Below are 115,343 nucleotides of genomic sequence, written 5' to 3'. Positions count from 1 at the left end.
CTATTATGCGTTTGATTTTTAAAAATAGTGTACCAGAAATAGAATTATATAATATTCTTTTTTTAAATGGTCTTTTTGTCATTATTGGTCATAATTTTCCTTTCTTTATGTCTTTTAAAGGTGGAAAAGGAACAGCTTCATTATTAGGTATGTTACTTGCTATTGATTTTCGCTTAGGTTTATTAGGAATACTAGTTATGGTAGTTATTCCATTGGTAACGGATTATATCGTTCTTGGAACAATGGGGTTGATTATCCTTCTGATTGGTGGTACCTTGCTGATACACAATCATGTAGTTAGCCTACTGATCGTTACTTTCATTGCTGCTATGAGCGTTTATAAACATATACCTAATTTAAAACGTATTATAAACGGAAGTGAGAAGAGGGTACGGTCAAGTTTAAGTAAAAAAGATGATTAGCTTGAATTGACAAATATTATGAAAGGGAGTATAATGAGTGTATTATTACATGTAATACGGATTAAAATAAGTATCTGACCCAAGAAAATGTGACCTCATCACTTTTCTTGGGTTATGCATTAAGTGGCATGACAAGTGGTTAGAAGGGAGGAAAAGCATGATTAGTATTGACATTAAAAGCGGAATACCTATATATGAACAGATAGTTGATGGTATGAAAAACTTAATCATAAAAGGGGTATTAAAACCTGATGAAAAAATTCCTTCTGTTAGAGAATTAGGAAGAAAGCTAACGATCAATCCCAATACGATTCAGAAGGCTTACCGTGAACTAGAAAGACAAGGCTATATTTATACAATTATTGGAAGGGGTAATTTTGTCAGTAGTTTAGATGGTGTACATAATGAAAGCAAAATTACTCAGCTTAAAGAAGAGATAGAGAAGATGTTAGAGGAGTTAAAGTATCTTGGTTTGAGTGAAAATGAAATAATGGAGTTAATAAAACGGGTTTTTGCAGTAAAGGATGGTGATAGGAAATGATTCAAGTTAAGAAACTTACTAAGAAAATAGATGATCATGTTATTCTTAAAGATGTTAATATTCATGTGAAAGAAGGATCCATTTATGGTCTTGTTGGACCAAATGGAGCAGGAAAAACTACATTGATCAAGCATTTAGTTGGTATATACACGCAAAATAGTGGTGACATTGAAATTTTAGGTGAAAAGATTTATGAGAATATAGAGATTAAAGACCGTATAGCATACATATCAGATGATCTATATTATTTTCCCCAGTATACAGTGAAAAGTATGGCTAAATTTTATAGTAATATTTTTTCTAATTGGTGCTGGGAACGCTATGAGAAGTTAAAAGAAATCATTAACATTGATGAGAATATGAAGGTCAATAAAATGTCTAAAGGGATGAAAAAACAAGTGGCTTTCTGGTTGGCAATTAGTCATTTTCCAGAAGTGATCATTTTGGATGAACCTGTAGACGGGTTAGACCCTATTGCGCGTAAAAAAATTTGGTCCTTACTTATTCAAGATGTTGCGCAACGTAAAACAACTATCTTAGTCTCTTCCCATAACCTTCGTGAATTAGAAGATGTTTGTGATACTGTAGGGATTATGCATGATGGTAAAGTACTTATTGAAAAAGAACTAGATAATTTAAAATCTAATGTAGTGAAGGTGCAGGTAGCTTTCGAGGGGGATATGGATGCTTCTCTAGAATATGGCTTAACTATTCTTAATAAGGAACAGACTGGAAGTGTCTACACATTAATCGTTAAGGGTAACCGAGAAGAGCTTATAAAACAAATAAATAGTTATAAGCCTTTAGTATTAGATGTTTTACCACTAACACTTGAAGAAGTCTTTATATATGAAGTGAGGGGGGCTGGCTATGAAGTTAAAGATGTTATTCTCTAAAGAATTATGGAAAAATCAACTTAGTATCTTTGGTGTTGTATCCATTATATACTCCGTAATAGTTTTCTTTGCTTATCCTTTGGTACTTATATTAATGAAGAAAGAAACACTGGATATAATTTATTACAATCCATTATTAATCATGTTGACAGTTACTTTACCCATATTTTTAGGTTTGATTTATAATTTCCTTTTTTCAACGAAGTCGATTAATCATATACACAGTTTACCTTTTACACGTACCCAAATATATTTTAGTAATTTATTTGCTGGTATTACCATGCTGATTCTACCATACTTGGTTAACGGATTACTGGTATTGGTATTAAGAATGTTCAGTAAAGAACTTATAGAGATTCCTATGAATCATATTATACAGTCAACCTTACATTATATGTTCATTAATGTGATATTATTTAGTGTCAGCATTTTTGTAGCAACATTATCAAGTTCAGCTTTTATTCATATCGGGTTAACCTATTCTTTATTAGGGATACCTGCCCTTACAGTTCTGGTTTTAGGTGAAGGGTTACTTGGGCATCTTCTATATGGCTATCCTTCCTATTATTTTAATTGGAACGAGGTCATGATGAAGATTACGCCATTGTTTTTATTCAATGGATATGATGCCTATGAAGAAGTCTTCAATTCCACGTATTATATAGTTGGTTTTGTCTATTTAGTTCTAGCTATTGGATTGGGGCTGTTCTTTTATAAAAAACGTAAAATGGAAACAGTTAATGATTGGGTGGCATTTAAATGGGTTCACGTAGCCATTAAATACTTAGCAGCTATTATTGGCTCCATCTTTTTTGCAGCATTCTTTGTTGCGTTATTAAACAATAAATTTGATATGACATTACTCTGGTTATTGATTGGAGGGGTAGTAGGATATATTATTGCTACAATGTTCCTTCATAAGAAGATTAATATATTGCCTCAGTGGAAAGGCTTAGCAGGTTACAGTGTTGTCATCATTATACTATATTTCGGAATGATCTTTGATGTAGCAGGCTATATTTCAAGGATCCCAGATATACCGGACATTGAATACATGGAAATAGACTCCTATCTTATTAGTGATTTTGATGGTTTAGGAAGTTCAGTAGTTATCACAGATCCAGAAGCTATTCAAACCTTGGTGCTTATTCATGAAGAAGCTATTGAGAGTTACAAAGAAGATCGTTTAAGTGCTTATGAAACCTATGGACCAGATATTCAGTTTACTTATTATCTAGAGAATGGCAACGTACTTATGCGTGATTATGATTTTCCACAAGAGACGTATAAAACATTATCTAAACAGCTTTATGAATTAGATGAAGTAAAAGAATTAAAGTTAAAAGATCATCTAAGTTATATTGAGCAGATTGAAGTTAACTCATCAAAAGGTAGCTTCTCCATAACTGAACCTGATCAAATTATAGAGTTAGCAGCCATGATGGATATGGATTATTCAAACATGAGTTATGATGAACGATTAACTAATAAAAATTTAGCTAATTTATATGTTGAATATGATCGTGATTATGACCGTGAGCATGATTACAAAATCAACAGTTACTTGCATATTGGATCGAATTGTATCAATACTTTGCAATGGTTAAAGGATGAAGGGTTGTATGATCTTGTTATCTTTGAAGTCACTGATTTTACTTCTGTAGAGCTGTATGAGTGGTTGGAGGATAGTGAGTATTGGGAAGAAACCATAACTGATCCCGAGCATATTGCTTATTACTTTGAGAATAGTGTTGATTCACCTAGGTACTATTATGATGAGGAAGATTTTATTGAGTTAAATTTCTATACAGCCCATGGTAATAGCTTTAATGGTAGGATACCGAAAAGTATGTTGTTGAATTAATTAGAAGTCCATAAGAGTTAAAGGCTCTTATGGGCTTTTTATATATTCAAGAAATAATAATAGGGTCAAGCATGCAGGGGATCTATTACGCTGGCAGAAAAGACGTCCGTGTCTTAGACTGCCAGGCTCCCCGTCCATGGCTCGCTGCTCCATAGAACCCCTTACATGCTTTCGGTGTTGGATAGACTAGGTTGATAGTCAACTAAATTAGGGTCAAGCATGCATGGGGATCTATTACGCTGGCAGAAAAGACATCCATGTTTTAGAGGGGAGGTGGGGATGGTATAGGTCTTTTATATTTGATATAATGTATATATAGATGATTTCCATTCATTATAATGAGTTGATCTATAGAACTTCTTATTTACTATGGTATCTAGATACGTAGGTGATGGACACAAGAGAAGGGGGTATCCTTATGAGTTTACAATCGTATGGACTTTTAAAATGTAAGGCTATAGCGACGCAAGAAGAAAGAGATAACAATCGGCCCCATTTTCATATTCATGTGAGGGCTAATGGTGAAGATTATCGGGTCTCTGTTAACATTAAGTCAGATGGTCCTAAGTCTGAGGTTTTATTTTATACAGATAAGAGATTTAGGCATAGCATAACAGGACAGATCAGTAAGTTACCTTATGGTTTCTCTTACGCTAGAAGGTACTCTATTGATTATATTAGAAGTGATCTGGGCTTTCATAGAGAGAATATGAAAAAAATACCCCATGATAAAGCTGGTCCAGATAATGATCTAAATGAGAAACTAAATTTCTATTTGAATAGAGCTATAGAATCTGATAATGCTGATGTCTATGTCTATGGCACTAGATGGAAATCAAGTAACTCTTGTAAACCAGATAGGATCTTTGGCTTTTCCCCTTCCATGGGGATGCACGATATCCATATGAACCAAGGGAATATCAGGCAATGGCAAAAAGATAATGGTGTTTGGCAAGATGGAGGGATTTTCATTCACTTTACGACAACTGATCAATGGATATGTATTCTGCTAGCTTTCCAATCCCAATCTTGGGATACAGATGATTGTACTGGAAATGGGAAAAAACGCAAAAAGAAAAAGTATTAATCATGATACTATAAAGTAGAGACTACATCGATGTTAAAAGCCCATGTGATTATAGGTTTAATCTCATGGGCTTTCATATATTTATAATTTATCTATCTTAAACTGCGTTGTGTATAAGTCATAATAGAATCCTTTTGTCTCTAGTAACTCATCATGGTTTCCGTATTCTATGATTTGACCATCTTTGAGAACAAGTATTTTTGTAGCATTTTTAATGGTTTGTAAACGGTGAGCAATGACAAAACTTGTTCGGTCTTGCATTAAATAATCCATACTTTCTTGGATTTTAGCTTCTGTTCGTGTATCAATATTGGATGTAGCTTCATCAAGCACCAAGACATCGGGATTAGCAAGTATGGTACGAGCAATGGATAAGAGTTGGCGTTGTCCTTGGCTTAAGTTATTACCACCTTCAACGACCTCGGTATCATAGCCTTTACCAAGATGTTTGATAAAACTATGAGCATTAGCTAGTTTAGCCGCTTTTTCCACCTCTTCATCGGAAGCATTAAGCTTACCGTATTTAATATTATCTTTAACGGTCCCAGTGAATAAATAGGTATCTTGCAGAACTACACCCACTTTATCCCGTAAATTATCTTTTTCAATATTGTTGACATTGGTGTGATCTAACAGTACTTCGCCGCTATTAACATCATAAAAACGGTTGAGTAAATTGATGATAGTTGTTTTACCAGAGCCTGTAGGACCTACAATAGCGATGGTATCACCAGGATTAGCTTCAAATGAGATATTTTTAAGGATCATCTTATCCTCTTCATAGCCAAAGAAGACATCTTTCATTTCCACATGACCTGCTAAGTGTTCAACTGTTTTTTCATAGATATCTGTGTCGTATTCCGATGTTTCATCCATCATTTCAAAGATGCGTTCCGCTCCAGCGATGGCAGATTGAATCGTATTGAATAATTGAGCAATTTGGTTAAGAGGTCTAGAATATTGCTTAGCGTAGTTAGTGAAACTTGCAATCATACCTACAGAAGCCATATTCATAACAGCTAATACACCACCTACAGCGATAATTAAAGCATATGAAAAGTTATTCATAAAGTTCATAACAGGAAACATGATACCTGAGTAAATTTGGGCACGGGCACCGGCGTCTCTTAAATTGTTATTGGATTTTGTGAATTTATCGATAACATTTTCTTCTTGAGAATATAGTTTAATGGCTAATTGTCCATTAATAGACTCTTCAACTATGCTATTGACTTCTCCTAAATACTTCTGCTGATCGCCAAATGCTTTTAAAGTTCTTTTAGCAATAAATTTAGTAAAGAGAATAATAATAGGAACTATAACTAAAGCAACAAGAGCCAAAATCCAGTTAGTTTTAAACATGATGATGACTGCTCCAATGACGATGAAAAAACTGGAAATCAACTGAGTCAAACTCTGTGAAAGTGTGGTATTAATTAAGTCAATATCGTTGGTTAGTTTACTCATTAGTATACCACGAGGGTTTTGATCGAAGTACTTAATAGGTAAATTTTGAAGCTTGGTGAAGGCGTGTTGCCGTATATCTCTAACAGTTTTTTGTGCGATTTTAGACATGGTATAGGTTTGAGACCAATAGAATATAGCATTGAGTATAGCGATAGCTATAAAGGCACCCACAATTTTCATCAAGCCAGTCATATCACCTTCCAGAATATATTTATCGATAGCCACACCTATTAAATAAGGTACAACTAAGCTTAAAGCTGTGGTGATGATAACACTCATAAACACAACAGATAGTCCAGCTTTATACTCTTTTAAATAGCTCCAAATCCGATTAATAGTTCCTTTTACATCTTTCGCTTTTTTACTACCGCCCATTGGTCCGCGCATACCGCCTCGCATTCCTCCGCCCATGCCGCCACCCATTGGACCACCTGAACCTTTTCTATTTTGCATCATCTAACGCCTCCTCTCCATATTGAGAAAGGTAGATATCACGATAAACATCACTGGACTCTAATAGCTCTTTATGTGTACCGAAACCATCCATATTCCCCAAATCATCAAGGACTACTATTTTATCTGCATCTAGAAGACTTGAGATTTTTTGGGCAATAATGATGACGGTTGTATCTTCTCCCATTTGTTTCAGTCCTTTTTGAATTTTTTCTTCAGAATGAGCATCAACAGCACTTGTACTGTCATCAAGTATTAGAATAGCTGGCTCTCGAACAAAGGCACGAGTTAATGATAAACGCTGCTTCTGACCACCAGATAGATTAGTACCCATTTGTGTAAGTTCGTGTTCGTATTTTTTTTCAAACTGACTGATATATTCATAGGATTGAGCTTTCATAGCCGCGGCTTCCATATCTTCCATGGAGATATTAGCCTTTCCTTGTTTGATATTATCTGCCACTGTACCAGAGAATATAATTGCTTTCTGTGTGACAAAACCAATTTGTTGACGAAGTTCTTTAATATCCAATGATCCAATAGATCGACCATCAAATAAGATATCGCCATCATTGACATCATATAATCGTGGTAATAGTTTAACTAATGTGGATTTACCAGATCCGGTGGAGCCAATTATCCCAATTGTTTCTCCAGTATTTACCTTAAATGAAATATGATTAAGAGTATTTGAGACAGCTTGATCTTTATATGCAAAGGATACATTTTTGAATTCAATATTACCTTTAAGCTGAAAATTTTTAATGTTATCTGCTGATGGCTGAATATCAGGTTCTTCAGTAAATACTTCATTTATACGTCTAGCACTGGCTTCAGCACGAGATAAATTCATAAGGATCATAGCCACCATCATTAATGCCATCAAAATTTGCATTAAATAATTAATAAAAGCCATAATTGCAGATACTTCAATAATATTGTTGATGGCATATGTACCACCTAAACCAATAATCGCAGCTTGCCCGAAGTATATGGTGACCATAATAACAGGAAAAATTAATGAAATGATTCTGTTAGCTTTGATAGCGATATCCATATAATCATCATTGGTCCTTTTAAAACGCTTATTCTCGTGGTTAGAGGTTACAAAAGCTTTAATTACTCGGATGCCAGCCATGTTTTCAAGTAATACAGTGTTGACATTATCTAGTTTATCCTGCATTTTTCGAAAATAAGGATAAGCAAATTTGATAACAATGACTAACCCAAGAATAAGAACAGGAACAATAACAATAAGTGTTTTTGATAATTCAGGACTTGTAATATAGGCTAATGAGATAGCACCAACTAATAGGAAGGGTGCTCTTACAAAAGTTCTCAATAATTGAAAAACAATCATTTGAACTTGAGTTATGTCATTTGTTAATCGCGTAATCAGTTTTCCAGCTTTGAATTTATCAATGTTTTTAGCAGATAAGCTTTGAACTTTTTTAAACAAATCACTCCTTATATCTGCACCTAAGTTCATAGCTGCTTTACTGGAGAAAACTGTACTTATAATTCCGCTACCAGCACCTAAGAGTGCAACAAGAATCATTGCAGAACCTACTTTGATGACATAGCTCATATCACCAACAGCTATACCGTTATCTAATACTAAAGTCATTAAATAGGGTTGTAATAGATCCATACCAACACCGAATAGGATAAAAAGTGGACCAAGTATTGCTATAGCCTTATATGGTTTAAGGTAACGGAGCATACATATGATCGATTTCATAGACGACCTCCTTACTGAAAATTAATTAGTTAGCTAAATAAATATCTAGCTTTTATCTTTAAGTGCATCAATATTAGATTCAATATTTAAGGTTAATTTTTTGGTTAATTCTTTATAGATGAGTTTCTCGCCTTCAGAAAAATTTTTAAAGTAGTTTTCTTCCATACGCGTAAAAAGCTCTTCCAATTGATGGTAGACTTCTTTCCCTTTCTCTGTGATATAAATTCTTGTAGCACGTTGATCATTTGGATCAGCTTGTTTTTCTAGTAGGGCTGATTTTTCCATACGATGAACCATTTGCGTGACTGTTGAAGGCTGAATACCCATGATAGCCGAAAGCTCTTTCTGGGTTCTGCCATCCATGTGAAATAAGATTTGAATTAAAAAAGGTTGACCTTTATAAAGTCCAATAGAGCTAAGAGCATCACGGATAAGACGTCGATGCTGGTGAATGCAATTAAAAAAAATATGATGGAATTCATGTTCAAAATTTGGATGCACTTCCTTCATTATTTCAACCCAATGTTTTCGATCCATAATTATAGCTCCTTTGAATTTATTTAGTCGACTAACTAAATTATAGAGAACTCAGATTTATTTGTAAAGCTTTTTAAATCGAATTCATAAAATGTTTACATATCTACTTCTATTATGAACGAGGTGCTTTTGAATTATGTTCTTCTTGAAATGCTTTAAGGAATATGTTATCATTAACATAAATAGGAAATGAATATTGAGACCAATGGAGAAAAGGAGTCATATAAAAAGAAAGCTTATGTTAAAGCTTTGTTTTTGTATGGCTCTTTTTTTGTCTTTAGCACATTTTTGTATAGAGTTCATGGTCTTTGAAGTAATAGGAAATAATATTGAATAATCGATGAAATTTGGAGGGATAGGAATGTATGATGTAGCAATAATTGGTGCTGGTGTTATAGGGACGTTAACTGCTAGGTTACTTTCACTCTATGATTTGCAAGTTTGCATCATAGAAAAAGATGGTGATGTGGCAATGGGGACAACAAAGGCTAACAGTGCCATTATCCATGCTGGATACGATGCGAAGCCTGGTTCATTGAAAGCAAAATTAAATGTTAAAGGTAATGCCATGATGGAGCAGGTAGCAAAAGATTTAGCAGTACATTTTAAAAGAATTGGCTCTTTCGTAGTTGCTTTCAATGATGAAGAGATGGCAAGAGTAAAGGAATTGTATCAACGAGGTCTTGATAACGGTGTCCCTGAAATGAAAATTATCAATGGGAATGAAGTACGAGAAATGGAACCGAACTTATCAGAAGATATCATAGGTGCTTTATATGCGCCTACAGCAGGAATCATAGGACCTTATGAACTAACTGTAGCTGCTGCTGAAGTTGCAGTAAGAAATGGTGTGGAATTAAAATTAGAACATGAAGTCGAATCTATTAGTGAAGAGGAAGATGGATATAGAATTCAAACAAATCAAGATTCTATACAAACTAAAGTTGTGATCAATGCCGCGGGTATTTTTGCAGATGCTATTGCTGAGATGGTTGGTGATCATAGCTTTGAAGTACATGCAAGAAAAGGGGAATATATGCTTTTGGATAAAAGTCAGGGTAATACTGTCAGTAGAGTTATCTTTCAACCTCCATCTAAGGTAGGGAAAGGAATATTAGTTACACCGACAGTTGATGGTAACCTACTCGTAGGACCAACAGCTGATGAGAGTCAAAAAGAAGATTTAGCAACCACTCAGAAAGGTTTAGAAAAGGTCTTAAGAGGTGCTAAACGTTCAGTTCCTAGTTTCAATGAGCGTGAAGTTATCCGTTCCTTTGCAGGATTAAGAGCGGTTGGATCTACTGGAGATTTTGTTATTGAGGAAGCGGATGGGCTAAAAGGCTTTTATCATGCTGCAGGGATTGAATCTCCTGGATTATCTGCGGCGCCTGCTATAGCAGAAGAGTTACTAAGAAAAATAGGTGATGTAATAGAGTTAAATAAAGTAGAAAATTTGAACTTACTTCGCAAACCTTTTAAACGATTTAGTGAATTAACCAATGAAGAACGAAGAGAACTCATTAAAAAAGATCCACGCTATGGAAAAATCGTTTGTAGATGTGAGAAAGTAACGGAAGGAGAAATTATAGAGTGTATTCATCGGCCAGCTGGAGCAACTAACTTGGACGCTGTGAAAAGACGCACAAGAGCCGGTATGGGAAGGTGTCAAGGAGGATTTTGTTCACCTAGGGTAGTGGATTTATTGGCTAAAGAACTGGATCTACCTATGGAAGAAGTAACAAAGCAAGGAAGCGGCTCATATTTACTTGTGGGTAAGACTAAATAGGAGGGGAAGAGGATGGAACAAAGAGAACTTGTCATTATCGGTGGAGGTCCAGCAGGTTTAGCGGCAGCAGTTGAAGCCTATGACCAAGGTATAAGAGATATCTTAATTATTGAACGAGATAGTGAACTAGGCGGAATATTGCAACAATGCATTCATAATGGATTCGGGCTTCATATTTTTGGAGAGGAGTTAACAGGACCGGAATATGCTTGGAGATTCATTGAAGAAGTAAAAGAGCGTGGTATCGATTACAAGTTAAATACAATGGTACTGGATATAAGCGAGAAGAGAGAAGTATTAGCAGTCAATGAAGAAGATGGACTCTTAGAAATAGAAGCAAAAGCCTTAGTATTAGCCATGGGTTGTAGAGAAAGAACAAGAGGTGCTCTTAATATTCCAGGTATGCGTCCGGCTGGTATTTATACAGCTGGGGCAGCTCAAAGATTCGTCAATATGGAGGGGTATTTACCTGGCAAAAAAGTTGTTATTCTTGGTTCAGGTGATATTGGACTTATTATGGCAAGAAGAATGACATTGGAAGGGGCAAAAGTTGAAATGGTTTGTGAACTACTTCCTTATTCAGGAGGTCTAACAAGAAATATCGTACAATGTTTAGAGGACTTTGATATTCCGTTGAAACTGGAACATACCGTTACTCAGATTCATGGAAAGGATCGTCTGGAAGGCATTACTATAGCCCAGGTAGATGCTCATAGAAAACCTATAAAATCGACAGAATGTTTTGTTGAATGCGATACACTTCTCTTATCTGTAGGACTTATTCCGGAAAATGAATTATCTAGAGAGGCTGGTATTAACATGGATCATATTACTTCAGGTCCTGTTGTTAATGAATCCATGGAAACATCCATAGAAGGTGTCTTTGCTTGCGGCAATGTAGTTCATGTTCATGATTTAGTGGATTTTGTAACAGATGAAAGTCGAGTTGCTGGAAGGTGTGCAGCTTCTTATTTACGGGGTAAGCACTCTTCAGAGCAAGAGGATCCCATAGTCACCAAAGCAGGAGAAGGAATCAGGTATGTTATACCCCATCACATACGCCATCAATTATTGCAAAAGGAGAATAAACTTTTCTTTAGGGTTCTTGACATTTATAGTGATGTTAAATTAGTAGTGCGATGCGATGATCAGATTCTTTATAGTAAGAAGAAAAGGAAGTTAGCGCCTGGTGAGATGGAAAGTATCCCTATTACCGATCAGATGATTGTAAACATGGAGGGTTATTCAGAGGTTACTGTAGAAATTCAACAATCAGGGTTAGGAGTGAGAGAATGCAAGAAGTAAGAGAAATGGTTTGCATTGTTTGTCCGGTTGGTTGCCATATGAAGGTAACCTCAAATGAAGGGCAGGTAACAAAGGTTGAAGGGAACAGTTGCAAAAGAGGGATCGGTTATGCTGAAGCAGAGTGTACTCACCCTACAAGAACTCTAACAACAACCATGCGGATCAAAAATGGTGAGGTACCTATGATATCTGTAAAGACTGATGAACCTGTACCAAAGTCTTTGCTTATGGCATGTATGGAGGCTATTAATAAAGCGAAAATCCAAGCACCTATTCATGTAGGAGATAAGATAATAGAGAATATTTTGGACACAGGATCCAATATCGTAGCAACTCGAAACTGTGAAAGGAAGGCTTAGCCTTGTAAGAATATTACATTAAGGATAAGTATCAATATGGATGAAAGTGAGTATTGGAGGATTAAAAGGTTAATGGTCAGTTTGAAGCATAAAGAAAGCTATGTTTAATCTTTAAACATAGCTTTTTGGTTAACCTACTTTAACTATAATATCTTGAGGGTAATTACCAAAACCCTGACCAAATAGTGTAATACCTCCAGGGTGTTCTGTTTCCTGGGGTGCAGCTATACGTAGAGTTAAATCTTCTTTAAAGTAAGGAAGTAAATCTTCTATAGTTACATCAGAAAGTCGGTTACCATCAATATAGGTGGCTTCCTTTGTGACTCTTATTGTTTTTAATAATCCATACTGTGTTCCAAGAGACCACCAATCCGGTGTATAGATACCTCTTTTGTCTCCGAAGTCACCTGGACTCATCCATTTACCTAGGCAGTGACTATTGATGTAAAAGTAAATATCTGATGGGTAATCATTTTTGTAATGGGGGTATTCTGAACATAACTCTAGAGAAATTTCTAAGTATGTTGCAGAAGGTGTCAATAAATAGCTTGGAATTTTATATTCAATCCAGCCATTTTGAAACCATAAAATACTTCCAGTCATTCGCTCTGGGTTACTGAAATATCGTGGATCATCCACTATACCGATGAGTTTCTCTTTAGAAGCAATACCACAGGTAGGTTGAATGAGATAGTTGGAAAAATGACCTACAGGAATTTCGAGGCTTTCATACTGTGGTACTTCAGCAACTGGTAACTTGAAGTCCAGAGTTACTTCATCCAAGATGAGTTTACACTTTTTTTGTAAACCTCTTTTACCTGGTAAATTTTCTGCCTCAACGACACCAGCTTTTTGTAACATGTTTATATGCCTAGCAACGATAGTTGATGAAATATTGAGTATACCTGCAAGTTCACCAATATTCCTAGGTTCATCTCTAATTAGCTCTATCATCTTTAATCGAGTTTCTGATGAGAAACATTGAAAAAACTCAAGATTCTCAGTATCTACATTAATCTTCATTTGTCTACCCCTATTCCCATTTCGTAGTGTATCTATGTTGGATATGAAATTAATTCGTTCTATTGGATTGTACAGTATCTATTATATAGGGAAGGTAGACAAGCGTCAATTAAATGAACTAAAATGTTTATCAAATGTAATTACTGCTTATTGGTAGACCGATCTCTTTTGATTTCGATAATAGGCTTCCTAAAGATCAGGTTACTCATTGCTTGAGCATTCCATGGATAAAGTGGCCATGTATATCGAAAACCTCCAAAGGTTTTTGTAGTGAAGACCATGATGATGAAATAGGCCATACCGATTACAAAACCCCAAATTGCATATCCCCAGAAAGCAAAAACACCTGTCAACAGCAAGAGTACCACTCTGAAAACGATAATGGCTAAAGAGAATTCAATACTAGGTGAGGAGAAAGTACAAATACCCACAATGGCCATATATAATACTGCTTCGGGACTCACCCAACCAACCGTTACAGCGAATTCGGAAAGAAGTAAGCCACCGATGATACCCAGCGAGGTCGACAAGGCGCTTGGAGTATGGATTGAAGCAATTCTCAGTACATAAAGTCCGAATTCCAACAGTAGAAATTGTATAAACAAAGGAATGGTTTGTTCTTCCTTGGCGCCAATAAATTGTAACCACTCTGGTAGGTAATCCACATAGTATACAAGAAGTAACCAAACAGGCGTAACGACTAAAGCAGCCAAAAGAGCTAAAAATCTCATCCATCTTGTATAGGTACCGATAAATGGCGTTTGATAATAATCTTCTGCATGTTGAGTAAAGTGAAAAATAGTTGTTGGTAGGAGCAATAAGCTTGGTGAATTATCAACGATAACAGCGATATGCCCTTCTAGTAAATGAGCAGCAGCCACATCGGGACGTTCTGTGAAACGTGTCTGAGGTAATGGGTTATACCATTTCTTTTTATAGAGTAGTTCCTCTAAGGATTTTTCAGCCATGACCAAACTGTCAACTTCTATTTCATCGATTTTATTTCGTAACTCATCTAAGATTTTGTCGCTGGCAAGGCCATCAATATATGCAATAGCCACATCGCTTTTGGATCGCTTTCCAACTTGTTTCATTTCAAAAATAAGTCTTGTATCGCGAACTCTTCTACGAATTAAGGCTGTATTGAAGACAATGGTTTCCACTAAGCCATCACGAGAACCACGGGTTACTTTTTCTAAATCAGGTTCTGAAGGACCGCGAGCTGGGTAAGTCCGAGCATCTAAAAGTAAGCCCTCAGTTTGATTATCAAAGACTATAGCCACATTTCCTGATAAAACTGCTGTTTCCATTTTATCAAGGTCAGTAAAGTAATCTACTTCCAGATAGCCAATATGTCTTTCTACAAAGCCTCGTAGGTCGTTGATACTTGCGCTTTCATCTAACCATTGCAGATCTTCTAATATACGTAGCATGATGTCATCTTTTACAAACCCATCTACAAAGATCATAAAAGCTTTTGTACCAGCAAATTCAATATCTCTGCCAATCAAATCGAAAGATTTATCAAGAGGCATTCTAGATTTTATTAATAATTTATTGTCTTCCAAATTCAATGCAAGTTTCATAAAGCACCTCAATCCTATATATATAACCTCTTATTTCGTCTAAACCTATTTTAACCCAAAGCAAAGGGTCTCATGCGATACAGCAGTGTATCCTTTGTAATTAATAAAGGAATTGAATAAATTTTAAAAATCTTTTCAATTAATAATAGTTCTATATAATTATTGCGATGTGCCGATATATATATTGAGGTGACAAAGATGAGATTCTGCTTAAATAATTTAATTCTATCCTTATCTTATGCATTGGACTATATTGAAATAGAGCTATTAGGTGTGGCTAGTAATCACTCAAAGAGAGTAGCTTATATTTCTGCATCCATAGCCAGAGAATTGGGGTATAACGACCAAGAGATTTTTACAGTTATCTCCTTAGCTTTACTTCATGATATAGGGCGCTGTAAGAATTGGTTGCAAAAAGATAAGATAGAAACAGATCGAAAAAAATATGATATTCAGCATTGTGAAGAAGGTCAAAAAATCATTGACTCTTTGGGACTATATGCTGATGCTAAAGATGTTATCCTTTATCACCATGAAGCCTATGATGGTAGTGGAATGTTTGGGTTGTCGGGTAATCAGATTCCTCTTAATTCACAAATCATTTCGTTAGCAGACAAAATAGAAAAGTTGTTTAGAGTGATGCATTCAGATCGGGAAAGTCGCGAAAAAATAATTCAGTTTATTAAAGACAGCGAAGGTACTTTGTTTGCACCGGTTGTGGTAGAAAGCTTTGTAAAAGCCAGTGAAAAGATTATATTTTGGTTGGAGTTGATGGATGACAATATTAATAAGGGACTCCGTAGAATTATGCCATTTTATCATATTGATACGAATTGGTATGAATTAAGAAGCATTACTTCTATTTTTGGAGAGATTATAGATATTAAATCCAGTTTTACGAAAAATCATTCAGCTCTATTAGCAGAAAGTACTGGTATCATGGCAGAGTATTATAAGAAGGGTAAAGACGAGATGCAAAAATTACTGATAGCTGCAGATTTACATGATCTTGGTAAGCTGGTCGTTAGTAATGATATTTTACATAAAAATAGTCAATTAAATCTTCAGGAGTTCGCCAAAATTCAGGAGCATTCCTATTATACACGAAAGTGTCTTGAAGATATCGTCGGTTTTGAAGATATTACAGAATGGGCTGCCAATCATCATGAAAAACTGAGCGGAAGAGGTTACCCTTATGGTAAAAAAGCACATGAGCTTGATTTTAACTCGAGACTTTTAATGTGTCTGGACATCTATCAAGCTTTAGTTGAAGAACGACCCTATAGAGGATCTTTAAAACATGAAGTTGCAGTTGACATGCTAAAAGAATTAGCTTCAAAAGGAGAAATTGATGCTGACATTGTTAATGACATTGACATGGTTTTAAGACATTGAAATCACCCTTTAAAGAGGGAGTAAAACGCCTAAGGTAATTAACTTAGGCGTTTAATAACACATCCGTTTTCATCACAAACATAACCAATTTCATTAACCAATTCTTTTCCATCAGTTAATTGCTGTATACTGTCCATTGTTGTTGTAGCTATATTACCTAAGGCTTCTTTAGTAAAGTAAGCTTGATGGGATGTAATAAGAACATTAGGGAAAGTAATGAGTCTTGAAAGCACATCGTCTTTAACGCCTTTATCTGAAAAATCTTCATAGAAATATTTATCTTCTTCCTCGTAAACATCCAATGCCGCACCACTTATTTTCTTTGATTTAAGCGCATCAATGAGATCAACCGTGTTGATCAGCTTACCACGTCCAGTATTGACAATCATAACACTATCCTTCATTTTAGCAATACTATCTTTATTAATGATATATTCCGTATCTTTTGTTAAAGGACAATGAAGTGAAACAATATCACTTTGTCGAAAGAGTTCATCTAATGAAACATAATCATATCCCATTTCTTTGGCATAAGCTTTATCAGGATAGAGGTCATAGGCCAGAACTTTACAGCCAAACCCATTTAGGATCTGGATGAAGACTTTTGCGATTTTGCCTGTACCAATAAGTCCTACTGTTTTGCCATACATATCAAAACCTAGAAGACCGTTCAAAGAAAAATTGAGATCTCGCGTCCGGTTATAAGCTTTATGAATTTTTCTGTTAAGGGTTAGAATCATGGAAATCGTGAATTCAGCAATGGCATGTGGAGAATAAGCTGGTACGTGAACAACATGAATCTTATCCTTAGCAGCTTTAAAATCAACATTATTATAACCAGCACAGCGAAGTGCAATTAATTGAATACCATAGTTATAAAGTTGATCTATGACATAAGCTGAGGCTTGATCTTGAACAAATATAGATACAACATCAAAACCTTCTGCTAATTTAACAGTCTTATCATTTAATCTTTCTTCAAAAAATGTTATATCATAATGATAAATTTCATTAAGTTCATCAAATATTTCTCTATCATAGGGTTTTGTATCAAAGAATGCTATTTTCATTATACCACCTCGTTCATTGGAGAGATTTTAATTATATCAATTAATAATGATTATTAATTAACTCTAATTATAGAGGAAATTTCAGTTTTGTCAAGTAGGAGTGAGTCAATACTAGTGTTTCCATTGTATTTTAAAATAATTATTGACAAAACTAAGAAAAGAGCATATGATATAAAATATAAATACACCCCCTATGGGGAGGGGTAAGGAGGTATCCTATGAAGAAGGAAAAATATGATATTACTGGGATGACTTGTTCTGCATGCTCCAGCGCAATTGAAAGAAATGTTGATAAAGGAGCAGGTATATCAAAAGTTCAAGTTAACTTGTTAGCCAATAGTATGGAAGTAGAGTATGATGAAAAGAATGTATCCTCAGAGGATATTATATCCATAGTGAAAAAGACAGGATATGGGGCTAAAATCCATAATGCAGATGACCATATGTTGAGTTCTTTTGAAGAGGATCAAAAGGTTTTAAAGAGACGATTTATTATATCAGTGATTTTTGCTATTCCAGTCTTCTATTTAGCCATGGGACCTATGATGGGACTACCTGCACCAAGCTTTTTAATGGGTATGGAAAACAGCTTAACCATGGCATGGGTGCAATTATTACTTGTACTTCCTGTTGTTATAGCCAACTTTAAGTACTACCGTTCTGGAACCAAATCACTCATAAAAGGGTCACCTAATATGGACTCCCTTATTGCTGTTGGAACTGGGGCAGCACTGATCTACGGAGTATTTGTCATGACTAGGCTTAATGAAGGTTTTCAGACTGGAAATATGCAGTTAGTAGGGCAATATGCTATGGATTTTTATTTTGAGTCTGTTGCAGTCATTCTTACTTTAATTACATTAGGTAAATTTTTAGAAAGTAGGGCTAAAGGAAAAACTTCTGAAGCCATAAAAGCTTTGGTGGATTTAGCGCCTAAAAAAGCAATTATTATTGTAAATGGTGTTGAAAAGGAAATACCTATTGAGCAGGTCAAAAAAGGAGATCAGATACTAGTTAAGCCGGGAGCTAAAATCCCTGTTGATGGTATGATTGTTAAAGGTACGACCACAGTAGATGAATCCATGCTGACAGGTGAGAGTATACCTGTAGCAAAAAAAGAAGGTAGTGCTGTTATTGGAGCGGCTATCAATAAGTCAGGTGCTATCACTGTTGAAGCTACAAAAGTTGGAGAAGATACAACCCTTTCGCAAATTATTAAGCTTGTTGAAGAAGCGCAAAGTACAAAAGCACCAATTGCAAAGCTAGCCGATAAAATCAGTGGTGTATTTGTACCAACCGTTCTTCTTATAGCATTAGCTTCTGTTATTGTATGGTTGCTTGTTGGAGCTAGTTTCACTTTTGCATTATCTATTGGGATTGCAGTTCTCGTTATCTCTTGTCCATGTGCTCTAGGTCTTGCAACACCAACGGCGATTATGGTTGGTACAGGAAAAGGTGCAAGCAATGGTATACTTATTAAAGATGGAGAAGCTCTAGAGACTCTGCATAAAGTGAATACAGTGGTTCTCGATAAAACAGGTACGATAACAATAGGTCAACCTAAAGTAACAGATATCTATACGTTTAATGGAATGAATGAAGACAGTTTATTAATGATGACAGCTTCAGCTGAGAAAAAGTCAGATCATCCATTAGGGGAAGCTATTATTAATGAAGCTGATAGTAGAAAGTTAATGCTTAAAGAACTGGACAGTTATGAAGAAGTTGCTGGGCATGGGCTTAAAGCTTATTCAGAAGGTAAAGAACTTCTTATAGGTAATCAGAAATTCTTAATCGATCATCAAATAATGCTTGCTGAAGGAGAGTCTATAGCAGACAAGTTGGCTTATGAAGGAAAAACCCCTATATTTGTGGCTAGTGAAGGAAAGTTGCTTGGAATAATTGCTGTAGCTGATACTGTTAAAGAAACCAGTAGGGCTGCCATTGCTGCTATGCAAGACATGGGTTTAGAAGTAATTATGCTGACAGGGGATAATAAGAAGACTGCAGAAGCTATAAGACGTCAAGTCGGTATACGTAAAGTTGTTGCTGAAGTTTTACCACAAGATAAATCCAATGTAGTGAAAGAATTACAAGAACACGGCCAACTAGTGGCAATGGTAGGAGATGGGATTAATGATGCACCTGCTTTAGCAGGAGCAGATATTGGAATAGCCATCGGTTCAGGTACAGATGTAGCGATTGAATCAGCAGACGTTGTATTAATGAAAAGTGATTTATTTGATGTTGTTACTGCTATTGAGTTAAGTAAGGCAACTATTCGAAACATCAAACAAAATCTCTTTTGGGCTTTTGCCTATAATTCAGCAGGGATTCCTTTAGCAGCTGGAGTCTTTTTCAGTCTTTTAGGATGGAAGCTTAATCCTGAATTTGCAGCTGCAGCTATGGGGTTAAGTTCCATCACAGTAGTAAGTAATGCTTTAAGACTAAAGGCTTTCAAAGCTAAAAATCCTGAAGACATACAGCTAAAAACCGAATCAGTTGAAGGTGAAGTTGTATCATATGAGGGAAAAGTTCACGATAATAGAAATACAATGATGGAGGTAGGGGAAATGAAAATGAAAGTATCAATTGAAGGTATGAGTTGTGGTCATTGTTCTGCACGTGTTGAGAAACTTTTAAATGCCATGGAAGGTGTTACAGATGCAGTGGTTAATCTTGAGGAGAAGTATGCCACAGCTAATGTTTCTGATGCCGTAACAGATGAGGCTGTAAAGGAAGCTATTACTGATGCTGGATATGAAGTTGTAGCTATTGAGAAAGTGTAGAGATATGTAAATAAAAATATATAATAGGGTCTAGCCTATGAGGTTTTCTATTGCGCCAGCTGAAAAGACGTCCATGTCTTAGACAGCTGGACTCGCTATCCGTGGCTCTCTGCTCCATAGAACACCTCACAGGCTTTTGGTATCATCAGATTATGTGTTATAATTTTTATAGTTACATGGAGTTAAGAACGATGAAAAACATGTAATTGATGTGTAATAGTGAGGTGAGGAAGATGGAGAAAAAGGATAATAAGGCTATTATTAATCTTTTGAAGACTGCTAGGGGGCAAATTGATGGGATTATTAATATGTTGGAGGAAGAGCAGTATTGTATCGATGTTTCTAAGCAGGTATTAGCTGTTCAGGGGTTAATGAAGAAGGCTAATCTTAAGATCTTAGATCAGCATATGCGCAGTTGTGTTAGAACTGCTATGGAGAATAATCAGGGTGAAGAAAAGATCGAGGAGATCATTACAATTCTTGATAAGTATTATAAGTAGGACAAGTAAAAGTATTGAATAAGAGAGGATGCAATCATTAAATCCTCTCTATTTTTGTAATTTCGCAGCGCTCATCGTAATCGATAAAATTTATAATAGTCTCGATGACTTGCTCACATTGTGTGTTTGAATTACTAACACAAGCAAAACCAATGGTGGTTTTGTTCCAGAGCTCATGTTCAGCAATTTCAGCAATACTGACATTAAAACGTTTTCTAATACGCTCCATTAGACTTTTAATAACGCGTCTTTTATCCTTCAGAGAATAAGCATCGAAGATATATAGTTGAATTTCACAACCTCTTAAAATCATATTATCACCTTTATTTCAAAGAGAAGATATAGTAACACTTCATATTTCAAGTGGGTTTAACAATTTCACATGAGAAGATGAAGTAGAAGCTTTAGTTAGTTATTTGAATTTTTTACTTTCAACATGCATCAGTGAGGAAAAAAAGTTTTTCTTGATTTTTCATTAATTTTTCTGTAAAATAAATGTAACATGTTATTAATAATATTATATCCAAAATTATAACCCAAAAACAGTAAATGTTTTTGGGCATAAGGGAGGATATTGTATATCAAAAAATTGTTAAATGCATAACAAAGTATTATTTAGAAAAGAAGAATAGGTGGAGCTATTCTTCTTTTTGTTTTTTAAATCATATGACTTATGTACTATTGAAAATCCTCAATTTTTGGCTTAACAGAGTATTGTTTCTTCATAGTAGATAAAATCACGTTAGTTTGTGTCTTACGAATACCAGGTAAACTTTTTAAGGTATTCATAATACGTTGAAGACTTAGAGTATTTCGAGTTATGATTTTCAGTGAATAATCATAAGAGCCTGCTAAATAATGACACTCGAGAATTTCATCTTCATTCTCAACGAATTCTTGAAATTTTGCACTAAAATGTGAACGTTCTAAACTTACAAACATAATTACAGTTAAATCTTTTTGCATTTTTTCAGGATCTAAAATAGTTGTATATTGCTTTATATACCCTGAATTTTCTAATTTTCTCAATCGTTCACTTACTGCTGAAACAGATAAATTAACACATTGACTTATTTCAGAAATAGAAATTCTTGCGTTTTTTTGTAGTAAATTAATTATCTGAATATCAATATTGTCCATGAGCAATACCTCTTTTGTTATTTTAAAATCACTTATATTTTAGCATGTAAACTTAAAAACTTAAAGTGAATTTATGATATTTTAAAAAATTTTAGGTTTTTACCAATAATATTTAATTTTATTTGTTAAATAACACTAAAAACTTGACACCGAAAAAAATGACAAAGTGTTACTCATCCTATGTGAGCATACTTTGGTCTAATGCGATGCCTTAGACTGCTGCTTTTGCGATTGAAAGAAAGTATGGCTCTTTATTTCCTATACTATAAAAAAATCATCCCATAGGATGATTTTAGGTTAAATTATAAATTAGATTAATTATCTTTTTTGGAAGCTTCCACAATCAGTTTCTTCAACTGTAGTAGCAGTTGTATTATGCTTTACGACATCAATATGTTGTAAGGTACAATAGTTTTCATTACCATTGTGATAACGACATTCGTTTACGTTACATCCAATATTCATATTCTTATCCATAATATCCTCCTTAAAATAGTTATAAGATATCTCTATCTCATAAAATGAAAATTAACTTGATTATAGCGGAAATCAAATTAACACTTCTATTATTTGCTTTTGAAAATTTTATATACACAAAAGAGTTGTTTTTTTTTGTTGATAAAGGTTATACTTTAATTAATCCCCATATACAGTTTATAAAAAAACGACCTCATCTAGGTTTGATTGGAGGTATATTTATGCATAAAATAGCTTTACCAGATAAAGTTAAATATATTATTGAAACCCTTAATGTTAATGGTTTTGAAGGGTATGTTGTAGGTGGTTGTGTAAGAGATTCAATTATCAATAAAGAACCTCACGATTGGGATATTACGACATCGGCATTACCAGAAGAAATGAAGGCTCTCTTTGATAAAACAATCGATACAGGCATTCAACATGGTACTGTGACAATTATGTTAGATAATGAACCATTTGAAGTAACTACATACCGAATAGATGGAGAATATGAAGATTGTAGACGACCTAAAGAAGTGTTTTTTACGAAAGATATTGTTAAAGATCTAGAGAGGCGCGATTTTACCATTAATGCAATGGCCTATCATCCTGGCGAAGGACTGGTAGATCCCTTTGAAGGAGAAAAAGATTTAGAGTTAGGTATAATTCGATGCGTTGGAAAGGCTGAAGATCGTTTTAAGGAAGATGCTTTACGTATGTTAAGGGCTGTAAGATTTTCTGCCAAACTAGGGTTTGATATTGAAAAAAATACTTGGGAGGCAATTAAGAGAAAATCGGATTTAATAGACAAAGTGAGTGTCGAGAGAATTCGGGAAGAGTTAAATAAATTACTACTATCTAATTACCCTGAGAGATTATTTTATTTAAAGGAACTGGGATTAATGCGTTTTATTTTACCAGAATTTTTACCTGCATTCACTACAGAGCAGAATAATCCATACCATATCTATAATGTAGCTGAGCATACGATGAAAACAGTTCAAGCAGTGGATGCTACAGTGCTATTACGTTGGACAATGCTTCTGCATGATATTGGTAAACCATCTACCAGAACAACAGATGACTTTGGTATAGATCATTTTTATAACCATGACACTAAAAGTCTTGAGATTGCTGAGAGAATATTAAAACGCTTGAAGTTCGATAATAAGACGATTAAATCAGTTTTAAAGTTGATTGAACACCATGATTACCGTTTTAAGCCAGATCCAAATGAAGTACGAAAATGTATACACTTAATCGGGAAAGAATTGTTTGAAGATTTGATTGCAGTACAGGTAGCTGATGCTTTGGGACAAAACCCTGATTTTTCAAATGAGAGGACTTCAGATTTATTAGAGATTCTAGAGCTATATAATATGATATTGAGAAATAATGATCCTCTTGAAATTAAGGATTTAGCTATTGGTGGTAACGATCTATTAGAGCTAGGTTTAAAGGGCAAGGTGATAGGTGAGATTCTTGAAGCATTGATGAAGTATGTTTTAATGGATCCAGAACTTAACAAGAAAGAAATATTAAAGGGTCTAACACAAACCCTTCTAAAGAGAGAGATTTAAAAGTACCAATTTTATTTCATAAAAAATTAATCATGTCCTCATAATCCGTGACGGTACATCATATAAATTTATTGTAGTAGGAGAATTTCTTGATGAAAATCTCTTAATATGATAATAAGGACAGTAAATTTATTTTTACGTCCATATCAGGGATCAGGTATCATACAAATGTACTTGTATTAATACAATTTTCCTTAAATACAAAGGAATAGTATCCTTAATTTATATAGCGAGGGTGTGGGGATGTATGCGAGAGTTTAATCCACAGATATTACGGGCGTTTGGCCTTAAACCAAAGGCAGTCAAACGAGCCTTTGGTTCACATATTTGTGAGACAAATGAAGGACTAAAAATGGTTAAGACCGTGAATATTCCGGTGGAATGCTTGCTTTTCATCCATAGTGCCAAAGAGCATCTCAATCGACAAGGATTTAGCAACATTGATCGGTTCAATGAGACAGATTATGGTCAACCTTATTATGAATATAATAAAAACATTTATGTTGTTAAAAACTGGATTGATGGGGAAGAATGTGATTTTACTGATTTTGACAGTGTGAAGTGGGCAACACAGAGTTTAGCTAATATGCATGTGGCTTCTAAAGGAATGAGACCTTTAGAGAGTAGTCGTATAACCAATAAGTTAGGTTTACTTCCTGAGGCTTTTGAAAAACACTATAGGGAACTAACTTATATGTATAAAAAGGTTCGAAAATCCAGTAGATGGAATGATTTTGATATATTATTCATAAAAAACTATAACGACTATATTGAAGATGCATTTGAAGCAAAAGAAGTAATGAATGAATCCAGTTATTCCGCTCTTATTAAACAGGCAAGGGATGAAAAAGTATTTTGTCATGATAAGTTTACCAATCATAATTTACAAATTGCTAAAAATCAAATGATGATCATTAATTTTGAACATTGTTGTTATAAGCTACCTTTAAATGATCTATTGCGTTTCTATGAAAAGGTTATGCGTAAATGTGAATGGGATGAGAAGAAAGGTTTTGAAATACTAGATAATTATAGTAAGATAAAAGGATTGAATGATAAAGAACTAAGGGTTTTCTATGCCATGATGCTATTCCCTGATAAGTATTGGCGGCTAAGTAACCAACATTATAACACTAGGAGGCATTGGATGCCTAAAATCTATGATGTAAAGATGAATGAGTTAGTTCATCATAAAGAGGCTAAAAAAGAATTTTTAAAATCTTTGAAAAGAAACTTATAATCCTTGGCTCGTCCCCTTGAAGGGGGAGGAGCTTGACTTTTGCTCTGATTAACCTAAAATAGAAGTATAAAGAATACAGATAATGAGGTTAATCATGAAGAAATCCTTAATATTTTTGATGGTCTTGATAGGTTTGATTCCTTTTATGCGAGGGGGATATTTTTTACATAGTGTTTATTTAGTTGGAGGCTTAAGCTGCATTATTCTGACCCTTAAATGTATAGAAGAGGGAGTATTTAGAATACCCATTCAATTAGAGGCCTTATTTTTACTTTCTATAACTGCGCTCTATGGAATAAGTATCTTTATTGCCATTGACCCTGGAATGGCTTTTCTTGGTTTCTTAAAGTATATTGTAATATGTGTTGTTTACTTAACTATCCAGCAGTATGACATGGAAAAACGATACAAGCTGTTAGATAGTGTGATGTATGCAGGGATAGTCATGGCAGTGTTGAGCATACTGCTTATACCTTTTATGAATTCCTATCTCATTCAAAATAATCGTTTAGGTGGATTTGTTCAGTACGCCAATACATTCGCATTATTCATGGTGATAACGTTATTAATATTATTGGAGAGAGGTTCTTCAAAAAGTTATCTCTTAATACCATTTATAATAGCCTGCATCTATTTGACATATAGTCGTAGTATGTACGTTATAGCTTTTGGGGCAGTATGTATAGGTCTTTTTCTCTTTCAAAAAATGCTTAAAACATTACTACCAATGATTGCACTTGGTATTTTACTGGGAGTTGTTCTTTCGCAGTTCACTATTTTTCAGGAGAGTATTAATCGTGTTAAAGAAACATCTTTCCAAGTTAGTGAGTTTCAGAGTAGACTTATTTATTATGAAGATGGTATAGATATAATCAAAGATAATCCCGTTGGTTTAGGTTATTACGGCTACTTTTATCTACAACGTGCATATGCATCAGGAGTATATTTCATTAAATATATACACAACAGTTTTTTACAGATAGCATTAGATATCGGCATTTTAGGAACTTTGAGCTTTATAGGATTAATGGTTAGTTATCTATTTTTTAGCAAGAGTGAAAAGGTCTATAAACTAATAGTTCTAATCATCATAAGTCATAGTATGATTGATTTTGACTTCCAATTTTTAATGATATGGGTAATCATCCTTCTTATGTTTTCTTTGAAGGACAATTATTATAAAAAGATATCTGTTAAACCGATAGGGGTATTTAGTCTTATGTCTACAGCAACGCTATTGCTATATTTTCTCATCGTTACAGGTACTTATTATATTGATGAGTATACTTATGCAGCTAAGTTGTATCCATATTATACAGAAGCTCATGTAAAGCAACTGACAAGCGTTGAAGAAAGTCAAGAGGACGCTAAAAATATTGCAGATCAAGTTGATGATTATAATGAGAATCATCTTGAGGTAAATCGATTTTTAAGAGATTACTATATGAATAAGGGTGTATATGATTTGGCTGTTCCTTATGGAAATAAAGCAGTAAGTCTTAATCAATTGGACGTTATGGACCTAGAAATCTATGTTAGAAACCTTTTATTATTGCTGAAATCTGATATAATAAGAGATGAATTCAAAAGAAGAGAAGTTATTGAAGAAATCAAAGGTATAGATACATATATATTGAGCCTGCATGAAGGACTGAGTGAAAGAGCTTTTCGTGTCAAGCATCAACCCAAACTGATAATGACAGAAAATCTTAAAAAGATGCAGAAGGAAGCCCTGGCGTTAGAAGATAAGCTTTTGGATAAGGAGAGTGGAAACTAAATGAGCAGAAAAAGAGAACAAAAGAAGAGGCAGAATGGAAATGAGCTCATTAAAACCATGGTGGCTACAGGTGTAGCAGGGGTTATAATTATTATATTAATGGCAGTTATCATGTTTGGTATTCTTGATCCTGAGGATAAGAATGCTACAAACAGTAATGAATCTGCTCAAACTATTGATAAAAGTACAGATGATACGATAATCACCTTCAAAAAGGAAATGGTAAAAATTACAGGTGTTATTTTAGACATTAATTATAGTGATAAAGATGTAATCGTTAGTAATGTTGAAGTAGAAGAAGACATCAACATTAAGTTAGATAATGCGGAGATATTAGATGAATATGGAAAGCCAATGATCATACAGGAACTTCAGATAGGAGATATTATTTATTCTAAATATGATAAAAATAATGGAGTACCAGAAATATTCCGGTTATCCAGTGAAGCATGGGAATACACAACTAAAGAATTAATGGTCAATAAAGAAGAAAAAATGGTATACCGTGGTACTGAAGGTTATTATTATACAGATCAATTAATTGTCATTGATCATGGTGGTTCATTTTCAATGGATACTTTGACGGAAGTTGATAAGGTAACAATTAAGGGATATAAAGATCGGTTATGTTCCATTGAGATCATCGATGGACACGGTTATATTGAGTTGATCAACTATAGTTTCTTCGTCGATGCAGTTATTTCCGTGGACCGTGATCAAACATTTATCATAAAAGAAAATATGGAGCCCATTTTAGTGTCAGAAGGAAGCCATAAAGTAGTTCTTGAGAAGGAAGGGTATGAAGATTATATTGAAGAAGTGGTAGTATTACCAAATACAACTGCTACAGTCGACTTAGATGAATTTCAAATTAAAAAGGGACAAGTCGAGTTTAAAATTGATCGGAAGAATGTACTAATGTATCTAAATGATATTCTGATAGAGGATATCGTAGAACCTGTTCTACTCGATTATGGTGAATATAAACTAAGTATTGTAGATAATGGTAAAGTAATCTATGAAGAACAGCTAATTGTAGATAAGCTATATATGTTATATAATATTACCGTTGCAGAACCAGAGCTAGAACCTGACAGACAAGTACATATCAACTCAGGAACCATCGGTGCTCAGGTATTTGTCAATAATAAATTTGTAGGATATACTCCTATATCCATTAAGTTAGAACCAGGAGATCACAGTGTTTTACTAACTAAAGAAGGTTATAAGAATGCAACTTATAACATCAACATTGCTGATAGTTCCAGTGATTTAAATTTTACATTTCCAGCTATGACGCCATTGGGTAGTGAAACTGAGGAAGAGCCAAAGGAACCTTCTAATAATTATCCAGATAATTCAAATGGTAATAATAGTTCTAATGGGAATAGTAACAACAGTGGAAATGACAATTCAAATAGCAATAATAGTGATAACAGCCTAGAAACACCTATTAGCGATGTTTATAACAATTAAATGGTTAATAAAAGAAACAAAGTGTTCATAACAATCTAAAGAATGCCTGTATGATTACTTTAATCATGGAGGCATCTTTCAATAAAAATTGGAGGGAAAAGATGTTTAAAGAAAAATATAGCTTTTGGTTAGAAAGCCCATACTTTGATGAAGCAACAAAAGAAGAGCTAAGAAGCATTGAAAAGGATGAAAAAGAAATTGAAGACAGATTCTACAAAGATTTAGAATTCGGTACTGGTGGATTAAGAGGTATTATTGGCGCCGGTTCTAATCGTATGAACGTTTATACAGTAAGAAAAGCTACTCAAGGATTAGCCAATTATATTAATCAAGCAGATGAGGCTGGGAAGAACAAAGGTGTAGCTATCGCTTATGACTCAAGAAGAATGTCACCAGAATTTGCTAAAGAAGCAGCTCTTGTTCTTAATGGTAATGGTATCAAAACTTATGTTTTTGAATCCTTAAGACCTACTCCAGAACTTTCTTATGCAGTTAGACATTTAGGATGTATAGCAGGCATTGTTCTAACAGCTAGTCATAATCCGCCAGAATATAATGGTTATAAGGTTTATTGGGAAGATGGCTGCCAAGTACCACCTCCACGTGACAGTGAAATTATCGATGAAGTTAATAAGGTAGAAGACTTTGAAGCTATTAAAGTAGCCAAAGAAGAAGAGGCAAAAGCTGAAGGGTTATTTCACATTATCGGTAAAGAAATAGATAATTTATATATCCAACAAGTTAAAGAACAAAGTATCAATGCTCATATTATTAAAGAAGTAGCAGATGACTTTACTGTTGTTTTCACACCACTTCACGGGACAGGGAACCTGCCTGTTAGACGTGTATTAGCTGAAGTAGGTTTTAAAAATGTCTATGTTGTACCTGAACAAGAAAAGCCAGATAGTGACTTTTCAACAGTAGGCTATCCTAATCCAGAAGATCCGAAAGCATTTACACTAGCTTTGGAATTAGCTAAAGAGAAAAATGCAGACATTATCGTTGGAACAGACCCAGATGCTGATCGTGTAGGGGTAGTGGTGAAAAATAGTCAAGGCGACTATGTTGTTTTATCAGGTAATATGACCGGTGTATTATTAGCTGATTACATTATTACTCAGAAAAAAGAAAAGGGTACTTTACCAGCAAATGGTGCATTAATTAAAACAGTTGTAACAACTGAGATGGCAAGAGCTATTGCTAATAAAAATGATATTGATTTATTTGAAGTCCTTACAGGTTTTAAATTTATTGGAGAAAAGATTGGTGAATTCGAAGAGACAGGTGAGAATACTTATCTTTTCGGTTTTGAAGAAAGTTTCGGTTATTTAGCTGGAACATATGCAAGAGATAAAGATGCTGTAGTTGCTGCCATGTTAGCCTGTGAGTTGGCTGCATATTATAAGTCAAAAGGAATGAGCTTATATGAAGGATTAGTATCTTTATATGAGAAATATGGATTTTATAAAGAAACGTTACGCTCCATTACATTGAAAGGTGTTGAAGGCGTACAAAAAATCAAGAGTATATTAGAAAAATTGCGAAATGAACCCCCTGTAGAAGTAGCTGGCCAAAAGGTTATGGAAGCAAGGGATTATCAAGCTGGTGAGATTCTTAATATTGCTACTAAAGTAGTGAAACCTACCAATTTACCGACATCTAATGTGTTATATTACAAGCTTGAAAATGGTTGGTTCTGTGTAAGACCTTCAGGAACAGAACCTAAGGTTAAATTCTACTTCGGAGTACAGGCAGATTCAGATGCAGAGGCAAATGAAGCTTTGAAAGCTTTAGAAGACGACATTATGGGAAAAATAGAAAAGATGATATAAAAAGATAGGGATTTTCCCTATCTTTTTAACGTCCATAGATCTTTAAGCATAGTATATCATAGACAACCTTTTTTCTAGGGTGAGCTAGGTAAGGAGTGGTAAGATGCTTAAAGTTGGTGATATAGTAACTCGTAAATCCTATGGTGGCGATATATACTTTAAAGTCAAGAATATAGATTGGTTTGGGAATATAGATATAGTGGGTGTGGATTATCGTATCGAAGCAGATGCACCTATGAATGATTTGATACCTGTAGATGAATTCACGATCTATCGGAATCGTAAGACAGCCATGGAACAAATCGATGAAAAGATCAATGAAATCAATAAGAATAAAGAAACAGAACAGAAAAAAAGTTATGAACCATCTGAACACATGATTAAAAAGACAAAGGTACTCCACATCGATGGTGATAAAGATTATCTAAAGATTTGCTTGAAATATTATGAATTATTAGGTTTGGAAGCTATAGGAGAGCAGGTTAAGGAGCAAGAACAACCAAAAATGATCATTGAATTAATAAAAAAGTATACACCAGATATTGTGGTTATTACTGGTCATGATGCCCTTTCCAAAGGAGCAGAAGACTTGAATGAGATAGCCAGCTATAGAAGTTCCAAATACTTTGTAGAAACAGTAAAAAAAGCAAGAGAGTATGAACCGGATATGGATAAACTCATTATTTTTGCTGGAGCATGTCAGTCTCATTATGAAGCACTTATTGAAGCTGGTGCGAATTATGCTAGTGCTCCTGAAAGAGTTCTAATCCATGCAGTAGATCCTGTACTTATATCAGAGAGGATAGCAAATACACCTATTGATCGCATACTAAAAGTTGATGAAGCATTGATGTTTACTTTTACAGGTAAACAGGGATTAGGTGGGTTTGAAACTCGGGGCAAAGGTAGAAAAGGATCACCAAAGGGGAAGTATAAATCTTAAGAAAAGTGACTAACCATCACGCCTCAAATTTGTCAGGAAAGTTTATAAAATATTAAGTTGAAGAGATATAGTCATAAAATAATTAGGCTATTCGTATAAATATTACAAAGGAAAAAAAGTAGGTGACATACATGAAAAAGATAGTTGCTTTTATTTTAGTTGTATGTATCAGTTTAGGGTTAATTGGGTGTAATGGTGTTGATGAAACACCAAGGGATGCTGATTGTCAACCATTAGAATATGAGATCATGGATGAAAATGATGTATCCCAAAAAATTAAAGAAAAGATGTTTGAAAAGCAAAAAGATTCTTACTTCTTTACTTATAGTGATGGTAATGAAATGTATATAGCCATCGGATATGGAGAAAAACCAACTGGAGGTTATAGTATCAAAATTGAAAGTGTTGATCTATGTGGTGAAGTCATTATCGTTAAAACAGAATTGATAGAACCTTCTAAAGAAGATGTAGTGGCAACAGCTATTACATACCCAAGTATTATTTTAAAAGTAGCCGATATGGGTGATGAAATTGATGTTGAAGTCCATTCTACAAAATAATTGAATGTGTAAGATAAGATAAGAGGAGAGTAAATTTGCGTTTACTCTCTTTAATTTTGTATAGAAGAGTTTGCATGTTACTTAAAAAGGTTTTGTGATGTTTACCGAAATATGCAGTAAAATTATGTATATATTTTGCATCAATGTAAATAATATAAGAGAGTGAATTGCATACAACACTTTAATAGTGATAGAAAATAAGTCGATTGGCTGTATATTTTCTTGTACCTTAGCAATCATGTAATTACTCCAATAAGATATGGTTGAGGTGAATATAAGTTGGTTTTAGCTGAAGATTTAGTAAACATCAAAAGTCAAATTGATCCTTTTATTGGTAGTAAAGTAAGAGTAAGAGCTAATAAAGGGCGAAAAAGAATTGTAGTTAATGAAGGTATTCTAGAAAATACCTACCCAAGTATTTTTGTGGTGAAAGTTAGAAATGAACTTTCTAATGATTATCAACACTTGTCTTACAGTTATGCAGACGTTCTAACGCATACCGTTGAATTATCACTTTGTGAATAGCTTATCTGTACTTCACGTTTCACTTACAAGCTACATGTGCCACATTTCTTTTTCTCGTCTTATAGGAAAGTCAAATAATTTAATCAATTAACCCAAAAGGTTAATTGACGCTAAGGAGCTTTCCTAACGACATAAACTTCATTAAGAAGACGTAGCAGAGCTACTTTTGTCTTATAGCATACTCAAAAAATTCATTAGTCAATTTAAAAATCAGTCATAAAATACCTCCCAGTCCTAATATATTTATAATAGCAAGTTGTTGTATATACTCATTAAGACTGTAATCCCTAATGGAATCACATTGTCAGGAGTATAACGTATTTCTACAACGGCGAAAAAAGGGTTTGGGAGGTATTTTCTATGTCAATAGAAACGATGAAAGAGAGCATATTCTCAACAGCAACAATAGAAGCACAATCACTACAAATTCCTCTACAGGAGGATGTTATTGTACCAGATGTTAAACCTGATATAGAGCGTATATTACAATCTGATGCTAAAGTAATGTTTGATGATATGAATGTTGATGGCAGCCGAGTAAAATTCTCAGGTAGAGTTGATTGTAATGTTCTATACTTATCAGAAGGACCTAATAAAACTGTACATAATATGTCACTTACTTTTACAATTGATGAGTATATCAATGTAGATGATGTAAGGGGAGAAGCTTTATATCATTTAGATGGTTTTGTAGAGAATATACGGATTGAAAAGCTCAACTCAAGGAAACTGAATATTAATTGTATACTTGATGTGGGAGTCATTACAGAAGAAAAAATGGCTAAATCTATTATAACTGGTGCAGAGGGACTTGAAGATCTCCAAATTAGAAAAAATCCATTTGAAACCAGACAGTTGGTTATCAATAAAGAGGAAAAATTCATTGTTAAAGATGAAATGGCAGTACCAACTGGTAAAGCCAATATCAATGAAGTTTTATGGTGTGATATTACACTCAAGAATAAAGAAGTTAAGGTATTAGATGATAAAGTGGCTGTAAAAGGTGACTTACATGTATGTATTTTATACTCTGGAGAAAATGAAGAGCACCAGTTGGAATTCATTGAAAAAGAGGTACCTTTCAATGGCATTGTAGAGTCTTATGGTTCAACACAAGAAATGTATACCAATACGGATATCAAGATATCTAAGTACTACTTGCAAGTAATGCCTGATTTAGATGGTGAAGATCGCGTTATTGAAATTGAAGTTGTGGCTGAAATGAATGTAAAAGTTTATAGTATCGAATCAAAAGATATTATAACTGATTTATATTCACCAACAAAAGAATTAGTTTTATCCACAGAACCAGCGAAATTCCAAAACATGATCTTTAAGAATCAGATGAAAGCTAATGTATCAGAAAGTATTGGCTTGAGAGATGATTTACCAGATATTATGCAAGTGCTTTATGTGAATGCTGACAGTAAAGTTGAAGATTTAGAAATCATGGATAATCAAGTGGTAGCAGAGGGTGTTATTTTTACGAAAGTATTTTATGTTGGAGCAGACGATAATAACCCACTTTGTTCTTTCGATGAGATTATTCCTTTTAGGCAAGTCATTGAAGCTCGTGATGCTAGAGATTATCACAAAGTAGAAATAAAGGCCGAAGTAGAACATGCAAGTTGTAACATGCTTTCTGGTCGTGAAGTCGAATTGAGATGTGTTATGGGATTTGATACCAATGTACTTGACGAACATGAAATGAATCTTATTGTTGGAGTTGAAGAAACTGACAAAGACATGGACTATATTGAAAAATTACCAAGTGTCGTTATCTATGTCGTTCAACCTAATGATTCTTTATGGGATATCGCAAAGCGTTATAATACTTCTATAGGTGAACTAATGGCTATTAATGAATTAGATAGTGAAGCAGTTATTCCGGGAGAGAAAATCTTAGTTGTGAAAAAGTTAATGGAATACTAGAAAACCGGCGAAGAAGGGTGGATATGCCACCCTTTTTTGGTGCAGAAAGCACTGTACTTTCCTGCACAGAATTGAAAAGTACGTAGTCACTTTTCTTGTATTTAAATTATTTTCCATAAATATATTAGTGAATCTTATTCATATTGATTTATATTGTAAAACTGTATATAATATAAAGTATACATTATTCAATATGACATCGTGTAAATAGAGACAGATAACCTTTAGGAATATCTAATGTTATTCCGTCATTAGAAAAGGTGATTAAATGTATGAAGTGACCCTAAAGGCTAGGGCTAAAATTAATATTTCTTTAGATGTGTTAAGAAGAAGAGAAGATGGCTATCACGATGTAAAGATGATTATGCAAACAGTTGAGCTTTATGATAAGGTTTACATGCGTAAAACGAGAAAACAAGGAATCTTCATCAATGTCAACTTAAGATGGTTACCAACAGATGATAAGAATCTTTGTTATAAAGCTGCTAAACTATTAATGGATAGTTTTCAATTGGAGGACGGGGTTTATATCGATCTCTACAAGAAAATTCCTGTAGCAGCAGGATTGGCAGGAGGCAGTAGTGATGCAGCTGCTGTACTTGTTGGGATAAATAAGCTTTTTAGATTAGGACTATCGAAAGACCAATTAGCTGAATTTGGTAAACAAATAGGGGCAGATGTACCTTACTGTATTATGAGAGGAACTGCTTTAGCAGAAGGCATAGGGGAACAATTAACACCTCTAAAAGCATTTCCCGATTGTTACGTTGTTTTGGCAAAACCAGATATCAAGGTTTCAACGCCATGGGTATATAAGAATCTGCAGCTACAAAATGTTGACAAGCATCCAGAGACTGATCATCTTATCGAGGAAATAGAGAAAAATAATTTAAAGAGTATAGCCAATCAATTATGTAATGTTTTAGAAGAAGTGACGATAAAAGAATATCCTGTCATCAATGAAATAAAAAGAACATTGATTGAGCAAGGAGCATTAGGTTCATTAATGAGTGGTAGTGGACCAACAGTTTTTGGTTTATTTGATGATAAGAATAAAGCAAAGGAAGCAGTAGCCTATATTAAGAATAATGGTATTGCCAAACATGTATTTTTTAGTAGTATATATAATCCGCGAGGTTAAGCATGATTAGGAAGCGAGGGACTATTTCTATGTTAGATGATGGATTAAAGGTAAGTTTTTCTGGATACCTACCATTGAGAGACGTTGTATTCAATGCACTAAGAGAAGCGATACTTAAAGGTGATCTTAAACCAGGCGAACGATTAATGGAAAAACAATTAGCTGAAAAAATGGGTGTAAGTCGTACACCGATACGAGAAGCTATACGTAAATTAGAGTTGGAAGGTTTAGTAGTAATGGTACCACGCAAAGGTGCGCAGGTAGCAGAGATCACAGAAAAAGATGTAAGAGATGTATTAGAAGTACGTGCAGCTTTAGAAGAGTTAGCAGTAAAGCTTGCTTGTGCTAAAATAAGTGATCATGAAGTTAAACAATTAAAAGAAGCCATTAATGAGTTTGAAGAAGCAAGAAGAAAAGGGGATTTAGAGACCCTTGTTCAACTAGATATTCGCTTTCACGATATCATCTTTAAATCAACGGCTAATGATAAACTGGAACAGATTATTAATAATTTAAGAGAGCAGATGTTTAGGTATCGTCTTGCTTACTTAAGAAATGAATCTTACCACGACAAAATTACTGATGAACATAAAGATATTGCTGAGGCTTTAGTAGAAAAGGATGTTGAACGGGCATGTAGAACTGCTAAACAACATATTCAGAATCAAGAAAAAGCCGTTATCAATATGATGCATGAAGAACAAGGGCAATAATAAATAGTATAGTGAAAAAACAGCTTCTATTGTTTAGAGGCTGTTTTTTATTACTTAAGTTATGATAATATGTATAGTCAGTTAATCATATTATTCAAGGCAAAAGATTCTTGAGTTTATAGTCAAAATTAATATATTATGATAAAATAAGGATGTATTTGATATATTGTAAAAATAATTAAATTATTACAATTTAGTATCGCTAATTTTATAAGGAGTGAGGAGCATGGGGAATAAAAGAGCAATCGGATTTATGTCTGCAGTTGTATTTTTTTTAAGTTTATCTTTAACATTTAGCGTCAAAGCAGAAAGTACTCAGTTGGATTACATAGATGCTGCTAATCAAGTTCGACAACAGTTACAAGAGGAAGAGGCTAAGGAGTGGGCAACATTATCTGAGCAACAAAAGTATAATCGCCATTATGGTGATATTGTTGAGCAAATGGATCTTTATTATGAGCAATTTTTTAAGATATATAGTTGTATTGAAACAGATGAAACAATGAGTTTTTCAAACTTAGATATTTTTGAATCAAAAGTTAGTGTATTTAAAATAGAAGCTATAAGAACATTACAAAAACCAGATCAGCATCCGCATAGTCTCGATTATATTAAGCAAACTCTTGATGAACTGAGTAATTTAGCTCAACTATTAAAAAATTATGCATTTTTTAGGAATGTAGAAACAAAAGAGCCAGTTGAAGAAGCTATTGAAAATTACAACTCCTATTATGAAAAAGTCTATAATTATTATCTACTTACTAGAGATGATCAGATTTATCCCCAAGATCTGTGCCAAGAGCCAATTAGTTCTTTAGAAAAAAAACTATCTAAACTGAGTACTTATGATGAACTCGATATAGCAGCATCTCAACTCTATGAATTGGTAAAGGATAATGAGAATTCTTATGAGGCTCAAAAAGAGTTTAAAGACTTGATGAAAGGAATTGAAGTCACAGGCTTTGATGAAGAAATTTATTCTGCTGCAACTCAATTTATAGATGAAATTGAAAGTGTAGCTATGGATAAGATGTTGGGAGAGAAAGTAAAGAATGACCAAACAAAAGAATTATATGATTCTTTATCAAAAGCGATTAAAGACTTAAAGGAACTGTATGAAAAAGAAGAAACAGATACTATTGATGTGAGTACTAAAATTAATGCGGCAGTTTTAGCAAAAGAACAAGAGTATAAAGAAATTGCTACAGATAATGGTTTTTCAACATTTGCTGAGTATAAGGCATATTTAGAAAATCAAGAAGAAGATCGTTTTGATATGATGGTAGAGGCTGTTATTCAAGAGAAAGAAGAGTATTTTAAGCAACTTGAAGAAGAAATGGCTAGAAGTAAAGCTGAATGGGACCAAACATGGGCAGATTTAAGAATAGATTTTAGTAAGAGTCAATATGAGCAAAAATATAATAAAGATTATTATATGTCAATGGTCCAAAAAAAAGCGAAAATGATTTATTCAAATAATGAGGATGTTGAAATGGAAGTACTGCTTCAGTCACTCTATTTTGATACTATGTGGGAACTTGTTAATCAAAAAGACTCTGATAGACAGTTAATGCAAGAATGTTATGATCGATATCCAAGTGATTTTATCAACATTACATGGGATTATCTAATACGTTTAGAAAATTAGATTTTATGAAATTAAATAAATTGTATTAAAAGAGGTTATTGAAAATATCAATAATCTCTTTTTTCTATTTAGAAGCTTTTTGTAATGATAGAAGATAAATTTAGGGGTTACCCCTGTGGATTTACTAATAATTTAGGGAATACTTTTGTGTGTGAATAAAATGTGAATAATTACAAAAAATGAATGTAACAAGAAAAGGACTGATGCCTTGATCTAAATATGCACATTACATTAATCATATGAGTGTTTCCTACATTAGAATTAAGAAGGGATTGTTGAAATGGGCGAAGTAATATTTGAATCCATATCCAATAAATTTGATAATATATACTCCATCTACATTACTATTTTTGTTGTATTATCGGGGATATTTATACTTATTCACGATGCTAGACGTTTGGAAATACGTAAAGACCATAAGGGATATAAAATAGCTAAAATAATCGGTTATGTATATATAATTGGAGGCGCTTCCCTATATGTAGTGACGTTGATTATTTAGTAGTTGTTAAAGGGAGGGAGAATTTTATTGAAAAAAAAGAAGTTTGAAAATAGGAGAAAAATAAAAGTTACCTTCAAAGAGGATCGAACTCATAATAGAGATAATAAAGTTATCGTACCTCTCATGTCGTCATTAGATGAAAATATCAAAACTTTTGAAAGTTTATTTCATAACTGTGATGATGTTGTTAAAAGAAAGTTTCCTATCGGAAAGGATAGAAAGATTTGGGCTTACATGGCGTATATTGATGTCATGGTTGATAGGAGGGTTATTGAAGAATCTATTTTAGAGCCTTTGATTGTCTATGATCGTGGTATACCCCCTGAGCCTAAAGATGCTAAGATACCCGTTTTTGATCTGTTAAGAGATGGTGGAATGGCAACAGCTGATCTCAAAGAGGTAACAAAGTTTGATGATTTAGTGGTATCTGTTTTAGCTGGGGATAGTATCTTACTTGTTGATGGTTTTGATAAAGGATTTGTGATAGCCACAAAAGGGTTCCCAAATAGAGGGGTTCCAAAGACTGAAACAGAATCAGTTGTTCGAGGTTCTAAGGAAGCTTTCTCAGAAGCATTTCGATTTAATACGGTACTAATAAGACGACGTATTCGTGATACAAAATTAAAAGTAAAACAAATGCAGATTGGTACGCGTTCAAGAACAGATGTTGCACTTATGTACATGGATGATATTGTACGAAAGGATTTGTTGGAGGAAGTAGAAAGACGGATTCATTCCTTTAAAATAGACGCTATTTTAGAGACTGGAACTGTTGAGCAGTTGATTGAACATGAATGGTTCAGTCCATTCCCGCAAGCACAAGTGACGGAAAGACCCGATAAGGTGGCAGCTTCAATTCTTGAAGGAAGAATAGCTATTGTTGTAGATAATACGCCCCTAGTACTTCTTGTACCATCTACCATCAATTCATTCTTCCAAGCTTCAGAAGACTATTATAACCGATGGGTTATTTCCAGTTTTGTTCGGATACTGCGTTATATAGCAGCATTCTTTGCAACTGCATTACCAGGCTTATTTATTGCTATAACGACTTATCATCCATCGATGATACCTTCTCAGTTAGCCTTTTCTATTGCAGCGTCCAGGGAAGGAGTGCCCTTTCCTGTAGTTATTGAGATTATTATTATGGAATTGGCTTTTGAATTATTAAGAGAAGCCGGTGTTAGGCTACCTAGTGCTATTGGAAGCACCATCGGTATAGTTGGTGGTTTAATCATTGGGCAGGCAGCAGTAGAAGCCAATATTATTAGTCCGATTATTGTTATTGTTGTGGCACTAACAGCGATATCATCCTTTGCAGTTCCAACTCAGTCATTAGTAGCGGGTATGCGTATTACTAAATTTTTAATTATATTATTCTCAGCTATACTTGGGTTATATGGCTTTATATTGGCTGTATTAGTATTGGTGATCCATTTAACTTCTCTCAAGAGTTTTGGAATACCATATCTTACACCTTACGTAGCTAGAGAATTGAACAAAGAAGAAGCAGTTAAAGATTCAATTCTTCGATTCCCGATTTTTGCACTTAAGACAAGAGGTTATTATGCAGTACCAGAAGAAAATATACGTCTGAAAACAGATAAAAATAATGAACAAGGTGATTAATATGATCTCCAACCAGAAAATTTCAATTAAACAAATTATGATTTTACTCATTTTAGATATGTTCGGTGCTGCCAGCTTAGTTACTCCAAGAATAGCTGTTGAATATGGAGAACAGGATGGATGGATTCTTATTATTATAGCAGGCTTGCTGGCTATGATCTATGGTTGGGTAATTACAAAATTAACTCGAATGTTTCCTCATAAAACATTCACAGAGTATACAGAAGAGATTACAAATAAATTCTTTGCAATCTTATTAAGTGTTTTATTTTTAATAAAATTACTGATCATCGGTTCTTTTGAATTAAGGATATTTGGAGAACTAACCAATCAGATGCTATTGAATAGGACACCCATAGAGGTCGTCTTACTACTCATACTATTAGTAGCAGTATACCTTGCCAGAAAGGGTTATGAGGTGCGGGCTAGAGTAGGAGAACTGCTCATATACATGGCCTTCATTCCTATCGTCATTGTTTTTGGATTTGGGTTGTTCAGTGTTGAACTTACCAATCTGGCCCCTTTCTTTGTAGCAGAATATAAGGAAATTATTAATGGCAGCTATGCAGTATCACTAAGATTCATTTCTATTGAATTAATACTGATTGCTGCAGCTTTTTTAACAGAACCACAGAAGATCACCAAAGCTAGCTTAAAAAGCATTGGTATCGTCACCGCAATGCATCTGGTCATCTACTTTGTAACCATAGGGACATTTGGTGTACGGGAGACAGCCAATCATATTTGGCCGGTTATCCCCATGATGAAAGTCATTAATTTACCTCAAATTTTTGTTGATAGACAGGATGCCCTTATGATGACATTCTGGATGTTTACAGCATTTGTTTATTTTAATGGTATTGTTTTCTTTAGTTCCTTCCTTATTCAAGATATTTTAGGTCTAAAATACCGTGATTATATTGTTTTGCCTCTAGTGCCAGTATTCTATATACTAGCACTGATTCCTGATAATATCATACAAACCTACAACTGGATGAATACTTACCTGCTTTATGGTGGGTTATCATTTAGCCTTGTAGTGCCTTTAATATTATTAGTTATAGCAAAATTTAAAAAGTTAGGTGACGCAAAAGATGAAAAGAAAACGGATTAGCTATGTTTTTATTATTGTTATGTGTTTAATGGTATTGACAGGATGTTGGGATAAGGTAGAGATCAATGATAGAGCCTTTGTCTTGGGGATGGGGATTGATCTTAAGGAAAATAGTAATGAGTTTATGATGTCTTTAGCAATTCCTAACTTGCCTGTCATTACTGGACAAAGTTCAGGTGGGGAACCTGCATTTGTAAAAGATGTAACAGATCAGTCTATTTTGGGGGCTTTTAAGAAGATGAGCACCCGTGTTAATAAACAAATCAATACAGAGAATTTAGAGGTGATTGTTTTTGGCATTGATTTACTTTCGGACCCTACTAAAGTTAAAGAAGTTTTTGATCATTTCGAAAGGAATCCCTCCTATTCTAGAAACCTACCTGTCGTTGTATCTCGGAGCACTGCTAATGAGATTTTAAATATAAAACCTGAAGGATCACAAGTTGTTGGTGGATATATTGGTGGTATCTATAAGAATAACAGTCAATATGTAAGTGTTTTCAATAAAATGTTTCTTGGGGAAATGTTGAAAGAAGCATTAGAGTACAATGGTACATTTATTATTCCAGAAGTAACTGGTGAAGACAATGAAGTGATGCTAGGTGGTTCAGCAGTTATGAAAGAATTTGAGTTCAAAGGATGGCTTAATGAAAGCGAAGTTAGAAGTATAGCATGGGTGAGAGAAGGGACAAAAGATACCCAGGTTAATTTTGAATTTATGGGTACTGCTATTCCTTTTGTGTTTACTAATTCAGAAGAAAAAGTATATTTTGATTTGAAAGATAATCATCTCTTTATTACCATTGATATTTTTACAGAAGGTGAAGTTACAGAGTTCATCTTCTATGAAGAGGATTTATTAACGGATGAAGAATATATTACATTAATGGAAAATTCCCTAGCACAAGAAATGGAGAATGAGATAGAAGCAGTTGTTAGACGGATGAAAAATGAGTTTAAGGCAGATTTATTAAGACTTAATGAGACCTTAAAGGTAAAAGATAAAGATCTATATCTACAGACTAAGGATAATTGGGATGAATATTTTAGTGCTTCTGATATTGAGGTTAATGTAGAAGTGAAGGTAAGACGTTTTGGGGAGATTAAGTAGTTAAATATAGTACATCTTTAAGAGTCAAGCACGTAAGGGGTTCTATAGCGCCTGCTAGGAAGACGTCCGTGTCTTAATAGCAGGGTTCGCCATCCGTGGCTCACTGCTTCATAGAACCCCTTACGTGCTTTCTGTATGGATTAACTGAAGAGTGTATAGTAGTGTTAAATGGTCTTAAGACTAAATATGTAGGTATAATTTAGCTGTAGGGTGGACATAATTAAAATAATAAGATTGTTGTTTAACTAAAAGAATAATTTACATATTGATATTTGTTAGCATGATTAATGGGAGGAGAAGTTAGCATGAGGAACATATTAGTAAGAGTCAATGACTTTTGGAAGAAAGATCGTAAAATGATATACATAGCAATAGTTTTGGGAGTAATTATTTCTTTCTCTATTACTGCTTATACCAAGGATTATGCCATGGATACAGGTGAAGAACTAGCTAAGAACTTTATTCGCTTTCATGTAATTGCTAACAGTGATACTGAAGATGATCAATTATTAAAGCTTGCAGTACGTGATACAGTGCTAGATACAATGACTCCTCTATTAAAGGATTCAAGTAGTATTGATGAGTCCAGAGAGCTAATTGAAGAGAATAGAGAAGAAATTGAGGCAATTGCAAGAGATGTTATTCATGAATGGAATAGAACTTATGATGTAAAGGTATCATTGGGACAAGCCAATTTTCCTACTAAAAAATATGGGGATGTTGTTTTACCGGCAGGGGAATATGAAGCCTTACGCATCCAAATTGGTGAAGCAAAAGGCAAAAATTGGTGGTGTGTCATGTTTCCACCTCTCTGTTTTGTTGATGTAACCCATGGTATAGTACCCGATGAAGCAAAAGAAGAGCTTGAAACTATTCTCACTGAAGATGAATATGAGATGGTATTAGCCATGAAGGATGAATCTGAATTAGATGTTAAAGTAAAATTTAAGATTGTTGAATGGTGGCAAAGTAGAGAACAAGAGTAAAAGCTATAAGATGAATAAAAAGTGATACCCTGTGTATTGCTTTTTTTTAGTGTAGTAAAGCTGGGATTTTGTAGAAGAAAAATGAGTTATATTCTATAGATTTAGTTTTCAAAGAGTCAAGCATGAAAGGGGTCCTATTACGCCGGCTGGGAAGACGTCCATGTCTTTGACAGCCGGGCTCACCGTCCATGGTTCGCTGCTCCATTGGACCCCTTACATGCTTTCGGTTACATAGTGTGGAATGAATTAACCTTGGAGGCTGTTTAATTTAAAACGAGGGAAGGCGTTGGAGAATGGTTGATAAAAACCATTAATTGGTATATAATAGTAGAGATAAGTATAAAAATGAACTACGGTCATTTTTGCTGGGAGATGAAAAGAATGCATACAAAACATGAGGAGATTTTTAATATACGCAGCTATGAAGTTGATTTCAATAATCAACTATTTATAAGCTCTATTTTTGATTATATGCAGCAATCGGCTACACTTCATGCTAATAATTTAGGGTTTGGATTTGATGATTTAGCAAAAAAGGGGTTGTACTGGGTTTTATCTAGAATTGATGTAGAAATTATGAGTCTGCCAACTTATGGAGGAAAAGTGACAGTTACAACTTGGCCCAAAAGTATCAATAAACTCTTTGCAATGAGAGACTATATTTTGAGGGATGATCATGGGAATATAATATGTAAAGCTACTTCAGCATGGATTCTAATGGATATTAATAAGAAAAGACCGAGTAGACCACCCAAAGATCTTTATGATCAAGTTGAAGAATATGCCATTAATACAATGCCTGATAAAATTCAAGAGCCGGTAAACAGGATCTTAGATTATGAGCATATAGTTGGCTATTCAGATTGCGATATTAATAAACATGTCAATAATGTGAACTACATACGATGGGTACAGAATACATTTGATCAAACCTTTCATAATACCCATAGAATGACTCATATCCAAGTCAATTTCTTATGTGAATGTGGTATGGGAGATGCTATTGAGATATATAAGCAAGCATTAGAAAACGATCAATGGTATATCGATGGGCACAATAAGACTTTAGGTCAAAAGGCATTCCAGGCAATTATGACTTGGGAACAGATATAAGTAAATAATGATTAGACCTATAGATCTGCTATACTTAATGGCAGATCTTTTTTACTTCTATATTGTAATCTAATAAGTTATTCGCATTTGGATTTGATTTATCAAAATGAATCGTGTATCATTATAGTGAATAAATTGGTAGGACTAATTATTTTAATGCACAATTTTGAATGAGTTCACTAATATAATAATATAGTAATATTAAGTTTTGACTTGAAGTGAGGTTGAAGTAGAATGAATAAAAAGAATGTTATTGTACTGTTCGGGGGACAATCATCAGAACACAGTGTATCCCTTGTTTCTGCTACAACGATTATAAAAGGTATTAATCAAGATAAATATAACATCTATCCTGTAGGAATCACGCAAGAGGGAAGATGGTTGTATTATGATGCTGCTATTGAGAAGATAGCTACAGATGAGTGGAAAGAATCAGGAAAAAAAGCCTTAATCAGTCCTGATGCCTCTGATCAATCACTACTGATCTTTGAAGAAGACAGGATGAGAAAAGTTAAGGTCCATGTGATTTTCCCAGCTTTACATGGTCTTTACGGTGAAGATGGAACAGTTCAAGGACTTTTTGAATTGGCTAAAATTCCTTACGTAGGCTGTGGCGTATTATCTTCAGCAGTATCGATGGATAAATTTTATACGAAGATAGTTGTCGATACTTTAGGCATACGTCAAGCAAAGTTTGTAGGTGTGTTTCGTAGAAATTTAGAAACCATAGATGGTGTTATAGAAAATGTAGAAAAGACATTTGATTATCCAGTTTTTATTAAACCATCCAATGCGGGATCATCTGTCGGCGTTTCTAAAGCGCATGACCGTAAAGAGTTAATTGTAGGATTGAAGGAAGCAGCAAAACACGATCGTAAAATTCTCGTTGAAGAGTTTATAGACGGACGAGAAGTTGAATGTGCTGTATTAGGTAATGAAAATATCCAATCATCAGGTGTTGGAGAAATTTTACCAGCAGCAGAATTCTATGATTTTGATGCTAAATATAATAATGCAGAATCAAAAACAGTTCTAAATGCTGACCTGCCAGAAGAGGTAAGTTTAAGAATTCGTCGTTATGCTGCAAGAATTTTTGAGGCACTCGATGGAAAGGGATTTGCAAGAGTTGATTTCTTTGTAGAGAAAAATTCCGGTGAAGTTGTGTTTAATGAGATTAATACATTACCTGGATTTACGTCCATTTCAATGTTTCCAATGCTTTGGGCAGAAAAAGGACTTCAACTAGAAGAACTTGTTGATCAGTTACTTGAGCTAGCCCTCGAGTAAAATCATAAATAATACGTAAACCCACGACAGAAGAGGTGATTATATGGAAAAGGACGTTTTAGTTTCAGTAATTGGTGTTCAAAGTGATCTTGTATCAAAAGATAAAGAGGAAATTGAAGTGATTACAAAAGGTAAATACTATGAAAAAGGTATGAAAAAATATATTACTTATAAAGAAACTGAAATGGAAACAGAAAAAGATATAATGTCTACTGTTAAGATTGATAACAACAGAGTAACGTTATCTCGAATTGGCGAAAACAGTACCAATATGCTATTTGAAGTTGGTAAAAAGCATGTGAGCCATTATAATACCATGTTTGGGAATTTTGAATTGGGAATTACCACAAGAAGCATGGATATTGATTTTGATGATAACCAAGGAGAAATCAAAATTAATTACCTATTAGAAGTTAATAATAGTCCAGTAGGTGTTAATGATATCTGCATAAAAATACAAAATGATTTTAGTAATTTTAAATTATCATAATCAGTGGAGGAGTCGGTTCTATGAGAATACGTAAGGCAATTATACCAGCTGCTGGTCTGGGGACACGATTTTTACCAGCAACTAAGTCACAACCAAAAGAGATGTTACCCATCGTTGATAAACCAACGATTCAATATATAGTTGAAGAAGCGGTAGCCTCAGGAATTGAAGATATAATTATCGTTACAGGAAGAAACAAGCGATCCATTGAAGATCATTTTGATAAGTCGCTAGAACTCGAGTATTTATTAGAAAAAGGCGGGAAAGATGAGTTGCTAAAGATCGCCCGTGATGTTTCAGAAATAGCCAATATCCATTATATACGTCAAAAAGAGCCTAAGGGTCTAGGACAAGCAATTTTGACTGCTAAAAACTTCATTGGTAATGAACCCTTTGCAGTTTTATTAGGGGATGATATCATACATTCTGAAAAGCCTTGTTTAGAACAGATGATGGAAGTTTATGAGCAATATCAAACGACAATTTTAGGTGTACAAAGAGTACCAAAAGAGGATGTTAGTAAGTATGGTATTGTATCAGGTGAGTCAAAAGCTGATAGGATGTATTATGTAAAAGATATGGTAGAGAAGCCTAAACAATCTGAAGCGCCATCGGATGTGGCCATTTTAGGACGTTATATCATTACACCAGCTATATTTGATTATCTTGAAAATCAAGAGACTGGCGCTGGTGGTGAAATTCAATTAACTGACTCATTACGTCGATTAGCTATGGATGAAGATATGTATGCTTATGATTTTGTGGGCAAACGTTACGATGTGGGTAATAAATTAGGTTTTCTAAAAGCAACTGTTGAATTTGCTCTAATGCGTGACGATTTAAGAGATGATTTTGAACAGTATCTTAAGGAAATCGTCAACAATTAAATAATATAAAAATGAACCGTGGAATAATCCACGGTTTTTAAGACTGAAATATTAAAGCTTTGTAACAGAGGTTAGGTTATTGAAAAGAATGCCGATAAAATTAATGCAGTGAAAGCATATGAAGTAGAATATTTTATGATTAGAAGAGCAGAAGTAGTCAGGTTAAGTAAGTACTTTTTGCAGGTTAATCATTTTATTGTTATGAAAATTATGGTATAATTACTTCTAGATTCTAAAGTATTTGGAGGATATTTTATGAGGAAATATATAGCCTTGCTACTTAGTTTTACATTATTATTCAATTTCTCATTCTTAAATGTCAGTGCTATATCCTATTTGTATACAAGTGACGACCCCATTGAAACACAAATAACGACAAGTTACATAGGTCGAACAGAGGCACCTGACATGATACGTAATCTACAATTTGATGATGTGAGTGATTCACATTGGGCCAAAGAGGCCATAACACGATTAGGAGCTCTAGATATTATAAAAGGCTTCAATTTTGGTGGAAGATATCTCTTTGAGCCTGAACGTAATGTAACCAATGAAGAAGCTTTAGCCTTTATTCTTCGTGCCTTAGGTTTAGAAGCTAATGCACAGCAAGAGGCAATTAATATAGCCAATCAACAAGATACACCTCAAGAGATATTGGATCTTTGGTCTAGAGGATATCTCGTTGTAGCTAATCAAATAGGGTTAATCAATGCTAATGAATTACAAGATGCATTATCCGTTGAGCAGGATGTATTAGATCCAGAGATTAACTTTATTCGTTCTGGACAGGCTACAAGAGAGCAAGTAGCTGAGTGGGTTGTTGAAGGTATTAATAGTATTGATCCCACAGCTTTATTACCAATCAGTGGACAGCAAAGGGTTTATGACTTTAATGATTGGCAAGATATTAGTCCAGATCAGATTGCTAATGTAGAAGCAATACTTGTCAATAATATCATGTCTGGATTTCCAAATGGCACGTTTAGACCTCAAGGTACTATTACAAGAGCGGAAATGGCTCAGACTCTTAAAAACATGGATGAAGTTTATTATAATACACAGAACATCATTAAGAAAACCGGGATTATAGTAGATATACAAGATTTAACAGAGTTTGAGGGGACAAAGATCATTTATTCAAAGAAGTATCGCATTCTTACTGAAGAAGGTACTATAGAAGAAGTTACATATAGCAATGAACAAGACAATATAGGTCAAAAAGTCATTAGAGATGTGGTTGTTTATCGAGAGGAGCAAGTTGCCGGCTTAGAAAGCCTTCTTGCAGACGATGTTATCGAATATTTGATTGATCAAGATGCAAGTGAAATGCTCTATATCAATGACTTAGGGAAAGTTAAAGAGCAAACTGTTGAAGGTATACTTCAACCATTAAGTGATATTGCAACAGGTTATATTGTTATTGAAGATGCTAATGGAGGGAAATTTAAGTTAAAATTAGCAAGTGCCCTTTATGGGACTGACTTTATCCATGTTGATGGTGAAGATATTCCTCTTAATCAAGCGCCAATAGAGAATAAAGTGGAGTTAACCATTGCTAATGGTATTGTTATTGCCATTACGTATGTTGGACAGGAAGCTTTATATGAAGAGTTGACAGGTGTGGTAATAGATGTTAATTCAAATCTAGGATATATTACGGTTGTGGATGAGAAAGGCAATGAAGTCACTAAAAATTATTATAAGAATAGTATTGTTGTTGAAAAACAGCAGTATTATGAAGACGAAGACGAAGTTGGCTATTATGATCAGGTCTTTCCATACTTTGGATTTGATCCTTTAGATGCAGACATCAGTGATGTAGAAACTGGTGATACAGTAACAATGAGACTAGATGAGGAAGGGAAGGTATCTCATTTATTTGCTAGAGCTAATTACAGCATGTATTACGGTAAAGTAGAGTTCATCGTACCTAAAGGTGCTCTTGGAACCCAAGTGCATCTTTTACTAGAGGATAATACACGTGTTATTCTGGATGTACCTTCTGATACACCTGTTTTTAAAGCAGATCAACAGGTTGGAATTTCAGAGTTATTACCAGGTGATTGGATGAAGGTTTTAGTTAATCGTGCTGTGATCAGTCCAGGATATGAAATTACAAAAGTAAAGGAAGTCATCATTGATGATGCCGGTTTCATGGTGCTGAATGTGTACAGTGGTCAAATAAGTAGATTCAATGATATACAAAATACATTGTATCTTCAGGATGCAACAACTTTGAGTAAAATGGGATGGGTTGATTATGAAATTGGCAAAACATTAACTTTATCCGATGATGTGGAGTATTATTATAATGATGAGCAGGTCTCAAAGGATTACATCGAACATTTCCTTGGATATAATGGCATTATCTATATTGCAGTTAAAGAATACTATGGTGATGAGCAAGTGAAAAAGGTGACTTATCGAGATGGTAAAGATCAAGTATTGGATTCAAATACAGTTACTTATTCCAATGGTGTTGGTAAGTTCATGATAGATAATTATAAGAAGTTCATACAAGCTGATGATGGGACAATTATTGTACGTAATGGTCGATTGGTTAATGAGCAAAACATCATGGTTCCTGACTATACTCAGGTTGTCTTAAATGGAGCAAAAGCGGCTGTTGTTGATATTACCCAACCACCCGTTACAGATAATATAAAAGTCTATCGTGTGCGTATAGCTAGTATTGATGAAGTGGTTTCCTTTACAGGTCAATCCCATTCAGAGTTAAATGATATGACTTGGAGTTTTTCACCTGTTGGAAGTACATACACTATTGATTACTATACAAAATTTATTGATGATACAGGTGTTAAATCATTGAGTGATTTTATTGATTATACTGAAGATACAAAGGTAGATGAGGTGTATACGATCTTTGTAAGAGGTAACCATGCTGAATATATCGTTACCCAGCCTTATGTGCAAGATGGTGTAAGAGGTGAAATCTACAAGATCGATAGCGATAAGCTCTTTATACGTGATACCTATTACTATGATCAAAATAATGGTAGTTGGAATGATTTCAGTGCGCAAAATGTTGGATCTGAAATTCAAGTACCAGAGAATAGTGTCATTATTAAAAATGGTGAATATGCGTCTATAGATGATTTAGAACGTGGTGATAAAATTCGTGTGATGACAGATGAAAACCTCATGAATAAGTACATTAGTTCAGGAGGAACCACTAAAGAGGTAAATGGTTATATAATCTTTGTAGAAGGCTAAGGAGGGGTACTTATGAAGACAAAATTGACAGCATTGGCCTTGACATCTTTACTGATTACGAATACTACCATAAGTGCATTAGCAGCACCTGGTGATAGTGGCTTTTTCGGAGGGGTATCAGAAGGTATCATGCTTCCTAAAACTATTGAACAACAAGTAGATGTCAAAGCGAAGAAGAAAGAAACGCTTCTTTATAAAGAGATGATTTTTATTTCAGGTGAGCCCATTGAAGTCAGTGGTACACTAGAAATTGAAAGAAATGATGATGTTCTAGAAATACAAGAAAGTGGTTCATTTAAAGAAACTTATACTATTGAAGCGTATAGTTCAGATTTTAGTACTACACTTAAAAGAGAAGTTGAATTATTAACTTATTTTATTAAATATGACAGTCCCTATGGTGAGCAAATTAAAAAAGATTCTACGGTCACTGGCTGGGAGGAGACAGTAACTGTAGGTGGAGCAACCTATGTTGTAGATGAGGAAATGTCTGATTTTGGTGAAGGAAAAAATTTCTATAGTTTTATAGAAGATTCTACACCAGGTATTTCATATTATAACGGTAACATCTCCTATCACCTTATCTATAAGTCTGATGATACTGTCTATGCAGAATTGACTGTTGAAGGGGGCTCCTATGGCTATGATCAGCCTTGGTCCAAAGCTGAAAAGCAGGAGTTTATGATTAATATTGATAAGAAAGGTACTGAACCTTGGCAAATGAATATCCAAGTGAAACCTTTTATGAATTCGACGAAGGACGTTTATTATGAGTCCAATGATGTTTCAGCCATAAGTTTTGCTGGTACTTATACCCAAATAATCGATACTGAAGGTGGATTAGCCTATGAGATAAAAACTAACCATCCACAGTTAAAAGAGAGTCAATTGAAGGGTGCAACATATCTTAAACCTATTAATGATTTTGAGAAGTTGAAGATCCCTGGACAGTCAACTTATATCAGTTCAAGTCATTATGCCTATAGCGACGTCATGAAGCTGATGAGTGTTGGCGTCATTGATGAAACACCACTTTCCTATCAACCCTATGAAGCTATTACGCGAGGGGAATTTACAGTTATGCTGTCTAAAACATTAGGCATTTTTCCTCCTAAAGATACAAAGGATCTTTATGATGATGAAGTTGTTGTTTTTGCTGATGTGCCTCAAGAACATGATTTATATGAGTGGTTATATGCTGCAAAGGAAAGTAAACTGGTACAAGGTAGAGAGAATAATTTCTTCAAACCAGATGAGCCCTTGACAAGGGAAGAAGCATTTGCATTATTAATCCGCGTCATTGGTTTAGATCACATTTCACTGGATCAAACAACCTTGACATCTTATGTTGATGATGCAGATATTTCACCATGGGCAAAAGAAGCTATTTACGTAGGTACTGAATTGGGTCTATTTGCAGGTTACACTGATGGACGCATTAATCCTAAGGGTTATATATCAAAAGCAGAAGCAGCAGTAATTGTCAATAATTTGATCGACTTTCTTAATGAAGACATGGTAGAACTTTATATGAAGGAACTATAGGTTAATATGATCCTATTTACAAAAGAAATGATGAGAAATAAGGAGGAAGTAGTAATGAAGAGAAGAATAGTAGCAATGGTATTAGTAATGATGATGCTATTTACTTCCAACGTATATGCCATGGAATCTGATGATGCTATGGAGCAAATGCAATTGATTATGGATTTTATTGATAATAACTATGTTGGCTCAGATATTTCCAAAGAGGAATTATATGAAGCGGCATTAAAAGGGATGTTCGAGGAATTAGATCCTTACAGCGTCTATTATACGCAGGAAGAATATGAACAATTTCTTGAAGGTGTGTCTGGAAACTATAGTGGCATTGGTGCCTATATTCAAGAAGTAGAAGAAGGTATCATGGTAACTGAGCCTATGGAAGGCTCACCAGCAGAAAAGGCTGGATTATTACCAGGAGATATCATTATCAGCGTTAATGGTACGAAGTTAACTGAAGTTACCTATGATGAAGGTATTGACCTAATCAAAGGTAAAGCTAACTCTAAAGTTATATTAACTGTTAGAAGAGGAACTAATGTCTTTGAGGTAGAAGTGATCAGACAAGAAATTCAAGTTAAAGCAGTAAGCTATACGCCTTTAATTGAGTTATATCCAGAGTCAAAAGACCCTGATGCACCTTATATTTGGTATGTTGACATTAATTCCTTTAATGCTACAATCGCAGATGATTTTGGAGCTATCCTTGAAGAAGCCAAGGAGGCAGGTATCAAAGGATTAATATTAGATGTACGTAATAATTCAGGAGGCTATTTAGATCAAGTCGTTGAGATGTGTAGAATGCTTGTTCCAGATGGTACAATTGTATCTACAGTTGATAAACACGGTAATATGACTGCTTACTTTAGTGAGTTAGAGGAAACACCTTTTAAAATTATATGTTTAACCAATGAAAACTCCGCATCTGCATCAGAAATTTTTGCTAGTGCTATAAAGGATTCTATATCAGGGATTCTTATTGGAGAAACAACCTACGGTAAAGGTGTTGTCCAAATGATTTATAGTTTAGGTGATGATCTTCACTTTAAATTAACTGTTAAAGAGTATTTTACGAGAAATGGCGATAAAATTAATGGACTTGGTGTAGAACCTCATATTGAAGTAGTAGTACCAAGTTATATTGAAGATAACAATAAAATCTACATGTATGAATATGAAGATGATATGGTTAAGGATATCGAGGATATTCTTATGTATCTTGGCTATATTGAAGAAGCAGACACATTCTACGATGCTCAAACCGTTTCAGCTATGATGAAGTTTCAAGAAGAGCAGGGGTTGCCTGTTACAGGAATGACGGATTACGTGACTATGTCTGCACTTAATCAAACCTTATATGAATCTGTACAAGAGTATGATCCACAAATGGATATGGCAGTTGAAATTATGTATAATATGATATATTAAAGATAAAGTGATATAAGCAGTAAATGGGCGCAAATATGCGCTCATTTATGTTTGTTTTCTAATAGGAAGTTTTATAGTATATATTCTTCTATGGGATAAATAGCTAAGCAATTTTTTGTTTTTATAATGGAATAAACAATATGTGCCCGATTTCTTATATAATATAAATAATTATTATCGTAAAGGAAATGATGAATATATGCGTATTTAATAATTTCATATAAATATGCAAAAAATTCTTGACGTGGGTACATAATAATACTAAAATAGATAAAGTTATGATTAAAAATTAAATTGATATGTATGTATTTTCTTATGACTAAAAGCATGGGGTGAAAAAAATGAAATACATTTTTGTTACAGGCGGTGTTGTATCAGGCCTAGGAAAAGGTATTACAGCAGCCAGCTTAGGTCGTCTCTTAAAAGCCAGAGGTAAGAAAGTGACGATTCAAAAGTTTGATCCGTATATCAACATTGATCCAGGAACTATGAGTCCTTATCAACACGGTGAAGTGTTCGTTACCGAAGATGGTGCCGAGACAGACTTAGATTTAGGGCATTACGAAAGATTTATTGATGAAAACTTAAACAAATACTCAAACGTGACAACCGGTAAAGTTTACTGGTCAGTTCTCAACAAAGAAAGAAAAGGCGAATATTTAGGCGCCACAGTTCAAGTTATACCTCACATCACAAACACTATCAAGGACCGTGTACACCGGGCTGGAAACTCTGAAAATGCAGATATTGTTATTACAGAAATCGGTGGTACTGTTGGTGATATTGAAAGTTTACCATTCTTAGAAGCTATTCGACAAGTAGCAGCAGATGTTGGACGAGAAAATGTTTTATACATCCATGTTACTTTAATTCCGTATCTCCGAAAATCAGGCGAAATGAAAACAAAACCAACTCAACATTCTGTTAAAGAACTTCTTTCCATTGGTATTCAACCAGATATATTAGTATTACGTACAGAGCATGAAATTAATAATGAAATGCGTAGAAAGATTTCTTCATTTTGCAATGTTGATGAAGATTGCGTTATTCAAAATCTTGATGCAGAAACACTGTATGAAGTTCCTTTAATGTTAGAAGATGAAGGATTAGCTCGTATGGCGTGTAAAAAATTACATTTAGACTGTGATGAGCCCAAACTGAATGAATGGAAAGAAATGGTTAATCGTGAAAAACATTTGAATGATGAAGTGACCATAGGATTAGTAGGTAAATATGTAGAATTACATGATGCTTATATTTCCATAGTAGAATCATTGAAACATGCTGGTATCTATCATGGTATTGATATTCATATCAAATGGATTAACTCAGAGGAGCTCACAGAAAGTAATGCTCATGAGATTCTAGCAGATGTAGATGGTATTCTAGTACCAGGTGGATTTGGTGATCGTGGTGTTGAAGGAAAAATTATTAGTATTCGTTATGCAAGAGAAAATAAAGTCCCTTTCCTAGGTATTTGTCTAGGAATGCAGTGTGCTGTTATCGAGTTTGCGCGTAACATATTAGGATTAGAAGGGGCACATAGTTCGGAATTAGTTCCAAAGACTCAATACCCAGTTATTGATTTAATGCCTGAACAAAAGGATATTGATGAATTAGGTGGTACGATGCGATTAGGTGCGTATCCATGCAAAGTCATTGAAGGAAGTAAGGCGTTTGAAGCTTATGAAGAACAGCTTATATATGAAAGACATCGTCATCGTTATGAATACAATAATGAATTCAGAAAACGTTTAGTTGAAGCCGGTCTTAAGATAACTGGTATTTCACCAGATGAGAGATTGGTAGAGATGGTAGAAATTGAAGATCATCCATGGTATGTTGGCGTTCAATTCCATCCAGAATTTAAATCAAGACCAAATCGTGTACATCCATTGTTTAGAGATTTTGTTGGAGCAGGATTAAAAGAAAAGAAGTCAGTTTAAAACTGACTTCTTTATTTTTAGTTCTATTTTTCTTCTTTATTCTTTTTCCAAAATTTCCACTTTGGCTCTTGCTTCTTATTGGCATTAGGATTTTTTCCATCTTTATAACCAACAATGTACAATCCAGCAAGTTCTACTTTAACCATCTTTTTAGTAGGTAAAGTCTTAAAAACCTTTGGATCACAAATTAGAGTTGTAATTTTAGGACCGATTTTAGCTTTTACAAGTGGCATTTTTCTAAAACGGTAGTATTTAGGTACTTGATCCACAACCATTTTAGGTAAATTAGCTTCGGTAATTTTCATTTTTTTCTTATCAATAACAAGAATTGATTGCATCATTTTATTTTGGCTAATCATTTCTTGGCTTTGATCCATTTTCGTTTGAAGTTTTTTACCAACAAAATATAGGATCACAAAAACAGCTGCTACAATAAGAAATATAATGACGATAATTGATAATGCGTCCAAGTCGATTCCTCCTCTGTTCTTTCGGCACTTCCTAAGAGTGTGCTTACTTTAAGAATCACTTAATTAAAGGATTCCTAAGTTACCATTACTTATTTTATCACTTAATGGGTCATTTTTAAATACCTTTAATTAAAAAAATAATGGAATAAGGATTTTTATTTGAAATACATTTTGCAAATAATATGATATAATATATGATGAATGTATAAAATTAAAAAATTCACAATGTTAAGTGTTATTATGTATTGAACCTAATCCTTTTGGATTGAGATAACAGCTTCGTCTATAAAATTACTTTAGTTGATGCAAAGGAGCAGAAAAGGGCATTATGTTCAATATATATCCTTGATTAAATTGGACTAATCAGGATACACATGATAAATCCAGGTGAAAAAATGGATAGGGGGATTTTATGGATCAAGTTGTGACTACAATGGATGTTTTTGCTGACTTTTATAATTCTATTGGCATGATTCTTAGTGCCATAGGGGCTTTCATTGGGCTTATTGGACAATATATCTTTCCAATCAATTTTATATTGGGAATCATAATCGTTTTTTTTGAACGAAGAAATCCAGCTAGTTTATGGGCTTGGCTATTGTTACTCTTTTTTATACCAGGTATTGGTTTTATACTGTATCTCTTTATTGGGCAAGATTTACGTAGACAAAAGCGTTTTGAAATCAAAGAGGTGGAAGATCATTTAAGTTCACTTGTTCATTTACAAGAACAAAATATCTTAAATAATGAATTGGTTTTAGAAGAGGAGTATATCCGTTATAAAGATATGATTAATCTTCACTTAAATAGCAATAAGTCTTTACTAACCAGTAATAACACAATTGATGTTTATACTTGGGGAAAAGATAAGTTCTCAGCTTTAAAAGAAGACCTGTTAAAAGCAGAAAAATTTATTCATCTTGAATATTACATTATTAAGTATGATTATCTAACTGAAGAGCTATTTGATATATTAAAGAATAAGGCAAGAGAAGGTGTAGAAGTACGTGTACTCTACGATGGTATGGGTGGGCGTACAATCTCCAAAAAGATATGGAAAGATTTGAAAAGCTGTGGTGTTAAAATTGGTGAGTTTTATCCGCCTTTTATTCCATTCATGAATATCCGTATTAATTACCGTAATCACAGAAAAATATGTGTCATTGATGGTCAAATTGGGTATGTAGGTGGAATTAATATTAGTAAAGAATATATTGGTGAAGGAAAGCTAGGAACTTGGCGTGATACCCATTTAAGAATTGTAGGAAATGCTGTGTCTCAATTACAAGTGCGTTTTGCTTTAGATTGGGATTATATAAAAAAAGAAAATTTATGTACCATGGATAAGTACTATATGGTTGAATATCCATTTAAAATAGGTAACAAAAAAGTTCAAATTGTTTCCAGTGGTCCTGACTCCAAGTGGCAAAATATCCGTAACGGTTATCTTAAAATGATTAATGAGGCAGAGCAACGGATTTATATTCAATCACCCTACATTATCTTAGATGACAGTTTATTAGAAACTCTTAAGGTAGCTTCCCTTGCAGGTATTGATGTTCGCATTATGATGCCTTGTCAACCTGACCATCCATTTGTATATTGGGCAAGTTATTCATATATTGGTGAGTTAATTCAGGCTGGTGCTAAGGTTTATACTTATGATGATGGATTCATCCACAGTAAGGTATTAACTGTTGACGGTTTGGTCAGCTCTGTTGGTACAGCTAATATGGATATACGTAGTTTTAAGGTGAATTTTGAAGTCAATGCGTTTATCTATGATAAAGAAACAACTGTCCAATTAGAAAAGATATTTGAAGAGGATATGAAAAACTGTACTGAAATTACACCAGAGATTTACAATAAGCGACCATTGAAAGTTAGATTCAAAGAATCTATATCTCGTTTATTAGCACCAATACTATAGTAAGTTTATGTAGAATAGAGTATTAAAATTACTCCAAACCAGTGTTTAAAAGGACATAGGTTTGGAGTTTTCTTATAGTTATTATCATGTGATATGAATTATTTATAGAAAGTCATGATCTTTTTCTATTCATTAGTTATTCTTATTATCGTAAAATAATATTAAATCAAAGATAAATAAAAAAACGATGTATAAAGTAATGTGAAAGGCGGTGTTAATTATGGCAGGTGAACAGATTTTTATTAGCACAGTGTTTATTGCAGGTTTATTATCTTTTTTCTCACCTTGTATTTTGCCTCTCCTACCGGTGTATATTTCTTATTTTGGAGGAGAAGATGGTGAAAAGGAGATTAAGGGTATTCGAATAGGCAAGTTATTGATTAATCCTCGTGTAGTATTAAGAACAATGATCTTTGTTGGAGGACTTTCCACTAGTTTTGTAATTCTTGGTTTTGGCGCTGGTGCCTTAGGCGCTTTCCTCAATAGTCGTATTTTTTTCGTTGTTAGTGGTTCTGTCGTTATTCTACTAGGAATGCATCAAACAGGACTTTTTAAGCTTCATTTTTTGGAAAGAGAGAAGAAGTTAGACTTAAAGCGAAGTAAAAGAAGTGACTTACTAGGTACTTATCTTTTAGGGTTTACATTTAGTTTTGGATGGACACCATGTATTGGACCAGTACTTGGAGCGGTACTAGGGTTATCAGCTATTGAAGGGCAGGCTGTCTATGGAGCGTGGCTTATGTTCGTTTACGCACTTGGTCTTATGATCCCTTTCCTAGTTATCTCAATTTTCTCAGACCTACTTTTAAGACATGTGAGAAAACTAAATAAGCATATGGGAAAGATTCGAATAGTTGGTGGTATCATTATTATCTTTATGGGGATCTTGCTTATGACAGATAGTTTGAACATGATCGTCGCATTATTTGAGTAGATAATCGATGTAAATATCGATAACAAATAAAATTTAGTTGAATTGTAGAATGAAAGGAGAATTAATTATGAAAAGGTTAAAAGTATTGGTGGTTGCTCTTATAGTTGTTTTGGGAGTAGTGGGGTGTACAAAGCAAACACAAATGAAACAAGAAGATACAATGAATCATACTAATTCAGATAAGATGAAAGACGACCATAAATCAGAAGACAAAATGGAAGATCAAATGAAAGATGATAAGATGTCTGAGGATGAAATGAAAAATGACGAAATGAAGGATGACAACATGTCTGAGGATAAAATGGAAAATGACGAAATGAAAGATGACAATATGTCTGATGATCAAATGGAAGAACAGGTTATGAATAAGGGACGAGAAGCAACACTCTTTAGTCTTCAAGATCTGGATGGTAATACCCATGCCCTATCAGACTATAATGGAGAGAAAGTTTATGTGAAGTTCTGGGCATCTTGGTGCTCCATTTGCTTAGCTGGTCTTGATGAGTTAAACACACTATCTGGTGAAGATAATGATTTTAAAGTGTTAACTGTTGTATCGCCAGGGCATAAAGGGGAGCAAAGTGTAGAAGATTTTGTGAACTGGTTTGCTGGACTTGAGGGTGTGGAAAATATTACAGTACTTTTAGATGAAGGTGGAGAGATTAGTAAGGCTTATGGTGTAAGAGGTTATCCAACTTCTGTATACATTGGGTCAGATGGTATTTTGGTTAAGACTCTTCCAGGGCATAATGGGAATGAGCAGATTAAGAGTAGTTTTGAGGAGATATATTAAATATCTATCGTATCTGAAGATATATATTTCTTGGGTTGCCGCTGGTGAATATTTATATTGCAGTATGGCGATGTACTTTCAAGATTTTCTAAATACATTTCGATAAAATTTGTCTAACGCTCAGATTCAGCGTCCTGCTTCAGCTGAGCTGTAGATATAAAAATATAAATGATGATATTCAAAGTTCGTTCATAGAAAGGTGGTTGGAATAATGAAAGCCATTATTACTGTAGGATTAGTAATTGTGATTGGGATAGGATTAATGGTATTTGCCCATAGATTTTTAGCTGAGGATGATCCTTTATCAACTGGGGATATGGATAATAGTTTTGTTTCAGCTGTTGCTCATGATCCATCTCCTATACCTAGTAACCCAAATGAACATGTTGATTTTAGTGATAGCCAGTTTGAGGAAATTTGGTTGGCAGGAGGTTGTTTCTGGGGAGTTGAAGCTTATATGTCACGGATCTATGGAGTATACGATGTAACTTCTGGATATGCTAATGGTAATACGGAAGATCCTTCTTATCAGGATGTTATTTATGGTTCAGGTCATGTGGAAACGGTTCATGTTAAGTATGATCCCCAAAAGGTTAATTTAGAGACACTATTAACCTCTTTCTTTAAAGTTATTGATCCAACGAGTTTAAATAAACAAGGTAATGATCGTGGTGAGCAGTATCGAACAGGTATCTATTATAGAGATGAGAAGGATCTTCCTATTATTGAAAAGGTTATAGCAAGTGAACAGGAAAAACATGATAAACCTATCGTTACGGAAGTAGAAATTCTTAACCATTACTACTTAGCAGAGGAATATCATCAAGATTATTTAGAGAAAAATCCAAATGGCTATTGTCATATAGATTTTAGTCATCTAGAGGAGGCGGTTTATATCGATCCAGCAAAATATACCAAACCAAGTGATGAAGTGTTAAAAGAGAAATTAACAGATATACAATACCGAGTAACACAGTTAAACGATACAGAAAGAGCTTTTACGAACGAGTATTGGGATAGTAAAGAGCCTGGCATCTACGTGGATGTAGCAACAGGGGAACCGTTATTTACATCAAAAGATAAGTATGATTCAGGATGTGGATGGCCAAGTTTCACAAAACCAATAGTAGCTGAAGTGGTTAATTATACAGTTGATGAAAGTTTTAATATGATTCGTACTGAAGTAAAAAGCCGTGTTGGTGATAGTCATCTTGGCCATGTTTTTGATGATGGACCAAAAGATCAAGGTGGGAAACGTTACTGTATTAACAGTGCTTCTATTCGATTTGTTCCAGTAGATGAAATGGCTGAGAACGGTTATGAAGATCTTATTCAACTTGTAACAAAGTGATAATGTGTATATAATAAAGAAAAGGGTTGTTAAGTAACAATCCTTTTCTTTTGGAATTATTGTGCGGTAATGAAAAGAGGTGGGGGTTATTTATAAGTTACTGATTGTGGATGATGAACCTATTGTTCGTAGAGGGATACAGACTTTTATAGATTTTGAAGCATTATCTATAGATAAGGTATATGAAGCTTCAAACGGTGAAGAAGCCCTTCAAATATTTAAAAGAGAGCTGCCTGATTTGGTTCTAGCTGATATTAACATGCCTAAGATGAATGGATTAGAATTTGCTGCCAAGTCAAAAGGAATAAAGGAAAATGTAAAGATTGCTTTTATTACTGGTTATGACTATTTTGATTATGCAGTGGCGGCTTTGAAAACAGGCGTAGATGATTACATACTAAAACCTGTTTCTAAGAAAGACATCTATGAGTTATTGCAAAATTTGATTACAAAGATTAGAAATGAAAAAGTAGATGATGAAGTGAAGACAGTTATTAAGGACTTAGCCAATAGTTCTGGTGTAAAAGAAGATTGCGGTTATCAAGCTAAGTTACATCAGCTAATTGAAGAGAACATTTCTAATAGCAATCTGAATTTAGTCTTTTTAGCTGATCAAATGGGGCTAAGTGTGGGTTATCTCAGTGGACTTTTTAAGAAGCTCTTTAATGTGTCTTTTAAAGAATACGTATTAAGCAATCGGATGGAGCGAGCAAAAATACTTTTATTAAGTACAGAGATGAAAAACTATGAAATAGCCGAGATTATTGGTTTTCAAGATCCTAATTATTTCAGTGCTTGTTTTAAAAAGTGGTACGGTGAATCCCCGGGGAAATACAGAGAAAAGGTAAAGGAGTGAAGCCAATGAGAGGCAACTTCTTAAAAAAAATACGCGTGCAAATAGCTGCCTATTCATTAGGTGCTGGTCTTCTTACAATTCTCTTAATTGGGGTTATTCTTTACTTTAGTATATCTGGTATTGTTTTGAAGGAGTCATTAAATGCTACAGAGACTGCTATACAAAAAAGCAGTGATTATATTGATCTTTACTTAGAGCGACTAAAAGCATTATCATTCATATTAGCTAAGGATCCAGATACAATTAATTATTTTAAAATTTCTGAGGAGAATGAAGAGGCTGGTAAAAACATCATGGCAATGATAGAAACATCCATGGAAACGGACCCTTTCATCCAATCCATTATTATGGTAGGAAAAGATGGAAGAATCATGTCTAATGAAAAGAGTCTTCATATGTCTATGTCCAATGATATGATGAAAGAAAGCTGGTATGTAGCAGCTATTTATAATGAAATGCCTGTGTTAACATCGGCTAGGATGCAGAATTTTTCCATGGATAAAGAAAATTGGGTTATTTCACTTAGCCGAGAGATTAAGGATGAACAGGGAAGCAATATTGGTGTACTTCTTCTTGATATTCAGTATAAAGTAATAGAAGACTATCTTAATGATCTAGATCTTGGAAGGGATGGTTGTGCCTTTATTATCAATGATGAGGGACATGTAGTTTATCATAAAGACCCAGCCTATTTTACAGATATAAAATTGCAAGACGAGCTTATAGAATTAAGTACGATGGCGAAAGGTTATGATGTAGAAAATAAAATATTAGTTCAGCCGTACCATTTAAAGAATGCAGATTGGACACTGATAGGTGTTTCCTCCTTAGATAGTTTGGAAGATATTAAAAGGCAGTTAATTGAAACGTTGATTATCGTGAGCATATTGCTTCTTATAGGGGTGGCTTTTAGTGGTACATTTTTTGCAGGTCGTATCACTGATCCTATCAATAAGTTAGAAAAAGCAATGGTAGATATAGAAAAGGGACTTCAAAAAGTAGAAATCACAGAAAAAGGATGCTTTGAGGCTAGAAGCCTAGGGAACCACTTTAATAAAATGGTAGCGAGAATAGAAGAACTTATGGATGAGATTGCACATAAAGAAAGGTACTTACGTGAATATGAACTTAAAGTACTTCATAGCCAGATTAACCCTCATTTCTTATACAACACTTTAGATACCATTGTCTGGATGGCTGAATTCAATGACAGTGAGAAAGTCATTGCTATTACGAAGGCTTTAGCTCAATTTTTCAGATTATCATTAAGTGGCGGAAGTGAATTAACAACCATCCATAATGAATTTTTACATGTTAGTCAATACCTATTTATACAAAAAGAACGTTATGGAGAAAAACTTAATTACCAGCTTGATTATGAAGAGGATTTAGAAGAGGTTAAAATCCCTAAAATTATCCTGCAGCCTATAGTAGAAAATGCTATCTACCATGGTATAAGAGGATTAGAAAATGGTGGACAGATTACAGTCAACGCCATGAGAAAAGGACATAAGATAATTTTTACCATAGAGGATAATGGAGAAGGATTTAATCCTGGGAAAATGAATCAGAGTAAAGAAGATCAAGGTGTAAAACTAGGCGGTGTTGGTATAAAAAACGTTGATAAAAGAATTAAACTTTATTATGGTGAAGATTATGGGATTCAAGTAAATTCAGTGGTTGGTAAAGGAACGAAGGTAATTATCACTATTGGTGACAGGATTCTTGGTATCGATAGTATAACCTAAGAAATATTAAAAAAGACAAAAATGGGTAATCCATTTTTGTCTTTTTAGACTTGATTATAGTGACTATAATTTAATTATTTTAAAACCATAAGCTTCTAAAGTTAAAGATATATCTAGAGATAAATCCTTCCCATTATATAGGTCTTTAACTTTTTGATCAACTAATTCTTGCGGTAAAGTAATTGTATTCTTCTCAGAGTTATTGTTGATCAAGTAGTATACTTTTTCACCTTTATATTGTTTCATATACGTAATGACATTCTTTTTAGCATCTGTATCCATGATATGAAGGCTACCACGACATATAGCAGGATAGTCCTTGCGAAGTTGTAGTAAGGTTTGCATATGTTTGAATATCTTACGATCTTGCTTTTCTTTATCCCAAATCATGCATTTTCTACAGCCTGGGTCATGCTCACCATCTAAGCCGATTTCTGTTCCGTAATAAATACAAGGTGATCCCATTTGAGAAAGCTGAATCACATAGGCTAATTTAAAGGTGTCTTTATTATTTTTGCATTGTGTTAACAAGCGTGGTGTATCATGACTATCTAATAAATTGAACATGACTTCATTGATGTTTTCACTGTAACGATGCATTTGGTCAACAAGTCTATCACCAAATTCCTCAGCATCAATTTTACCCTTAGCTAAGAAGTTAATGATGGCGTTACCAAGAGGATAATTCATTACTGAGTCAAATTGATCGCCGCGTAACCAGGCGCTTGATTCATGCCACACTTCTCCTACAATATAAAGATCAGGGTTTACAGCTTTTACAGCTTTTCTAAAGTCTTTCCAAAAATCATGAGAAATTTCATTGGCTACATCTAAGCGCCAAGCATCAATATTGAATTCCTTTGCATAGTAAGTGGATACATCTAATAAATATTGTCTAACTTCAGGGTTCTCTGTATTGAATTTTGGCATAAAAGGTGTATACGCAAAAGTATCATATCCTAGATCTCTATAGTCACCTTCACCATGCGCTGGCAAGTTAAAAGGATCGATACCCTTAGGGAATAATGGGAAACGGTTAATATAGAACCAATCTTTATATTTAGATTGCTCACCATTTTTAAGAACATCTTGCCATGGTCCGAATGTCCAACCTGCATGATTATAAACAGCATCTAACATGACTTTAATGCCACGTTTATGTGCTTCTTCAATAAGCTTTTTGAGAACTTCTTTTGTACCAAAGCTAGGGTCGATTTCCATATAGTCAGTTGTATCATATTTATGATTACTTGGTGATACGAAAAGAGGTGTGAAATAGACACCAGTAACACCTAAGTCTTTAAGATAATCTAATTTATTAATGATACCTTCTAAATCTCCACCAAAGAAGTTATTTGGGGTTGGTTCGGTACTGCCCCAAGGAAGAGCTCCCTCAGGATCATTTTCTTTGTTACCGTTACAGAAACGTTCAGGAAAGATTTGATACCATACAGTATCTTTAACCCATTCAGGACCTTGGAAAATATCGACAGGGTTCATATAGGGAAAGGCAATGTATTCTGAAGTATCATCAGCTGATTGGCCATTTTCAACTTCATAGATACCATTATCGCCATAGAAGACGCAATCGGTTGCATTTTTGCATAAAAAACCGTAGCGTAGTCGCTTTCTCTCTGGTTGGATTGCTATAAACCAATAATCATAAAGTTGAGTTGTTCCTACTTTTTCCATGGGAATTTCATCTTTATCCCAGCGATTTTCTTTTTTACCATCGACTTCTTCTGTAACCCAGTTATAAGGATCGCCATAAGCTAAAAAGACTTGGTCACAATCATCTTTCTTTGTCCTCAGTTTAATGTGCATGGTATTTTCATCGTATGCATAGCAGTAACTACCCTTAGGCACATGATAAATTGCTTCTCTTGTAATCATCCTATTTCCTCCCTAGTTTTATTAGCGTTTATTGATGTTTTATGGACTTACATATAGTATATAACGTATTGCTTAATATTAAAATCCTTCTGCAACATTTTTTTATAGTGTAAGAAAGTACTGCGTTTTGCTCGCAAGGTACCATACTTTCTTGCACATACTTGAAACGTGACGCTAGTCACTTTTCTTGTTTTTAGAGATACATATGATCTACCTATTCTCAATGTTATAATAATTTATGAAATTAGTCAACCGGTTGCATGAAAAATATATTAGAATACATAAATTACATGTAAACACAGATAATACATAGCAATAGTCGATAAGGAGTTATAATCATAGTTATGTTGAAAGGATAGATGGGATGGGGAGAATAAGTGCTGGATCAGTTTTTCACTTTACAGATAGCTTTGAGAAACTTAGAGATATTATAGAGAATAACTGCTTTAAACCACGATGCGTCATTGAAAAAAGGAAGCAAGAGGAAATAGCTATTCCTATGGTATGCTTTTGTGATTTACCTCTATCGCAAATGGGGGAACACATAAAGAAATACGGCAATTATGGAGTAGGTTTAAGAAAGGAGTGGGCTGCTAAGCAAAGTATTTCACCGGTTATGTATGAAGCAATTAATCCATCCAAAGAAAATGCATTTGATGTTGTACTAAAGAAAGCTAATAACATTGGTGATGAGACACTATTAGAGCGCATGAAGTATTTCAGTTGGTACATTAAAAGTTATGATGGTTATGATACAACTAAGGATTTTGTTCAATTTTACAATGAAAGGGAGTGGCGCTACATACCGCCATATGAAGCGTTATGTGAGGCAAGCTATTTCCCTAGCATATTTTCTAAGAACCTAAAGGAAATTCAAAGCCAGTTTAATCATAACCAAAGTAAGAATTTTAACTTAACATTTCAGCTGGAGGATATCACTTATTTTTTTATTTCTTATGAATGGGAACTAGAAAGCCTAGCATCTATAATGACATTAGATAAAGATCAAGAAATGTCCTTATTATCACGTGTTATTTGGACCAAGGATTTACTTGAAGATTTTTAACCGAGAAGTTAAGAAAAGCCTCAATATAGCCGATATATTAGTTGACTTATATTATAGTATTAAATCGCGTACTATTGACTAAGAATTAATTTTACAACCAAGGAAAACATATAGAACTCGGTTGTTAGCTGTTTTATCAATTAAGTTCAATATGTTTAATATACAATAGGAAAACTAAATGGAAAGAAGAGCAATGCCTGTTTAAATATGTGGAATAGGGATTGCTTTTAGTGATGTATGTAGGAGGAATGATGATGGTGTCTAGAAATTTAAGGACAAGAGTAATGGCATTAATAGTTTGTCTCAGTCTTATGATGCAGATGGTTAATATGCATACAATGAAAGTTCAAGCAGCAAGTGAGATTGACTACCGTTGGCAGCAAGGTTCTGGCTTAACCAATAGGTTAGAAATTCAATCAGAAACTCAAGATGATAAAGCTTTATTCTATTGGGACTTTGAAGAAACAGGTGACTACATACTGGATTACTTTCTAAAAGATAATAGTAAAGTAGAAGTAACTGTTAAGAAAAAAGATGATAATACTTTGGATCTATATTATAGAGTCTATCAATATGATGGAAGTGATTGGAATAATATAACCCATAACATATCCTCTGATTATCAAGAGGTAGATTATAAGACCACACCTGTGAACTTTCTATTAGAAGATGCTTCCCCGAATCTTGTTGATGTAACATCTGGTTTGCCCTTTGTGACTACGGGATCATCAGTAACTTTGACAACTGAAGATCCTGCTGTTCTTTTTGAAGATATTACAAAAGGATCTTTATATCCAGGTGCAACCTTTAAAATGAATAGTAAAACTGTACATTTTATGTGGGAAGATACAAATGATCGTTTTTATTTTCAAACGGATGGTATTGAGCCTGGTAAAGTAACTCCATTTATATTGTCCTATACAAGTAATGATAGTACAACTAAAGGACCTTACATCATAGAAGTTTTAACTAAATTAGATGGATTTGCAATTAAACCAACTCATTATTATGTTGATGGTGGTATTAATAATAAAACCATTCTTGAAGATGTAGATACTGCAGCAGGCATGCAACCAGGAGCTAGTCCTGGTTTCGATCTTACTTTTAATCATCCAATGATTTGGAATTATTCAACCAATCAATATGAAGAAGATTCTACACTCTTTGATTCAAACAACATTGTAGGGAATTTTTATATTTCAGAATATGGCTCTGATGGTATATCTACCTCCTTATCTATAGATCTGAATAAAGATGATGCCCTTAATCCATTTTATAATGTGGACGGACTTCATACATATACAACTAAGCTAGTGGCGGATAGTACTGTAGCAGATGTTTCATCTAGTGATGAGTATGTTTACTGGAGTGACTTGAAGTCAAGTACAATCTATGAGGTTGAGGTTTATATTAAAAAGGTTGATGGTGCTGACGAAGAAAATAATTTTGACAGATCGCCGTTTGACTATGATGGTGATGGTAATGATGAGACTCCTAATGTTCAATTTATGACTTACATCCCCGATGGAGGTTATGCATATACCTATTTGGAATATGTGATTAAGCGTGAGAGTATAGATGAAGCTTACCTAGAAGTAACGCCTTATCAAGGGATAGAGGATGATGTGATTAAATATGATGTGTACATTTCACCTGAAAAAGCTTGGTTGATTGATGGGGAGGAAATTGATACAGAGAAATGGTTGACTTATACACATGAGATTGGAACAGACCCTTATGAAGGTAAACTCTATATACCCGTTAAGTTTGAAGGTGGAAGTGGGCTTTACTATAAGATAAAGATATCCTTTGATGGACAAGAAAATTCTCGTAAGCTATACACACAATTACTCCATTACACTTCACAGCCTGATGAACTGGTTCCGCCATCGATAACAAAGATAGAAGACATCTCCGATATAAAAGTTTTGCCTTCAGAAACAGGATCAGTGGAGGACCCACCTGCTCAGATTACGATAGATGTAACATGGAAAGCACCAGAAGAAGAGTTACTCATGGAGTTACTTGGTACTGGCGATTTGTATTATGAGTTATTAATTAATGAAGAACCAAAGAATGGAACGGGATCTAAATCTTTTGATATTATAAAAGTATTTAAAGTGAGTATTAATGGAAGTGGAGATGTTGAGGTAACCGAAGAGTCAGGTACTTCTTCAGGAAGTAATGAGCATTATTATGTTAATGGTTATAATGATGATAACAACACTTTTAGAGTAGATGATGTTGTATTCAAATCAGAAGAAACCGATCCAGATGAAGGATGGATGAAGGTATATGATGTTAGCAGCGATGAACAGATTGAAGCAGGTACATATACCCCGGTTTTAAGAGCTGGTGATATCGAGTATGATGGTATTAAAGAATTACCTAATGTAAACTTCTTAAGAATGCGAACAGTCTATATGCGCAATACGGATACTGATGCTGATTATGAAGATGGTTCTTATAGTAATTTATCCATAGCAAAAGGATTAAGTTTATCACATACAGAAGTGGGCGTACCTAGTGTAACGAATATTCAACACGAAAACATTATGACAGGTACTAGTAATATTAAGTTTGAATTGGGATGGGATATAGCTGATATTCGTAATTTCGAGGAATACATGTTAAAGCCTGTTGGTAAAGCAGCACAGGATGTGTACTATGAAGTTTACATATCACAAAATAAGGATAGTCTTGAACATGTAAATCTAGGAGACTATGAAACAGATAATGGAACAAGTACATTTAGTCAATATGTGGACGCATCCTCCGCTATACCATCTGTAGATTTAAGTGCTCAATTAGATAATTTACGTAATGATGAAGTTGTATCAATTAAAGTGAAAAGTGATAAGGATGAATATTTAGGGACAGAAAAGTTCTATATTGAAGGGGTAGACAGTAACCAAGTTTATCATATAGAAATAGTGACTCGTATTGAAGTGGATACTGATGATATTCGACGTTCGACAGTTTCACCAATATTAAGTTTTACAACTCTTAATATTGATGGACCTGTTCAGATTATGCCTTTGGTTCCTGAAGATTTTAGCGTTATAGAAATTCTTAGTTCTTCAACTATTAAATTAGGTTGGGTCATTAACATGGAGGAAGTAGAACCTGATGAAACCATTGGTTATGAAATAGTGCGAGTTGAGGGCAAGACCCTAAACGATTCTTTTTCAGCAACTACGCCGCAAGAGGAAATCATTGAGAGTGGTGTCAATGCTACTAATGGAGAAGAGAGCATAGTTGGATGGCGGATTGTCGATGCTGATGGTAATGGTTATACCATGGATATCTATAATCCCAAAATACATGCATGGGAATCTGTAACCAATAACCACGATGTTACCTTAGGTAACGTTACAATGATTGATGACATGCTGGAACCAAATGAAGTCTATTATTACTACTTAAGAGCTGTAAGGGTAGAAAAAGATACTGATGGCGATACCAATTTAGAGGTTAATATAGATAGAAATAAACCAGCTTCAGAGTGGACAGCTTTAACTTATACATCAGAACCATTAAAGGCACCTATCAACTTAACTCAGGATTACTATAAATACAGTTATGACGAATATTATGAAGCGATTATTTATTTTGATGTAGCTATTCCAGAAGCTGGTATAGCTGCCTATGTTCCTGAAATTTATATTTACAGCCAAGATGATGCCAATTATAATGATCAGTATCATTTCTTGGAGGATTTTGTATTATTAGGGGACTCAGCAACGGACGATACCATCCAAGCACCAGAAGGTTATGTACGTTATTACTATGAAATCCAGGAACTTACACCAGGGAAAAATTACAGTGTAAAAGTACGAGTTAGAACCAATGAAGATGATCCCAACTACTCATCTTACTCTGATAGAATCACTATCCGTACAGAATTTGATGAAGATACTTATGAACGTGAACACCTTCTGAATTATTATATGGAGTATTATGATCTAAAGACAGATGAACTTTACCGAACAATTTATTGGATTGCTGAAGATACAGATGAAATATTAAATATCAAATATAGACAATATGAGGCTATTGATGAACTACGAGCGACAGCAGGTAACGAATATAGTATTGATGTTTCTGATCATGAAGAACTATTAATTTATCTACCGCATCCATTGATCAATACTATGGAAGAGGATGATATAGGATTTACTATTAAATCAGATGATTTATCGGTGACTCTAAACTCAGAAACTCTCAGGAAATCTAAAGTCGATGAATTTGAGTACATGATCGAAGAAGTTGACGATTCATCGGGCCTACACGATTATTTTATTAAAATAGAGTTGGATCTAAGAGATTATAATAGTAATATTAATGGACAAAAAACTGTTAGTGATTTGATGAAACTAAATATTGAATTAGTTGCTAGTGATAGTAATGAATTAAATTTAGAGGAGAAAATTTTTGGCAAATTGGAGTCACTTATATACTCTAATCGGACGTCAGTTGAACAGAAACTAATAGTAGAACTAGATAAGCTATCCTATGATGAAGAAGAACTACTAGAAATTGTTGATGAGGAAGTTGAAGATATTAGAAACAACCATGGAGCTTATGTTAAAAATGAAATTGAAACAGTAACTTATAAAAATCCTACAGAAACTCTTTACGAAGTCTACGAGCCTATTACGATATCTCTTAATAAAAATGATAACAGTGCAATAGGGCTTTACAAAAGAAATAATTCAAATTGGATAAAACTTGATACAACCAGTAATGCATTTGAGATCTATAGTGATGTTGAAACCACTGGAGAATATATATTTGCGGGCTTTACTCAAGAAGAGCTAATAGACGATTCGGCAAAAAATGCCGACCAAATAAATGATTTACTAATCAAGTACAGTTTGACAGATTTCTTTACAATAGCTGATTTGAGTGATGTGAGCCAAGAGATTACTAAATACAATTTTATTTATTCAATGGCACGTGTACTAGGAGCGCCTGAAGATGCAAATGCTGTAGAGTGGTTAGAGGAACAGGGAATTGAAGGCGTTACAAACAAACATATACAAGACAGTATAGCTAATGGTGATGCTTATTACTTGATGGTTCAGTGCTATGCATATAAAGGGGATATGGACTTAGAGTCTGTAAGAATAAGTAATCGATTTGCTATAAAAGATATTGATGAGACGCAACCTGATTATAAAGATACATTATTAAGAGGTGCTGAATTGGGAGTTATTGAACTGGATCGAGGTTATATGAAGCCAGATGAAAGTATGTCCATTGAAGACTATCTTAATGCATTAATAAAAATAGAGTACAGGTCTTGGTAGAGAGGTGAGATTTCATGAAATATAAACGACTGATAGCTAGCATGTTAACCACCATTATGCTAGTCATGTTAAATCCTTTAGGTGTTTCTGCAAATATACAATTACCTATTGAGAGCTTAAGTGCTACAGATGTATCGGCAGATAAAGGATACCATCCAATAACAGGAAATGCAATGATATCTCCAAAGGTTACCTTGGCATGGGAGGATCCCGAACCATGGGATCCAGGAACACCTGGTGGAGGAGCAAATGAACAAGCACATGAACCAGAGCGTTATTTGATTGAGGTCAATGATACATCATCATCAGGAAGTAGTACAATACCTTTTCCATATGATAGTACTGATTCCAGCGAAAAACAGTACACTATCAGTAATTTAGAAACGGGTACGTTATACGAATTTCAGGTTATACCTGAACATTCGCATATTAACTTAGCTGGGGATGAAGTACCCGTTCGTCCAAGTTATAATGAAACCATTTATGTGATGACGGACTTAGCTGTTGAATTAGAAGCAACGGACAGTAATATTGATGTTAAATTTGATGACGTTGCAGAAAGTAATGTAACATATCGTATTACCTATGCGCAGGTAGACTATCAGGATGGAGATCCTAGGAGTAAATTTGAAAACAGTGCTAAGAAGTATCAAATAGATGTCACAGAGGGGCAAACAACCCAGGATACAGAAAGTGGAAAATTAGTGTATACGCTTTCTGAAAACATAGAACCGGGTAAGCCTTATGCCATTACTGTAGAACCCATTGTTGATTTAGGAACAAAGGCTGTCGTTTACAATACACAACCCAATATTTACCCAATCCATACGACTATCTATTTTGAAGCTTTAGATGACGGTGAATATATTCGGTTTGAGTGGGATATTAGTGAGAGTTTTAAAATTAATGATGGTAAGCACGAGTTGGTTAAGACCAGTATCTATGAATTTGTTGATGGTGCAACAGAAGGTCAAATAATTGTAGAATTCCCAGGCCAAAATGGTGCAGAAGTAGATTATTATAAAATTCTTCAAAAGCAAGGCATTAACTTAGAATATCAATTAGTATTGGAATACGATGGTTATGATGACTTGGTTAAATCAGAGAAAGTTTTATTTGTACCTAATCAAACAGTTATAGAACCTACTAAACCTATTATACCAGAACCTTACCCAAAAAGTGTTGATGAATACCTAAAAGACTTCTTATCAGATTCGAATCTGATACAAGGGGATGTAGGGGCTATTCTAGAAGACTATATGAATATTGATGGGCTTTCAGCTGAAGATGCTGTCGAACGCTTACTACGTGAAAACTATTTAATTGATGGGGATACTTATGAAGCGGAGAGTATAAGCGCCCTCTATGATGAAAATAGAACTTTTCATATTATAGATAATGAAGATAAAATTAATTTTACTTGGTCAGCCTTTCGTTACAGGGATTTTGATACAACATCGCCAACGTATGGACAGACTATTACAGACTTTAATGTTTACTATGATATATGGGTAACTGATGATTTGAATGCACTGGCAACTGCTGATAAGTTAATAGAAGACAAGTTATACAGTTCAAACTTAGAAGAAGAGCTGCAAATAAAGAATACGGATGATACTGTATTAGGCTTTTCATATATTTTAGACCAGTATTATGATGCAGAAGCAGCAGAAATGAGGGATATTGTCCCAGGTCAAATTTATTACATACAAGTATTAGCTAAAAAGAAGTATGGTCAAGAATTTATCCTATCTGATCCTGCATTAACCTCCATTTACTTTAGTTATGATGGTGATGCCTTTGCACCACCAACCATGTCCAATCCTCCACTAGAGGTAATTGACGTAACGACTACGACAACAAAGCTTCAATGGTATGAAGAGTGGTATGAAATATTGTCGTCAAAACCAGAAGACGCTAATGACCCCAATACTCAAATAACAGCTTGGAGTCATGAGGTTTGGGTAGATAGTAATGGAGATGTTTACGAAGATCCAGTTACTGGTGGTCAGTATTTTGAATTGTTGACCCAAGATGATGTAGCTGAGCTAAGAGATTATATAGGTATAACAGAGTTTGATGATAATTTTATTTCACGTAAAGTTGATATGGGAGAAGACCCTTATGGGGTTTCTGATGTGAAGTATGATCTTTTAAAATTAGATTATGAAGATGTTGAAAAAGAATTAAAAATTATTCGTGAAACTAGTCCAGACTATACCTTAGACCAATACGTTAAAGATCTAATGGAGAAAGAAGCAAGTGGGCAGGTTGAACTAGACTGGCAAAACATTGATGTAGTCAGAGACCCTGCCGATACAAATGTTATTTCTTATGAGCAGACAGGGTTGCAGCCAAATGAAATCTATCTCTTTTTGCTTAAGCCCTATCGAGAAATGGCCAATGGTGATATTTTAATGAGTTATTATCCAGCAACTGCTGTCGTTAAAACTTTAGAAACCGATGAACCGCTCACCCCCAAACCAACTGTTCCTTACCTAGAAGTAACAAGTGGTTATAGTGACGTTGAAATGAAATTAATTTGGGACTATAATGATGCTTTTGACTATAGCATTCGATATGGTACTGAAGAAGAGTTCACCAAATCAAAAGAATTTGAATGGGATATCACGAATGATTATGATGAGGGAAGTATTCCATCATTCATTGATGATTATAGTACAGTAGTTGATGATTTATTTCCTGATACCACTTATTATTTCTGGATTCAAGCCACATCAAAAGCAAATGGGGAATCCTCCAGTTGGAGCTCACCTGTAATGGGTAAAACAACTGATTTAGATGCTCCAGATCCTCCTCGAGGTGTGGGAATGGGGTCCTATTTAAAAATTACTGAGCACGATATTGATGAGCCTATAGGTAAGGATTATATTACTGTAGAATGGGTGTTAGATTCTGATGATACTTATGGAAAAGAAGATGAAGGTACGCAGAATAAAGTTGAAAAGAAGTTTTCTTATCTATTAGAAGTATCCGATAATCCACTGTTCTTAGATGCCATAAGGGCTGAAATAACAGATGAAAGCATAGGTGGTACACAAGGACAAGTTAAGATACTGGATAAAAATCTAGTCCTTGTAGAAAACCTTATAGCTAATCGAATTTACTATATCAGAATGAAAACAAAAGTTACAATTACCATGTCTGAAATTAGTAAGGAAATTGTTAAAGAATCCTATAAATATTCACCTACAATTTTCCTAGTTACTTCAATAACAGGTGAAGAGTATGATGGGATGGTAGACCCAAGTAAAGAAATTCTACCTGATGATGATTTTGAATTAATCTACGATAAAGATAAAAATCAACTTGAATATCGTTTTCGTTCAGATGATGATGATGATAATAACGTGGATCAACGTTTAATTACCGAGCTGATTAGTAATCATAGTGAAAATTATGAAGTTGATATTCGTAAATATAAAAAAGAACCTATTGATTCATGGGTAATAACGATACCGGACACGATCATGCAGGCTTTTCAAGAGCAACAGGTAGCGTTGATGATCAATACAGGTAATATGCTTCTTGAGCTACCTTATGATACATTTAATAATGTTGCATCCAATGATTTTTATCAATATGGTAGTGAACCAATTGTGACAATGACTATCGATAAAGTATCAGAAAGCAAGCAAGGAAACAATATACCTGAAGGTGTAGATGATACATTGTCAGATACTTATGATATGAATATTAATGTTACAAATGAGATGACCAGTTATAATATTGTGTATACCTCAGAAGCTTTTGATGTTAAGTTAAGACCCAACAGTCGATATGAGTTTACTGAAAAAGAAGCTGATGCATACGTCTATAATCCTGAAACCAGCAAATGGACACGAGCCAATGGTTACTTAGAAAAAGATGCAGGTCTTGTTGTTTTTGAGACAGAAGTAGTTGGTAGCTATGGATTATTTACCAATGAGGATACAGTTAAAAATGTTAGCCATTGGAGTGAGACTTATCGAAAAGAAGTATTAAAAGACTATAATATAACAGGTTATGAAGATAACTATGATCCTAATGAAGCAGTACAAGTTGAAGAAATAGCTAATCTAGTATTAGGCATAGTTAATGGTCAGAAAGATATTCAACTTGATCAAAACTTATATGATGAAGAAATGACACAACTCATTCGAGCTGGAATTGTTTCAAATAATATTTCTTTAAATGATACCATTACTCATTATGAGGCAACGGAAATCTTAGTAAAAACCTATGAGTTACTAGAAGGTCAGCAGCTTTATGCTAACCCTTCATTATCAGAACGAGACCAAATAATGGCTAAAGCTTATGACATTGAGCTCATCAGTGAAAAAGAATTAGAAAATCCTAATGAAGCTTTAACTTATGGGAATTTATTCTATATGCTCAATGCATTTATTGATTAGAGGTGATAAACATGAAGAATGTCTATAGATTAATAAGCAGCATTTTAGTATTTATGTTTACAGTTACCGTTGCTAGTGCTGAAGCACGTGTTGTATACGAAATGGAACCTATATCAGACCAAAAAGCTAATGTGCAGCTAAAGTGGTCTGAGGCAAAGGATGAAAACATCAAAATTCAGGGATTTGAGGTTATTGACGATGATATGGCAGTTATTTTCTATGACACAGGTGTAGGGGATGATAGTGTTGCTGAAATCTCTCTTCTTCTTGATGAGATTCAATTTCCTATTAACATTATGTTGATGCAGGGCGACGATGACCAACCATTTTCGGATGTTAATGGAGAAAGTGAAAGTAAAGATGCTATACTAAACTTATACTATCAAGGGATCGTTAATGGGTACCCAGAAGGCACCTTTAAACCTGCCAATTCAGTAACAAGAGAAGAATTTGCTGTTATGTTAGCAAAAGTTGCAGGTTTAGAAATTGAAGTGGGTTTAACTTCTGGTTTTTCAGATGTGAGCAGTGATAGATGGTCAGCACCTTACATTATTGCTTTAGCTAATAAAGGAATTGTTTCAGGAAAAGACGGTAATAATTTTGTACCAGAGGATAGAGTGACGATTGGTGAAGTAGCAGCTATGATCGACCGTACATTTATATTCTATGAGGCAAAAGATAAAGCTAGTATGAATACTGGGGGTAAGCATTGGGCTGATGACAATATGCAAAGTTTATATGAAGCAGATTTGATTCAATATAGTGATGCTTTTTATAATGAGCCTAATCGAAATGCCACGCGTGAAGATTGTGCTATTCTCTTGAACCGAGGAATTTTATCTTTGAAAGATGTAAAGTAATAAGTTGATAATATAACGTATAAATTTTTGGCAGACTGGCAATGATTTTAATGGGTGATAAATATGAAGAAGAAACCAATCATTGCTAGTTTGCTTTTTATTTTCTTACTGTTTCTTGGTTTTCAGCTGATTACATATGCGACAGATGAAAGAAATATGATTGACTGTTATGAGGATGTAGAATTTCAGCTTGAAAGGGCGGAAGCAAATATTTGGATTAAGTTAAATGAGGATACTGAAAACTATTATGGCTATACAGCAGATAAAATGTGTATGATGATTGCGGAGCAATTAGGACTTGAGCAACCTTATCAGTTTAACTTCATTGATTCAAAAAACAGTACCATTTGTACAATCACAAAAGAGGCCAAAAGTGTTACAACTGAAATTCAAGTACAAAAATTTAGTAATGGCAATTACTATGCAATTATTAATTATCATATCTTTGATCAATTTGAAGCTGTAGAAAGTTTAATGAAGAAATCTGAAGATGTATTAAGAGCTTTTGGCGGAGAGCCAGTCTCCAATCATACATTAGTAGGTTATTCCCCAGGAAATTTATTAGAGAATAAGTCAGATCTATTTAAGCAAATAGAAAGTTATATGGATATGAGAGTGGTTGATGAATTAGATTCTCATGAGTTTTATAATGCCTATGGCTATTCACGCCACATTAACAAATTTATCATCTTTTCAGGAAAAAAAGTTAATATTGATGTAGCCATAACTTATGACGATGTTAGAGATCAAACGTTGCTTTATATGGGAACTCCTATAATAAATATCGAATATTAATTTAAGGAAAATAGAAAAAGTAAAAGGGATCATGTTAAATGATAAACCTCTTACTTTTTTTTAGTGTAAGAAAGTACTGCGATTTGCTTTAAAAGAACCATACTTTCTTGTTTAATCCCCATCCTTTAGAGGATTAAATGTTCGAGATGATATACTATCCATAAGATGTTCATACTTTTCTAAATAATAGGATCTATGTGTAATTAATTCTTCTAGGGCATTGATCATGTCATCAATCTCGTCAATGGTATTATAGAGACCGAAGCTCATCCTTACCATACCTGGATGAGGTTTATTTGGATTTTTTATATGATTCATTATTTCATTTGTTGTTACATGAAGTAACTTCTGAACATATGGTTGGGCACAAAAGCATCCATTCCTTACGGCAATACCGCATTCCAAGGATAAATAATTAGCTACAATATCGTGTGGGATACCTTTAATATTAAAGGTAATAATACTTACTTTATTTTCTGATTGAATATAGTCCCCGTAGATTTCTATATCTTCTAGTTTGATTAATCTCTTAAGAGCGTATTGTGTCAAGTAGCGTTCATAATCTTCAATCTTTTTCATACCAATCTTTTTGAGAGTTTTGATAGCAGCGTCTAAAGCGATTACACCCATCAGATTTGGAGTTCCTGCTTCATCCTTATGTGGAGGATCATCCCAAAGAACAATATCTTTTGTCACAATTTTGACAGTTCCGCCACCTTTAAGGTCAGGACTACCCTTTTCAAAGTAATTTCTTGGTCCAATTAATACACCAGAACCAAAAGGCGCATACATTTTATGAGCAGAAAAAACGAGAAAATCAATGTGCTCTATATCTGAATGACTTTTCATGTTTACTTCAGCATGCGGAACAAGTTGAGCTCCATCTACTAGTAACTTAGCACCATAACGATGGGTTAAATCAGCAATTTCATTAATGGGGTTGATATGACCTGTAACATTACTGGCACCGGTTATTGTAACCAATTTAACTCGACCACTGTAGCATTTTAGTTTCATCTCAAGATCTTCTAAAGATAAGCGACCTAACTCATCAATGGCAATGTAGTCAATATGATAATTTTCACGCCAAGGTAGATCATTAGAATGGTGCTCCATTAAAGTGGATAGAATAACACAATCTGAGCATTGCTCATAAAGTCGATAGGACAGTTTATTAAGAGCTTCAGTTGTATTTTTAACAAAGATAATGGCGTCTAGATCTGGATCAGCACCAACAAATTCACCAATTGTTTTTCTAGCTTGTTCGTAACGAACTGATGATATGACAGATTTATACCCTGCCCCCCTATGGATGGAGGAATACCATGGTGAGAAATTGTTGACAGCATTCATAACGCTTTTGAACGGAGGGGTTGTTGCTGCATTATCAAAATTTATAGCTCTTACACTCTGGCCTGAAATTAGGGGAATTGAGGTATTAACTCCCACAATTAAATTTCTTAAGGTATTAACTTTATTTCTAATCATGATGAGCTCCTACAAGTGTGATTGGTATAGTATATGAAAAAAGTGACTTGAAAGAAAGTTGGCTTACTTTCTAAACAGAACCTTTAATGAATACTAAGAATATTTTCGAAAGAAAAAACTTCTAAAGGAAGAAGTAGCGGAACTTTTCTATATGATACAGGTGGAGCAAAAAGCTCCACCTGATACCTATAACTGCATAAGTAATATGTATATATTAATTAATAATATGTATTTGCTGAAAGTATGTACTAATATTCTGTAAAAAGAATTTGTTGATTTAATCTAAGATTTTTTTGCGTTTTGATACAGAATAAATTCAATGTATTCATGGATTTTAAGAATTTCATCATCACTAGCTTCACAAGCAGCCAACAATAAATTTTGCAATACACTGCGGTTCTGAAGTTCTTTTAATAGTTCTAAAAATCTTGGTTCATAAACATATTCGTAATTGCTTAAACGTGTTCGACCTAATAAGTAGTCAACAGAAACATTATAATAATCTGCAAATGTATTCAGTGTTTCATAGTCGGGTGTTCTTTTACCAGTTTCATATTGATTATATCGCGCATTTGACATATTAAATATATTTGCTATTTCTTTTTGAGTCAACGATCTTTGAATACGTAGTTCCTTCAACCTTTTATTCAACATTTTAACACCTCTTGTCTAGTTTATCACTAACAAATTGGCTTTATCAATTAAGTTAACGATAAGTTAACTTTAGTGATTGACATTAACAAATTGTTAGTTTATAATGATAACTGGAAAGCACATCAAGTAAATAACTAGTAAATCTCTAATTATTACATCCATTTAGGCCATTTTACCTGATTTCCTATTATTTATACTGTTATGTAAGGATTCATGAACCTTATGGAACATATAATGTTACCGAATAGGAAAGCTGGCAAAGCTAATTAGAGGTGAGTAAAAGGAAAAGTACATATTAAAAGCTTAGGATAAGTACACATAATTAACCTGTAAACATGATACGGCAAAGTAAAAGGAGATAGATGATCATCTATCTCCTTTTACTTTGTTCATTAACTTTATCCTAATTTTTTAAACTTTATCTGGTTGTAGGCTTCAGTCAATTCATCATCAGTGGCGATAAGGGCAATATCTAATAGTTTGTTTAAAAGAGGGCGTTCTTTCAATTGTTGATATAATATAAGTAACTTTTCATCATATGGATCATCTGAGTATTTGATATGTGTACGATCTAATAAATAATCCATTGTAACATGGTATAAATCTGCTACTTCAACTAATTGATTAAAGCTTAGTTGTAGTTCATTGGATTCATATTGAGCATATGCTTTACACCTTATCCCTAACAAGTCAGCAACTTCTTGTTGGGTTTTTTTATGCTCCATACGCAGGTGCTTAAGTTGTTCACCGATCATAATATCACCTTTCTTGAGCTAAATCACTAGTATGGTGTAGTAAATTTCAATACATTACATGTAAAAATGATCTAGCGAAGTATCGATTCCTGCTATACTTTGAATAATGACCATTTCATCGTATCTTTATGGTATCTAATCTCACAAATCTTTTGTATATTACTCATCTGAATAAGACAGGTATATTTATAAATAGGTTTCCCAAGTATTTTGTCTTCATCTATGGTTAGAATTTTATCTATATTGTAAGTGTGTCGTTCATCACTATCTTCTGTAATTCGAAATTTAAACGGATATATAGATCCGTCATCTTTTGTCCAAGTAATGACATCAATTGATCTGTTGATAACTTTCATGATCTTCACCTTCCATAGTATTATTATATACAAACACATGTTCGTTATCAACAATTTCTTTTAATTTTACTAAAAATAATAATAAAAATTTTATGGGAGTTGCTGAACTATATATTCTAATTATTATTATATACAATAAAAGTTTGAAAATCTACGGACAAATTAAAGGTTTTTTTGTAAAATAAAGTTGTGATATAATTGAGCAAAGACTATTGGGAGGAATAAGGAATGGAGTCAATTACAAAAGAATTTAATCTTCGATTTGCTAATGAAAAAGATGTGCCATTAATACTAGGGTTTATAAAAGAACTTGCAGAATACGAGAAACTTTTAGATGAAGTAGTTGCAACTGAGGAAATATTATATGATTCTTTATTTGTAAAAAAAGCAGCTGAAGTTATTATAGGTGAATACAAAGGTAAGCCAGTAAGTTTTGCTTTATTTTTTCATAATTTTTCAACTTTTTTAGGAAAGCCAGGGATTTATCTTGAGGACCTATATGTAAAACCAGAGATGAGAGGAAAGGGCATAGGTAAAGAGATGCTTTCCTATCTGGCGCGTCTAGCCAAAGAACGTGATTGTGGTCGCCTAGAGTGGTGGTGTTTAAATTGGAACACTTCTTCGGTTGAATTCTATTATGGTATTGGTGCGGAAGCTATGGATGAATGGACAGTATTCAGGGTTTGTGATGATGCGTTAGATGAATTAGCCAATCATTAAGATAGTATTATTTTAAGACTAGCTTAATGAAGTTATTAATAAAATGCATTTCATTCTCAGCACCCATGAGGTATAATTAGAAAAAAGAAAGGAAGGAATCTGTTATGAAAATGAAAATAGGTGTACTTGGGGTTTCGGGCCACTTTTTTCTTAGATGTTGTTTACCACTTCAGCATTCCAATCAAATAGAAGTTTATGCCATAGCGTCTAGAAATAAAGAGAAAGCAAAAAAAGCAAGCAAAGAATGGAATATCCCTGTATTTTATGATTCATACGATCAGCTTCTTCAAGATAAAAAAATTGAAGCTGTATATATTCCACTACCTAATCATATGCATGCTGAATGGATTAAAAAATGTGCAGATGCAGGGAAACATATTATTTGTGAAAAACCACTAGCCTTAGACGCTGATGAAGCTAAAGTAGTTGCTGCATATGTCAAGGAAAGAAATGTAAAGTTAATGGAAGCCTTTATGTATCGGTTTCATCCTAAATGGAATAGAGCAAAGGAAATTGTTAAAACTGGTGGGATTGGGCGAGTAACTGCTATTCATTCAATTTTTACATATAATAATAAGGATTCAAAAAATATCCGAAATATTAAAGCCTATGGAGGCGGTGCTCTTTATGATATAGGATGTTATGCCATCTCTACAGCCAGATATCTATTAGATGAGGAACCTAGGAAAGTAATAGCGTTAGCAGAAGAAGACCAAGAATTTAGTACAGATGTACTTACTTCAGGTATTCTTGATTTTGGTACTGCTAGGTGTCTATTCACAGTGGGGACACAGACTTCTAATCAACAAGAGGTTACCATATATGGTACAGGTGGAAAGATAACTGTCACTATACCTTTTAATGATTTTCCTGATGTTAAGGGAAATATTATTGTTGAAACAGGGCTAGGCAAAAGAAAGGTTGAATTTGATCCAGTAGACCAATATCGATTAGAATTTGAAGCCTTTGCTTCCGCAATTAAGAATGATAGTAATGTTCCTATAACACCTGAGGAAAGTATTAAGAATATACACGTAATGGATGCAGTCAGAGAATCTTATGAAACTGGGAAATGGATTAAGTTGTAAGATTAAAATAATGAAGAAAAAATCTTAATGGAGGAGTTATGGTGCATGACATTGCAAAGGCATCACGAAAGTTATCTCAGCTTGATTTAAAATTCAAAATGGATTCTTTTGATATTGAAATGTATTGGTTTAGGGTAATGGCTATTGAAAATGATTGGAAAATAGGTAGACATACCCATTCTACTTATGAGTTTCATTTTGTAGCTGAAGGTGAATCTATAGTTAGAACAGATCAACATGAATTTACAATTAAAAAAAATCAATTCTATATAACAAGACCTGGTGAATATCATGAGCAACTCAATATTGATGGCAAAAAATATGTTGAGTACAGTATGAATTGTGCCATAACCCTTAATAATGACACAGATATTGAACAAACTATTGTGAATGAAAGACTTAAAAAAGCTGTCTGTAAACCCTTTGATGATAATAATGGTATACTTGATTTATTTGAAAAAGTACTTATTTGTGCTTATGAGGAGAAGATAGGTTTTTATAGTGCTATAAAGCATTATATTCTCTTGATTCTTTTATCAACAGTTCAAGTTATCAATGAAGATATGACCATTAGTTATAAAGTTCCTCTAAAACATAAAAAGGGTGATTATCGATTTAAACAGATTAAGCAGTATGTGGAAGATAATGTTCATAGTCCAATTATCACAAAGGATATAGCTACATTTATGTATCTAAGCGATAAACAAGTTAGCCGCATTATAAAAAAAGAAACGGGTATTTCTACGAAACAATATATTAATAAGATTAAATTAAAGAGAGCTAAAGAGTTACTCAAAAATTCAGATCAGTCCATTAAAGAAATATCCGAGATGTTAGGTTTTTCAAGTGAATATTATTTTAATCAATTTTTCAAGCGAGAAGAAGGATACCCACCAGGAGTATTCCGAATAAATACTGTAGATGTCTAAAAAACTTAAAACAAAGTCCGATACTAATATTTTAATAAAAGCACCTTTCGAATATAATGATGTTATTAGCATAATACTCAAGAATTCAGGAGGTGCCTTTATGTTTTTTAGAGCAGAAAGAATAGAACGTATTTTAAAGGAACTTAGAGAGCTTAAGTACGTTGATACGACAACCATTGAGCAATTAAAGATGAAAGAAGGACTTTATCATAAACCAGTAGAAGTTGATGAATGCTCTACACCATGGGTGGATTTTTTTAAGAATGATAGATGGGGAGGAAAAGATCAGAGTTGTTGGTTCAGGTTTGTATTTGAGATTCCAGAAAATTATAGTGGTAAAACAGTTGTGCATAGAATACAAACCGGTCATGAAGACGGTTGGGATGCAAGTAATCCACAATTCTTAATATTTAAAAATGGGACATTGGTACAAGGATTAGACGTCAATCACAGAGAAACCTTACTTAGTGAAAAGGCTCAGATAGGTGAAAAATATGTTATTGATTTGCAAGCTTATGGGGGGATGATTGAAGAACTCTCAGAGTGTAAAAATCTTATTTCTGTATTGGATACTAAAGTGGAGCAATTATATTATGATATCCATGTACCATTAGAAGTAGTAAAATTATTGCCAAAAGAAGATAAGGAAAGAATTGATACAATTGGTTATTTGGAGAAAGCTATCAACCTTTTAGATTTAAGAAAACCCTATTCAAAGGAATTTAATGAAAGTGTAGAGGAAGCGATCGCTTACTTGACTGAAGAATTCTACGGGCAATTCTGTGAGGATAGAGGAATTGTAGCCAAGTGTGTCGGTCATACTCATATAGATGTTGCTTGGCTTTGGGATTTAGCTCAGACAAGGCAAAAGGTTCAAAGAAGTTTTGCGACGGTTCTTGAGCTTATGAAACAGTATCCTGAATACATATTTATGTCAAGTCAGCCCCAACTCTACCAATTTTTAAAAGAAGAACGACCAGAATTATATGCAGCTGTGAAAAAAAGTATAGAAGAAGGGCGATGGGAACCAGAAGGTGGCATGTGGGTTGAAGCAGATTGCAACTTGAGCTCTGGAGAATCATTAGTACGCCAAATCATTCATGGTAAACGCTTTTTTAGAGAGGAGTTTGGTGTAGAAAATAAGATTTTATGGCTTCCAGATGTATTTGGTTACAGTGCAGCACTTCCTCAAATATTAAAAAAATCAGGTATTGATTACTTTATGACGACAAAGATTAGTTGGAATGAATATAACAAACTACCATATGACTCTTTTAAGTGGGCGGGGTTAGATGGATCAGAGGTTCTAACTCATTTTATAACTACTGCCAATTTTGATAACCTGCCAGAACGTTATTTTACAACATATAATGGTTTTATTGATGCACCTTCTGTAAAAGGAGCCTGGGAAAGGTATCAACAAAAAGATCTTCATGATGAAGTGTTAATTAGCTTTGGTTATGGGGATGGTGGTGGTGGTCCAACAAAAGAGATGTTAGAGACTGCTAGACGTCTTGAAAAGGGTATTCCAGGTATACCAGTTGTACAGATGTCAACTGCAACGGAGTATTTTGAAACATTGGATGAGAGGGTTGGTAATAGCCCTAGATTGCCTAAATGGGTAGGGGAATTGTATTTTGAATACCATCGTGGTACTTTAACCAGTATGGCAAGGAATAAGCGTTATAACAGAAAGTCAGAATTCTTATATGAAGACGTAGAATGGTTATCAACAATAGGAAATTTAGTTGAAGGAATAGACTATCCTAAGGCTGATATACAAGAGGGCTGGGAAATCATTTGTCTCAATCAATTTCATGATATTATACCTGGTTCATCCATTAAGAAAGTATATGAGGATTCCAAAGAACAATATGAAATGATTATAGAAAAAGGTAAAAAACTGAAACAAAAAGCAATGGATGCAATTACATCTAACATAGAAATTGATGAGAAATCTGTTGTAGTCTATAATCCTACATCTTTTAATAGAAATGAGATTATTGATTTGGATATAGATGGTGAAAGAATAACTTTCTATGCCGACAATATACCTGCTAAAGGATATAAGGCATTTCCTATAAAGGATATTCAACCAAAAGAGAGTGAGATGGTTGTAACAACATCTCACTTAGAGAATAAGTTCTTTGACATTCAATTAGATGAAAATGCTAATATCACTTCACTATATGATAAAAGAGTTCAGCGACAAGTTTTAAAAGAAGGATATAGGGCTAATGTGATTCAAGCTTTTGAAGATAAGCCAATTCATTACGATGCATGGGATATTAATATTTATTACCAAGAAAAGATGTGGGAAGTTAACGATGTTGAAAGCATTAAAGTAGTTGAAGAAGGTCCTCTTAAAGGAACCTTAGAAATTAAAAAAACTTTTGTGGACTCAACCATAACACAGTTAATGACCATCTATAGAGATATTGATCGTATTGATTTTGAAACAACGGTTGATTGGAAGGAAAAACAAGTATTATTGAAAGCAGCCTTCCCTGTTGATATACATGCAGAAAAGGCAACTTATGATATTCAATTTGGTAATGTAGAGCGTCCAACACATTGGAATACCAGCTGGGATACGGCTAAATTTGAAGTATGTGGACATAAGTGGGCAGATCTATCCGAAGATGCATATGGTGTAAGTTTATTAAATGACTGTAAGTATGGGCATGATATCAAAGATGGTGTTATGCGATTGACATTATTAAAATCAGCGACATCACCAAATGAGGATGCTGACCGCGAAGTACATCACTTTACTTATTCAATATACCCACATACAGGCAATTGGAAGAAAGCTAAAACAGTGGAGATGGGCTATCGATTAAATTGCCCTGTCTACACAACCGTCATTGACAAGCAAGAAGGAGATCTTCCTAAAGAGTTGTCTTTTGTGTCCATTGATCAAGAGAATGTTATAATGGAAGTCGTTAAACAAGCAGAAGAAAGTAACGAGGTTATTCTTCGTGTTTATGAATGTTATAATCGAAGAACTAAAGCTAAGATTAATTTCTTTAAAGAGATTAAAGCTGTCTATGAGTGCGATCTTGAAGAAAGACATGAAATGAATGAACTTGTGGTAAAAAGTGGTGTTTTTGAATTTGATATAAAACCTTATGAGATTAAAACGTTTAAATTAAATATAATGTAAGATTATGAGGATGATTAGTTGCCAAGTTAGTCATCCTCTATTAATTTTTACCAAATGATTAATGGGAGAAGCAGAATTACTTCACTTTTTTTATGTAATATTACTAAAATAACTCTATAAAATAGCAGAGGTGTTGTAAAAAATATTGTTATATGATATATTTAAAATCATGATGGTGAATTATTCCTTGTTTAGTTGTTGGTCGACAGGTATTAAATTTTGTGGAATACGATTCAAGTATAAACCACTCATTTTAAAACAACTTAGGAATATATTGAGGGAGTCAATCTCAATAAGCTGTCAAATGTATTAATATGAGGAGGAATAACAAATGAAAAAAGGTACCATCAAGAGAATACTGAGTGGGGTAATGGTATTTGTGATGACTCTATCTTGTTTGAACATGTATAGGGTTGAACATGTTCAGGCGAGTGTGACCTATGCTGAAGATTTATTTATTTCAGAGTATATTGAAGGAAGTAGTTATAATAAGGCCATAGAAATTTATAATGGTACAGGAAATACTGTAAACTTAAGCAATTATAATTTGATGAAGGATTATAATGGCGATGGTGAGTTTAATCTCATGTACCAATTTGAAGAAGGACAGACACTAAACCATGGCAAAGTATTTGTAGTATATCATAGTAGTTTTGACGAGTCTACTATTCAAAAATTAGATGAAAATTTATCGTATGGAACCGGTAACATATCATTTAATGGTGATGATCAAGTTGCTTTATATAAAGGTGATATAGAAGAAATAGATAGAATTGGTATTTCTGGTGATAAGGATTTTGGTAAAGACCATACATATGTGAGAGAGCCGAACGTAATGAAAGGTCTTACAGGTGAACAAGATCCAGGAGATAATGGTGAATGGATTGAATATGCTAAAAATACCTTTGATTATCTAGGATCGCATATAGCTAGCTATGGCTCTACTAAAGTGGCTAATGTTTCAGCTAGTCAACCTTCAGGTGAAGTTTCTGAAGGGACAGAAATAACATTGGCTTGTACAACCTCGGGAGCCATCATAAAGTATGCTATAGATCCTGTTGAGGGGACCTCACCATCTATGGTGAAATATGAAAATCCTATAGAAATAAATAAGGATACAACTATATTAACTCAAGCTATCAAAGATGGGCTTGAAGATAGTGACTTGGTAACCTTCGAATATACCATTAGAGATGAGCAAACTGTCATGGATATCGCGACAGCCAAGAATAATGATGATGGAAGTATTGTGAAGGTTATGGGAACGGTCACAGAAAATGAGGCTGAAGGCTATGTATTTATTCAGGATAATACAGCTGCCATTGGAATTCGATTTAATGGTGAACCGAATTTGAAAATAGGGGACACCATTGAAGTATATGGTGAGTTAAGTAGTTATTATGGCTATCGCTATATAGATGTAGCCTATTTATCAGACTTTAAAGTAACTGGTACAGGTGAAGTTATGCCATCAGTTGTGGGTCTCGGTGATATAGGTGAAGCTTATGAAAGTCAACTAATTAAGGTAGAAAATGTAAAGGTGATTTCAGGACCTGAATATGGAAGAGAATTTAAAGTGGAAAATGGTAATAGTGATTTTAGACTTAAACCCATAGATGGCACATGGCTTGAGAGTGGTGTAATCTATGAAAGTGTTGTGGGAGTTGTTCATTACTCATATGGAAAGTATGTACTAGTTTCGCCAAATGAGTTGGATATTACTGAAGATTCAAGTCGAGTTAGGAAGATAAAAGCAAATGTAGAATCAGGTTCAATTGAGAAAGGGGCGGAAGTAATCCTCTTAACACTAACAGAAGGTGCAGAAATTTATTACACATTAGATGGAAGCCAACCAGATAGTAACTCTTTCCTTTATACTCAACCAATCATTATTAATAGTGATACAACACTAAAAGCAGTAGCAATTAAAGAAGAGTTAACAAATAGTGAAGTATTGACATTGGACTTAACGGTATTAGAGTCAGTAGGAGAGGTAACAATATCTGAAATCCAGGGAGGGTCTCATCAATCACCTTATATTTTGAAAACTGTTGAAAGGGTAGAAGGAATTGTTACAGGCATACTGGATTATAAATTTGATTTTATGGGCGGTAAGAGAATCACAGGATTCTACATGCAGGCTGAAACAAGTGATGGGAAGAGTGCTACGTCAGATGCCATCTTCGTTTTTACGGGTACTGATGTTGAAGTTGGGGATAAAGTAAAAGTAACAGGAATGGTTAATGAATATGTTAAAGAAATGGATTTCTATGCCTATGACCAAGAAAATCAATTAACTGTGACTTCTATTGAAGCCAGTGACGTAGAGGTTGTGTCAAAAGGCAATGCATTACCAGAAGCAATACGTTTAGGTGAAAAGGGACGTACAGTGCCACACGATTTAATTAGTAGTGATAACTTTGAAGAGTATGATGAATCAAAGTATGCTATAGATTTTTATGAATCTCTAGAATCTATGAGAGTTGTAATAGATAATCCACTTGTAGTGGCTCCAGAACATAACAGAGTATTAGCAGTTGTTCCTGACAATGGAGCCATAGCCAAAGAAGATGAAGATCTATCCATTATGGGTGGTGTTATTCTCCAAGAAGATGATGTAAATACAGAAATTCTTCAATTAAATGGGGCGATAGTTAGTCTTGGAGATATTAAATCGATTGAACCAGGTGCTACCTCATCAGAAACTGTAGAAGGATTAATGGACTATGAATGGGGAGCATATCAAGTATATATCACAAAGGAGTTACCAACATTCACTAATGCAGATAGGGAAGAGGATAGTCTTCAGTTTGACAAAAATGAGGACGAATTAACTATTGCTTCATACAATGTTTATAATCATGGCGGAGATGATAAAGAAAGTAAAACAGTTGGTATTGCAGATGCCATTGTGAACGATTTAGGTTCACCAGATATAATTGGTCTTGTAGAAGTACAAGATAATGATGGTAAGGCAGGTGGGACTGGTAGTACTGTAGTCGATGCTAGTGAAGTTTATGGTGCATTTATTAATAAAATAAAAGAATTAGGCGGTCCGGAGTATGCTTGGACGGATATTCCACCAGTAGATGATCAAGAAGGTGGAGAGCCTGGCGGTAATATTCGTGTAGGCTATTTATACAATCCAGATAGAGTTACTCTAAAAGCCGGTGTGGCTAAAGGTGGTTCAACAGATACCGTTGAAGTAGACCAGCAAGGTCATTTAACGTTAAATCCTGGGAGAATAGCAGCTACTGAGGAAGCATTTAATGATACAAGAAAGTCTCTTGCAGCAGAGTTCATCTTTAGAGGAGAGGAAGTCATCGTTATAGCTAACCACTTTAGTTCAAAGGGTGGAGATAATGCAACTTATGGCAATATCCAACCTGCAATAAAGCATTCTGAAGTGGAGCGAGTTAAGCAAGCACAACTTGTCAATGACTTTATTGATACTATTCTAGCTGCAAATCCTGAAGCTAATATAGTTGCATTAGGTGATTTAAATGATTTCCAGTTCTCAAATTCAGTTAAAGCACTAAAAGGTGAAGGAGAAGAGCAAGTATTGGTTAATATGATTGATGAGCTACCATTGGCTGAACAGTTTACATATAATTATGGAGGTAATTCACAAGTACTGGACAATATTCTTGTTAGTCAGAACTTAGTAGTGGATACGAAAGTGGACGTGTTGAATATTAATTCAATCATTTCTGATGAAGATGATGCAAGGCGTCATAGTGATCACGACGCAGTTATAGTGGGGATCGCTGGAATTGGAACGGATAAAGAAGTCATGGTAGAAGATGTTATGACAACATCCTTTATGAGTTTAACGCCTAAAGTGGAATTTGAGGAAGGAGAGTTCGTCACCATTTCGGCAAATATCACTTCAATTAATGAAGAGGTTGACACAGGTACAGTATTATATAAAATCGTAAAAGATGATAAGATGGTAAGATTCGGTATGTTAGAACCAGTTGCATTAAATATCAGTGGAATTGATTGTAGAATGGGATTTGGAACAGAAAATCTAAGTAGAGGAACATATCGAGTTGAGGTCTTTGTTTGGGATAACTTTAGTGATGCCAATGCACTTTCAGATAAAGGAATATGTAACTTTACAATTAAGTAGGTTCAAGTAGAATTATTTATAAACTGAATAAAAATTTCTTCAAAGACTTTCTTGTAATGTAAGTTTTTGAGAGTGAAGTAGGAGGGTTACATTGAAACGATTAATTAGTTTGATAATATCATTAATTCTAGCATTAAGTATTGTAATGCCTTCATTTGCTGCAGACGATGTGAGTATATCCTTGAATCTAGTTAATAATGATTTTAAACTTAACTCATTATATATTGGAGAAGGACAAGTAACTGCAAATGAAGTTGCTCAAAAATATAAAACCGTGACCATTAAAGTCCTATCAATGGACAATGAAAGACTTGTCAATGTTGATCAGGTGGATACCGATGGAAATGGTGACTATCGATTCCAATTCAAGCTACCTGAATCAGCGAGGGTAGGAGATTATAAGATTGAGGTGTCCGCACTCAGTAAAAAGGAGACACTTGATTTTACAGTAGTAACGGGGAGTAATTCAAGCTCTAATACCTCAGACAAAAGGGATAAGTCAAAAAATAATTCAGACGAAGAAGAGGTAGAAGAGATTATCATTAATGTACCACAAAATGGAGAAAAAAAAGATAATAAAAAAGCGCTATCCATGGGGCTAGAAATTATGAAAGATCCCAAGAAACATTATTCCAAAGAAACAAAAGCAGATGTCATACGACAAATGACAGAGATTGCTGGGGAAGAATTAGAAGATGAAAATCAAAGTGTTTCAGCTAAACGGGAAGCTATAGATCAAGTAGTGACAGCATTTGATGCGTATTTAGAAGATGATCAAGTAACTTTTGATGATGCTATGGAAACCATGGAGCATATCTTAAAAAATACTTTCAAGATAGAAAATGCTTCCAAAGAAGTTGATAGTTTGGGGGTTCTAAAAACCAGAAATCTAGATTTCATTATTGAAAAGACCATGGAAAAAGCAACACCTGAAGGAATGAAGCTTATCACGAAAGATCCTAAAAACCCTGGGGAGTTTGTACTTAATCAAGATAATCTTAAATTGACACAGAAGATTGTAGAAACAAAGGCAAAACAATTTGAGGCGACTTTAAATGAACTGGGTGCCGGTAGTGCAAAGGTATCAAGAGCGGTCTATGTAAATATGGATAGCATACTAGATGAGTCACTAAATATAAATATTTCTAGCACCAATGCTCAGTATCTAGTTGAGAATGATACAAATATGGTCATTAATATATCAGATATGAGCTTAACTCTTGATACACAAGTGCTAAAAAAAATGTCAGGAGATATTCAGTTTTCAAAAGAGATAATAGAAGATTCTCAAGAGAATAAAACTGCTAGCTCTACTAAAGGTCATAAACTTAAACCTGTCGGTTCCATCTATGATTTAAATATAACTGTAGACAAAAATAAGATTAATTTTGATAAGTTTAAGCCTAAGTTTACATTTAAATTAGATGAGTTGGATATACAAGACGAAGATAAAGAGCTTCTAAGCGTTTATGTTCAAAATGAAGAAAGTGGTGATTGGGAGATTGTCCGCAGTAGAGTAGAGGGATTAACTATTACATTTGAGACTGAACATTTTAGTAAATATGTTGTAATGAAATATGAAGATCAATTTGAGGATTGTAAAGAGCATTGGGCAGGTAATATTGTTCAAGAGGCAGCTGCAAAGGGACTTGTTTCGGGACGAAGTACTGAGGTATTTGCACCAGATGCATCCATTACTCGAGCTGAATTCGTTACTATGCTGATCAATGAACTTGGATTAGAAGAAGAGAAAATATCTTCATTTGATGATGTAAGTTTAAATTCATGGTATAGTAATGTAATTGCTAATGCTCAAAACATAAGTATTCTAGATGTAAATGTTGGTGATTTCAGGCCAGAAGAGGATATTACTCGTGAAGAAATAGCAATTATGGTGGCTAAGTTAATAGAATATAAACTTGGTGAAGAAATAGCTATAAGTCAAGATAAGTTTATTGATCAAAATGAGTTATCTGATGATGGGGCTATAGCGATAGGGAAATGTCGAGAAATGAATATCATTAATGGGTATCCAGATGGGTCCTATAAACCACAAGAGACGGCTACTCGTGCTGAAGCAGTAACTATTCTCTTAAGTATTTCAGAGTACTAATAGGAATAAGAATTAGATGTGGCATAACTTTGTAGTTAAATATGTATAGTTAGAAGAAGATGAACGAATTACTCGGTCATCTTTTTCTTATGTTTTTGGTGCTTTTCCAATCTCTCTTTTGACTAATTAGCAATATGAATTATAATAGAACTATAATAATCAGAAATCGGGGGATGGTTATGAGGGGTCTGGGCAATAGATTTCATGATATTTCAATTAAGAAAAAACTGATCATTTTTGTTTTGATGATGTTGATATATCCTATTTTATTAGTTATATTTTTTGGTGTATATAATAATGAGAAAATTATAAAAGATCGCTTTGTCAGTTATGTTGAAAATGATGTAAAGGGGACCAAAACCCGTATCTCAAAAGACTTAAAAGATATGGAAAGCTTTTTTCAAGATTTACTTTATAATATCGATATTTATGATCTATTTAAGGCTAAGCCAAGTGATATAGAAGAAAATGACGTTATGGCGAACTACATTTTTAAAAGAGATATAGAAAAATATCTTAAATCCACAATCTATGCAAAGAGAGAATTCGATCTTGTTACGATACAGTTCATTGACGAGGATAATGTTTATTATGCAGAAAGAGAAACAGGGTTTATTGATATAGATGAGATTCCAACAGATATATTCATTGATTTAATTGAGGAAAAAAATCAGGTTATTTACTATTATGATCATGGATATGAAAAAAGCATTATATATTTAGTACGAGCTGTTTATGATTTGGATTCTTTTGAAAAAATGGGTGTTATGTCTTTTAGAATTGATCATCATTATTTGGAAGAGATAGTTCAGACTGCAAATAGGGATCCTGCAGAAAGTACACATTTATATACAGACAGTGGTGAGAGGTTAATCAGTGTAGGGCAAAGGTATAATGATAGCATAGTAGAAGAGAATCAATTATATTTACAAGATGAAGGAACATACAGCTATGAAGTTGATGGAAAGGATTATTATGTCATCGTTAAAGCCATTGAAGGAGTTAATTTGAGAATCATTAGCATTATGTCCACTGATATGTTAATTGCTGATACGGAACAGGTCCTTAAAATTATCTTGATCTTGTGCTTAATTAGTATTCCGATTTATATTCTCATTGCAAATATATTTTATAAGGACATTATCTCACCTTTTAATCTATTAATACAAAAAATGAAAAACATTGAAAAGGGAGAGTTGAATACAGTAATTGATATTCAACGTAAAAATGAAATAGGGTATTTATATCATTCATTTAATAGTATGGCAAAACGATTGAAGTATTTAGTTGAGTATGTATATGAGGAAGAGATCGCTAGAAAGAACGCAGAGATATCTGCTTTGCAATCGCAGATTAATCCACACTTCCTATACAATACTTTGGAGACGATTAATTGGAAAGCACAATTATCTGGAGAACAAGATATTGCCGAAATGATACAAGCCCTCTCCAATCTAATGGATGCTAATATGAACCGTAATGGTGAGAAGTATATTACTGTTAAACAAGAGATCAAGTACATGGATAGCTATTTATTCCTCATTCAAAAAAGGTTTGGTGATAAAATTGCCTATGAAAAAAATGTAGAGGAAGAAACACTTGATAAAAAGCTTCCTAAGCTGATTATTCAGCCCATCATTGAAAATGCTATTAAACATGGGATTCAGCCTATTGGGAGAGGAAAGGTATCTCTGTATAGTTCGCTGTCTGATGATAACTTGGTAATATACGTTGAGGATAATGGGGTTGGGATAGAGAGAGCTGAATTAGAGCAGATTAAGCAAGGTCATAGGCATTCAGATTTAAAAAGTATTGGGTTAAATAATGTTATTAAGAGATTGAAGCTGATTTATGGAGAGGAAGCTAATGTTCATATTGAGAGTGAGGTGGCACAGGGAACAAAAGTTAGAGTAATGATACCTGTGAGTAGTGAGTAGGAATTTTAAGAAGTAACTTTTTAAGTATTACTAATGGGGTCAAGCACGCAAGGGGTTCTATTACGCCTGCTAGAAAGACGTCCATGTCTTAGATAGCAGGGCTCACCGTCCATGGTTCGCTACTCCATAGAACCCCTTACATGCTTTCGGTATAGGTAAGAGAAGTCATCAGGATTACATACTGCTTTTCTCTAGAGAAAAGTTCGTAACTTGTGAGAGATGACGCGATAAGTAAAAAGAAATAAGGAGGGGGATTGACATGTATAAAATACTAATTATTGATGATGAGGTGACCATCATAGAGGGGTTAAAGAAGCTTGTTCCTTGGGATGAAATTGATTGTAAAGTTGTAGGGATTGCTGAGGATGGAGAAGAAGGTCTCCAGCAGATTGATAAGTTAAAACCAGATATTATCATTTCAGATATTCAAATGCCTAAACGATCTGGATTAGAAATGATTAAAGCCATGCAGAGGAAAAAAAGAGATATTAAATCCATTATACTTACAGGATATCGTGAATTTGAATACGCCCAAGAAGCTGTTAATCTAGGGGTTGTACGTTTTCTATTAAAACCAACAAAACTTGAAGATATTAAAGATGCAGTTATAGAAGCGATTCATATGTTAGATGATGAGCGTGGGAAAGTAAGAGATATAAAAAATCTAAGGAGACAGTTAAATAAACATCATGCTATTGCTGGTAACGGTCTAGAAGGCAGCCAGAATGAGGATGAGAAAATGAGATTTTTATCTGGACAAGCTATAGAATATATTAAAGAGAATTATAATCAAAAATTAGACCTACAAACTGTAGCAGATCAATTATACATTAGTTCCTGGTATCTATGTAAGTTATTTAAGAAAGAAGTTGGTAGTAGTTTTATAGAATTATTAAATGAAGTACGGATACAAGAGGCTAAAAAACTATTAACAACAACTAAGTTTAAAGTATATGAAATAACAGAAAGAGTAGGATACTCTGATACACCCTATTTTTCCAAAACTTTCAAAAAACATGTTGGTTTAACACCTAATCAATATCGGAATAAAATGTGGAAAGAGCAATGTTAATAACCACTAAAAGATTCATGTGTAATATTATTATATTGAACAAAATCGTACAAGAAAGTACAAGATTGACTTCTAGCAACTGTTTATTATGCATGATAATATAGAGAGGTATTAAATATTACATACTGATTAGGGAGGGTTATAATGAATAAAATATCAAAAGTTATGGCATTACTTGTTGTGTTAACATTTGTAACGGGAGTATTTGCAGGCTGTGCGGGTGAGAAAGAAGATGTAGAAACACCTGCTGCAACTGAAAAGCAAATAGATGATAATACAACTAAAGAAGCGGAGCCAGTTACACTAAGAATTTCTACTATGTTTGGTGGAACTGATCCATCAACACAAGTGTTTGAAGAACAGTTAGTAGCATTCGAAGAGTTACATCCACATGTAACTATAAAAAATGAATCAATGACATCAGTCGGTGATGAATATAGGACAAAAGTGAAAACAGACTTTGCCACAGGTAATGAAGCGGATATTACTTTCTTTTACAATGGTGCAGATGTACAAGGGATTATTAATTCTGACAAAGTCATTTCTTATGATGAAATTAATGAGAAGTATCCAGAGGTAGGCAAAGACATTACTGATGGTGTTAAAGACTCTGTTAGAGAAGAGGATGGTAAATTATACATGATGCCTTTAACAGGCTTCTATGAAGGATTATTTGTTAATGAAGCAATATTTGAACAATATGGATTAGAATTACCTACTACATGGGAAAATTTAATAACAGCTATTGATGTATTAAAAGAAAATGATATTGTTCCTTTTGCTGGACCAATTGCTCAATCTCATTACATGATTGAACATTTTGTATTGTCTCAAGCAGGTGCAGAAGGACATAAAGATGTGTTAGCAGGAGATGAACCTTCAGCTGATTGGGTTGCAGCGTTTAATAACATTAAAGATTTATATGAAAAAGAAGCTTTTGCTAAAGATGCTTTGACAATGGATATTGAAATGGCTCAAAACTTATTTATTCAAGAGAAAGCGGCTATGATTCTTGAAGGTTCATGGTTCATTGGTAGATGTGAAGATGAATTAAAAGATAAAATGACAGTTATTCCAATGGCAACAGCAAGTGATAAAATGGATCCAACTTCAATTATAGGAGGATTCTCAAGTGGATATTATGTGAGTAAATCTTCTTATGAAGATCCAGCTAAGCAACAAGCAGTAATTGATTTAGTATCTTTCTTAACCTCTGCTGAAGCAATTAAAGATCATGCAGCAGTTAATGGGGGATCACCAGCAGCTAAAGTAGTTGTTGAAGGTCTACATCCACTATTCGTAGAAGGTCACGCTATGGTAGCGAATGCTAATACGCTGAATATGCCAATCGATTCAAGATTAACTCCAGAAGCATTTAACATATTAGTGAAAGATGGAATTCCTTTTATCGTCGAAGGTCGAAAAAACCCAGAAGAAGTATTAAAAGCCACAAAGGAAAAGAATGAAAGATAGGCTCATTAAACTATAAAAATAAAATTAGGATTGAATAAAGTAAATAATAACAGTTGAATATATTCAACTGTTATTATTTACATAAAAATACAAGTAATATATCGAAAAGTACCTTAAATCAACAAAATATTTAAAATTTCACCATGAATACTTGTAAGTTAGGAGGGGATTTAATGCTTAGTAATAAGTCTAAAAGAACAATGACCATATTTTTATTTTTAGCACCTGCATTATTGTTCTTAGTAATTTTTTTAGCATATCCTTTTGTGATAAATATTATAGATAGTTTTTTTAAATCAGATGGTTTTTTGCAAAGTGAATACATAGGTTTAGATAATTATAGGCGACTATTTAAAGATCCTACCATAGGAACAGCTGTAAAAAATACATATGAAATAATGTTTTATGTTTGTCTATTCGAAGTAGGTATTGCATTAATATTAGCTATTCTTGTTGATAATATCAAAAAAGGACAACACTTTTTTCGAACAGTATACTTTTTCCCTATTGTAATTTCAGCAACAGCAATTGGTATGATGTTTAAATTATTCTATGCATACGATATTGGATTATTAAATTCATTTATGACCATGCTTGGGTTAGAAAAGCAGGTATGGGTTACAGCAGAATCAGCAGTAAAAATGGTTGCTATACCTATAGTATGGCAATATGTTGGGTTTTACTTCATTATCCTATTAACAGCAATTAAACAAATACCTAGAGATCTTTATGAATCAGCTTATTTAGAGGGTATTAATGGATTTACAAAAACTATCTATATTACATTGCCATTGATAAAAGGTGTGATAATTACGTGTTTAGTTTATGCAATTAATGGTGTAATGAAAATATTTGATTTAGTTTTAATACTCACAGAAGGTGGTCCATTAAACCAATCAATGGTATTAGGATTATATATGTACAAGAAAGCCTTTGCAGATAATGCTTTTGGTTATGCAGCAACAATTTCCTTGTTAATAATCGTTTTAGGATTAGCTACGATTACTATAGTTAGTAAAGTGTTTAAAAGGGAACAAATTACTTATTAATTTGGGGAAGGAGGTAGTGTATATGAGTAAAAAGAAAAAGATAGGTATAGAAAGAAAAAGTTTTAACATAGGAATGTTATTTACTTATATAGTTTTATATGCCTTTTCAATTACTACGATTTATCCTCTTATCTGGGTTGGGCAAAATTCTTTCAAAACTTCTAACGATCTTATAGAAAGTTCCTTTACATTGCCAACTAGTTTTATGTGGGATAATTTCAAAAATGCCATAACAAAAATCAACATATTTCAAGGATATGCAAATAGTTTAATAATTTCAGGAACAGTTGTTATTGTTGTTATTTTTTTTAGTGCATTGGCTGCTTATATTCTTGCAAGATTTGAATTCAAAGGCAATAAAATCATTCGATCATTTATCTTGGCAAGTATGTTAGTACCTGTTTTTGCAACCATATTACCTGTATTTAAAATATTAGCCAATGTTGGTTTGATTGATACCCATGTAGGTGTTATTTTACCACAAATTGCAGGTAATATACCATTTGCAGTTATATTATTAACTAGTTTCATGGAGACAGTTCCTAATGAGCTTGAGGAGGCAGCTAAGGTAGAAGGCGCCAATGTATGGAAAATATTTTCTAAAATATTTGTACCTATTACAAAACCTGCATTAGCAACATCAGCAATATTTACTTTTTTATGGTCTTATAATGACTTGTTTACATCATTAATTATCATAAGAAACCCAGAGAAATTCCCCGTTAACAGGTTACTAACAGAGATTAGTAGTCAGTATGGAACAGATTATGGATTATTATGTGCTGTAATCATATTAATCATTGGTCCTGTATTATCAGTCTATATGATTGGTCAAAAGCAAATTGTTGAAGGTATGACAGCGGGGGCAGTAAAAGGTTAAAAGGGACTTAAATTCAACAGACAGATGGTATAGACAATAGATAACCCTCACCGAAATTGGTGAGGGTTTTGTTAATCTTTATTTAGAATAATTTCAAAGGTTTTAAGTATATACTCTTGTTGTTCTTCATTAAGGCGATCAAAGTCTTCTAATAATTTCTTTTTGATGGGAGTAAGTTGGTTATAAGAAAAATTATTATTAAGAATATAATCAATATCTACCTCAAAAAATTTCGAGAGCTTTTTTAATGTATCTATGTCAGGTTGCCGTTTATGGTTTTCGTAGGCGCTTATAGCTTGTTGAGTAATATTCAACATAGTAGCTAATTCAGCTTGGCTGATGCCTTTACTCTCTCGCAATTGTTTCAATCGATTCATATGACCACTCCCTGTAGATATTATACAGTATAACCATATGGGACTTGAAACATTTAAATGTTGTTAAAAAAACTTGACTACAACCTAATGTTGTGTTATTATATAAACAACATTTCGTTGTATTGAAGAAGAAGTGTTAATTTTGTTTATCGGGGTGTGGGAAAGCGTGTTCTTTTACCAGGCATGCTTTCCTACAAATAACAGAAACAGCTGGTATAACAACAGTCTTAAGTCAAATAATGGTCACATTCTAATCCGCTCCGCTGCTTGTGCTGTTATGTTTTTAATCACCTAAGTGGGCTGTTTTTTGTTGATACTACAACATGTTTACAATTTAGTAAGGTCACATGATGTTGAAACGGGGAATAAGAAATATAGAATCGAATACTAAAAAGATACGAAAGAAGCTTGTTCCTTTTAGGGACAAGCTTCTTAGTGTTCTAGTGTAAGAAAGTACATACATTTCATTATACGAAATGATTAAGTAGGGAACTATACTTACTTACATCCTACTGTACATAATTGAAACGAGAGCATTTCTTGTAATTATCAATCATTTCAAGAAAGTAACGCTGAACAGATAGATCATCTGTAAGTTCAGGGTGAAAAGATGTCACCAGAATATTATCTTGTTTAGCAGCGATAATTTTGTCCTCAAGGATCTTTAAAACAGTTACAGAGGGTCCTACTGATTGAATATAGGGAGCTCTAATGAATGTTAATGGAATTGGATAGGAAGCAAAGGCGTCAATGGTATCAAACGTCATAAAACTGTGAATTTGAGAACCGTAACCATTACGTTTGACATCAATATCCATGACATTCAAGTAGGTATTTACTTTTCCGTTGACTTGGTTTGCTAATAATATCATACCTGCACATGTGCCCCAAACGGGCAATCCATGAAGGATCTTATTTCTTATGCTAGCTATTAATTCAAAATCATTTAGCAGTTGTCCTATAGTCGTACTTTCACCGCCAGGTATAACTAACCCGTCAATACTCTGCACATCATTTTCATATCTAACAGGATGAATTGTAATACCATTCATTCTATTAAAGGAATTAATATGCTCAGTAACAGAACCCTGTAAAGCAAGAATACCAATCTTCATATCTACCATCCCCTTGAGGCATATTCATCTTCAAGTTGTGACATTTCAATACCTACCATGGGTTCTCCTAAATCTTCTGATACTTCAGCTAATAAATCTGGGTTATCATAATAAGTTGTTGCTCTTACTATTGCCTGTGCTCTTTTTTCTGGGTTACCAGATTTAAGTATTCCTGAGCCAACGAAAATACCATCGCATCCCAATTGCATCATAAGTGCAGCATCAGCAGGTGTTGCAATACCTCCAGCAGCAAAATTAACAACAGGAAGAGATCCATTTTGGCTTACATATTGAACAAGTGAATAAGGGGCACCAATACCTTTAGCAAAAGTCATTAATTCTTCAGTAGGCATATTCTGCATGGATCTTATCTCTTGATTAATGGTTCGCATATGTCTTACTGCTTCTACCACATTACCCGTACCTGCTTCACCTTTGGTACGAATCATAGAAGCACCTTCACCAATTCTTCTCAATGCTTCACCTAGATTTTTAGCACCGCAGACGAAAGGAATATTAAAACTTGTTTTATCAATATGAAATTGATCATCAGTAGGTGTTAAGACCTCACTTTCATCAATATAATCAACACCAATACTTTCTAATATTTGTGCCTCAACAGCGTGACCAATTCGAACTTTTGCCATAACAGGAATGGAAACTGCCTCAATGATTTCTTTAATCATTTTAGGATCTGACATTCGAGCAACACCACCTTGCTTACGGATGTCAGCAGGGACTTTTTCTAAAGCCATAATAGCTACGGCACCAGCTTTTTCAGCAATAATTGCTTGATCAGCTGTAACAACGTCCATGATAACGCCACCTTTTAGCATTTGTGCTAGGTTTTTATTGAGTTCATATCGAGTATTCATTCTTAAACCCTCCTTATTGAGTTGCTTTTCTTATTACTCTAACATTTATGTATTTATTAGGTAAATATCCAGTTGATAATTTTTAAAGAAGGTCAGCATTGAAAAAAGTGATGTTAGTCACTGAATAGTTATAAGCATTGTATTTCTATCATAACTTATAATAAGGTGCTTTTAGGATCATAACTTAGAATGTTCTATAACCAGCTAGGTTGGAGTGATTACTAGTTAAATAGGGAGGGAGATTCTGGTGAAGAAAATGATTGTATCCGCCATAGTTATCAGTTTGATTATTGGAATAATAGTAGGATTCACGATGCAAACTTCGCCAGATGAAAATACTGTTGTTGTAGGTGCACAGAATTTCACTGAGCAATATATTCTGGGAGAGATGCTTGCTTTACTTATAGAAGAGTATACGGATTTGAATGTTGAGAAGAAATTTGGGTACAGTATAGAGGATGTACATCAACCTTTCATGGAAGGTGAAATCGACATGTATCCAGAATATACAGGTACAGCGTGGGGAGGAATACTAGAAGAACCTCTTATCTATCAACCAGACATATTGTACCAAGAAGTTAAAAAAGTCTATGAAGAGGATTTCAATGCTTTATGGTTGGATCGTTACGGCTTTAATAATACTTATGGGTTAGGGATGAAAGAGGCACAGGCTACTGAAGAAGGTATTTATACATACTCTGACCTTGCCCTAAAAAGTAGGCCATTGACTTTAGGTGCTGAACGAAGCTTTTATCTTTTACAAGATGCATACCCTGGGTTGGTTGAAAAATATGGTTTCCAGTTTAAAGATGAAAAAGTTTTAGATATAGATAAAAAATATGAAGCTTTAGAAACAGGAGAAGTAGATGTTATTGATGTCTTTTCCACTGATGGGGATTTGGAACAATATAATATTCTCTTATTAATCGATGATCAAAATTACTTCCCACCCTATGAAGCCGCAACTGTTATTAGAATGGATATATTAGAAGAACATCCTGAATTAGAAGAGATTTTGAATAAACTTGGCGGGCAAATCAATAACGAAGAAATGGCTCACTTAAACTATCTTGTAGAAAACTCAGGTATGAGTCCAGAAGAGGTTGCACGACTATACTTAACATCGAAAAACCTTATTAGTTAAAATTAGAAGCCTATGATAACATAATAAACTTTCAATGTCTCTATGGACTATAGAGGTTATGCAATATGTACTTCAATAGCTGAAAATAATTATAGATGAGGGAGGTGAATGTTGTGTCTAAAAAAGTATTAATAGCCATTACTACCGTCTGTTTAGCAATAGGTATAATAGCTTTTACATTACACGCTAGATCCCAGAATAATAAGATAATAGTAGGTACGAAGAACTTCACAGAGCAGTATATACTTGGTGAAATGATCACTCTTCTTATAGAAGAGTATACGGATTTAGATGTAGAGCAAAAATTTGGTTATAGTATTCCAGACATACATGAACCTTTACTAAAAGGGGAAATCGACCTTTATCCAGAATATACAAGTACAGGATGGGTGGTCATATTGGATGAGCCATTTATCTACCAACCAGATGTCTTATATCAAGAAGTTAAGAGGGTATACGATGAAGATTTTGATGTAGTTTGGTTAGATCGTTATGGTTTTAATAATACATATGGATTAGCCATGAGAAATGATCAAGCTTTGGAAGAAGGAATATTTACAAATTCGGATTTAGCATTAAAAGCTAAACCCTTCACTTTAGGTGCTGAGCGTAATTTCTATATTAGAGAAGATGGTTATCCTGGTTTGGCAAAAAAATATGGGTTTAATTTTAAAGATAAGCTAGTGTTTGAGATAGGGGAGAAATACGAAGCTATTGATCAAGGAGAAGTTGATGTTATCGATATCTTTACAACGGATGGTTTATTAAATGAGTATGATCTTTATGTACTCTATGATGACCAACATTTCTTTTTGCCCTATCAAGCTGCAACAATTATCAGAGGTGATACCCTTCGTGAGCATCCTGAGCTTAGAGAAGTGCTGAATAAATTAGGTGGACAGATTAATAATGAAGAAATGTCTAGGCTAAATTATCTTGTTGAAAATAGTGAGATGGAGCCTAGAGAAGCAGCAAGATTATATTTAGTTTCAAAAGGTCTTATTGAATAAATTATACCAGCATTAGAATTAATGGACATGTCAGAATGAAATTGAGCAGGATCTTGTGAAGCAGGAAGTGGTATAGTATGAAGAAAGAAATATTAATAGTGGTAAGTGTGATTAGCATAATAATGTTGATAACCTTTAGTTTTCATGTACAATCTCAGGAAGATACTATTGTAATAGGTGCAAGAGATTATACAGAACAGTATATTTTAGGTGAAATGCTTACTTTACTCGTAGAGGAATATACTGATTTAGAGGTAGAACAAAGATTTGGGTATAGCACAGTCCTTATACCTATCACTGATGGGGAAGTAGATTTATACCCGGCTTACACAGGGACTGGATGGTCTGTGGAATTAGGTCGTCCATTTATCTATCAACCCAACATACTTTATCAACAATTAAAGAAAGCTTCCCTAGAAGAGCTGGATATACGCTGGTTAGATCGTTATGGATTTAATAATACCTATGGATTAGCTATGAGAAATCAAGATGTAAAAGATATGGGCATCTATACATATTCGGATTTAGCTCTGAAAGGAAATCCTCTAATATTTGGAGCAGAAGATAGATTTTATGTTAGAGAAGATGGTTATCCGGGGTTAGTGGAAAAATACGATTTTCAATTTAAAGAGGATAAGGTTCTTGATATTGAGAGAAAATATGACGCAATCAACGAAGGGGATGTAGATATATTAGAAGTTTTTTCAACAGATGGGTTGCTTGAAGAATATGATCTTTATTTATTAGATGATGATCAACATTACTTTCCACCTTATGAAGCGGCTACGATTATACGAATGGATACATTAGAGAAACACCCTGAATTAGAAGAAGTCTTTAATAAGCTTGGTGGGCAAATCAGCAATGAAGAAATGAGCCAACTTAATTATATCGTTGAAAATGGTGAGATGGATGCTAGAGAAGCAGCTAGGGTATTTCTAATATCCAAAGGACTCATTGACTAATAAAGTAATTGTTACTAAGGTAGGAGTATGCTATTATAAATTTAAGGATTTATAAAACTAGTAAAGAAGGGATATTGTGAAACTATTTGAAAAAATATTTGGGAATAAGCAATCCAATGAGCTAAAGATAGACTACAATAATGAACTGAATAAAATTGAATTTAGATATAATATATTAAAAAAATACAGTCAACAAAAGAACTTAGTCATCAGTATTGAAACTAATTTAATGGATACAGATAAGGAGGCAGTTAGTATCATTAATGGTTTAGCTGATGCATTAGCAAAACGAAATTTACCTTTCATAAAAATGCCTACAGTTTCGAATAGAAAAAAGAGTATTTATGGTATCGATATAGGTAACAAAAATGGAACAAGGGACATAGCCTATATACTCATTTGTCAAATAGAGGGTGATGCAATTGACTGGCAGTTTTTTTGTGACTATCTAAGCCATTCTGATCTAATCATTGGCGTCAATCCACTTCTTTCCTTTGACGAGTTAAAGGACTATCTAACCCTATCTTATGCTCTTAATTTTCCAGAAAGCGACAAGTTTCAAGACTATATCTATGATTCTAAAAATTTTCATGTTTTTCGGACATCCATTAAGTTAGAAAATTAAATGAAAGAGAGATGGGTAAAAGTTATTAACTAGTTCAGCAAAACATGTTAATAACTTTTTTGGATTTAAATTCCTTTACATCCTCTATAATTGTATTATAATGAATGTAGGGAGTTAATACGAAAAGGAGCTGTGATGGAACATGAATAAAAAGTGGATTCTATGGGCGGTTACATGTGCCCTTGTTTTACTATGTCTAGTCATGGGAGTAAACTACTATTTCTCAAGACTAAAAAAAGAACCAACACAGGAAATCCAGACAACGAAGAAGAGCATTGAAGAACAAGTTATACCAGAGCATGAAAAAGGTGAAATTATAGATGTAATACCACTTAATCATAAGACTTATGGCATTGATATTCATACAGATTTTAGGCTAAAGACATCTCGTGAGATGAAAATAGATGGTTTGGAAAGTAAACTATCGATTGAACCAGCCTGTACATATTCTATAAAACAAGAAGAGAACAACGAATACATATTATCTCTGGCAGAACCACTTGAACCAAACTCTATAATCAAGCTAAAATATGCTAGCGACAAAGAAGAGCTGGGATGGGCTTTTCAGACGCAAAAGGAATTTGGTATTGCTTCAACCTTTCCACAAAATAATGGTTATGATGTTCCAGTCAATACTGGAATAGAGATTGTTTTCACGAAAGATTGTAGTGAAGAGATGAGCGATTATTTTATTATTTCACCAAAAATTGAGGGAACTTTTCAATTTAAGGCTAACAAAGCTATATTCTTACCCGATGTAGATCTAAAAGCAGATACTCAATATAGCATAACAGTTAAGGAAGGGTTAAGTGTTAACGGTGAAGTATTAGAAGAGGATTATACATTTTCTTTCAATACAATGAATAAGAAAAAACAAAAGTTTGCACTAAGTGGCAATAGTGATATATTCCCAGTCAGTGGTGGTCAAGTTATAAAAGGTTATCACTTGAGTGAAAAGAAAGATTTAAGTTTACCTATTAATATTTATAAACTAAAAAGTGCTGAAGATTATGCTAATGGATTAGGGTTTTTATATGATTATCGTGATTTGAATCAATCCATTGAAGCTATAGTTGATGAAGTAGAATATACCAATGTTAGCTCTTTTAAAGGAGAACTCGTAGTAATGGATGGTGCACCATATGACTATATTCCTTTGAGTAACAACTTATCTAAGGGCTATTATCTGATAGAATATGATGACCCAGATGAAAGAGACTATCAGATGATCCAAGTCACTGATTATGAAGGCTATACTGCATTCTTTGAAGAGCAGGTATTTATTTGGATGATCAATACAGAAACCCATCAGCCTGTTAAAGGGGCGAGTGTATCCATAGAGGATACTGCCTTGGGGGAAACCAATGAAGATGGTGTCTTAATTTCAGATTATAATATAGAGAAAGATCAAAATTACTTTATAAAGGTCAAGGGTGAGCATGACCAAGAGCTGATTATTGATCTGATACATCATACTACCCACTATTGGGATGATTACAGCATTAATAGATCCTATGATACATTTATATATACTGATCGGAGAGCGTATTTACCTTCTGATACCATCAATATCTATGGATATATGCAAAATAGAAATGGGCAGGAGTTAAGTAATCCTCAAATCAAAATTATCCACAATGACGCAATTATAGAAGAGCAACCGATTAATATTACTGATAATGGCACTTTCACCAATCTATTCGAAATTAATGATTTTAATTATGGTTATCTTGAAATTAGTATTTTTGAGGGTGATGAAAAGATTAACTCTGAATATGTTACTATTTCTCAGTTTGAAAAGCCAACATATAAGATGAATGTTAATATAGCAGAAGATTTCATTATGATGGGGGATTCTATAGATGTAGAAGCCAATACAACATACTTTGAAGGAACACCTATACCAGGTGCAAAAATTAATATGAGAACCTACCACTCCTTTAATTCGGGTGCTGATGAAATGACTTTAATCTGTGATGAACAAGGAAGTGTTGAGGAAACTATAATTCCTTATATGAAAACTGATGATTGGAGACCAAGTTATTATACCCTTAACTTTACAAATACGGAATTGCAAAGATATTATACAACACATAGCGATAGTGTAATTTTGTTTCCAAGGGATATAATGATTGAAGCAGAGGCAGAATACTTGTCTGATCAGGAAATCGCTTTGACTTTACAGGTGAATACCATTGACTTAAGTAACTTTGAGGGCAAGCTTTACGATGAGGAGAGCTATAAAGGAAGACCTGCGGAGGAGCAAATGGTCAATGTTACTGTCACAGAGACTTATTATGATAAAGAATATAAGGGACAGGGATATGATCCTATCTACAAAGTAACTTATGATCGCTATGAGTATATAAAGCGTAGTAATATCGTGGATACTTGGTTAGCAACAACCGATGAAAATGGTAACTATAACCTAATATATTCTAAAGCTAAGGAGGGGCGAAGTTACAGTTTTCAACTAGATACAAATGATCAAGCGGGGCGCTTTATACGAAAAGAAGTATATTCATGGGATGAAAAGACAGAGCAGAAATTTGGAGAGAATGAAATCCTCAATTTCTACGATCTATCCGTTGAAGTAGATCAATATACGTATAAGTTAAATGAGGAAGTAGAGTTAGCTGTTAAATATAAAGACCAGTTAATTAAAGATAATGCTGCTAATATGACAATGTTTTTAACTTGTCGTGAAGGCTTACTTGATTATTATTTTGAACAAGATACGGATACAACATTTATGTATAATGAAGCCTATATACCCAATGCTTATATCATGACATTATTCTACGATGGTCATTTTATTTACAACCCATGGAATGAATTTATTCGTTATAATACAGAAGAAGAAGAACTAAGTATTCAGATAAAAACCAATCAATCAGAATATCAACCTGGAGACAGGGTTGAGTTGACTTTAAGTGTAAAGGATAGCAAAGATCAACCCATAAAAAGCGATATCAATATAAGTGTAGTGGATGAAGCCTTTTTTGCGTTATATGAGGATTATTTTGAACCTTTAAGTGAACTCTATGCACCTATCTATAATGATGGAATCCTTATAGACAGATTGATGACTAAAAATCTGCTAAGTGATATGGGATATGGAGCTGAGAAAGGTGGAGGTGGAGATGATGCATACTTACGCTCAGACTTCAAGAATACGGCTTATTTTGATACGGTAACAACAAATGAACTCGGAAAAGCGGAGGTAGTTTTTCAACTACCTGATAATCTAACAAGCTGGCGAATTACTGGAACTGCAGTAACTTCTAATAGGAAAGCTGGTAAAGCAACCACTCATATAAATTGTAAGTTACCATATTTTACAGATGTTATTTTGTTTGATCAATATACTGATGGTGATGATATTTACATGACGTTAAAGACGACAGGTACTAAAGTTACTCCAAATATGGATATTACCTATACTGTGTTATTAGAGAATAATATTGGTGAGCAATCGACTATGGAGTTTAGCAGTGTTGGTAATGAATATGCATATATTCCGTTAGGGAAAAGAGGGACTGGAAAGTACCAGGTAACTGTTACATCTAGTTCAGGTGAGTATACGGATGCGATTCAGAAGGAATTTGAGGTAGTTGAGGGAACCATGCATTATTTTGAAATGATGGATACACAATTACTCAATGAAGAAATGGACTTTGTCACCAACAATAATCCGCTGACTCTTACGTTCTTCAATGGAGAAGCAGCAAATCATCACTCTAAATTGATGGCTATTTATAATATGCGTTATTCATCTAGAAGTGATCATCTAGCAGCTGCCTATAGTTCAGGAAAGTACTTAAATGAACATTATCAAATGGATCTAGACTTAGAGTTTATCAATGATTATGAAGAGTACCTCGCTTCGGATATATTGTCTGATATGACTTATGGAAGTGCATCACCCTATATAACGGCAACAGCTTTGCTGACGGATTTATCTGAGAAGTTCATGGAAGATGAAGAAAAGAAAGAAAAGATGGTTAATAAACTTAATTATGAAAAAAGTAATGCTTATGCAGAATCTAAAGAACAATTTGCTAGCCTTTGGGCACTGGCTTTATTAGATGAGCCAGTCTTACTAGAGGCTTATGAAGCACTAGAGGCAAATATTGTCTCACCAGATGACATAAGTTTTGAAATGATATTCATTTTAGAAACACTTATTGATTTGGGAGATTTGATGAAAGCTAAGGAACTATACACTGAAATGGTTGCTAATAGTGGTGAGATGAGCAATGGAGAACTTTATTTTGGTGGTCAGTATCCTAGAGAGTATACAGCTCTCATGATGATTGCAGCTATCAAATTAGGGTTTATGGGGGAAGCAGATAAGATGTATACCTATCTGGAAAAGGGAAAGGATCATTACTATCCAACCCAAATATACCAAATGCTATACCTAGAAGAAAAAGAACCCACTAAAAAAGTCAGCTCATTTCAATATAAATTAGAGGATATCATGAAAGAAGTCAACCTTGATTATAATGATAGTTTAAGAATGACTCTACTTCCAGAAGAAGCTGAGAAGATAGCTTTCACGAACATAGAAGGTAACATCACAGTTATTAGTGAATTTATTGGTAGTGTTGAAAATATAAGTAAGAGCGATAATCTGTCAGTGACAAGAAACTATCAGGTTGATGGTAAACCTATCTCAGAAAATCAAATTAAAGTAGGAGATCGTGTTGAAATTATTATTCAAGTGACTGCAGATAAGCCATTTAGATATCTAGAAATAAACGATTTATTACCAGCTGGTCTAAGCTATTTTGATAAAGGACCTAGTTCAAATAGTTATGATTATTATAAGACGGCTGGTAGAGGAGTAGATATTCATGGATATATGAAGAATGGAGAAACCAGATCAGCAACATTTACCTATTATGCACTAGCTGTTACAAAGGGTACGTATACAGCTGATTATATCGTGGTTAAAGAAGGTATTGGAAATGAGATGGCCTATGATGAACAAAAGATTTTGGAAATTCGTTAGAAAGTTACTCTGCTTAGCGGTAATAAGTATCCTATTAACAAAAACAGTCTTAGTATTGGAGGAAGAAGTCATTACCGTATCCAAACCAATTTTTCAGATCGTTGATTCGAAACCTTTTATAACCCACGACAATTTTTACAAAACCGTATCACGTCAATCTTCTTATGAAACAGATAGTCATTTGGTGGGGGGAATTTTACCCCACCACGACATAGCATCCTATATGATGGCAGACTTTTATAGCTCTCTAGCTAAAGTCAATGAGCCGGAGGTTATATTCATCATTGGACCGAATCATTATAAGAGAGGTGAGCGGTGTCAAGTTGGCTTATTTAATTTTAGTACCTATTCTGGAACAGTGTCTTCAGATGAAGAAATAATCATGGAGTTGATGCAACGTCCTGAGATAGATCAAGGGGCTTACGAAATCTTCAAAGATGAACATTCCATTAATATCCACATGAATTATATTGATTATTTTTTTGATGATGTAACAGTTGTACCTATTATATTAAAAGAAACCTTCGATCAAAAAGATTTAGTATTAATAGCTGATAAAATTAAAGAAGTAAGTAAGGGAAAGAATGTTTTTTACTTAGCTTCGGTGGACTTCTCACATTACCTCACTCTGGAAGAGGCAAATGACAATGATCAATTAACCAGTCAGCTTTTAACTGAATTGAACACGGAGCAAATTATCACATTGGATGATGATTACATGGATTGCCCATCAGCCATAACCCTTCTTATAAAGATTTTAGAGCAAAATGATCCTGTCTGTGCTATAGTTGATCATAATAATTCTGCTGTTATATTAAAAGATCCTAGTATGGAGGAAACCACGAGTTATTTTTCTGTTTTCTTCTACACAAGAAATTAATAGGTCAATCAGTATAAAATCTAGAGCAGTTATTGCAATATACTTAACAGTTTATGCAATAGATATGGTGAAAAGTAATGATATAATAAGAATAAGTCATGGTCTCTGCTTCATAGAACCCTTAATCTGAGTTCCTATAAATACATTTAAAATAATTTTCAAAAAAACTTGATTTATTATAATATTCATGATAAAATTACCCACAATACAAAGACAGATGTATGTAATACGAGGACAGACAACTACTTATATAATTCTTTCGTATAAAGACATGGAAAGGTGAGATTGGAAAGATGGAGAATAAATTACGTGTTGGTATCGTAGGTGCAACTGGTATGGTAGGTCAAAAGTTTATTACACTATTACATGAGCATCCTTGGTTTGAAATAGTATGTTTAGCAGCTAGTCCACGTTCAGCTGGGAAACCCTATCATGAAGCAGTGGATGGGCGATGGGCTCAATCAATAGAGATACCTGAACGCATAAAAGATATGAAGGTTATGGATGGGGCAGATGTTGAAAACATCAGTCAGGTAGTCGATTTCATCTTTTGTGCTGTGGATATGGATAAGGCTGCTATTCGTCAGTTGGAAGAAGCTTATGCCAAAGCGGATGTTCCAGTTGTGTCTAATAACTCCGCTCACAGGTGGACTGAGGATGTTCCAATGGTTATACCTGAAATCAATAATGAACACATCGCAATTATTGATGTCCAAAGAAAGAGATTAGGAACAGACAGAGGTTTCATTGCTGTTAAGCCGAATTGCTCTATTCAAAGTTATGTACCAGTTATTCAGGCATTAATGGATTATCAGCCAAAAGAAGTGAATGTATGCACTTATCAAGCTATATCAGGTGCAGGAAAAACTTTTGACAGTTGGCCGGATATGGTAGATAATATTATCCCTTACATTGGTGGTGAGGAAGAAAAAAGCGAAAAAGAACCTATGAAAATTTGGGGCAAGATTGAGGGAGATAAAATTCAATCAGCCGTTGAACCTGTAATCTCCGCTCAATGTATCCGGGTCCCAGCGGCAGACGGACATCTAGCAGCTGTATCTATAAAGTTTGAAGAAAAGCCAGAAATAAATAAAGTAATCGAACGCATTAATAATTATCAAGGAAGAGCACAAGAGCTTGAACTTCCAACAGCTCCAAAGCAATTCATGAAGTATATGATGGAAGCTGATCGCCCACAAACCAGAATAGACCGTGACTATGAAAACGGTATGGGGGTAACAGTAGGACGCTTTAGAGAAGACAATTTATATGATTATAAATTTGTATGCTTATCACACAACACATTAAGAGGTGCGGCTGGAGGGGCAGTCTTAATTGCTGAGCTCTTAACTTCAGAAGGGTATATTACAAGAAAATGAAAATTTGATTAAAGTTCATGAATCCTATTGTATTATTTTTGATAGAAATGTACAATGAGTAAAAAAAGAAGCTATCAGGGAGATGAGGGGATTAAATGAACGTATTATTTGGAATTGTTGTTATCATAATAAGTATTCTAAATATTGCAATACCTGAAGAGATGGCTATGTTTGGGGAGCGCTGGAAATACAGAAATGCAGAGCCCAGTGACATGAATATTTTTATGACACGATTAGGTGGTGTCATCGGTATAATTGTTGGTATAGTTATTATGTTCATGGGTGGATGAAAAGAACTTTAAGACGGATTAAAGCTTACTTCGAGATGAAGTAAGCTTTATTAATGTCAGTACTTATCCAGAGATGGTTATTCCAGAACATGAAATCCAAGGCATAAGAGCATTACCGAAGTCAATCCTCTCTTTAGAAATACCGTTAATGTTTTTGAACATCTCAATAAGATTACCAGATATCATGACTTCACTTAGAGGATATTTAATTTCCCCCTTTTCAATGTAATAGCTATTTTTTGCAACACCTGAAAAATCACCATTACTGCCAGGCTTTCCACCTGAAAACCTTCCAAGGAGAATACCACGATCAGTAGAGCTAATAAGATCCTCTTTTGTATAGTGACCTTCCTGAATAACAAAGGCATCACCGTGATTTTTCCCACGAGGTAATTTAGTTTTATTGGAGCCCTCAAGCGTTAATAGGTAAGATTTAAGAATACCCTTTTCTATAATCTTTTGATTCTCAGCGATGAAACCATCGTTAGTCATATGATAACCGCATGAGAGTTCAGGTCCAAGAGGATTGGACATGAAGGTGAGGTGCTCGCTAGCCACTTGTTGGTCTAATTTATCTTTAAAAGGGCTGGCACCAGATATAAGATTCCCATCCGTTAAGAAATTGTTAACATACATCCCTATAATGGATTGTAGAACATCAGGCGTTAAAATAACTGTACCAGTAAATTTATCACCAAGAGATTGAGTATGAATTTGCCCCTGTAGTTCTCCTAGAATGCTATCTAAAGAACCACAGTCAAGAATACCTTGATCTACGTTATTACGAAGGAAACCTGTGAAGTTAAAGGAAGAGGTTTCCTCTCCATCAACAGCAGACATAGCAGCCATAAATTCATAAGTACCATCTTTAGAGTACAATTCAGCACCGTTAGAATTGGCATATTGTTTTTCTTCCGAGATATGTGTCCATATACAGGGCTCCATTTGGATAAGGGGGTACTTTTCTTTGACATCCTTCAAGTAATTGTTAAGGAGAACATACATACCTTCTTTATCAGGCTCAAGTGCATGACCGATAAAACTTGCCTTTTCCATTGGTGCGATTGCATAACAGTCATCAGCTTTTGAACTTTCGCAGTTACTTATCACTTGACTGATAACTTTTTTAATATGCTCGTTGTCTAACTTATCTGTTGAGATACTGCCTTTTTTCTGCTCCTTAATAGCTTTAATTGTTAATTGGCGCCCATCGGTAGTTCTAAGAAGTGTAATCTCTTTACCAGATACATTGAGCTCCCACTTTGTTTTTTTAGTTAAGGTGCATTCTGCATGATCAGCTCCTTGTTTAAGGGCTTCGTCTAAACTATATTTCAAAAGATTATCCATCATATTATCTACCCCCTATCTTTAAGTTACATTTAATAGCAGGACCACCCATACCTACAGGGATAGGTTGTTTCTTACCACACATACCTGCACATGACCATGACATCTCATCACTTACCATGGTTACTGACTGGAGGACGTCAAAAGCAATACCGGATATAGTCGTATCTTTGATAGCTCTTGTTATTTTCCCCTTTTTGATTTCATAGCCCATCGTAATGCCAAACATAAATTCACTGGTACTATCTGCTTGACCATTGTTTGTTCGAGTTAAATAATACCCATCTTCTACTGATGCAATCATATCTTCCAATTTACTTGTACCAGGTAAGATAGCCGTATTCCTCATACGGATTAAAGGTTCATCTGAATATTCATAAGCCCGACCATTGCCCTGGGGTTCTACACCAAAATGCAAAGCACTTTCTTTGCTATGCATGAAATTCTTTAAGATACCTTGGTCAATGATGGTAACATCGGAAGTCTTGGTACCTTCATCATCTATGTAAATGGGTATAGGGCAAGTCTCGCCATTGTACTCATAAGCAAAGTCTTTTAATGTTATAAGTGGGCTAGCCACTTCTTTATTTATATTGGGACCTGCCACAGAGCCAGCCAATACTAGGTCTGCCTCCACTGTATGACCGATAGCTTCATGTGCTAGTATACCAGCTAAATCTGAATCTAAAATACACTCTTTCAAACCTGCTGAAGCATAGACACCTTTAGATTTTTGAATAAGTTCGTCATAGAGTATATCAATTTTAGGGAAAAGTTCTTCTGGTGTTATAAAGTTATCTTCAAATTGCCCCCTGCCTCCATAGATTTGGTACAAACTAATAGGATCATTACCATCATCAACTGTCATGCTAATAAATATGATACTTCTACATAATAAAGAATCTAAAGTATTACCATGTGAAGTCAATAAACTTTTATCCATATCAAGGCAGCGAAGGCCAATAGATCTTTCAATGAGGTTGGGATATTTCATTAATATGTATGCATCCAGTTCATTTAAGTAATCT

86 protein-coding genes (2 of these 86 cut by a window edge) are annotated in these 115,343 nt (G+C 34.1%); 66 read left to right on the top strand and 20 right to left on the bottom strand.

Going from position 1 to position 115,343, the window contains the following annotated elements:
- From C1Y58_RS18200 to C1Y58_RS18180, 5 genes are all read left to right on the top strand, one after another.
- On the top strand, window positions 1–422 hold the 3' portion of the coding sequence (locus C1Y58_RS18200; protein ID WP_157950194.1) for a glycerol-3-phosphate acyltransferase. The gene continues 205 nt to the left of window position 1, outside the view; 422 of the gene's 627 nt are visible here — the last part of the coding sequence; its start codon lies off the left edge, out of view; its stop codon occupies window positions 420–422.
- A gap of 157 nt (window positions 423–579) precedes the next feature.
- Entirely contained in the window at window positions 580–963 is a 384-nt protein-coding gene (locus C1Y58_RS18195; protein ID WP_105617609.1) for a GntR family transcriptional regulator, read from the top strand.
- Window positions 960–1,859 (top strand): ABC transporter ATP-binding protein, encoded by a 900-nt coding sequence (locus tag C1Y58_RS18190; RefSeq protein WP_105617607.1) that lies wholly within the window; start codon window positions 960–962, stop codon window positions 1,857–1,859. Before C1Y58_RS18195 ends, C1Y58_RS18190 begins: the two co-directional genes overlap by 4 nt.
- Entirely contained in the window at window positions 1,834–3,723 is a 1,890-nt protein-coding gene (locus C1Y58_RS18185; RefSeq protein WP_105617605.1) for a hypothetical protein, read from the top strand. Before C1Y58_RS18190 ends, C1Y58_RS18185 begins: the two co-directional genes overlap by 26 nt.
- A 418-nt stretch (window positions 3,724–4,141) precedes the next feature.
- The gene (locus tag C1Y58_RS18180; protein ID WP_157950193.1) at window positions 4,142–4,810 is read left to right on the top strand and encodes a YukJ family protein; all 669 of its coding nucleotides are present in this window, start codon (window positions 4,142–4,144) and stop codon (window positions 4,808–4,810) included.
- A gap of 81 nt (window positions 4,811–4,891) precedes the next feature.
- Here C1Y58_RS18180 and C1Y58_RS18175 read toward each other — a convergent pair whose 3' ends face one another.
- The 3 genes from C1Y58_RS18175 to C1Y58_RS18165 are packed head-to-tail and all read right to left on the bottom strand — an operon-like array spanning window position 4,892 to window position 9,008.
- Complete coding sequence (locus C1Y58_RS18175) at window positions 4,892–6,733, bottom strand: ABC transporter ATP-binding protein (RefSeq protein ID WP_207655778.1); 1,842 nt, start codon at window positions 6,731–6,733, stop codon at window positions 4,892–4,894.
- Window positions 6,720–8,471 (bottom strand): ABC transporter ATP-binding protein, encoded by a 1,752-nt coding sequence (locus C1Y58_RS18170; RefSeq protein ID WP_105617602.1) that lies wholly within the window; start codon window positions 8,469–8,471, stop codon window positions 6,720–6,722. The genes C1Y58_RS18175 and C1Y58_RS18170 overlap by 14 nt, the downstream gene beginning before the upstream one ends.
- 45 nt (window positions 8,472–8,516) lie before the next feature.
- Window positions 8,517–9,008: a MarR family winged helix-turn-helix transcriptional regulator gene (locus C1Y58_RS18165; protein WP_105617600.1), complete on the bottom strand. Its 492-nt coding sequence runs from the start codon at window positions 9,006–9,008 to the stop codon at window positions 8,517–8,519.
- 361 nt (window positions 9,009–9,369) lie between these two features.
- On the opposite strand from C1Y58_RS18165, the gene C1Y58_RS18160 reads away from it, so the two are divergent.
- The 3 genes from C1Y58_RS18160 to C1Y58_RS18150 are packed head-to-tail and all read left to right on the top strand — an operon-like array spanning window position 9,370 to window position 12,458.
- The gene (locus C1Y58_RS18160) at window positions 9,370–10,794 is read left to right on the top strand and encodes an NAD(P)/FAD-dependent oxidoreductase (protein WP_105617599.1); all 1,425 of its coding nucleotides are present in this window, start codon (window positions 9,370–9,372) and stop codon (window positions 10,792–10,794) included.
- Window positions 10,795–10,806: 12 nt separating this feature from the next.
- Window positions 10,807–12,099: an NAD(P)/FAD-dependent oxidoreductase gene (locus C1Y58_RS18155; RefSeq protein ID WP_105617597.1), complete on the top strand. Its 1,293-nt coding sequence runs from the start codon at window positions 10,807–10,809 to the stop codon at window positions 12,097–12,099.
- Window positions 12,087–12,458 carry a DUF1667 domain-containing protein gene (locus tag C1Y58_RS18150; protein WP_105617595.1) on the top strand — a complete coding sequence of 124 codons (372 nt, stop codon included), beginning with the start codon at window positions 12,087–12,089 and terminating at the stop codon, window positions 12,456–12,458. The genes C1Y58_RS18155 and C1Y58_RS18150 overlap by 13 nt, the downstream gene beginning before the upstream one ends.
- Before the next feature lie 129 nt (window positions 12,459–12,587).
- On the opposite strand, the gene C1Y58_RS18145 is transcribed toward C1Y58_RS18150, so the two are convergent.
- Both C1Y58_RS18145 and C1Y58_RS18140 read right to left on the bottom strand, forming a co-directional pair.
- A complete protein-coding gene (locus tag C1Y58_RS18145; protein WP_105617593.1) occupies window positions 12,588–13,481 on the bottom strand; it encodes an ArsR/SmtB family transcription factor in 894 nt (297 codons plus the stop codon).
- A 140-nt stretch (window positions 13,482–13,621) separates the two neighbouring features.
- On the bottom strand, window positions 13,622–15,067 hold the full coding sequence (locus C1Y58_RS18140; RefSeq protein ID WP_105617591.1) for a spore germination protein: 1,446 nt from the start codon (window positions 15,065–15,067) through the stop codon (window positions 13,622–13,624).
- A 198-nt stretch (window positions 15,068–15,265) separates the two neighbouring features.
- Here C1Y58_RS18140 and C1Y58_RS18135 point away from each other — a divergent pair, with 198 nt between their 5' ends.
- Complete coding sequence (locus C1Y58_RS18135; RefSeq protein ID WP_105617590.1) at window positions 15,266–16,462, top strand: HD domain-containing phosphohydrolase; 1,197 nt, start codon at window positions 15,266–15,268, stop codon at window positions 16,460–16,462.
- Between the two features lie 38 nt (window positions 16,463–16,500).
- Here the strand turns inward: C1Y58_RS18135 and C1Y58_RS18130 are convergent, their stop codons facing one another.
- Complete coding sequence (locus C1Y58_RS18130; protein ID WP_105617588.1) at window positions 16,501–17,532, bottom strand: 2-hydroxyacid dehydrogenase; 1,032 nt, start codon at window positions 17,530–17,532, stop codon at window positions 16,501–16,503.
- Window positions 17,533–17,750: 218 nt separating this feature from the next.
- Between C1Y58_RS18130 and C1Y58_RS18125 the strand changes: the two genes are divergently transcribed.
- Both C1Y58_RS18125 and C1Y58_RS18120 read left to right on the top strand, forming a co-directional pair.
- Window positions 17,751–20,321 (top strand): heavy metal translocating P-type ATPase, encoded by a 2,571-nt coding sequence (locus tag C1Y58_RS18125; protein ID WP_105617586.1) that lies wholly within the window; start codon window positions 17,751–17,753, stop codon window positions 20,319–20,321.
- Window positions 20,322–20,554: 233 nt separating this feature from the next.
- Window positions 20,555–20,821, top strand: coding sequence for a metal-sensing transcriptional repressor (locus C1Y58_RS18120; protein ID WP_105617584.1), 267 nt, complete (start codon window positions 20,555–20,557; stop codon window positions 20,819–20,821).
- Window positions 20,822–20,858: 37 nt separating this feature from the next.
- On the opposite strand, the gene C1Y58_RS18115 is transcribed toward C1Y58_RS18120, so the two are convergent.
- The 3 genes from C1Y58_RS18115 to C1Y58_RS18105 form a co-directional block, all read right to left on the bottom strand.
- Window positions 20,859–21,134, bottom strand: a complete 276-nt coding sequence (locus tag C1Y58_RS18115) for a DUF503 domain-containing protein (RefSeq protein ID WP_105617583.1) — start codon at window positions 21,132–21,134, stop codon at window positions 20,859–20,861.
- A 365-nt stretch (window positions 21,135–21,499) separates the two neighbouring features.
- Entirely contained in the window at window positions 21,500–21,961 is a 462-nt protein-coding gene (locus C1Y58_RS18110) for an Lrp/AsnC family transcriptional regulator (RefSeq protein WP_105617581.1), read from the bottom strand.
- 318 nt (window positions 21,962–22,279) lie between these two features.
- Window positions 22,280–22,438: a DUF1540 domain-containing protein gene (locus C1Y58_RS18105; protein ID WP_105617580.1), complete on the bottom strand. Its 159-nt coding sequence runs from the start codon at window positions 22,436–22,438 to the stop codon at window positions 22,280–22,282.
- Between the two features lie 221 nt (window positions 22,439–22,659).
- On the opposite strand from C1Y58_RS18105, the gene C1Y58_RS18100 reads away from it, so the two are divergent.
- The 25 genes from C1Y58_RS18100 (at window position 22,660) to C1Y58_RS17980 (ending at window position 55,056) form a co-directional block, all read left to right on the top strand.
- The gene (locus C1Y58_RS18100) at window positions 22,660–24,000 is read left to right on the top strand and encodes a CCA tRNA nucleotidyltransferase (RefSeq protein WP_105617578.1); all 1,341 of its coding nucleotides are present in this window, start codon (window positions 22,660–22,662) and stop codon (window positions 23,998–24,000) included.
- Window positions 24,001–24,247: 247 nt separating this feature from the next.
- Window positions 24,248–25,240 (top strand): CotS family spore coat protein, encoded by a 993-nt coding sequence (locus C1Y58_RS18095; protein ID WP_105617577.1) that lies wholly within the window; start codon window positions 24,248–24,250, stop codon window positions 25,238–25,240.
- 94 nt (window positions 25,241–25,334) lie between these two features.
- Window positions 25,335–27,017 (top strand): O-antigen ligase family protein, encoded by a 1,683-nt coding sequence (locus C1Y58_RS18090; RefSeq protein WP_157950192.1) that lies wholly within the window; start codon window positions 25,335–25,337, stop codon window positions 27,015–27,017.
- Window positions 27,018–28,493: a PEGA domain-containing protein gene (locus C1Y58_RS18085; protein WP_105617573.1), complete on the top strand. Its 1,476-nt coding sequence runs from the start codon at window positions 27,018–27,020 to the stop codon at window positions 28,491–28,493.
- 101 nt (window positions 28,494–28,594) lie between these two features.
- A complete protein-coding gene (locus tag C1Y58_RS18080; protein WP_105617572.1) occupies window positions 28,595–30,325 on the top strand; it encodes a phospho-sugar mutase in 1,731 nt (576 codons plus the stop codon).
- Between the two features lie 103 nt (window positions 30,326–30,428).
- Window positions 30,429–31,268: a sporulation peptidase YabG gene (yabG, locus tag C1Y58_RS18075; RefSeq protein ID WP_105617570.1), complete on the top strand. Its 840-nt coding sequence runs from the start codon at window positions 30,429–30,431 to the stop codon at window positions 31,266–31,268.
- A gap of 131 nt (window positions 31,269–31,399) precedes the next feature.
- Window positions 31,400–31,828 carry a protease complex subunit PrcB family protein gene (locus C1Y58_RS18070; RefSeq protein ID WP_105617568.1) on the top strand — a complete coding sequence of 143 codons (429 nt, stop codon included), beginning with the start codon at window positions 31,400–31,402 and terminating at the stop codon, window positions 31,826–31,828.
- Window positions 31,829–32,107: 279 nt separating this feature from the next.
- A complete protein-coding gene (locus C1Y58_RS18065) occupies window positions 32,108–32,353 on the top strand; it encodes a Veg family protein (protein ID WP_105617566.1) in 246 nt (81 codons plus the stop codon).
- A 360-nt stretch (window positions 32,354–32,713) separates the two neighbouring features.
- Entirely contained in the window at window positions 32,714–34,285 is a 1,572-nt protein-coding gene (locus C1Y58_RS18060) for a DUF3794 and LysM peptidoglycan-binding domain-containing protein (protein ID WP_105617564.1), read from the top strand.
- A gap of 268 nt (window positions 34,286–34,553) precedes the next feature.
- Window positions 34,554–35,426 (top strand): 4-(cytidine 5'-diphospho)-2-C-methyl-D-erythritol kinase, encoded by an 873-nt coding sequence (ispE, locus tag C1Y58_RS18055; protein ID WP_105617563.1) that lies wholly within the window; start codon window positions 34,554–34,556, stop codon window positions 35,424–35,426.
- A gap of 2 nt (window positions 35,427–35,428) precedes the next feature.
- Window positions 35,429–36,139, top strand: coding sequence for a GntR family transcriptional regulator (locus tag C1Y58_RS18050; RefSeq protein ID WP_242985428.1), 711 nt, complete (start codon window positions 35,429–35,431; stop codon window positions 36,137–36,139).
- Window positions 36,140–36,365: 226 nt separating this feature from the next.
- Window positions 36,366–37,787 (top strand): hypothetical protein, encoded by a 1,422-nt coding sequence (locus tag C1Y58_RS18045; protein ID WP_105617561.1) that lies wholly within the window; start codon window positions 36,366–36,368, stop codon window positions 37,785–37,787.
- 280 nt (window positions 37,788–38,067) lie between these two features.
- Entirely contained in the window at window positions 38,068–38,289 is a 222-nt protein-coding gene (locus C1Y58_RS18040) for a CLC_0170 family protein (protein WP_105617559.1), read from the top strand.
- Between the two features lie 27 nt (window positions 38,290–38,316).
- Window positions 38,317–39,918 carry a spore germination protein gene (locus tag C1Y58_RS18035; RefSeq protein WP_242985427.1) on the top strand — a complete coding sequence of 534 codons (1,602 nt, stop codon included), beginning with the start codon at window positions 38,317–38,319 and terminating at the stop codon, window positions 39,916–39,918.
- A 1-nt stretch (window position 39,919) separates the two neighbouring features.
- Window positions 39,920–41,032 (top strand): GerAB/ArcD/ProY family transporter, encoded by a 1,113-nt coding sequence (locus C1Y58_RS18030; protein WP_170311630.1) that lies wholly within the window; start codon window positions 39,920–39,922, stop codon window positions 41,030–41,032.
- On the top strand, window positions 41,013–42,143 hold the full coding sequence (locus C1Y58_RS18025) for a Ger(x)C family spore germination protein (RefSeq protein WP_105617556.1): 1,131 nt from the start codon (window positions 41,013–41,015) through the stop codon (window positions 42,141–42,143). Before C1Y58_RS18030 ends, C1Y58_RS18025 begins: the two co-directional genes overlap by 20 nt.
- A gap of 305 nt (window positions 42,144–42,448) precedes the next feature.
- Window positions 42,449–43,129, top strand: coding sequence for a stage II sporulation protein R (gene spoIIR, locus C1Y58_RS18020; protein ID WP_242985426.1), 681 nt, complete (start codon window positions 42,449–42,451; stop codon window positions 43,127–43,129).
- A gap of 381 nt (window positions 43,130–43,510) precedes the next feature.
- Window positions 43,511–44,242 carry an acyl-[acyl-carrier-protein] thioesterase gene (locus C1Y58_RS18015; protein WP_157950190.1) on the top strand — a complete coding sequence of 244 codons (732 nt, stop codon included), beginning with the start codon at window positions 43,511–43,513 and terminating at the stop codon, window positions 44,240–44,242.
- A 234-nt stretch (window positions 44,243–44,476) separates the two neighbouring features.
- Entirely contained in the window at window positions 44,477–45,529 is a 1,053-nt protein-coding gene (locus C1Y58_RS18010) for a D-alanine--D-alanine ligase family protein (RefSeq protein ID WP_105617552.1), read from the top strand.
- 43 nt (window positions 45,530–45,572) lie between these two features.
- Window positions 45,573–46,019 (top strand): YwiB family protein, encoded by a 447-nt coding sequence (locus tag C1Y58_RS18005; protein ID WP_105617550.1) that lies wholly within the window; start codon window positions 45,573–45,575, stop codon window positions 46,017–46,019.
- Window positions 46,020–46,039: 20 nt separating this feature from the next.
- Window positions 46,040–46,906, top strand: coding sequence for a UTP--glucose-1-phosphate uridylyltransferase GalU (galU, locus tag C1Y58_RS18000; RefSeq protein WP_105617549.1), 867 nt, complete (start codon window positions 46,040–46,042; stop codon window positions 46,904–46,906).
- A 255-nt stretch (window positions 46,907–47,161) separates the two neighbouring features.
- Window positions 47,162–50,140 (top strand): S-layer homology domain-containing protein, encoded by a 2,979-nt coding sequence (locus C1Y58_RS17995; protein ID WP_105617547.1) that lies wholly within the window; start codon window positions 47,162–47,164, stop codon window positions 50,138–50,140.
- Between the two features lie 12 nt (window positions 50,141–50,152).
- Window positions 50,153–51,685, top strand: coding sequence for an S-layer homology domain-containing protein (locus C1Y58_RS17990; protein ID WP_105617545.1), 1,533 nt, complete (start codon window positions 50,153–50,155; stop codon window positions 51,683–51,685).
- Window positions 51,686–51,739: 54 nt separating this feature from the next.
- Window positions 51,740–53,110 (top strand): S41 family peptidase, encoded by a 1,371-nt coding sequence (locus C1Y58_RS17985; RefSeq protein WP_170311629.1) that lies wholly within the window; start codon window positions 51,740–51,742, stop codon window positions 53,108–53,110.
- A gap of 341 nt (window positions 53,111–53,451) precedes the next feature.
- Window positions 53,452–55,056, top strand: coding sequence for a CTP synthase (locus C1Y58_RS17980; protein WP_105617542.1), 1,605 nt, complete (start codon window positions 53,452–53,454; stop codon window positions 55,054–55,056).
- A gap of 23 nt (window positions 55,057–55,079) precedes the next feature.
- On the opposite strand, the gene C1Y58_RS17975 is transcribed toward C1Y58_RS17980, so the two are convergent.
- Window positions 55,080–55,526, bottom strand: coding sequence for a hypothetical protein (locus C1Y58_RS17975; RefSeq protein WP_105617540.1), 447 nt, complete (start codon window positions 55,524–55,526; stop codon window positions 55,080–55,082).
- Window positions 55,527–55,938: 412 nt separating this feature from the next.
- Here C1Y58_RS17975 and cls point away from each other — a divergent pair, with 412 nt between their 5' ends.
- The 6 genes from cls (at window position 55,939) to C1Y58_RS17945 (ending at window position 63,138) form a co-directional block, all read left to right on the top strand.
- Entirely contained in the window at window positions 55,939–57,456 is a 1,518-nt protein-coding gene (gene cls / locus C1Y58_RS17970; RefSeq protein ID WP_330404456.1) for a cardiolipin synthase, read from the top strand.
- 220 nt (window positions 57,457–57,676) lie between these two features.
- Window positions 57,677–58,390 carry a cytochrome c biogenesis CcdA family protein gene (locus tag C1Y58_RS17965; RefSeq protein WP_105617539.1) on the top strand — a complete coding sequence of 238 codons (714 nt, stop codon included), beginning with the start codon at window positions 57,677–57,679 and terminating at the stop codon, window positions 58,388–58,390.
- Window positions 58,391–58,457: 67 nt separating this feature from the next.
- Entirely contained in the window at window positions 58,458–59,183 is a 726-nt protein-coding gene (locus tag C1Y58_RS17960; protein ID WP_170311628.1) for a pentapeptide MXKDX repeat protein, read from the top strand.
- A 211-nt stretch (window positions 59,184–59,394) separates the two neighbouring features.
- The gene (msrB, locus tag C1Y58_RS17955; RefSeq protein ID WP_105617538.1) at window positions 59,395–60,534 is read left to right on the top strand and encodes a peptide-methionine (R)-S-oxide reductase MsrB; all 1,140 of its coding nucleotides are present in this window, start codon (window positions 59,395–59,397) and stop codon (window positions 60,532–60,534) included.
- Between the two features lie 106 nt (window positions 60,535–60,640).
- Window positions 60,641–61,390 carry a response regulator transcription factor gene (locus tag C1Y58_RS17950; RefSeq protein ID WP_242985425.1) on the top strand — a complete coding sequence of 250 codons (750 nt, stop codon included), beginning with the start codon at window positions 60,641–60,643 and terminating at the stop codon, window positions 61,388–61,390.
- 5 nt (window positions 61,391–61,395) lie between these two features.
- Window positions 61,396–63,138 carry a sensor histidine kinase gene (locus C1Y58_RS17945; RefSeq protein WP_105617537.1) on the top strand — a complete coding sequence of 581 codons (1,743 nt, stop codon included), beginning with the start codon at window positions 61,396–61,398 and terminating at the stop codon, window positions 63,136–63,138.
- Window positions 63,139–63,201: 63 nt separating this feature from the next.
- Here C1Y58_RS17945 and C1Y58_RS17940 read toward each other — a convergent pair whose 3' ends face one another.
- Window positions 63,202–65,031, bottom strand: a complete 1,830-nt coding sequence (locus C1Y58_RS17940) for an alpha-glycosidase (RefSeq protein WP_207655777.1) — start codon at window positions 65,029–65,031, stop codon at window positions 63,202–63,204.
- 364 nt (window positions 65,032–65,395) lie between these two features.
- Here C1Y58_RS17940 and C1Y58_RS17935 point away from each other — a divergent pair, with 364 nt between their 5' ends.
- The 5 genes from C1Y58_RS17935 (at window position 65,396) to C1Y58_RS17915 (ending at window position 77,479) form a co-directional block, all read left to right on the top strand.
- Window positions 65,396–66,097 (top strand): abortive infection system antitoxin AbiGi family protein, encoded by a 702-nt coding sequence (locus C1Y58_RS17935; protein WP_105617535.1) that lies wholly within the window; start codon window positions 65,396–65,398, stop codon window positions 66,095–66,097.
- Window positions 66,098–66,351: 254 nt separating this feature from the next.
- The gene (locus tag C1Y58_RS17930) at window positions 66,352–71,409 is read left to right on the top strand and encodes a hypothetical protein (protein WP_105617534.1); all 5,058 of its coding nucleotides are present in this window, start codon (window positions 66,352–66,354) and stop codon (window positions 71,407–71,409) included.
- A gap of 14 nt (window positions 71,410–71,423) precedes the next feature.
- Entirely contained in the window at window positions 71,424–75,824 is a 4,401-nt protein-coding gene (locus tag C1Y58_RS17925; RefSeq protein WP_105617532.1) for a fibronectin type III domain-containing protein, read from the top strand.
- An 11-nt stretch (window positions 75,825–75,835) separates the two neighbouring features.
- Entirely contained in the window at window positions 75,836–76,684 is an 849-nt protein-coding gene (locus tag C1Y58_RS17920; RefSeq protein ID WP_105617531.1) for an S-layer homology domain-containing protein, read from the top strand.
- Between the two features lie 63 nt (window positions 76,685–76,747).
- On the top strand, window positions 76,748–77,479 hold the full coding sequence (locus C1Y58_RS17915) for a YwmB family TATA-box binding protein (RefSeq protein WP_105617529.1): 732 nt from the start codon (window positions 76,748–76,750) through the stop codon (window positions 77,477–77,479).
- Window positions 77,480–77,590: 111 nt separating this feature from the next.
- Here C1Y58_RS17915 and C1Y58_RS17910 read toward each other — a convergent pair whose 3' ends face one another.
- The 4 genes from C1Y58_RS17910 to C1Y58_RS17895 all read right to left on the bottom strand — a co-directional run bounded on the left by C1Y58_RS17910 (window position 77,591) and on the right by C1Y58_RS17895 (window position 80,732).
- The gene (locus tag C1Y58_RS17910; protein WP_105617528.1) at window positions 77,591–78,967 is read right to left on the bottom strand and encodes an aminotransferase class V-fold PLP-dependent enzyme; all 1,377 of its coding nucleotides are present in this window, start codon (window positions 78,965–78,967) and stop codon (window positions 77,591–77,593) included.
- Between the two features lie 282 nt (window positions 78,968–79,249).
- Window positions 79,250–79,621 (bottom strand): helix-turn-helix domain-containing protein, encoded by a 372-nt coding sequence (locus C1Y58_RS17905; protein WP_105617527.1) that lies wholly within the window; start codon window positions 79,619–79,621, stop codon window positions 79,250–79,252.
- Window positions 79,622–80,019: 398 nt separating this feature from the next.
- On the bottom strand, window positions 80,020–80,376 hold the full coding sequence (locus C1Y58_RS17900) for a helix-turn-helix domain-containing protein (RefSeq protein ID WP_105617525.1): 357 nt from the start codon (window positions 80,374–80,376) through the stop codon (window positions 80,020–80,022).
- 92 nt (window positions 80,377–80,468) lie between these two features.
- A complete protein-coding gene (locus C1Y58_RS17895) occupies window positions 80,469–80,732 on the bottom strand; it encodes a hypothetical protein (RefSeq protein WP_105617523.1) in 264 nt (87 codons plus the stop codon).
- Window positions 80,733–80,960: 228 nt separating this feature from the next.
- Here C1Y58_RS17895 and C1Y58_RS17890 point away from each other — a divergent pair, with 228 nt between their 5' ends.
- The 11 genes from C1Y58_RS17890 (at window position 80,961) to C1Y58_RS17840 (ending at window position 99,291) form a co-directional block, all read left to right on the top strand.
- The gene (locus tag C1Y58_RS17890) at window positions 80,961–81,452 is read left to right on the top strand and encodes a GNAT family N-acetyltransferase (RefSeq protein WP_105617522.1); all 492 of its coding nucleotides are present in this window, start codon (window positions 80,961–80,963) and stop codon (window positions 81,450–81,452) included.
- Between the two features lie 104 nt (window positions 81,453–81,556).
- Entirely contained in the window at window positions 81,557–82,540 is a 984-nt protein-coding gene (locus C1Y58_RS17885) for a Gfo/Idh/MocA family protein (protein ID WP_105617520.1), read from the top strand.
- A 41-nt stretch (window positions 82,541–82,581) separates the two neighbouring features.
- On the top strand, window positions 82,582–83,469 hold the full coding sequence (locus C1Y58_RS17880; protein ID WP_207655776.1) for an AraC family transcriptional regulator: 888 nt from the start codon (window positions 82,582–82,584) through the stop codon (window positions 83,467–83,469).
- Between the two features lie 100 nt (window positions 83,470–83,569).
- Window positions 83,570–86,635 (top strand): alpha-mannosidase, encoded by a 3,066-nt coding sequence (locus tag C1Y58_RS17875; RefSeq protein WP_105617838.1) that lies wholly within the window; start codon window positions 83,570–83,572, stop codon window positions 86,633–86,635.
- Window positions 86,636–86,966: 331 nt separating this feature from the next.
- Complete coding sequence (locus C1Y58_RS17870; protein WP_105617516.1) at window positions 86,967–90,767, top strand: chitobiase/beta-hexosaminidase C-terminal domain-containing protein; 3,801 nt, start codon at window positions 86,967–86,969, stop codon at window positions 90,765–90,767.
- 91 nt (window positions 90,768–90,858) lie between these two features.
- Entirely contained in the window at window positions 90,859–92,880 is a 2,022-nt protein-coding gene (locus tag C1Y58_RS17865; RefSeq protein WP_105617514.1) for an S-layer homology domain-containing protein, read from the top strand.
- Between the two features lie 179 nt (window positions 92,881–93,059).
- On the top strand, window positions 93,060–94,817 hold the full coding sequence (locus tag C1Y58_RS17860; RefSeq protein ID WP_170311627.1) for a sensor histidine kinase: 1,758 nt from the start codon (window positions 93,060–93,062) through the stop codon (window positions 94,815–94,817).
- 259 nt (window positions 94,818–95,076) lie between these two features.
- Complete coding sequence (locus tag C1Y58_RS17855; protein ID WP_105617511.1) at window positions 95,077–95,889, top strand: response regulator transcription factor; 813 nt, start codon at window positions 95,077–95,079, stop codon at window positions 95,887–95,889.
- A gap of 144 nt (window positions 95,890–96,033) precedes the next feature.
- On the top strand, window positions 96,034–97,362 hold the full coding sequence (locus C1Y58_RS17850; RefSeq protein ID WP_105617509.1) for an ABC transporter substrate-binding protein: 1,329 nt from the start codon (window positions 96,034–96,036) through the stop codon (window positions 97,360–97,362).
- A 173-nt stretch (window positions 97,363–97,535) separates the two neighbouring features.
- The gene (locus tag C1Y58_RS17845) at window positions 97,536–98,411 is read left to right on the top strand and encodes a carbohydrate ABC transporter permease (RefSeq protein WP_105617508.1); all 876 of its coding nucleotides are present in this window, start codon (window positions 97,536–97,538) and stop codon (window positions 98,409–98,411) included.
- A 22-nt stretch (window positions 98,412–98,433) separates the two neighbouring features.
- A complete protein-coding gene (locus tag C1Y58_RS17840; RefSeq protein ID WP_105617507.1) occupies window positions 98,434–99,291 on the top strand; it encodes a carbohydrate ABC transporter permease in 858 nt (285 codons plus the stop codon).
- A 71-nt stretch (window positions 99,292–99,362) separates the two neighbouring features.
- On the opposite strand, the gene C1Y58_RS17835 is transcribed toward C1Y58_RS17840, so the two are convergent.
- The 3 genes from C1Y58_RS17835 to pdxS all read right to left on the bottom strand — a co-directional run bounded on the left by C1Y58_RS17835 (window position 99,363) and on the right by pdxS (window position 101,658).
- Window positions 99,363–99,668: a helix-turn-helix domain-containing protein gene (locus C1Y58_RS17835; protein WP_105617505.1), complete on the bottom strand. Its 306-nt coding sequence runs from the start codon at window positions 99,666–99,668 to the stop codon at window positions 99,363–99,365.
- Window positions 99,669–100,177: 509 nt separating this feature from the next.
- Entirely contained in the window at window positions 100,178–100,783 is a 606-nt protein-coding gene (pdxT, locus tag C1Y58_RS17830; protein WP_105617504.1) for a pyridoxal 5'-phosphate synthase glutaminase subunit PdxT, read from the bottom strand.
- A gap of 2 nt (window positions 100,784–100,785) precedes the next feature.
- Window positions 100,786–101,658 (bottom strand): pyridoxal 5'-phosphate synthase lyase subunit PdxS, encoded by an 873-nt coding sequence (gene pdxS, locus C1Y58_RS17825; RefSeq protein WP_105617502.1) that lies wholly within the window; start codon window positions 101,656–101,658, stop codon window positions 100,786–100,788.
- 256 nt (window positions 101,659–101,914) lie between these two features.
- Here pdxS and C1Y58_RS17820 point away from each other — a divergent pair, with 256 nt between their 5' ends.
- The 8 genes from C1Y58_RS17820 (at window position 101,915) to C1Y58_RS17785 (ending at window position 112,968) form a co-directional block, all read left to right on the top strand.
- Entirely contained in the window at window positions 101,915–102,802 is an 888-nt protein-coding gene (locus tag C1Y58_RS17820) for a glycine betaine ABC transporter substrate-binding protein (RefSeq protein WP_242985435.1), read from the top strand.
- A 113-nt stretch (window positions 102,803–102,915) separates the two neighbouring features.
- A complete protein-coding gene (locus tag C1Y58_RS17815; RefSeq protein WP_157950188.1) occupies window positions 102,916–103,812 on the top strand; it encodes a glycine betaine ABC transporter substrate-binding protein in 897 nt (298 codons plus the stop codon).
- Window positions 103,813–103,889: 77 nt separating this feature from the next.
- On the top strand, window positions 103,890–104,777 hold the full coding sequence (locus C1Y58_RS17810) for a glycine betaine ABC transporter substrate-binding protein (protein ID WP_105617498.1): 888 nt from the start codon (window positions 103,890–103,892) through the stop codon (window positions 104,775–104,777).
- 76 nt (window positions 104,778–104,853) lie between these two features.
- Window positions 104,854–105,402 (top strand): hypothetical protein, encoded by a 549-nt coding sequence (locus tag C1Y58_RS17805; RefSeq protein ID WP_105617496.1) that lies wholly within the window; start codon window positions 104,854–104,856, stop codon window positions 105,400–105,402.
- Window positions 105,403–105,544: 142 nt separating this feature from the next.
- The gene (locus tag C1Y58_RS17800) at window positions 105,545–110,419 is read left to right on the top strand and encodes an Ig-like domain-containing alpha-2-macroglobulin family protein (protein ID WP_105617494.1); all 4,875 of its coding nucleotides are present in this window, start codon (window positions 105,545–105,547) and stop codon (window positions 110,417–110,419) included.
- A complete protein-coding gene (amrB, locus tag C1Y58_RS17795) occupies window positions 110,391–111,299 on the top strand; it encodes an AmmeMemoRadiSam system protein B (protein WP_157950187.1) in 909 nt (302 codons plus the stop codon). The genes C1Y58_RS17800 and amrB overlap by 29 nt, the downstream gene beginning before the upstream one ends.
- A gap of 293 nt (window positions 111,300–111,592) precedes the next feature.
- The gene (asd, locus tag C1Y58_RS17790) at window positions 111,593–112,678 is read left to right on the top strand and encodes an aspartate-semialdehyde dehydrogenase (RefSeq protein WP_105617491.1); all 1,086 of its coding nucleotides are present in this window, start codon (window positions 111,593–111,595) and stop codon (window positions 112,676–112,678) included.
- A gap of 95 nt (window positions 112,679–112,773) precedes the next feature.
- Window positions 112,774–112,968: a DUF6199 family natural product biosynthesis protein gene (locus C1Y58_RS17785; protein ID WP_105617490.1), complete on the top strand. Its 195-nt coding sequence runs from the start codon at window positions 112,774–112,776 to the stop codon at window positions 112,966–112,968.
- Window positions 112,969–113,031: 63 nt separating this feature from the next.
- Here the strand turns inward: C1Y58_RS17785 and C1Y58_RS17780 are convergent, their stop codons facing one another.
- Window positions 113,032–114,318, bottom strand: coding sequence for a TldD/PmbA family protein (locus C1Y58_RS17780; protein WP_105617488.1), 1,287 nt, complete (start codon window positions 114,316–114,318; stop codon window positions 113,032–113,034).
- A 1-nt stretch (window position 114,319) separates the two neighbouring features.
- Window positions 114,320–115,343: the 3' portion of a TldD/PmbA family protein gene (locus tag C1Y58_RS17775; protein WP_242985424.1), read on the bottom strand. 350 nt of this gene lie beyond the right edge of the window; 1,024 of the gene's 1,374 nt are visible here — the last part of the coding sequence; the start codon falls outside the window, past its right edge; it ends in the stop codon at window positions 114,320–114,322.

The organism is Vallitalea okinawensis (assembly GCF_002964605.1).
Classification (GTDB): domain Bacteria; phylum Bacillota; class Clostridia; order Lachnospirales; family PQDH01; genus Vallitalea_A; species Vallitalea_A okinawensis.
The sequence above is the reverse complement of the archived record's forward strand: the minus strand, read 5'-3'. Positions and strand labels throughout refer to the sequence as shown.

What these genes read in the sequence shown, in the direction of transcription:
- C1Y58_RS17920 (WP_105617531.1), top strand. Translation starts at nt 75,836, where the DNA reads ATGAAGAATGTCTATAGATTAATAAGCAGCATTTTAGTATTTATGTTT.
- C1Y58_RS17785 (WP_105617490.1), top strand. Translation starts at nt 112,774, where the DNA reads ATGAACGTATTATTTGGAATTGTTGTTATCATAATAAGTATTCTAAAT.
- C1Y58_RS17870 (WP_105617516.1), top strand. Translation starts at nt 86,967, where the DNA reads ATGAAAAAAGGTACCATCAAGAGAATACTGAGTGGGGTAATGGTATTT.
- C1Y58_RS18090 (WP_157950192.1), top strand. Translation starts at nt 25,335, where the DNA reads ATGAAGAAATCCTTAATATTTTTGATGGTCTTGATAGGTTTGATTCCT.
- C1Y58_RS18165 (WP_105617600.1), bottom strand. Translation starts at nt 9,008, where the DNA reads ATGGATCGAAAACATTGGGTTGAAATAATGAAGGAAGTGCATCCAAAT.
- C1Y58_RS17925 (WP_105617532.1), top strand. Translation starts at nt 71,424, where the DNA reads ATGAAATATAAACGACTGATAGCTAGCATGTTAACCACCATTATGCTA.
- C1Y58_RS18160 (WP_105617599.1), top strand. Translation starts at nt 9,370, where the DNA reads ATGTATGATGTAGCAATAATTGGTGCTGGTGTTATAGGGACGTTAACT.
- C1Y58_RS17910 (WP_105617528.1), bottom strand. Translation starts at nt 78,967, where the DNA reads ATGATTAGAAATAAAGTTAATACCTTAAGAAATTTAATTGTGGGAGTT.
- C1Y58_RS18130 (WP_105617588.1), bottom strand. Translation starts at nt 17,532, where the DNA reads ATGAAAATAGCATTCTTTGATACAAAACCCTATGATAGAGAAATATTT.
- C1Y58_RS17990 (WP_105617545.1), top strand. Translation starts at nt 50,153, where the DNA reads ATGAAGACAAAATTGACAGCATTGGCCTTGACATCTTTACTGATTACG.
- galU (WP_105617549.1), top strand. Translation starts at nt 46,040, where the DNA reads ATGAGAATACGTAAGGCAATTATACCAGCTGCTGGTCTGGGGACACGA.
- C1Y58_RS17960 (WP_170311628.1), top strand. Translation starts at nt 58,458, where the DNA reads ATGAAAAGGTTAAAAGTATTGGTGGTTGCTCTTATAGTTGTTTTGGGA.
- C1Y58_RS18110 (WP_105617581.1), bottom strand. Translation starts at nt 21,961, where the DNA reads ATGGACAATATTGATATTCAGATAATTAATTTACTACAAAAAAACGCA.
- C1Y58_RS17945 (WP_105617537.1), top strand. Translation starts at nt 61,396, where the DNA reads ATGAGAGGCAACTTCTTAAAAAAAATACGCGTGCAAATAGCTGCCTAT.
- C1Y58_RS18185 (WP_105617605.1), top strand. Translation starts at nt 1,834, where the DNA reads ATGAAGTTAAAGATGTTATTCTCTAAAGAATTATGGAAAAATCAACTT.
- C1Y58_RS18085 (WP_105617573.1), top strand. Translation starts at nt 27,018, where the DNA reads ATGAGCAGAAAAAGAGAACAAAAGAAGAGGCAGAATGGAAATGAGCTC.
- C1Y58_RS17810 (WP_105617498.1), top strand. Translation starts at nt 103,890, where the DNA reads ATGAAGAAAGAAATATTAATAGTGGTAAGTGTGATTAGCATAATAATG.
- C1Y58_RS18010 (WP_105617552.1), top strand. Translation starts at nt 44,477, where the DNA reads ATGAATAAAAAGAATGTTATTGTACTGTTCGGGGGACAATCATCAGAA.
- C1Y58_RS17900 (WP_105617525.1), bottom strand. Translation starts at nt 80,376, where the DNA reads ATGATCGGTGAACAACTTAAGCACCTGCGTATGGAGCATAAAAAAACC.
- cls (WP_330404456.1), top strand. Translation starts at nt 55,939, where the DNA reads ATGGATCAAGTTGTGACTACAATGGATGTTTTTGCTGACTTTTATAAT.
- C1Y58_RS18140 (WP_105617591.1), bottom strand. Translation starts at nt 15,067, where the DNA reads ATGAAACTTGCATTGAATTTGGAAGACAATAAATTATTAATAAAATCT.
- C1Y58_RS18080 (WP_105617572.1), top strand. Translation starts at nt 28,595, where the DNA reads ATGTTTAAAGAAAAATATAGCTTTTGGTTAGAAAGCCCATACTTTGAT.
- C1Y58_RS18125 (WP_105617586.1), top strand. Translation starts at nt 17,751, where the DNA reads ATGAAGAAGGAAAAATATGATATTACTGGGATGACTTGTTCTGCATGC.
- C1Y58_RS17895 (WP_105617523.1), bottom strand. Translation starts at nt 80,732, where the DNA reads ATGAAAGTTATCAACAGATCAATTGATGTCATTACTTGGACAAAAGAT.
- spoIIR (WP_242985426.1), top strand. Translation starts at nt 42,449, where the DNA reads ATGAGGAACATATTAGTAAGAGTCAATGACTTTTGGAAGAAAGATCGT.
- C1Y58_RS18100 (WP_105617578.1), top strand. Translation starts at nt 22,660, where the DNA reads ATGCATAAAATAGCTTTACCAGATAAAGTTAAATATATTATTGAAACC.
- C1Y58_RS17875 (WP_105617838.1), top strand. Translation starts at nt 83,570, where the DNA reads ATGTTTTTTAGAGCAGAAAGAATAGAACGTATTTTAAAGGAACTTAGA.
- C1Y58_RS17935 (WP_105617535.1), top strand. Translation starts at nt 65,396, where the DNA reads ATGGGGAGAATAAGTGCTGGATCAGTTTTTCACTTTACAGATAGCTTT.
- amrB (WP_157950187.1), top strand. Translation starts at nt 110,391, where the DNA reads ATGAACAAAAGATTTTGGAAATTCGTTAGAAAGTTACTCTGCTTAGCG.
- C1Y58_RS17940 (WP_207655777.1), bottom strand. Translation starts at nt 65,031, where the DNA reads ATGATTACAAGAGAAGCAATTTATCATGTGCCTAAGGGTAGTTACTGC.
- C1Y58_RS18005 (WP_105617550.1), top strand. Translation starts at nt 45,573, where the DNA reads ATGGAAAAGGACGTTTTAGTTTCAGTAATTGGTGTTCAAAGTGATCTT.
- C1Y58_RS18115 (WP_105617583.1), bottom strand. Translation starts at nt 21,134, where the DNA reads ATGATTTTAAGAGGTTGTGAAATTCAACTATATATCTTCGATGCTTAT.
- C1Y58_RS18015 (WP_157950190.1), top strand. Translation starts at nt 43,511, where the DNA reads ATGCATACAAAACATGAGGAGATTTTTAATATACGCAGCTATGAAGTT.
- C1Y58_RS17840 (WP_105617507.1), top strand. Translation starts at nt 98,434, where the DNA reads ATGAGTAAAAAGAAAAAGATAGGTATAGAAAGAAAAAGTTTTAACATA.
- C1Y58_RS18145 (WP_105617593.1), bottom strand. Translation starts at nt 13,481, where the DNA reads ATGAAGATTAATGTAGATACTGAGAATCTTGAGTTTTTTCAATGTTTC.
- C1Y58_RS17845 (WP_105617508.1), top strand. Translation starts at nt 97,536, where the DNA reads ATGCTTAGTAATAAGTCTAAAAGAACAATGACCATATTTTTATTTTTA.
- C1Y58_RS18135 (WP_105617590.1), top strand. Translation starts at nt 15,266, where the DNA reads ATGAGATTCTGCTTAAATAATTTAATTCTATCCTTATCTTATGCATTG.
- C1Y58_RS17930 (WP_105617534.1), top strand. Translation starts at nt 66,352, where the DNA reads ATGGTGTCTAGAAATTTAAGGACAAGAGTAATGGCATTAATAGTTTGT.
- C1Y58_RS18120 (WP_105617584.1), top strand. Translation starts at nt 20,555, where the DNA reads ATGGAGAAAAAGGATAATAAGGCTATTATTAATCTTTTGAAGACTGCT.
- C1Y58_RS18095 (WP_105617577.1), top strand. Translation starts at nt 24,248, where the DNA reads ATGCGAGAGTTTAATCCACAGATATTACGGGCGTTTGGCCTTAAACCA.
- C1Y58_RS18030 (WP_170311630.1), top strand. Translation starts at nt 39,920, where the DNA reads ATGATCTCCAACCAGAAAATTTCAATTAAACAAATTATGATTTTACTC.
- C1Y58_RS17860 (WP_170311627.1), top strand. Translation starts at nt 93,060, where the DNA reads ATGAGGGGTCTGGGCAATAGATTTCATGATATTTCAATTAAGAAAAAA.
- asd (WP_105617491.1), top strand. Translation starts at nt 111,593, where the DNA reads ATGGAGAATAAATTACGTGTTGGTATCGTAGGTGCAACTGGTATGGTA.
- C1Y58_RS18190 (WP_105617607.1), top strand. Translation starts at nt 960, where the DNA reads ATGATTCAAGTTAAGAAACTTACTAAGAAAATAGATGATCATGTTATT.
- C1Y58_RS18150 (WP_105617595.1), top strand. Translation starts at nt 12,087, where the DNA reads ATGCAAGAAGTAAGAGAAATGGTTTGCATTGTTTGTCCGGTTGGTTGC.
- C1Y58_RS18105 (WP_105617580.1), bottom strand. Translation starts at nt 22,438, where the DNA reads ATGGATAAGAATATGAATATTGGATGTAACGTAAACGAATGTCGTTAT.
- C1Y58_RS17985 (WP_170311629.1), top strand. Translation starts at nt 51,740, where the DNA reads ATGAAGAGAAGAATAGTAGCAATGGTATTAGTAATGATGATGCTATTT.
- C1Y58_RS18195 (WP_105617609.1), top strand. Translation starts at nt 580, where the DNA reads ATGATTAGTATTGACATTAAAAGCGGAATACCTATATATGAACAGATA.
- C1Y58_RS18060 (WP_105617564.1), top strand. Translation starts at nt 32,714, where the DNA reads ATGTCAATAGAAACGATGAAAGAGAGCATATTCTCAACAGCAACAATA.
- C1Y58_RS18025 (WP_105617556.1), top strand. Translation starts at nt 41,013, where the DNA reads ATGAAAAGAAAACGGATTAGCTATGTTTTTATTATTGTTATGTGTTTA.
- yabG (WP_105617570.1), top strand. Translation starts at nt 30,429, where the DNA reads ATGCTTAAAGTTGGTGATATAGTAACTCGTAAATCCTATGGTGGCGAT.
- C1Y58_RS17995 (WP_105617547.1), top strand. Translation starts at nt 47,162, where the DNA reads ATGAGGAAATATATAGCCTTGCTACTTAGTTTTACATTATTATTCAAT.
- C1Y58_RS18040 (WP_105617559.1), top strand. Translation starts at nt 38,068, where the DNA reads ATGGGCGAAGTAATATTTGAATCCATATCCAATAAATTTGATAATATA.
- C1Y58_RS18175 (WP_207655778.1), bottom strand. Translation starts at nt 6,733, where the DNA reads ATGATGCAAAATAGAAAAGGTTCAGGTGGTCCAATGGGTGGCGGCATG.
- C1Y58_RS17965 (WP_105617539.1), top strand. Translation starts at nt 57,677, where the DNA reads ATGGCAGGTGAACAGATTTTTATTAGCACAGTGTTTATTGCAGGTTTA.
- C1Y58_RS18050 (WP_242985428.1), top strand. Translation starts at nt 35,429, where the DNA reads ATGATTAGGAAGCGAGGGACTATTTCTATGTTAGATGATGGATTAAAG.
- C1Y58_RS18155 (WP_105617597.1), top strand. Translation starts at nt 10,807, where the DNA reads ATGGAACAAAGAGAACTTGTCATTATCGGTGGAGGTCCAGCAGGTTTA.
- C1Y58_RS18045 (WP_105617561.1), top strand. Translation starts at nt 36,366, where the DNA reads ATGGGGAATAAAAGAGCAATCGGATTTATGTCTGCAGTTGTATTTTTT.
- C1Y58_RS17915 (WP_105617529.1), top strand. Translation starts at nt 76,748, where the DNA reads ATGAAGAAGAAACCAATCATTGCTAGTTTGCTTTTTATTTTCTTACTG.
- pdxT (WP_105617504.1), bottom strand. Translation starts at nt 100,783, where the DNA reads ATGAAGATTGGTATTCTTGCTTTACAGGGTTCTGTTACTGAGCATATT.
- C1Y58_RS18070 (WP_105617568.1), top strand. Translation starts at nt 31,400, where the DNA reads ATGAAAAAGATAGTTGCTTTTATTTTAGTTGTATGTATCAGTTTAGGG.
- C1Y58_RS17855 (WP_105617511.1), top strand. Translation starts at nt 95,077, where the DNA reads ATGTATAAAATACTAATTATTGATGATGAGGTGACCATCATAGAGGGG.
- msrB (WP_105617538.1), top strand. Translation starts at nt 59,395, where the DNA reads ATGAAAGCCATTATTACTGTAGGATTAGTAATTGTGATTGGGATAGGA.
- C1Y58_RS17800 (WP_105617494.1), top strand. Translation starts at nt 105,545, where the DNA reads ATGAATAAAAAGTGGATTCTATGGGCGGTTACATGTGCCCTTGTTTTA.
- ispE (WP_105617563.1), top strand. Translation starts at nt 34,554, where the DNA reads ATGTATGAAGTGACCCTAAAGGCTAGGGCTAAAATTAATATTTCTTTA.
- C1Y58_RS17890 (WP_105617522.1), top strand. Translation starts at nt 80,961, where the DNA reads ATGGAGTCAATTACAAAAGAATTTAATCTTCGATTTGCTAATGAAAAA.
- C1Y58_RS17835 (WP_105617505.1), bottom strand. Translation starts at nt 99,668, where the DNA reads ATGAATCGATTGAAACAATTGCGAGAGAGTAAAGGCATCAGCCAAGCT.
- C1Y58_RS17780 (WP_105617488.1), bottom strand. Translation starts at nt 114,318, where the DNA reads ATGATGGATAATCTTTTGAAATATAGTTTAGACGAAGCCCTTAAACAA.
- C1Y58_RS17850 (WP_105617509.1), top strand. Translation starts at nt 96,034, where the DNA reads ATGAATAAAATATCAAAAGTTATGGCATTACTTGTTGTGTTAACATTT.
- C1Y58_RS17885 (WP_105617520.1), top strand. Translation starts at nt 81,557, where the DNA reads ATGAAAATGAAAATAGGTGTACTTGGGGTTTCGGGCCACTTTTTTCTT.
- C1Y58_RS17905 (WP_105617527.1), bottom strand. Translation starts at nt 79,621, where the DNA reads ATGTTGAATAAAAGGTTGAAGGAACTACGTATTCAAAGATCGTTGACT.
- C1Y58_RS18170 (WP_105617602.1), bottom strand. Translation starts at nt 8,471, where the DNA reads ATGAAATCGATCATATGTATGCTCCGTTACCTTAAACCATATAAGGCT.
- C1Y58_RS17820 (WP_242985435.1), top strand. Translation starts at nt 101,915, where the DNA reads ATGATTGTATCCGCCATAGTTATCAGTTTGATTATTGGAATAATAGTA.
- C1Y58_RS17980 (WP_105617542.1), top strand. Translation starts at nt 53,452, where the DNA reads ATGAAATACATTTTTGTTACAGGCGGTGTTGTATCAGGCCTAGGAAAA.
- C1Y58_RS18180 (WP_157950193.1), top strand. Translation starts at nt 4,142, where the DNA reads ATGAGTTTACAATCGTATGGACTTTTAAAATGTAAGGCTATAGCGACG.
- pdxS (WP_105617502.1), bottom strand. Translation starts at nt 101,658, where the DNA reads ATGAATACTCGATATGAACTCAATAAAAACCTAGCACAAATGCTAAAA.